Here is an 83,053-nt window from a genome sequence, read left to right on the forward strand (position 1 = left end):
GATGACGCGGAAACGGCCCCTCCCGGGGCCGTTTCAGTTCCAGATCGTTGTTTTCGCCCGCTGAGCTGGGCCTATGCCGGAATCTCTCCCACAGAAACCACCGAAGAGCCAAGTTTTTTGTGGACGACGGATTTTCCGGCGTGAGTTTTGAGCGCGAGGGGCTGCAAGCGATGTTGCAGGAAGTGGAAGCCGGACGAGTGGCGACGGTCATTACCAAAGACCTTTCCCGTCTTGGCAGAAACTATCTGAAAACGGGCGAACTCATAGAGATTGTATTTCCCGAAAACGGAGTACGCTATATCGCGATCAACGACGGAGTTGACACAGCGCGGGAGGATAACGAGTTTACCCCCTTGCGGAACTGGTTTAACGAGTTTTACGCCCGCGACACAAGCAAGAAAATCCGCGCAGTTAAACAGGCACAGGCGCAAAAAGGCGAGCGCGTCAACGGGGAATATCCATACGGCTATATCCCAGACCCGAACAACCGCCACCACCTTATACCCGACCCGGAAACCGCGCCGATTGTCAAACAGGTTTTCGCTATGTTTGTTAGCGGCGTGCGTATGTGCGAAATCCAAAAATGGCTTGCGGAAAACAAAGTCTTGACGATTGGAGCGTTGCGCTATCAGCGTACAGGACAGGCGCGGTATCAGCGGGCAATGATCGCCCCCTATACTTGGCCGGACAAAACGCTCTATGACATATTAGCAAGGCAGGAATATTTAGGGCATACCATAACCGCGAAAACTCACAAGGTATCCTACAAGTCGAAAAAGACCCGGAAGAACGAAGAAGAACAACGCTATTTCTTCCCAAACACCCATGAGCCGCTTGTTGACGAGGAAACCTTTGAACTTACGCAAAAGCGGATTGCTACCCGCCACCGCCCGACAAAAGCACCGGAGATTGATATTTTTTCCGGCTTGCTGTTTTGCGCTGGTTGCAGACATAAGATGTATTACCAACAGGGCGTAAATATCGAGCCGCGCAAGTTTTCCTATTCTTGCGGCGCATGGCGCAACAGGGCAAGGACAGGCAGCGAGTGTACCTCTCATTATATCCGCAAAAACGTACTTCTTGATTTAGTGCTGGAAGATATGCGGCGGGTTTTGCGGTATGTTAAGGAACACGAACAGGACTTTATCTGTAAAGCTACCGAGTACGGCGACATGGAAGCGAGAAAGGCATTAGCGCAGCAGCAAAAGGAACTTTTCAAAGCACAGGCGCGTATGACCGAACTTGACACGCTTTTCCGCAAGCTGTATGAGGACAACGCATTAGGCAGACTGACAGATGAACGGTTTGTGTTTCTAACTTCCGGCTATGAGGACGAAAAGAAATCCCTTGCCGCAAGGATAGACGAGTTACAACAGCAGATCGCAACCGTTACCGAGCGAAAAAGGGATATATCAAGGTTTATTCAGATTGTCGGGAAATACAGCGACATACAGGAATTGACCTATGAAAACGTCCATGAGTTTATCGACCGTATTTTGATACATGAATTAGACCGGGAAACCAACACCCGGAAAATCGAAATCCATTATAGCTTTGTCGGACAGGTTGATACCGAGCAGGAGCCGACGCAAGTTGTCAACCATGACCGCCGTAACATGGTTGATGTAAAAAGTATCGCTATCTAACCCCAGCAAACGGCAGGCCCCGCCGACCGATTGCAAGCGGTCGGCGGGGCCATTGTGGCTCTTGACAGCGGATTGGGTCATATGAGCGAAAACCCGCCAGAGCGAGCAAGGTGCCTTGAAGCAAGGCGGCATAGACCTTCTGGTCATGCCGCCGAAGCTGAAAGGCAGATTGCCGCTCTGGCGGGTTTGCAGCGTCAACCTGTTACACGGTTTGGTAAAACCGCGTAACTACAAGGCATTCGCGCAGCGCTTGCAGATATGCGCGTGACCGTTGTACTCGCCGACGGTGGTGCGATAGTTCCAGCAACGGTCGCAGCACTCGCCCTCGGCGGCCTCAATAGCGACGGAAAGCTCCTCGCCCTGGGTTAGCTCAACATCGGAGACGATGTAGAACTCGGCCAGATCGACGGCCTTGTCGCCGGTCAGCAGCGCATACATCTCGGCGGGAACGACCGCCTTGACGCGGACCTGCTGGCTCTTGGTGAAGGTGCCGGCGGAGCGGGCATCCTCAAGGGCCTTGGTCACAGCGCTACGGAGCTCGAGCGAGGCCTCGAGCACGCCCTCGAACTCATTGGCCTCGTCGACCGTGATGGGCGACTTGTACCAATCGAGCAGCGCGGCGTACTTCTGGTGATCGACGCAGCCGGCGGGCGCATAGGCCATGGCCTCGTCGACCGTGTAGGACAGGATCGGCTGCAGGTCGCGCATGAGCATCGAGAAGAGCTCGGCCAGCACGGTCTGGGCGCTGCGGCGCTCGAGCGAGCCGGGCTTGTCGCAGTACAGGCGGTCCTTCAGGGCGTCGAGGTACACGTTGGAAAGCTCGGTAACCACAAAGTCGTAGAGCGCACGGTAGGCGCGCGGGAACTCGTAGCTGGCGTAGGCGTCGTCGACCTCGGCCTGGACCTGGGTCAGACGGGCAACCATGAGCTTGTCGAGCGGCAGCAGGTCGGCAAAGGCGACGCCGTCGGTCTCGGGCTCAAACTGACCCTCGAGCTCGGAGAGCAGGAAGCGCAGCGTGTTGCGGAAACGACGGTAGGCATCGGACGTACGAGCAAGGATCTCGTGGTCGATGGAGACGTCGGAGCTGGTATCGACCGAGGCGACCCACAGGCGGATGATATCGGCGCCCATCTCGTCGCAGACCTTATTGGGGTCGATGACGTTGCCGAGCGACTTGGACATCTTGCGGCCCTGGCCATCGAGCGTGAAGCCCTGCGAGACGACCGCCTTGTACGGAGCGTGGCCGTTGGCACCCACCGAGGTGAGCAACGAGCTCTGGAACCAGCCGCGGTGCTGGTCGGAGCCCTCGAGGTACACATCCGCCGGGTACTCAAGCTCGGGGCGATACTCGCAGACGGCCTTCCAGGACACGCCGGAGTCCCACCACACGTCGAGGATGTCCTTATCGGCCTTGAGGTGATGGCCGCCGCACTTGGGGCAGACGCAAGCCTCGCCCAGGTAGCTCTCGGGAGCGTCGGTGAACCAGGCGTCGGAGCCCTTCTCGTGGAAGAGCTTGATGACGGCGTCGAGCGTGGCGTCGTTCATGACCTTCTCGCCGCAGTCGGCGCAGGTGTAGCTGGGGATAGGCACGCCCCAGTTGCGCTGACGGCTGATGCACCAGTCGGGACGCTGCTCGACCATGGCACCGATGCGGTTGGCCGCGTGGGCCGGATACCACTTGACGTTCTCGCGGATCTCTTTGCCAGCCTGCTCGCGCAAACCGGTCTTGTCCATCGAGACAAACCACTGGTCGGTAGCACGGAAGAGCACCGGGTGCTTGCAGCGCCAGCAGTGCGGATAGCTGTGCGTGATCTTCTTCTCGAGGACCAGGGTGCCGCGCTCGCGCAGGAACTCGATGATGTGCGGATTGGCCTCGTCGGTATCCATACCGCTGAAGCGGCCACCGGTACCAAACTCCTCGCCGGTGTAGAACTTACCGTCGTCATCGACCGGCATGCAGATATCGGTGATGCCCTCCTTGAGGCAGGCGAAGTAGTCGTCGACGCCGTGGCCGGGCGAGTTGTGGACGATACCGGTACCGTCATCGACGCCGACGTAATCGGCCAGCAGTGCCACGCCCTCGACACCGTCAAAGATCGGCTGCTTGTAGTGGATGTGGTGGAAGGTCTCAGCGGGAACCACATAGGGCTTACCGTCGACCATGACCGGGGTGTACTCCCAGCCAAACTCCTCACAGCACTTGGGAGCCAGGTCCTCGAGCATAACCTCGGCACGGCCATCGTGCTCAACGGCAACATAGGCGGCGCCGGGCTTAAGGGAAACGGCCTGGTCGGAGGGGATGGTCCACGGCGTGGTCGTCCAGATGATGAAGTCAACCGGGCCGTCGAAGTTCTCGAGACCGGCAGGCTTAGTGGTCATCTCAAAGCGCACGAAGATGGACGGGCTCGTCTCGTCGGAGTACTCGATCTCGGCCTCGGCCAGCGCGGTGTGACAGTGCTTGCACCAGTGGACGGGCTTATGACCGCGATAGATCATGCCCTTGTCGAACATGGCCTTGAAGACCTCGATGTCGGCGGCGTCATGCTGGTGATAGAGCGTCAGATACGGGTTGTCCCAGTCGCCAAGCACGCCCAGGCGACGGAAGCCGGCCTTCTGCAGCTCGATGTTCTCGACAGCGAACTTATTGCAAAGCTCGCGGATCTTAGCCGTGGAGGTCTGGTTGAACTTCTCGGTGCCGAGCTTCTCCTCGACCTTGTGCTCAATCGGCTGACCGTGGCAGTCCCAACCGGGGACATAGGGAACCTCATAGCCCTGCATCATCCAGTAACGGTTGATCATGTCCTTAGAGATCTTGTTCATGGCGTGGCCGATGTGGATCGGGCCGTTGGCATACGGAGGGCCGTCGTGCAGCACGAACTTCTTGTGACCCTTGTTCTTCTTTAGAACTTGCTCGTAGACCTTGTTGTCCTGCCAGTCCTTGAGTCGCTTGGGCTCGGACTTGGAAAGACCGGCACGCATGGGAAAACCGGTCTTGGGCAGATTCATCGTCTGCTTGTACTCGTTTGCCACGGTACCCCTTTCTTGTCATGGGCGCGCACGCCCTCTGGGCACCAAAAAAGCGCCCGTCCCTGCAAGCTGGGACGAAGCGCCACAAGACAGGCAGTCTGCCCGTAAAAGCTCTTCGCTTAACCACCCAGCTTAGATGCCCTCGCCCGCGTCGCCGCGCGCTCGCATCCGTTACTCGGCTGGCCTGTATCGACGACCATCTCGGCGATATCTACTAAGACGTGCCTGCGCGGCACGTCCGTTGGGACCGCAGCTCCGGGGTGATTTTCATCGGTCGCATGCACGGGTTCTCAGCGCTCCCCGCTCTCTGTAGCATGCGGACGGCCGACTACTCGTCCCCATCAACGCTTATGCGGAGTATGCTAGCACGTTCCGCGCCGACGAAAAACCCTCAACACTGGTTTTATACGTTCGAAATTTCTCGCGGATGTGGGCCTTCTCTAGGAGCAAAATACCTGAAAGCACTTTATCGGACGAAAGAAGGTTGCTATGCGCACGATCGGAATGAGCGACTATACCGTCGGCGAGGACTGCTTCGACGAGCTGCCCGGCGCGCTGGCCGAATACGGAGCGACCAAGGTCGCAATCATCGGTGGCAAGCGAGCACTGGCTGCAGCACTTCCCGGCATCGAAGCCGCGCTGGCAGGCACCGGCGTCGAGGTTCTGGAGACGCGCGTCTACGGCACCAACAGCACACGCGCCAATATCGCCAAGGTCGTAAACTCCCCCGCCTGCCAGGAAGCCGACGTGCTTATCGCCTGCGGCGGTGGCAAGGCGCTCGACACCGTGAAGACCGCAGCCATCGAGCTCAAGAAGATCGTCTTTACCGTGCCGACGATTTGCTCCAACTGCTCCGCCGCGACCGCCATTGCCGTTGTCTACAACGACGACGGCTCGCTCGAGGGCTATTCGTACCCCAACCGCCCCGCGCACATCTTCATCAACCCCAAGATCATCGCCGAGGCACCGGCAGAGTACTTCTGGGCCGGCGTAGGCGATGCCCTGTCCAAGCAGCCCGAGGTCGAGTACGCCACGAGCGCCGGAAATTTGGAGCACACCGCCGGTCTTGGCCTGGCACTCGCCCACACCTGCTCCGAGCCGCTGTTTACCTATGGCGTCCAGGGTCTTGAGGACGTGCGCCAGGACCTGTCGAGCGAGGCCGTCAAGCAGATCGCGCTCGACATCGTGGTCAACACGGGATATGTCTCGAACCTGACCAACCAGAACGATTACTACTACAACTCGAGCGTGGCACACGCGTTCTACAACGCCACTTGCAGCATTCCGCGTGAGGGCACCTACCTGCACGGCGAGGTCGTAAGCCTGGGCGTGCTCGTGTTGTTCGCCTACACGGGCGACACCGAGAACCTTGAGCGCTATGCGGCCTTTAACAAGCAGATGGGCCTGCCCGTGACGCTTGAGCAGGTCGGGCTTTCCGAGGCCGATATCCCTGCCCTGTGCGAGTACGCGCACGCCACCAACGAGTGGAAGCAGGGTAACCCCGAGCCCTTCACCGACGAGAAGTTCGCCGCCGCCATCAAGGCAGCCAACGCCTACGGCCACACGCTCCTCGCCTAACCTACCAAAAAGGGACAGGTTTATTTTGGCAGGTTTTATCTGGGCAAACGCCATTTCTAATTGGTGAAATAGTTTATCTCGACAGCAAATGGGGTAGCCATTCAAATGATGGCTACCCCATTCTTTTGCTATTCCAACATGCTCGGGTCAAATTCACTTGCGGGAATCACGCGATACCCGTGGTGCAGGAGCAGGTCGACGAAGACACCGTTGCCCGCGGTGAGCGTGCCGCTAAAGGTGCCATCGTAGACGCGACCTGCACCGCACGAGGGACTACGGTCCTGCAAGACGCACGCGGCGATCTCTTCCGGCCCACCCGCCTGCTCGCACATGTCGAGTGCGCGCTCGGCACCCAGGCGAAACTCGCGATCGACCGAGGCGCCCTCGTAGGTACGGACTTCGCCGTTCACAATCTCGGACGGCTTGCGCGGTGTGGGCAGGCCGCCAAAAACCTCAGGGCACACGAGGAGCACCTCGGTTCCCGTGCGCTCACAAGCCTCGACCAGCTCGCGATGGTAATTATCGAGCCCGTTATACTTGCAGCTCTCGCCCATCAAGCAGGCACTTACCACGATCTTCATATACAACCCTTCCCAAGCAAAACGCCCCATTTGAGATGGACACTCAAATGGGGCGATTGACACTGCGCAACTAGTATTACTGCTGCTTTGGCATCAGCGGATTCTCACGCGTGAGGAGATTCATAAACTCCTCGCCCGTGATCGTCTCCTTCTTGTACAGATAACGAGCCAGCTCGTGGAGCTTAAACTTGTTCTCCTTCAGGATCTGCAGGGCGCGGTCGTGCGCATCCTCGATCAGCTTGGCGACAATCGCGTCCACGCGCTCGGCCGTACCGGGGGCGCAGGTGAGCGACGTATCCTGGTTAAGGTACGCGTTCTGCACGGTACCGAGCGCCATCATGCCAAACTCATCGGACATACCAAAGCGCGTCACCATGTTACGGGCGAGCTTGGTGGCCTGCTCGATATCGTTGGCGGCGCCGGTCGTCATCTCGCCAAAGATGAGCTCCTCGGCTGCACGGCCACCGCAATAGACGGCGAGCTTGTCCAGGATCTCCTGGCGCGTGGTCAGGAAGCGCTCGTCCTCCTCGACCTGCATGGTGTAGCCCAGAGCACCGCTCGTGCGCGGCACGATGGTGATCTTCGTGACCGGCGCAGAGCCCTTCTGGCGAGCGGCAACGATGGCATGGCCGATCTCGTGGTAAGAAACGACCTGCTTCTCGTGGTCGGACAGCACCGTGGACTTGCGCTGCTGACCGGCGATGACGACCTCCACCGACTCCTCAAAGTCGTCCTGCGTGGCGCGCTTGCGACCCTCGCGGACGGCACGCAGGGCGCCCTCGTTGATAATGTTGGCCAGGTCGGCGCCCGAGGCACCGGGCGTGGCGCGGGCAATCGCGGTCAGATCGATCGGCGGCTGCGTCTTCACGCTCTTGGCGTGCAGCTCAAGAATGTTCTTACGGCCGGTCAGGTCGGGCAGCTCAACGGGGATGCGGCGATCAAAACGACCGGGGCGCAACAGGGCCGGGTCAAGGCTGTCGGGACGGTTGGTGGCAGCGAGGACGACGATACCCTTGTGGTTATCGAAGCCGTCCATCTCGGTCAGCAGCTGGTTGAGCGTCTGCTCGCGCTCGTCGTTACCACTAAAGCCGCCGCCGTCACGCTTCTTGCCGATGGTATCGATCTCATCGATAAAGACGATGCACGGGGCCTTTTCCTTGGCTTGCTTAAACAGATCGCGAACCTTGGCGGCGCCGCGGCCGACGAACATCTCAACAAACTCAGAGCCCGAAATACTAAAGAACGGCACGCCAGCCTCGCCGGCCACAGCCTTGGCAAGCAGGGTTTTACCGGTACCCGGAGGACCGACAAGGAGGGCACCGCGCGGCAGCTTGGCGCCAATCTCCTCGTAGCGCTGCGGCTTCTCCAGAAAGTCGACGACCTCCTTGAGGGACTCCTTGGCCTCTTCCTGGCCAGCAACATCCTTAAAGGTCACGCCCACGTCCTTGGAGGCAATCACGCGCGCGCCGGACTTGCCCAGTCCACCGCCGCCAAAACCGCCGCCGCCAAAGTTCATCGACGGGCCGTCATCACCCATGGCCTTCTTCATGCGGCGGTTGAGCCACCAGCCGATCAGGAAGAAAATCGCCATGGGAAGAATGAGGGTGAGCAGGTAGTAAGTCATCAGACCCGAGTTCTTATCGGGAACGACCGACTCAAGCGAGGCGCCAGATTCAAGCACGCGATCGGTAAAGCCCGCATCATTCGGCACACCGGTCGTCTTGTAGGCGATGTTCTCGTCCTCGCCCTTCTTGGTGTAATAAATCGAGTAATCGTCCGTGTTGTACTCGACCTTATCGACGCTCTTCTTGTCGAGCGCTTTGACAAACGTCGAGTAATCGGTCTTCGTAATCTGCTGCGTGTGACCGATGTTGGGGAACAGAACGGTCGAGAGCACGAGGTAGACGACGAAGGCGATGAGCACGTAGAGGATCATATTCCGTCTACGTTTGTTGTCATCCATCTCCATCTGCTTGAACTCCATCTACTGGGGTTGATAATGCTAACTAGAATACCCAACCCGGCCGGCGATAAACCGACACCGGGCACGAAAGGACAGAGATGGCATCACTGGAAGTCGGCAAGGTTCAAATCTATACGGGCGACGGCAAGGGCAAGACGACGGCTGCGCTGGGGCTCGCGCTGCGCGCCACGGGCTATGGACTTAACGTGCTCATGCTTCAGTTTGCCAAGAAGCTGCACTGCGCCGAACATGACGCAGCTCCTCGATTGGGGCTTTGCATCGTACAAGCCGACCGCGACACGCCCGAAGCCTGTGCCGCACAGATCATGGAGCTGGCGCGCGAGCAGATTAGCCAAGTCGACGTGCTGATCTTGGATGAGCTGGGAGAAGCCATGCGACGGGGCTTTGTGACGCGCGAAGATGTCGAAGCGTTGATCGCGATGAAACCAACCACCACGGAGCTCGTGCTCACTGGCCGCGGCTTGCTGCCCCTCGCCGACCTTGCCGACCTCGTAACCGAAATGCGCCCCGTCAAACACTACTTCGACGAAGGCCTCCTAGCCCGTCAAGGCATCGAATACTAATTGATCCAAAGGGGACGGAGGAAAACGAATCATCGACATCACCACGGAGAGCAATGATCCGTTTTCCTCTGTCTCATACGGATCATTAGGCAGTAGCGCGGCCTAGCCAGTTGCCGCTGTGGTGGTAGATGGTGAACATCGCGGCCGTGATGAGCCAGGTTACGGGGTAAACCAGCAGCAGGAGCTCAAGCGACGGATCGAAAGGCATGATCGCAAACACCCAGATCACCCTGAGCACGACGGTGCCGAAAATCGTGAGAATCATGGGCTGCAAGCTCACGCCGGCACCGCGAATGGAGCCCGACGCGTTTTCGATAATCGAGAAAATCGCATAGAACGGCGCAATAAAATGGATGATGGTCGTGGTGTAGGCCGAGATCGAAGCATCGTCGACAAACAGACGCGACAGAGGACCCGAGAACACCAGCAGCACGGCAGACAGGCCACCAATGAGCATAAACGACATCACGAGCGACGTATGGTAGCCCTTGCGCATGCGCTCGTAGTTGCGCGCGCCAAAGTTCTGTGCCGAAAACGTGGTGATCGACACGCCAAGCGCCTCGGTAACCATCCAGACAATGCCATCTAAGCGGCCCGAAAGACCCCAGGCCGTGGTGACATCGGCACCAAACGAGTTGACCGACACCTGAATCAAGACGTTGGAAATCGAATACGCAGCAGACTGAAAGCCAAGCGGCAGACCACACGAGATCATGCTCTTGCAAATACCAGGATCAATGCCGAGTTTGGACAGTGAAAGCCGCCACGCACCCGGTGCGTGCATCATGCGAATCACGATCATCGTGGCGTTGGAGCAAATGGTCAGCGCCACCGCGATGCCGCAGCCCAGAGCCTCCATATGCAGCACGGCAACAAAAATGATATCCAGTACCACGTTAACGAGGCAGCCGGAAGCGATGATCACGGCAGGGCCACGCGTGTCGCCCACGGCACGCAACAGCGCGGTGCCCATATTGAGCAGCAGCGCCGCAACCATAGCGGCAAAATAGCAACGAGCATAGGCCACACCCTCGGCCAATAGTTCATGCGGCGTATTCATAAGCACCAGCATGGGCTCAACGAACACTATGCCCAGAATCGAGACGACGATACCGCCCACCAGAGCGAGCGACATGGCCGTATGGACCGAACGACTCAGTCGCTCATCATCGTGCTGGCCAAAATACTGACCCGTAATGACAGCACAGCCGGCGCCAACACCGACGCAAAAACCGATGCAGAGCTCCGTGAGCACCATCGTGGCCTGGATGCCGCCCAACGCGAGCTTGCCGCCAAACTGACCGACGATATAGGTACCGATAAGCGTGTAGGCCTGCTGAAAAAACGAACTAAAAAAGATGGGAACGCACAGCGAAAGCAACTGCTGCCAAATAACACCCTGTGTTACATCGATAGCCGTAGATTTCTTAGCCACACGCCCTCCCCACCAGCGCACGTCAAACAACAAAACGTCAATTTTATGACCAAAGCCGACACCAGCTTAGCACCGACCGGCGTCAACCGAAACACACGGAATCAGAGCCCGGTGCAAAATATCTGCCTAGTGATACAGTCCCGGCTGGTAGTGATACTCGTTGCTCACGTGCGGACACAACTGCCAAAAAGCGACAGCACTCGCCGCGGCCACGTTGAGCGAATCGACCCCATGCGCCATCGGAATACGCACAGCCCGGTCACAGCCCGCGATGGTCTTGGCGCCCAGGCCGGCGCCCTCGGTGCCCATAAAGATCGCCAACCGGTCAATCTCCCGCAACGCGGGATCGTCCAACGACACCGAATCATCCGTCAATGCCATGGCGGCACACGAAAAGCCGGCATCGTGCAGCGCCGCCAGCCCATCATGCGGCCATACGCGCGCCTCGCTGCCAATGCGCGTCCAGGGCACCTGGAACACCGTGCCCATGCTCACGCGGGCCGAGCGGCGGTACAGCGGGTCACAGCAAGTGGGGCTTACCAAAATGCCATCGACATTCAACGCTGCCGCCGAGCGGAAAATCGCACCCACATTAGTATGGTCGACAATACCCTCGAGCACGCACACGCGCACCGGGCGCTCACCCGCCACCTCGACGACGCCGCCCAAGAACTCATCAACCGGAATCTGACGCGGGCGACGGAACGCCGCGAGCGCACCACGCGTCACGTTAAAGCCCGTCAACTGCTCCATGAGCTCCATGGAGGCCACGAACACAGGAACCGGACCTGCGCCCTCGCGTACAACCAGACGCTCGAACAGCGGCATCATCTGATCGAGCCAGCGCTCACCCAAAAGAAAGCTCACCGGCTCGTATCCGGCACGCACCGCGCGCTCGATGACCTTGGCGCTCTCGGCGATAAAGATGCCCTTTTGCGGCTCCAGCACGCAGCGCAGCTCGCGCTCCGTCAGTCGCACGTAGGCGTCGAGCCGCTCATCATTAAGGGAATCGATTCGCAGCACCTCAACGGCATCAGTCATAGCAGCCAGCCCGTACCCTTCTTTACAGCACATCTATACCAAACGAGGCGACGCTAAGCGCCGCCCCATGCATTCAATCAACCCGGTGATACCGTTCACGCCAGACGATTTAAGCATCAACGCGACGATATGTCACGAACTCATAATCGAGGCCTTCGTCGCCCTCGCCCGCGGCAATCGTGGCAACCCCGTCGCGCCGCGCAACTTCCCACGCGGAATCGGCGTCCAAGTCGGGAAAGTACGTATCCACGTCATGTACGCAATGGTTATGCGTGACCTCGGCCTCCACGCAGTACGGCAAAAATTGCCGATACACCTCGCCGCCACCGATCACCCAGGCAACGGGCTCATCGGCAACCGCGGCGAGCGCCTCATCGATACTATGCACCACGTCGACGCCCTCGGGAGCAAAGCCCTCGTCGCGTGTGAGCACAATGTTGCGACGGTTCTTGAGCGGACGCCCGCCGGGAAAACTCAGCAGGGTCTTGCGTCCCATAATGACCGGGCAACCTTTGGTGCACGCCACAAAATGGCGCATGTCGGCACGGTTGGACACGACCATGTCACCCTCGCACCCAATGCCCCAGTCATCGCACACGGCGACAATGGCAGAAAGCTTACACGTCATGCGCGTCACCTACACCGCAATGGGGATGTTCTTGACCTGCGGGCCGTGCTCATAGCCCTCAACGATCAGATCATCAGTCGTAAACGCGTAGAAATCATGCACATCGGGGTTGAGCGTTACCTTAGGAGCCGCAAACTGCGGACGCTCGATAAGCTCGCGGACGATATCGACATGACGGTCGTAAATATGGGCATCGGCGATCACATGCAGCAACTCGCCAGCGATCATATCGACCGACTGCGCGACCATCATCAGCAAAATGGCGTACTGGCACACATTCCAGTTGTTCGCGGCCAAAATGTCCTGGCTGCGCTGGTTGAGAATCATGTTGAGTGTTGGCTTATCGTCCTGCGGGCGCTGCGTGACGTTATAGGTCACGCTGTAGGCGCACGGATACAGGTGCATCTCGGACAGGTCGCTAAACACGTACGTATTGGTCATGATGCGGCGGCTGTACGGCGTGTGCTTAAGGTCGTACAGCACGCGGTCCATCTGGTCAAAGTCACCCTCGGCATAATGGCTCTTCTGCCCAATCTGATACCCATAGGCCTTGCCGATGGAACCGGTCTCGTCGGCCCACTCATCCCAAATATGACTGTTGAGGTCATGCACGTTATTGGACTTCTTTTGATAGATCCATAGAATCTCGTCCATGGCAGATTTGAGGGCCGTACGACGCAGGGTAAGCGCCGGAAACTCCTCACGCAGGTCGTAGCGTGCCGTGACACCAAAGTTTTTAATGGTATAGGCAGGGGTGCCGTCCTCCCACACCGGACGAACCTTTTGGCCCTCGGTAGTGGTGCCATGGTCCAGAATATCGCGGCACATGGCTACAAACTGTTGATCAGCTTTGCTCATTGACCCTCCTGTCAGTCGCCTATAAGCGATTTTTATTGTAGCCCAGGCGCGCAACATCGAATTGCACACTTGGAGCGGCACACGCAATGCACGGCAGTACGGCGCCGCATTCGCAAATGCTGCACCTTTAGCTTTTTTGACATATGCCAAAAATAGCTTGAAGGGTTTCGTATACGCGCTATCCTATTGTTGACATATGTCAGATTTGGAGAGTGTATGGCAGGAAGACGTGAAAAATTGCGCCGTGTTGGGATCATTCCCGAATATCGCGGCTTTACCCCTGACGGCCTTGCCAGCGGAGACGCCATCGACATGACGGTCGATGAGCTCGAAGTCCTACGGCTTTGCGACCTGGAAGGCCTCAATCAGGAGGCCGTCGCCCAGCAAATGGGCATCGCCCGTGCCACCGTGGCGGCCATCTGCAGCCGCGCGCATCGCAAGGTGGCAAACGCGCTGGTCAACGGGCGAGCACTTAGTATCGAGGGCGGCAATATCGCATACTCCCCTACACCTACGACGACGGCCATATGGCCAGCAAAGGAGGTCGGCACCATGAGGGTGGCAACGACGTACGACAACGGCAACATCTTTATGCACTTTGGCCGCAGCGAGCAGTTCAAAATCTATGACATCCAGGATGGCAAGGTGCTCAACGAGCAGGTCGTAGGCACCGGCGGCACTGGTCACGGCGCCCTAGCGGGTCTGCTCGCCAACGGTGGCGTCGATACGCTCATCTGCGGCGGTATCGGCGGCGGCGCCATCAACGCGCTCACCCAGGCAGGCATCACGGTCTATGCGGGCGCCCAGGGCAGCTGCGACGCCTGCGTCGAGGCCCTCATTGCCGGCACGCTCGCGCAGACCGGCGAGGCCACCTGCGACTGCCACGGGCACGAGCACGCCCACGAGCATGGCGAGTCCTGCGGCTGCCACGGCCACCACGACCATGAAGGGCACGAGGGCTGTGGCTGCCACTAGTGGCAAGCACCTCAACGTCAACACGCTTCCGCGCGTGAGAAAACCTGCGAACGAACGGCGAAGGCCGCCTGGAGTACCATCCAGGCGGCCTTCGCCATACTCGACTCAACCAGTCGTTACTTTTTATTACGCATCTGCGCTTCCATCTGGCGCAGCAGGTCCATATCGGACTTGGGACCACCTGTTCCCATGCCACCCAGGCCACCCAGGCCGCCCATGCTGCCCAGGCCCATGGCATCCAGACCGGGAATATTGGGCATGCGCATCTTTTTGCCTTTTTTACCCTTCTTGCCCTTCTTGCCGCCGGCTTGCGCCTGGTTGGCCATCGAGCGCATGCGGCCCATCATCTTGTTCATCTCGCCCCACTGCTTCATAAGGCTGTTGACCTCGGTGGGGGTCACGCCGGCACCCTTGGCGATGCGGGCGCGACGCTGGCCGTTGATGATGGAAGGACGCAGGCGCTCCTCCTTGGTCATCGACATGATGATGGCCTCGTTCTTGTCGAAGATGCCCTCATCAAGGTTGCCGCCCATCTGGTTGAGCGCGCGCTGGCCGCCGGGAAGCATGCCCAGAATGCCCTTCATACCGCCCATCTTCTTGACGGCCTTCATCTGGTCGAGCATGTCGTTCATGGTAAAGCCCTCGCGCAGCATGCGCTCGGCAGCCTCGAGCTGCTCGGCATCGGCTGCCTCCTGGGCTTTCTCGATAATGCCGACGACGTCGCCCATGCCCAAGATGCGCTTGGCCATGCGATCGGGATAGAACGGCTCCAGCGAATCGGGCTTCTCGCCCATGCTCACGAACTTGATGGGCTTGCCGGTCACCTGGCGCACCGAAAGCGCGCCGCCGCCACGGGCATCGCCGTCGAGCTTGGAGATGATCACGCCGTCAAAGTCGGTGCGCTCGGCGAAGGTCGAGACAACGTTGACGATATCCTGGCCGGTCATGGCATCGACGACCATCAGCACCTGATCGGGCTTGACGGCCTTCTTGATGTCCACGGCCTCCTGCATCATCTGCTCGTCGATCTGCAGACGACCGGCGGTATCGACGATGACCACATCGCGCAGGTGGTCGACGGCCTCCTGGATGGCGCCCTTGGCAATATCGACCGGGTGCTCGCCGTCACCGCGGAAGACCGGCACGCCGATCTCTCCACCAAGCGTGGCCAGCTGGTCGGCAGCGGCGGGACGGTAGACGTCGCACGCGGCGAGCAGCGGCGAGCGGCCCTGCTTCTTGAGCAGGTATGCCAGCTTTACAGCCGCCGTGGTCTTACCGGAGCCCTGCAGGCCCACGAGCATAATGACGTTGGGAATGCGGTTGCTAAAGACGAGCTTGCTCTCGGTGGAGCCGAGCATCTCGGTGAGCTCGTCGAGCACGATCTTGACGACGTTTTGCGCCGGAGTCAGCGATTCCATGACCTCGGCGGTCATGCAGCGCTCCTTGGTCTTGGCGACAAACTCCTTGACGACCTTAAAGTTGACGTCGGCCTCGAGCAGCGCCATGCGAATGTCGCGCATGGCCGAGGTGATATCGGCCTCGGTCAGCTTGCCCTTGCCGCGCAGGCGGTCAAATGTGTCGTTGAGGCGATCGCTCAGAGAATCAAACACTGGTCACTCCTTAGTTGGACTCGCCCACCAGGGCGCGGCAGAAATCTTTGGCATTAAACTCCTGCAGGTCATCGACCTGCTCGCCCACGCCCACGCGCAGAATCGGGAGCTTGAGCTTCTCGGCCACGGCCATGGCGATACCGCCCTTTGCCGTGCCGTCGAGCTTAGTCATGATAATACCGTCCAGACCCAGCGCCTCATTAAACTCGAGCGCCTGGTTCAGGCCGTTTTGGCCCGTCGCGGCATCGATCACGAGGACGACCGAGACGGGCATGGGGCCGGCGGCCATATTGGCGGCGCGCTTACGCGTCACGCTGACCACCTTGGCAAGCTCGCGCATGAGCTCGGGGCTCGTGTGCAGACGACCGGCGGTGTCGATGAGCACCAGGTCGCTGCCGCGCTTATCGGCCTCATCGAGTACGTCGTAGCAAACGCTTGCCGGGTCTGAGCCGCGGTCGCGCTTTATGACGGGGACGCCGGCGCGCTGGCCCCACACATCGAGCTGTTCGATGGCGGCAGCGCGGAAGGTATCGGCCGAGCCGATCACGACGTTCTTGCCGCGGGCGGCCATGGCGCTCGCGATCTTGCCGACCGTAGTGGTCTTGCCGGCACCGTTGATGCCCACAAACAGAACGCAGCTCGGCGTGTCGGCGAACGGATCGCGCTCGACGGGTACAAAATGCTGCTCGAGCTGCTCGGCCAGGGCCCGACGGAGTTGCGGGGCGGTCTTGAGGTTCTTCTTGGCCGCGGCATCGCGCAGGTCGTCGGAGACCTGGATGGCGACCTCGGCACCCATGTCACCCATGACGAGAGTGTCCTCTAGGTCCTCCCAAAAATCCTCGTCGACCTCGCCGCCAAAGTAAAAGACCTCGTTGAGGGCCTCGCGGCTACGCTCAAGTCCGCGCGAGAGAGCATCGAAGAATCCCATTATGCATTCACGACCTTTCCGGTTTCGCGATCGAGTTTTTGCGAGACGACGCGACTGACGCCGTCAGCTTGCATCGAGACGCCGTAGAGGACGTCAGCGTCCTCCATAGTACGGCGCTGATGCGAGATAACCAAGAGCTGCGTATCGGAACGCAGCACGTCAAGCGCGCCGATGAGCTTGGACAGGTTGGCGTCATCGAGCGCCGCCTCGACCTCGTCCAGCACATAGAACGGCACCGTACGCGTGCGATACACGGCAAAGAGCAGGGCAAGCGCCGTCAGGCTCTTCTCGCCGCCCGACATGAGCATCATCTTGGTGATACGCTTGCCGCGCGGCTGCGCCACGACCTCGATGCCCGTCTCGGCCGGGTGCTCGGGGTCGGTCATCTCCAGATGTGCCTGGCCACCCGGGAACAGCATGGCGAAGATCTCGCGGAAATTCGCATCGACCTTCTCGAAGGTCACCAGGAAGGCTTTACGCATCTTACGGTCGATGGCCACGGTAATCTTGGTGAGCGCCTTGCGCGCGCTCTCCAGATCGGCCAGCTGCTCCTCGATGTAATCGGCGCGGCGCTTGAGCTGCTCGTACTCCTCCATGGCAACCTGGTTCACAGGGCCCAGGTTGTTGATCTGGCGCACGAGCTGGTTGAGCTCGCGCTCGGCGGCGTCGCGATCGGTGGGAGCAGGAAGCATGAGCGCTTCCTCAAGCACCGTGGTGCCATCGGCGGTAATGGCCTTGATGGCCGCCTCTACCTGCACCTCGAGCTTGCCGCGCGCGACCTTGAACTCGTTTTGTGTCGCCGTGGCGGCATCGACCCGCTCCTTGGCGCGGGAGACCTCGGCCTTGGCATCCTCGATGGTTTTCTTGAGCGAAGCCGAGTCTGCCTCCTCGAGTGAGGCCTGGTCACGCAGGCGCGCGGCCCAATCAGATGCACGCTCCAGCAGGGCCGAATAGCGCTCGTGCATGGGATCGACACGCAGGCGCAGCAGCTCGAGCGAGCGCGAAGCCTGACGTGTTCCGCGGATACGGCGGTCAATGCCCTCCAGGCGATGCTCCAGATCGGGCACGCGGCCCTTCAGCGAACGCAGGCGCTCGCTCGTCTGGGCCAGGCGCACCTTGGCATCGGCGAGCTTACCGGCTGCCTCGGAATCGTCACGGCGCACGCGATCGAGCTCGTCGTTGGCTTCGGCAATCTGGAGACCCAGGTCGCTTACCTGCGCACGGGCCTCGTCGCGCGAACGGGTGAGCTCGTCAACGCGCGGGCGCGCGGCGCGAACGGCCTCGGCCGCCTGCTCACGGCGCCTGGAGATGCGCGCACGCTCGACCTCGGCGTTGTTGGCGCTTTGCTCCAGGCGGCCAATCTCGGAGAGCAGCGAGCGACGCTCGCCCTCAAGACGAGCGATCTCGCCGGCGGCATCACCCTCGGCGGCACGCGCCTCCTCGACGGCCGCATTGGCCTCGATAACCTGGTTCGACACATGCTCAAAAACGGCAGCCAAATCGGGCTCCAGGCCTTCGAGCTCGCGAATGCGGCGCTTCCGCTCCAGGGCACCCGAGGCCTCGCCGGCATCGAGCCCCACGCGCACCAGGCCACCAAAGCTCACGCGAGCGCCATCGGGCGTCACATAGGTCACACCGTCAACGACTGGTGCCGCCAGCGCACAAGGCAAGTCATCGACCACGTAATAGCCGCCGAGCAGTGCCTCGACAATCGGGCCATAACCGGCACGCACGGACAGGCGATCAACCAGACGCGAACCGGCAGCGCCCTCGGCAGCAGCAGAGCCGCTCACACCACGCGCCACCAGCAGTGCCTCGCCCGAGGCCTTCTTTTGGTCCAAAGCCGCACGACCGGCACGCTCAAGCGTGGCGGCGTCATCAAACAACAGGGCATCGATATCGCCGGCAAGCAGCTGCTCGACCAGGCCCTCAAGCTCACGCGGCGCCTCGAGCACGTCGCCCAGACGGCCCGTTACGTCATCGCCCAATGCCCCTACCAGACGGCTCACCAACGGCGAGCTATCGGCCATACGGGCATCGAGCTTCTTTTGGCTCGCAAGCTCAGAGCGCACCTCGGACAGCTTGTTGCGCGACTCGCTCTCACGGGTGCGCAAGTCCTTCAACGCCGCACGGGCGACCTCGGTGGCCTGGCGCGCATCGACCTGGGCTTGGCGAGCCTGATCGAGCGCGCCGTCGAGCTCCTCGGCACGGTCGCGACGACTCTCGAGCGAGGCCGTGACCTCCTCGAGCTGCTCGTCAATCTGCTCCAGGCGCGAGGCATACATGTTGTCCTCGACCTCGGCATTGCTCAGCGAGTCTTTCACCTTGGCAAGCTCGAGCGCAGCCTTGTCGGCCACGCGCTGCACATCGCGTTGCTCGCGCGTAAGCTGCGAAATCTGATTGTCGAGCGCAACACGGCGCTCGTGGAGCTCGGCGGCGGCAGGGCCGGCGGCGTCAACGTCGTCCTGGGCCTGCATGTGCGCACCGGTCACTTCCTCAAGCTGGGCACGTGCATCCTCGAGCTCCTCGACCACGCGACGACGCTGATGCTCGGAGCTCGAAATCTGGCCGCGCATATCGGACAGGCGCGACACCATATTGTGGCCCTTTTCCTCGAGCAGGCGCATATCGGAGTTAATACGGCCGACCACATCTTGCATATGACGGCGCTGTTCGCCCAAGTCACCCACAAACAGGCCCTTTTCCTCGAGCATCACCTGGAGCTTCTCGAGCTCGCGCTCCTTTTCGCCCAAGCGGTACTGCGCAAGCTCCAGCTCGGCGGCACCCTCTTTGGAACGGCTCTCCAGATCGTTCCACTGCGACTGCAGCGAACGAAGCTCGTCAACGGCCAGCATCTGCGTAAGCTCGTTCGCGCGCGAGGACAGCTCTTTGTACTTGCGCGCGCGATCGACCTGACGCTCCAACGGTCGCAGCTGACGGGCAATCTCCTTATTGATGTCGCGGGCACGAGTAAGGTGCTCGTCCATCGACTTAATCTTTTTGAGCGCACGCTCCTTGCGGCGCTTGTGCTTGGAAATGCCGGCAGCCTCCTCGATAAGGACGCGGCGCTCCTCGGGACGGCTCTGCAAAATGGCATCGAGCTTGCCCTGGCTGATAATGGAATGCGTATCCTTACCCAAGCCCGAATCGTGCAAAATGTCCTGGATATCCATCAGGCGGCACGGACTCGAATTGATGAGGTATTCGCTCTCGCCCGAACGATACATGCGGCGGGTGATGGCAACCTCGTCAAAGTCGACAGGCAGCACATGGTCCGAGTTATCGAGCACCAGCGTGACCTCGGCAACGCCCACCGGCTTGCGCGCCGACGAGCCCGAAAAGATGACGTCCTCCATGGCCTGGCCGCGCAGCTGCTTGGCGCTCTGCTCACCCAGTACCCACAGAATCGAATCGGAGATATTCGATTTTCCCGAGCCGTTAGGACCGACGATGACGGTCAGGCCCGGCTCAAACGTCATATGGGCGCGGTCGGCAAACGACTTGAACCCTTTGAGCGTAAGGGACTTGAGATACACGGTTCCTCGCTTAAACGGGCTTCTTGTTGAGAATCACACCGTTGGTGGTGTAACCCATGCGGTCGAGCGCCTCGAGTGCAGCGGCTCCCTCGGCCTCTTTCTTAGAGGCGCCGGTGCCGCGGCCCTGACGGATACCGTCGACAAGCACCACGGCGGTAAAGGTGGGCGCATGTGCCGGGCCCTCGGAGCCTACCAGCTTGTATGCCGGGGGCTCGTGACCGTCTGCCTGCACGCACTCCTGCAAGAACGACTTGGGGTTCGCGGGGTGCTCGGCACGCTCGGAGGCCAAATGGGGCTTAAGCGTGCGGTGGATGAACTCCGCCGCCGCATCCCAGCCGGCATCGAGGTACAACGCACCCACGAGCGACTCATAGACGTTCTCGAGCGCCGAGTTAAGGCCGCGCGCGCCGGTACCGGTCTCGGAGGCGCCAAAGATGATGATGTCGTCGATGCCCAGCTCGTGCGAAACCTCGGACAGCGTGGCACCCGAAACAAGCGATACCTTCAGACGCGTGAGCTTGCCTTCATCGAACTCGGGATAAGACTCAAAGAGCGAACGGGCAACCACGGCGCCCAGAATGGAGTCACCCAAAAACTCAAGCCGCTCATAGCTGGCAGAGACCGGCTGCCCCTCTACTGCCGAGGGGTGGGTGAGCGCCGCGCGTAGCAGCACCTTGTTATTAAACTCATGGCCCAGGATTTCCTGAGCGCGCGTGAGTCGTTGAGATAAAGCCAAGACCTAGGCCTCCCTGGCGTTTTGGATAGCGTCGACAGCGTCGGCAACGGAGGTGAGCGACAACAGGGTCTCGTCATCGATCTCGAGGTCAAACTCGTCCTCGATGGCCGTCACCAGCTGCAGGCGCTCGAGCGAATTGGCATCGAGGTCGTCAAAAGTCGTCTCATCACTGATCTCGGCAACGTCGACGCCCAGCACGTCGGCAGCGATCTCGGCGATCTTGTCAAAGATTTCGGAGCGATCCATAGCGCGTCCTCTCATAAGTCGTGGAATACAATGTGTCGCGCGGGCGGAAGCCGCATTGCAGCACGGCTCCGATTCTACCCCACGATGCATAGCTTGAGCCACGTAACGGAGCTCTTGCTAAACGATACCTTCCATGGAATTGGCAATGCTTTCGATAAGCCCGGCTCGAACGGCCTGAGCCGCGGCGAGCGTACCGTTCTTAACGGCTTCGGCCGACGTGGCGCCATGGCCAATCAAAACGACGCCGCGAAGGCCCAGCAGGATCGCGCCGCCCTTGGCATCGCCCGAGAGCTTGGCTTTCATCTGGCGCATCTGCTTTTTGATGAGCAGTGCGGCGATCTTGGTGCCGAGCGAAGACATAAAGGCGCCCTTGAGCTCTTGCAGCAAAAACTTGGCAGCGCCCTCGGTTGCCTTGAGCGCAATATTGCCCGACATGCCGTCGGCGACCACAACGTCAAAATTGCCCGACGTAAGATCGGTGCCCTCGCAGTTGCCCACAAAACCGGGGACCGCGGCTTTCATAGCCGGGAAGCACGCCTTGGTAAAGTTAGAACCCTTCTCGTCCTCGGTGCCGTTGCCAAGCAGGCCCACACGCGGATGTTCGATGCCCAGGACCACGCGGGCATAGGCTGCACCCATCTGGGCAAAGCGAACCATGTCGTCGACCTCGACATCGGGGTTGGCCCCCATGTCACACAGTACCGTAAGGCCACCGGCGCGGTTGGGCAGCGCATTGGTGAGGCATGGGCGCACCGGCTGCTTCTTACCCTCTACCAAATATCTAAACGGCGTCACGTAGGCGGTGGCGGCAGCCGTCATGGCGCCGGTCGACCCCGCGGAGAAAAACGCGTCCGCGTTGCCCTTCTTAATAGCACGGCAGGCAAGCACGATCGAAGACTTACGCTTGGTCATCACGGCGCGGATGGGATCGTCGTCCATGGCGATGACATCGGGGGCCTCCAGAGCCTCCACGCGCGCGTGCGCCGCGGCAAAGGGGTTGACGATATCGGCGGGGCCAACAGCAATGACCTCGATATCGGGATCGGCGGCAAGTGCGGCCTCAATACCGTCGAGGACAACTTGGGGCTTCTCGTCTCCGCCCACAACGTCTACACAAACGCGAACGTTACTCATTTCAAGTGCTCCTTATACAAAAATGGCCGACTCATTGAGCCGGCCATTGTGGTTCCAGTTGGAACGGCATCGTATCCAGAGTATACAGTTACTCGGTAACGATAACCTCGCGGTCCTTGTAGAAACCGCAGCTGGGGCACACGTGGTGCGGGAGCTTGACAGCGCCGCAACGGGGGCACGTGGACTGAGCCGCAGCCGAGATCTTCATGTTGGCGGAACGACGGGTATGGGTGCGGATACGACCCTGCTTTTGTTTAGGTACGGGCATAGTGACCTTCCTTATGAACTATCCAGTGTGGCGATTACGCGCAAGTAGCGATACTACCACATTTTTACTCATCAAGATTGAGATTCTTCAATGCTGCAAATGGATTTTCCGTGGCAGCGGCCCATTCGGCCTCGGCCTGGGCAGCGCAATCGCATTGCTCGACGTTGAGATTGATGCCGCAGGTGGGGCACAGGCCGCGGCAATCGGGCTTGCAGAGCACCACAAACGGCGTGTCCATGACAACGGCGTCGTTAATGGGCTCCCCCAGATCGACAATGCGGTCCTCGCCCAAAAGCTCGTAACCGTCCTCGTAGGCCTCGGGATCCTCGGGCTCCTCAAAGAGGTAGAACTCCTCGATCTCGCCGGCGATATCAAACGAGGCGAGCTCAAGGCAGCGGTCGCATTCGCCGGTGGCGTGCGCTCGAACCATGCCGGAGAGCAGAACACCGGTGCCCGCATTGGTAAAAACCACGTCGTAAGCAATGCCGTCCTGCAGCTGGTACTCCTTCTCGCCCACCGTGTAGGTGGCGACATCGACCTTGCCGGTCAGCGGATACGAGTCTCCGGGAAACTCGAGCTGCTCGGAAAGATCGACGGTAACGCTCGGGAACTCAGCCATTACCACTGACCGTTCTGCTGGGCGGCACCCTCGTTGAGCTGCTGACGGCAACGGGTAACAGTGCCGGTCAGGCTCTTGAGGTTCTCCTCGAGGTGCGTAAAGACCTGCTCGGCATAATCCTCGGCCGCATAGCGCGTCTCGCGCTCGTACTGCTGGGCACGATCACGGATATCGTCGGCCTGCTGCTGCGCCAAGCGGACGATCTCCTGCTCACCGGCAATGGTGAGTGCCTGCTGCTGAGCATCGGCAATGATGGAATCGGCCTGAGCGGCGGCGGAAGCCATAAGCTCGTCGCGCTCCTTGAGGATGCGACGGGACTTCTGCCACTCCTCGGGATAGCTCATACGGATCTCGTCAAGGATGTTAAAGAAGACGTCGGCATCGATAACCTTCATCTGGGCATTCTTGCCGAACGGCGTCTTAGCCTCTTCGATGAGCCCTTCGAGCTCCTCGACAAGGCTCACGATCCTGTCGCCAGGAAAATTCTCGCCCGGCATCCGGTCTCCTTTCATAGGTAACATGTCATCGTGTTAGTTTACCACATGCCATCAGGCAATATGAAACGTCACGAAAAGCGATGTTTAAGCGCTTCGACCACATTGGGCGGCACAAACGTCGACACATCGCTTCCGAGCGATGCGATCTGACGAACCACCGAGCTCGAGATATAGCCGTACTGCGGCGCACTCATGACAAAAATGGACTCAAGCTCGTTGTCCAGGCGATAGTTGAGGTCCGCCTGCTGCAGCTCGTACTCAAAGTCGGTCATGGCGCGCAGGCCCTTGACCACAGCACCCGCACCCTGCTCACGGGCAAAATCGACCAACAGGCCGGTAAAGGGCAGTACCTCGACACCGTCAATATCGCCCAGGGCCTCGCGGGCCAACGCCACGCGCTCATCGAGCATAAAGGTGGTGCCCACGCCGTTTTTGCCCTGCGACTCCGCCACGGCGACAATCACGCTAGGAAAAATGCGGCGGGCGCGGCGGATTACATCGATGTGACCAAACGTGATGGGGTCAAACGTACCCGGAACGATCACGCGGTTGATAGTGTCATTCATGGGTATCCTCCAAAGGCACGTCCTCGTCAATATCGCTGTCATTAGCATGGTCGCACTCGTCCGCGGCCACCCAGCGCAGCAAGTCAACCGAGGTAATGCCGTAGCGTTTCTCTCGTACGGTCTCAAAACCAGCCGGATGAGCGCCCGCGTCGCTTGCGGCATGCTCAAACAGGGCAAAGGCCCCTGGTGCCAGCAAGCCCTGCTGGGCAAGATTGCGCAGCAGCTCCTCGACCGGCTCGGCACCAAAGGCATAGGGTGGATCGAGCAGGACCAGATCAAAGGGGCCGCCCGGAACACGGCCGCGCGAGGCGCTCGCCAACACATCGCCGGTAACGACGCGCCAACGCGAGCGGTCGCGACACAGCGACTCGATATTCTTAGTGATCAGTCGGGCGGCATTGCGATCGATCTCGAACGTGATGAGCGAGCGAGCGCCGCGTGAGAGCATCTCGATTCCCAGGGCACCGGAGCCGCCAAAGGCATCCAGCACGCGGACCTCGTCCAGATCGAAATCGAATGCCGACATGACCATGGACGCACATGCCTCGCGCACGCGGTCGGTCGTGGGACGGGTGACATCGCGCCCACGCGGCTCTTCGATCTTGCGGCCGCGCCATTCACCGCCGATGATTCTCATCCTCCGCTGACCTCCTTGAAGATATGTCGATAACGCGTGGCGACCGCATCGCGCAAGGGACGCGTCGCCACGGATTCAAGGTTGCAAGCATACCGCAAGAGCTCGACCGCGTCCAAATGGGCCCATTCGATAAGATCCTCGTCGGCGTCCAGGTCCACAAAACGCAGGGTCACACCGCCATGTTGGCGATAACCCAAGATTTCGCCCTCGTGGCGCAAACGCAGGTCCATCTGCGCAAGCGCAAAACCGTCAGAGGTCTTTTCGAGCGCCCGCAGGCGGTCTTGCGCAGCAGACACACCGCCATTGCCCTTGGAATGCGTCATGACCAGGCACGTGCCCGACACGCTGCCGCGACCCACGCGGCCTCTAAGCTGATGCAGGGCCGCCAAGCCAAAGCGCTCGCCGTTCTCGATAACCATGACGGTGGCGTTGGGCACGTCGACGCCCACCTCGACCACCGTAGTCGAGACGAGCACGTCGATCTCGCCGCGCTTAAAGGCGTCGATCACGCGGTCCTTCTCCCCCGCCGGCATGCGGCCGTGAAGACGCTCGACGGAAAGCCCCGGCAATGCCAGACGCAGGCGGTCGAGCTCGGTCGCGGTGTCGTGCAACGGCACGGACACCGTCACGCGACCTTCATCGTCGCGAGCAATGCCGGGAACGTCTTCCAAATCGTCCGCGGAGTCACTCGGCTCCACAAGCGGGCAGATAACGTAAGCCTGCTGTCCTTGGGCATGCGCCTCGCGAATGGCACCGTAGGCCAGGTCGCGGCTCGACTCGGTGAGCACGCGCGTCGAGACGCCGGCCCCGGGAACGGGGCGATGACGAATGATGGACGTGTCCAGGTCGCCATAGACCGAGAGCGCCAGTGTGCGCGGAATAGGCGTGGCCGTCATAACGAGCAAGTCCGCACCTGGGCCTTTGGCACGCAGGGCATTGCGCTGCCCCACGCCAAACCGATGCTGCTCGTCGATAACGACGAGTGAAAGATGTTTAAACGTTACGTTATCCGAAAGGACCGCATGGGTACCAAAGAGCACATCGAGCTCACCAGACTGCAGCTGTGCATGGATGCGCTCGCGCTCGGCAGCCGGGGTAGCACCCGTCAGGAGCGCCCAGGACATACCGGCCTGCGAGAGCAAAGGACCGGTCTTATCGGCATATTGACGCGCCAGCACGCCCGTGGGTGCCATGACGCAGGACTGGGTACCTGAGTCGGCCGCGACTGCCAGTGCGCAGGCGGCGACGGCGGTCTTGCCGGTACCGACATCGCCCAGCAGCAAGCGGTTCATCACGTGGTCGCCATCGCACATGTCATGCAGGATGTCTTGGAACGCGGCCTCCTGCTCGTCGCTCAGCGAAAACGGCAGGGCCCGTCTAAGTGCCGTCAAATGACCACCCGCGGTATGGGTGTAGGGAACCACCTCGACCATACCGCCGTCGTTGCGCAGACGAAGCGCCAGCTGAAGATAGAGGCATTCCTCATAGGCAAGCCGTGCGCGCGCGATATCGCGCTCGGCCATACTCGAGGGAAAGTGAATCGAACGCAGCGCACGGGCGCCGCTCATAAGGCGGCGCTTGGCGCGCAGGGGCGCGGGAATCGGGTCGAAGGGATTGCCGACAATCTCGAGCGCGCCGCTCACGATACGGCGCATCCAAGCCTGGCTCACACCGTCGCTCACATAGTGAACCGGCAGGATGGTTCCCGCGGCACGCCCGTCCTCGAGCTTTTCGAAATGCGGCGAGGCCATCTGCTTAAAGCCGTAGGCAAATTCGACCTTACCCATCACGGCCAGGCGGTCGCCCTGCTTGAGCTGCTGGGCAATCCAGGGCTGGCGGAAAAAAGCGACTTGCAGCACGCCCGTCTCGTCCACAAGCGAGACCTCGGTAACCTGCATACGCGGGCGGGGTTGCTTTTGAACGATACGATCGACCGTGGCGACGATCGTGCACACCGTACCGATAGGCGCCATCTCGATGGACCAGGAGCGTGTAAAGTCCAGATATCGATGAGGGATATGGAGAAGGAGGTCCCCCACCGTCCTAATTCCCAGACGGCGAAGGGCCTCCTCACGTTTACCCGAAACATATTTGAGTCGCGCGATATCCTCGTCGAGCGCATTGCTCTGGGCAAAGCGCTCCGAGACGCGCGGCACGGAGCACAGCTCGGACATGGGCAGATGCCTACTCGATCGAGAAGATCACGGGATAGAGCGGCTGCTCGCCACGATGGGCGTCAATCTCCAGGTCGGGCTGAGCCTCCTCGATGGCGTCGACGATCTCCTGGAAGGCCTCATCGGACAGCTCCTCGCCGGCCAGAATCGTCAGCGCGTCGCCCTCCTCTTCCTCCTGCATGCGGTTGATGCAGTCGAGCGTGACCTGCTTCACATCGGAGCCGACCACGTCGATGGAGCCGGCAATGATACCCATGACGTCACCGGAGTGAATCGGCGAGCCGTCAGAGGCGATGGAATCGCGCACGGCACGGGTGACCTCGCCATCGCGAACCTCGCTGATGGCATCGACCATGGCGGCGACGGCGTCCTCGAGCTCGGAATCGGGCAGCACCGCGAACAGAGCGGAGAACGCCTGCGGTACGGTCTTGGTGGGAACCACGGCGACCTTTTTGTCGGTGCAGGCAGAAGCAGCAGCCTCGGCAGCCATACGGATATTGCCGTTATTGGGCAGGATGATGACCGAAGTCGCGTTGACCTGGTCCACCGCGCCCAGCAGGTCGGCGGTCGAGGGGTTCATGGTCTGGCCACCCGAAACGACCACGTCAACGCCGAGGGACTTGAGGATGTCGGCCTCACCGGAACCGGCGGCAACGGCGACAAAACCCAGGGCCTTGGCGGGCTCGGCGGCCTTTTCCTGGTCCTCGTGGATCTTAGCGGTACGGTCGTGGGCCTCCATCTCCATGTTGTGGATAAAGACCTCGTAGATCTGGCCAAGCTGCAGCATGTGCTCGAGCACCAGGTTGGGGGTGTTTGAGTGCACGTGGATCTTGTAGTCGGGGTAGGCGCCCACGAGCAGCTCGCAGTCGCCCATGGAACCCAGGAACTTAAGGCACTCGTCCTCGTCAAACGGGGCGTCGGCCTTAAAGAGGAACTCGTTGCAGTAGCGGAACTCCGAGCCCTCCCAGTCGTCGTTGGCCTCGATCTCGACGCGACCGAGGGCCGCATCGCGGGCAGAGCCAGCGGAATCAAACGTGGTGGAGAAATCCTCGACAACAGTGCTGCGGCCCAGAGCAGCGGCAACGAAGTTTTCCAGGAAGATGGCAAAGCCAAAGGCGCCGGAGTCGACCACGCCGTTCTCCTTCAGAACGGGCAGCAGGTCGGGCGTGCGAGCCACAGACTGGTAGGCCTCGACGACGATGGCGTCGAGCGCGTCCTCGGCCGAGAACTTCTTCTTCTCGCACTCGTCGGCCTTGGTCGAGACGTCGCGCAGGACCGTAAGAATCGTGCCCTCGATGGGCTTGCGGACGGCCTGGAAGGCGACCTTGACGGCGCGACGGAAAGCATGCGCGATGTCGGCAGACGTGATGGGCTCATCGACAGAGACGAGGCCCTCGGCCACGCCGCGCAGGATCTGCGAGGTGATAACGCCGGAGTTGCCGCGGGCGCCCATGAGGGAGCCGTGGGTGATGGCGCCGGCGATGGCCTCCATATCGGCATCGGCGGGAAGGGCGGAAAGCTCCTTGGTCACCGAGGCGAGCGTGAGCGACATGTTGGTGCCGGTGTCGCCGTCGGGCACGGGAAAGACGTTGAGTTTATTGATCTCCTCGGCCTTGTCGGAAACGGCAGCCGCAGCGATCGGAAAACAGGTGCGAATGGTCTTTACAATCATGAGTATTTGAATCTCCGTTTTCGGATGCTAGTTCAGACGGCTCTTGAGCGCGTCGATGTGAATGCCGATCTTAAGGCTGGCGGGATCGATCTGGGCGATCTCCTGCAGGGTGAAAGCAACGGAGCTCGAAAGATTGTGGCAGACGGACTTCATGTTGACGCCGTTCTCGAGCACGACGTGAAGGTCGACCGTAAGGCCGTTCTCGTCGGCGGAGACAAGCACGCCCTTGCGGAGGCGCTGACCGGCAAGCAGGCGCACGCTCTCGGCGCCTTGAAGCTGCTCGGCCATACCGACGACGCCATAGCACGTCATCGCGGCATAACCGGCGATATCGGCAATAACGTCGTTCGAGACGCTCAGGCTGCCGTTAATGGTCTCAGACACAAGAATCTCCTTATCTGGTGCTCGCGGCACCATGTCGTGGGAGCAATCATTGCAATATTCTACAACGACCGCGCCATGTTGAGGTGGTGGGTCGCGGGATTACATCCTCGACACGAAATGTTGATATGGCAACGTTTGCGTTAAGCAATCGCGGCATGAAAAAACCCGCCGCAGAAGCGACGGGTTTTACAATCTGGCTCCCCGGGTAGGACTCGAACCTACAACAGCGCGGTTAACAGCCGCGTGCTCTACCATTGAGCTACCGAGGAATTTAAAGCCCAGCAGATTGGGCTGAGAAATTCTGGCTCCCCGGGTAGGACTCGAACCTACAACAGCGCGGTTAACAGCCGCGTGCTCTACCATTGAGCTACCGAGGAATAGGTGCATGCTCTCAAGCAACGAAGTTTATTATACGGACGAATCAGCTCAGGGCAAGAACTTTTTTAAGAAATTTTCCGACCCAGTCATTGGGGACGTTCTTAAACGACTAGTCATTCAAGAACGTCCCCAACGACTAATCAACCTGACGCCCAGGGTAGTCTTTTTGGGACGGGGCTTTTTTAGCTACCCAATCTGGGGCCTTTAAAGCTTGAGCCGCGCATTGAGATAGGGCAGCTAAAAAAGCCCCGTCCCAAAAAGACTACCCGTGCCCCAACTGCCGGCCCTTGTTACATGAAAGCGCCCTCAAGCGGATGTGCTTGAGGGCGCTTCTTGCATGACTAGCTTTCGATATAGTCTTTGAGCTTGCTGGAGCGGCTGGGGTGGCGGAGCTTGGCCAGGGTCTTGGACTCGATCTGGCGGATGCGCTCGCGCGTGACGCCAAACTCGCGGCCGACTTCCTCGAGCGTGCGGGGATGTCCGTCGACAAGTCCAAAGCGCAGCTCAATAACCTTGCGCTCACGATCGGCAAGCGAGTCGAGCACCTGGGTGAGCTGCTCCTGCAGCATGGAGAAGCTGGCGGCATCGGGCGGAACGATGGCCTGGGAGTCCTCGATAAAGTCGCCCAGCTGGGAATCCTCTTCCTCGCCGATAGGAGTCTCGAGCGACACGGGCTCCTGCGAGATCTTCTGGATCTCGCGGACGCGGTCGGCACTCATGTCCATCTCGGCACCGATCTCCTCGGGGGTCGGGTCGCGACCCAGATCCTGGAGGAGCTGGCGCTGCACGCGGACAAGCTTGTTGATGGTCTCGACCATGTGTACGGGAATACGGATGGTACGGGCCTGGTCGGCGATAGCGCGCGTGATGGCCTGACGGATCCACCACGTGGCGTACGTGGAGAACTTGAAGCCCTTCTGGTAGTCGAACTTCTCGACGGCGCGGATCAGACCGAGGTTGCCCTCCTGGATCAGATCCAGGAACAGCATGCCGCGACCGACGTAGCGCTTGGCGATGGAGACGACCAGACGGAGGTTGGCGCTGATGAGCGCCTGCTTGGCCTCGAGGCCCACGTTCTCGATACGAGTCAGACGACGCATCTCGGCGCGAGTGAGCTCGATCTCGCCCGCCTCGGCGGCCTCGAGCTTCTCGGTGGCCTCGAGACCGGCCTCGATCTTCATGGCCAGATCGACCTCTTCGGAGGCAGTCAGCAGGTCGACCTTGCCGATCTCCTTAAGGTACATACGAACCGGGTCACCGGTCAGCATCACCGTGGAGGCATCGATGCCACGCACGCGAGAACGCGAACGGGACGTGCGGACGGTGCGCTTCTTTTTGCTCTTGCAAGAACCCATCTCGGCATCGGCCTGACGGGCCATCTTAAGCTCATGATCGTCGAGCGAGCCGGAATCGTGCTCCTCGTCGTCATCGAAATCGTCGGTATCGTTATCGTCATCGTCGACGTCCATGGGGGCGTCGTCGTTTCCGCTCGCGGAGATAATCTGGATGCCGCTGTTGCGCAGCGCGGAATAGACCGCGTTGAGCTGCTCGTCAGAAACATCGATATCCTTCAGGACGACCTGGATCTCGTCCTCGGTTACCGAAGTCCTGTTTGAGCCGTTGCCCATGAGCTTAGCAACGTAGGATTCCAGCCCAGTACCCGTGCTCTCAGTCTTATTTGGCACAGATTCTCCCTTCGTAGTCCACAGGACACATTACTTTAGCACACACTTACACGTCTATACCCAAAATTCAGACTGGATATAGCAGATAACATGCCGATTGACCACAACATCTAGGCCTGATCGGGACCCGCGGCCTCCAAACCAATCAACCGGAACGGATCGGCCACGCCGCCAATCGATTTCTGGAGCTCGCGCTGACGCAAAGAATCCTGCGCGGCCTGCATGGTCAATGCACGGCGCGCGTCATCGTCGAGCGACCGGTCCTGGCGCAGCTTGGCCTGGGCAGCCCGCATACGGCGCTTGATGGTGTAAAGCTCAAGCGTATCGAGCATAAAGACGATGTTCGTCTCGGTGGGATGTTTGCTCGTCGCCGAGATGCGCCCGGCGCTGACAAGCGAAGCCGCCTCGGGGCACACCGCGCGCGCGGCGTCCATGCACGCCGCGGGATCGGTGCCCGGCGGCGTCGCGAGCACGGCCCACGCGATGGACTCGTGACGGGGGTCTACCCACTCGATCGAGCAGATGCGATCGGCGTACGTGCGGAATAGGTCGGGGTAACTGGTGAGCATCGTCAACAGCTCGCGCTCCCCCGCCAGAGACTTCCGCTCCAGATCGGTCAGCACGATCGGCGTCGCCGGAACAGAAGGGCTCGAAGCAGACCCCGCGGGCGCCGTGTCCATGCCAGCAGGCACATCGATCGGCGGCATATCGTCGACGACCTCGACCGGCGCGGCCCCGTAGGCCTCGAGCGGCACATAGTCGTACGGTTCCTCCTCGACCGGTGCGGATACCGGCGGCGTCGTCCCCGACGCCCAGGCGCCGCGAGATGCCCCCTGCGGACCGGACACCCGACCGCCCGCGCCTCCTGCGCGCTCGGCCTGTATCCGCTGGCGCTCGTAGTTCTGCTCGCGACGACGCTCGGCGTCCTCGCGTTTGGCGACATCGCGAAACACACGGCCCGAGCTCGAGCGTACCGTCTCCAAATCCAGGCCCAGAAGGTCGGCTATCTGGATAAAGTACGTATCGATCATGTAGCTATCGCGCAGCGGATAGATGAGCGTCAGCGCATCCTCGAGCGCCTTGGCGCGACCGCCCGGCGTGGTAATGTCGCTCGACTCCTGCAGTGAGCGGTACACAAAGTCCATGAGGGGCTCGGCGGCGTCGATACGCGCCTGCAGTGCCTCGCCACCATGCGCCGTGATGAACTCCATGGGGTCGTTGCCGTCGGGAAGCACCACGCAGCGCAGGTCCATCGAGTCCTGCTCGATAAACTGAATCGCACGGCGCGCGGCCTTTTGACCGGCGGCGTCACCATCGAACATATACACAATGCGCTTGGCAAAACGGGTGAGCGTCTTTACGTGATGTTCCGTCAGCGCCGTACCCAGCGTGGCGACGACGTTTTTGATCCCCGCCTCCCAGCAGGCGATGCAATCGGTATATCCCTCCACCACGATGGCGGTATCCTGCGCGACGATAAACTCCTTGGCCCAGTTAAAGCCGTAGAGGTTTCTCTTTTTATGAAACACGCTCGTCTCGGCGGTGTTGAGGTACTTGGGTTGGCCGTCGCCCATAATACGACCGCCAAAGGCGATGTTATGACCCTGTTCGTCAAAGATGGGAAACATCACGCGGTCGTAAAAACGATCGGCAAGCTGTCCGCGCCCGCGGCTCACGGCCACGTTGGCGTCGATCATCTCCTGCGGGGTAAAGCCCTTCTGCGACAGATGGGCCACCAACATATTGCGACCCGGCGCAAAGCCCAGGCAGTAGCGACGGCAGACGTCGCCACCCATACCGCGGCTGGCAAAGTACTCGCGCGGACGGCTGTCCTTACCGCGCATGAGCATGGTGTGATAGAACTGGGCCGTCTCGGCGCACAGGTCATAGATGCGGGCGCGCTTGGTGCCGCGATCGCGCTGCGCGCCGGTATCGTGCAGCTCAATGCCGGCACGATCGGCCAGGTAGCGAATCGACTCGGGAAAGCTCAGGTTCTCGCGCCTCATGATGTAGGTGAAGACGTCGCCGCCCTCGCCGCAGCCAAAGCAGTGCCACACCTGCGTAGCGGGGATAATGTGAAATGATGGGGTCTTTTCGCCATGGAAGGGGCAGCAACCCCAAAACTCATGGCCGCGGGGCTTGAGCTCAACCGTTTCCTGCACGATGGCAACCAGGTCGGACGCAGCGCGCACCTGGTCTTTCTCCTCATCGCTAATCACGGATGCCCACCCCCTGCTCACCCAAGTTGTGACGGATATCGTCAATATTACCCTCGACGGTCTCAATAAGCTCGTCCAGCGAATCGAACACGCGCGAAGGACGCAGCCAACGCGTAAACGCCAACGAAACCGAACGTCCATACAGGTCGCCCGCATACCCGATCAAGTTGGCCTCGAGATGCGCCGAGGCGGCATCGTCGGCATACGTCGGCGGCAGGCCCACGTTGACGGCAGCGGGCCACACGGTATCGTCGACCAGCACAAGGCCCTCGTAGACGCCATCGGCAGGCAGCTGGATTCCGTTTGGCACCAACAGGTTTGCCGTAGGAAATCCCATATCGGAGCCCTCGTGGCGACCGTGAATCACGCCGCCGCGCACCATATAGGGACGGCCGAGTAGATCGGCTGCCAGCTCAACGTGGCCCAAGCTCAGCTCACGTCGAATGCGGGTGGCGCAGATAGCCTCGCCGGCCTCGCACAGCAAATTGTGCCCATACACGTCAACACCGCGCTCAGCGCCCCATGCCTGCATCTCGGCAACGCCCGAGGCACCGCCGCGGCCCAGCCTAAAATCGCTGCCAACGCGAATGGAGCGAATGTCGACAACATGCGCCAACAGCTCAAGAAAGCCCACGTGGTCGAGCGACGCTACCGCAGGCGTAAAGGGAACAGCCACCACGGCATCGACCCCAGTCTGAGCCAGGGCATGCAGGCGGTCGGCCGTCGTCATCAATTTTTGAGCGGGCGCAGGGCTCACCACAACATCTGGATCAGGGTCAAACGTTACGACAACCGCTTTGCAGCCGTGGACGCGCGCATCGCGAATGACCGCGTCGATCAGCTCACGATGTCCCCTATGTACGCCATCGAACACGCCGATGGCAATCGAGGCGGCACCCATAGACTCGCAGTCACCAAAAGCATCAGCCAAAACGATGCGGGCCTCCGCCGCCGCGCCCACAAAAAATGTGCGCGCGAGCTCGCGAGGGTCCAGCATCATCGAACACCGCCGATCGCCTGCGGAAAGACGTGCTCCATCACAAAGCGACCATCCTCGATACGAGCCAAAGCCTTGAGCCCGCCATCGAGCACCAGCGCAAACGGTGCCTTCGACGCATCGAAGCCGGCGAGCGCGCGATCAATAGGAATACGACGTCCGCACAGCAGATCTTCCGCAAGATTGCCCGGCAAGTCGACGCGCGTGGCGCCGAGGGCCGCAATGGGGTCCAAGGCAAAGCCGGCAGCGGAATCGGGAGAAAGCTCCTCGACCGCATGGCAGGCACCGATGGAGACAATGCCAGAAGCGGTACGGCGTAGCGCAGAAATATGCGCGGCACTATCGCAGGCGCGACCCAGGTCGCGAGCGAGCGCACGGATATAGGTGCCCTTGCTCACCGAGAAGGCAACGGTCCAAATGCAGGAATCGCCCTCGCCACTCACGGCGATCAGGTCGGCAGAATATACCTCGACCGGGCGCGCAGGCAACTCAACGGCATTGCCCTCACGTGCAGACTTATAGGCGCGCACGCCGTTGACCGAAATAGCCGAAAACGCCGGCGGAACCTGCATCTGAGGGCCCAGCATGGCGCTCAAGCGCTCACGGGCATAGGCCGGATCGCGCAGCTCGGGTGCAATGGCAACCGTACGGACGGCCTCGCCTTCCGCATCGTCGGTATTGGTCTCGGCGCCAAACGAGATATCGGCGACGTAACTTTTGGTATCGAGGGTAAGCATGCCCAGCAGACGCGTAGCCTGGCCCACGCCCACCACCATGACACCCGACGCCATGGGGTCGAGCGTGCCGGCATGACCGACGCGCCGCTCATGGAGGGCGCGCCGGCACCGCGAAACCACGTCGTGGGACGTGCAGCCCACCGGTTTATCGACGGCGAGCAGCATATTCAATTGAGAAGGCGTACGACGAGCCATGTACCATCCAAAAAGTTAAAGCTCGACGGTCACCGAAGCGGGATCCTCCCCCACCAGCTCGGCCAGCATGGGAAGTGCCGCGGTGAGCGTCTCGAAAATCGTTCCGTTATTGGTAAAGCCGGCGGCAGCGTGATGTCCGCCTCCGCCAAAGTTGGCCGCAATCTCGGAGACATCCATGTCGCCCTTGGAGCGCAGGTTTCCGCGCACCTTGGTATCGCCCTCGATGCCCTTAAGGAACAGGCAGACCTCGACACCCATCACCGAGCGCACCACATCGACCAAGCCGTCGCACTCATCCGAGGTGACGCCACATTCCTTAAGGTCGCTTTCGTACGCGTAGCTATACGCCACGCGCCCGTGCGCGACCGTCTTGATGCGGCCCATGACGATGGACTTGAGGTGCAAGAACTCGACGCGCATGCTCTGATAGACCTCGAGCGCGACACGCGCCGGGTCGGCACCGTGCGCCACCAGGCGCGAAGCCGCATGGAACGCAGCGGCATCGGCATTCTGATACTGAAAACGACCGGTATCGGTAACCAAGCCACAGAGCAGACAGGTGGCGATGCGATCGCGAACGACAATGCCGCAATCATCCAAAAAGCGGTCGATGATCATGGCGCACGCCGCAGCATCGACAAGTCTCAGGCTTACCTCGGCAAACTCCTCGCGCGCCGGATGGTGGTCAAAGCACACCACATGTTTGGAGCGGCGGAGCACGTCGGCCGAGTTGTTCAGACGCTCGACAACCGGTACATCCACCGAGATAAACAGGTCGGGATCGCCCGTAAAGCTCGAAGCCGGCACCAGACGATCGGCGCCTTCCATAAAGCGGTAAATACGCGGAACGGGATCGTCGTCTGCGAGCAGCAGCGCGATGTCCTTGTCGGGGAACGCCTTCATGAGCGAGAGACCCAAGCCCAACACGGAGCCCAGGGCATCGCCGTCGGGAGAGGTATGACCCGAGATCGCAATGGTGGACGCACCCTCGATAAGCTCGAGGATGCGTCGTTTAATATCTGCAGACTCGCACGAGACGAGGTCGGCGGAATTAGTCATCTAAAGCTGCCTCCTGGGCGGCATCCGCTATGGGATAGCCGTCCTCGTCCTTTTCGATCGCCAGCGTGGCCGGGACATTCTCCAGCGCACGCGTAATGCGCTCGGCCTCATCGGTCGAGCGATCGATGCGAAAATCGAGCTCGGGCGTGACGCGCCAGTCGAGCGAGCGAGCCAACAGGCTGCGAATGCGGCCCTTGGCGCTGGCGAGCGCCTCCATGACCTCATCGTAGCGGCTCGCATCGCACGACACGTACACGCGCGCGAACGAACGGTCCACCGCGACCTCGACCGCGGTCAGGGTGACCAGGTCGAGACGCGGATCGGAAACCTCAAAGAGAAGGATATAACCGAGCTTCTCGCGAAGCTGCTCGCCCAGACGGCGGGTTGCCTGCGTTTGCTTCATAGCGCTACCCCCTACTCGGTACGGGCAACCTGGTCGATACGGTAACCCTCGATCTGGTCGCCGGGCTTGATGTCCTGGAAGTTCTCCAGGCCAATGCCGCCCTCGGAACCGCTCTTGAGGCTCTTGGCCTCGTCCTTGTAGTGGCGCATCGAGGCGATCTTACCGTTAAAGACAACGATGCCGTCGCGCACCAGGCGCACGGAATCGGTCGCGGCGATCTCGCCCTCCTCGACGCGGACACCGGCGGCGATACCGACTTTGGGCACCTTAAAGGTGTCCAGGACGGTCGCGGTACCCGTGGAGACCTCGACCTCGGTGGGCTTGAGCATGCCGATACGGGCAGCGTCGAGCTCCTCGAGGCACTTGTAGATAACGTCGTAGCAACGGATCTCGACGCCCTCGCGCTCGGCAGCGGAGCGGGCCTTACCGTCGGGACGCACGCCAAAGCCAATGATGATGGCGTTGGAGGCGTCGGCCAGGACGACGTCGGTCTCGTTGATGGCACCGACCGCGGAGTGGATCGTGTTGATGCGGACCTCGGACTGATCCATCTTGTCGAGCGAGTCCTGAAGGGCCTCGATGGAGCCCTGGACGTCGGCCTTGATGATCAGGTTGAGCTCCTTGACCTCGGCGTCGGCGATGGTCTCGAAGAGGTTCTCGAGCGTGACGTGCTTCACGCGGCTCTGCTCCTCGATACGGGCCTTGAGCGAGCGCTCATCGGCCAGGGCGCGCGCCTCGCGCTCGTCCTCGAACACGCGGAACTCGTCGCCGGCGTTGGGGACGGACTGCAGGCCCAGGATCTCGACGGCGTCGGAGGGACCGGCCTCGGTGACGGCGCGGCCCTTGGGGTCGAGCATGGCGCGAACGCGGCCATAGGTGAGGCCGGCGACCAGCGTATCGCCCACGTGCAGGGTACCGCGGGTCACGAGCACGGTAGCGACCGAGCCGCGGCCCTTGTCGAGCTTGGCCTCGAGGACGTTGCCCGAGGCGAAGGTATCGGGGTTGGCCTTGAGCTCGAGCACGTCGGCCTGGAGCAGCACGGTCTCCAGAAGGTCGTCGATACCGATCTTCTGCTTGGCCGAGATGTTGACGAACATGTTCTGTCCGCCCCACTCCTCGGGGATGACGCCGTACTCGGTGAGTTCCTGGCGTACACGGTCGGGGTTGGCGCCGGGCTTATCGATCTTGTTGACGGCGACGACGATGGGAACGCCGGCGGCCTTGGCGTGGTTGATCGACTCGACCGTCTGGGGCATGACGCCGTCGTCGGCGGCGACGATCAGGATGACGATGTCGGTCACCTTGGCGCCACGGGCACGCATGGCCGTAAAGGTAGCGTGGCCCGGGGTATCGATGAAGGTGATCTTGCGGTCGTTGATCATGACCTGCGATGCGCCGATGGCCTGGGTAATGCCGCCAGCCTCGCCGGCAGCAACGCCGGTGTGGCGGATGGCGTCGAGCAAGCTCGTCTTGCCGTGGTCGACGTGACCCATGACGGTGACGACCGGGGCACGGGGCTTAAGGTCGGCGGGATCGTCGTAGAACGAGAAGGTGTTCTCCTCCTCGGGGGTGATGATCCTGATCTGACGGCCCAAGTCGTCGGCAACGAGCTCGACAAGGTCGTCGGACATGGACTGCGTCATGGTGAGCGGCGTGCCCAGCAGGAACAGGCGCTTAATGATGTCGTTGGCCGGAACGTCAAGCGCCTCGGCAAGCTCCTGGACGGTAACGCCCTGGGAGACCTTGATGGCGTCGAGCTCCTCGGGGTTCACGCCCTGGGCCAGCGCCTCCTCAATCTTGCGCTCCTCCTGAGCCCTAGCGGCCTCGCGCTCGCGCTTCTCCTTGCGCTTCTTGCGGCGACCGGTGGACTCGCGAGAGGCCTCCTCGACGGCGGCACGGGCCTCCTCGAGAACCTTCTCGCGGCTGTACTCCTCGGCCTCGCGCGCCATGCGGCTGTAGTGGTCCTCTTCGCTGTTGTGACCACCCTTGCGCTTCTTGCCCTTGCCCTGCTTATCGGGGTTGGGGAAATCCATGCCGGCAGCGACATTGTTGCTGGCGTTGGTGCGATGGCTGTGCGGGCGGCTCTCGGAGGCGTTGCGATCGTTGCGACGGCCGCCACGACGATCGTTGTTGCCGCCGCGACGGTTGCCGCGCTCGGCCTTGGCCTTGTCCTCGGCGTCCTTCTTCTCCTTGAGCACGGTCTCCTGTGCGGCGATCTGATCGAGCAGCGAACGGAAGCGCGAACCGGAGTCGGAAGCGGGAACGGCGCGGCGCTGGGCCTCGCGAGCAGCCTCCTCCTTCTCGCGGGCAAGGCGCTCCTGCTCGGCCTTCTTCTTGGCCTCGGCCTCGGCACGGGCTGCCTCTTCGGCGGCCTGGGCGGCAGCAAACTGGCGGCGCTCCTCCTCGCGTGCCTTCTCGGCGGCGATGCGCTCGCGCTCGGCCTCGGCGGCACGCGCTGCCTCCTCGGCGGCGGCAGCCTCCTCCTCGGCCTGCTTGGCGGCCTCGACTTCCTGGGCGCGGGCCTCGATCACCGAGGCAAGCTGCTTGCGGACCATGGCAACATAAGCGTCCTCCAGGGCGGAGGAAGCAGACTTAGCGGGAATCTTCATTTCGGCGAGGTGACCCATCAGTTCCTTGGAGGTCATGCCGAACTCTTTGGCCAGGGTGGACACACGGACTTTTGCCATATGACTTCACCTACCCTTTCTGGCACCTTGGGTGCCTAGAGACTGAACGAGCGTGGGATGTGCGCCGGAACCTGTCCAGCGCAACCGCGCGCTAGATCAGGTCCTCCGCATCATCGAAGGCGTCGGTGTCGTGGACACCGCAGAAACGGGAACCGGGACGGGCCTGGTTGCGGCACTGGATGCCGTCCTCGGACACGTACTCGCAACGACGGGCGTCGTCATCCTCCTCGTCACCGATCAGGTCGGCGGCAGGCTCCTCGTGAACGGGAACGTTCTTGAGGATGTCGGCGGCAAGGGTCTCGGACTTAATGTCGATGTGCCAGCCGGTCAGGCGTGCGGCCAGGCGGGCGTTCTGGCCCTCCTTGCCAATGGCGAGCGAAAGCTGGTCGTCGGGCACGATGACGCCGGCATAGGCCTTCTCCTCGTCGATAAGGACGCGAGTGACCTTGGCGGGCGACAGGGCGTTGGCGACGTAGACGGCCGGATCGGCATCCCACAGGATGACGTCGACGCGCTCACCGCGCAGCTCACCCACAACGGCGCGCACACGGCTGCCCTTGGGACCGACGCAGGCGCCCACGGGATCCAGGCGGTCATCGAGCGAGTGGACGGCGACCTTGGAGCGCTGGCCGGGCTCGCGGGCGATCGACTTGATCTGGACGGTGCCCTCATAGATCTCGGGCACCTCCTGCTCAAACAGACGACGCATGAGCTCGGGGTGGGTACGCGAGATAACGATCGGCGGACGGCTGTGCTCGCCGCGAACCGGCGGAAGCGTGGAGTTGGGGTCGCGAACGTCAATGATCACGGCCTTGATGTGCTGGTTGTGCAGATAGCGCTCGCCCATGGGGCGCTCGTTGCGCTCGTTCTCGTAGCGGCGCTGATCAAAGTGCGGAAGCTCGGCCTCGACGCCTTCGCGGATCTTGACGATCGTAAAGTCGGGTGTGGACTGCAGTACAGTACCGCTGATGAGGTCGCCGATACGGCCGGAGAACTCCTCGTAGATCTGCTCGCGGGCGGAGTTGCGCACGATGGCGTTGATCTCGGCCTTGGCGTGCTGGGCGGCGATGCGGCTGGTGTTCTTGGGGGTGACGTCGATCTCCTCGAACTCGGTGAAGTTGCCCTCCTCGTCCATGGAATCGTCGATCGGCTCCAGGCGGTAGACATAGATCTTGCCGGTGGTGCGGTCGATGGTCACCTTGGCGCCCCACTCAAGATGCAGGATCTCGGCATAGCTCTTGGCGAGCGACTGCTCCAGGCGGTCGATCAGGTAGAGCTGGTCGATGTGCTTCTCCTGGCAAAGCTCCATCAGGGCGGACATCATGTCGGATGCTGCCATGTTAGTTTCCTTCCTTCGCGGGCTTGAAGTCATAGACGGGCTTCAACTTGCACTTTTTAACATCGGAAAAATCGAGGGTGACAGACTCGCCGTCCTCGAGCTCGAGGGTTACGTTGGTCTCGGTCGCGGCGGCAATCTTGCCGGAGTACTTGCGACGGCCCTCGGTGGCGGTGGAGGAAAGCTCGCAGTCCTCGCCCACAAAGCGGGCAAAGTCACGCGGACGGCGCAGCGGGCGCGCCATACCCGGGCTCGACACCTCGAGCGTATAGCTCGAAGAGATGGGGTCGAGCTCCTCGATCACGTCGCCGACCCACTTGGTGTTGGCTGTGACGTCGTTGAGCGACAGGCTCTGACCCTCGGCACCCTCGATACGCACACGCACGCAGGGGGCCTTGGTGGCACCCACGAGCTCAACGTCGACAATATCGACATCGTGCTGGGGAGCGACGGCCTCGAGCGCGTCGATGATCGCCTGCTCGGTCTTGGTCTTGACCATTGCGGCACCTCCATCCATACAAAAAAGAAGCGGGGCCGAAACCCCACTTCTTTCAATTACAACTTCATTTGCAAGCAAACTATACCAATACCTGCGAAAACGTGCAACTATCTCATAAACCCGCAGGTCAGCGTGGCCACAGCATCTCCACAAGAAATGGATAATTGGGTGTAGTCGCAAGTATCCATATCCAAAAAGAGGGACGACCCAGCCGGATCGTCCCTCGTCTATTGTGCATCAACTATATTCGCAAGGTTTACTTAACCACCAGGTTGACCAGCTTGCCGGGCACGCAGATGGCCTTGACGACCGTCTTGCCCTCGAGCCACTTGGCAACAGCGGCCTCGGCGGCAGCCTGCATCTCCTCGTTGGAGGCATTGCGGGCCACATCGATGCGGCCGCGGACCTTACCGAGCACCTGGACCACGATCTGCACCGTGTCCTCGATGGACTCGGCCAGGTCAAACTCGGGCCAGGAGGCGGTGTAGGCGTTGCCCTCGCAGCCGAGTGCCTCGTGCCACAGCTCGTCGGCCCAGAACGGGCAGATGGGGGCAAGGACGCTCACGATGTCCTTGGCCACGCCGTAGCACAGTGCCTTGTCGCGCGATGCGCCCTCGGTGGCGTTGAGGTAGGCGCTCGCCGCGTTGACGAGCTCCATGACGGCCGAGATCGCGGTGTTAAACTGGCCGCGATCGAAGTCCTCAGTGCACTTGGCGATGGTGCGGTGACGCTCGCGATAGAGCTTCATCGCGGTCTCGTCGAGCACGGACTTGTCGAAGGCAACGTTGGCATCACCCGACTGGACAAGCTGCCACACGATACGCCAGGCGCGCTTGATAAAGCGGTTGGCACCCTCGACGGCCTTGGGATCCCAGTCAAAGTCCTTCTCAGGCGGGGCGATAAACAGGATCGCCAGACGCATGGTGTCGGCGCCGTAGGGCTCGATAACCGAGCTCGGAGGCACGACGTTGCCCTTGGACTTGGACATGGTGTCGCCGTTCTCGTCCTTGACCATGCCCTGGCACAGCAGGTTGGTAAAGGGCTCGTCAACGCTGAGCAGACCCAGGTCGCGCAGCGCCTTGGTAAAGAAGCGGCTGTAGAGCAGGTGCAAAATGGCGTGCTCGATGCCGCCGATGTAGTTATCGACGGGCATCCAACGGTCTGCCGCCTCGCGGGAGAAGGGCAGCTCGGTGTTGTGCGGGTCGGTATAACGCAGGTAATACCAGCTGGAGCAGGTGAAGGTGTCCATGGTATCGGTCTCGCGCTTGGCCGGGCGGCCGCAGACCGGGCAGGTGGTCTCGTAGAAGTCCTTGCACTCGGCGAGGGTCTCGCCGGCGCCCAGGTCCAGGTTCTCGGGCAGCGTCACCGGCAGCTGGTCCTCGGGCACGGGCACAATGCCGCAGTGCTCGCAATGGATGGCCGGGATGGGGTTGCCCCAATAGCGCTGACGGCTGATGAGCCAGTCGCGCAGGCGGAACTCGACCTTGCGACGACCGCAGCCCATGGCCTCGAGGTCGGCCACGATGGCAGCCTCGCCCTCGGAGTGCTTACCGCCGCGCATGCCGGTGTACTTGCCGGACTGGACGAGCGTGCCCTCGGCAGCGTGGGCGCAATCCCAGTCGACGGTCTCGGCATGGAAGGTATCGATGGTCTCGCCACTGGCCTCGACGGAAGCGCGGTCGTCATCGTCCAGGATGATCGGGACGATCGGGAGGTCGTACTTGCGGGCAAACTCAAAGTCGCGCTGGTCGCCGCAGGGAACGGCCATGACGGCGCCGGTGCCGTAATCGGCAACGACATAGTCGGCAACCCACACGGGAACCTTCTCGCCGTTGACGGGGTTAACCACGTAGCGCCCCGTAAAGGCACCGTGCTTCTCGAGGGTGCCCTGGGCACGCTCGACGGCAGAGATGTGCTTGGAGTCCTCGACGATCTTGGTCACGGCCTCCTCGTACTCCGTGCCCTCGACGAGCTCGTGCAGACGAGCGTACTCGGGAGCCAGGACAAAGAAGGAGACGCCAAAGAGCGTATCGGCACGCGTGGTGAAGACGGTGATCTTGCCCTCGTCGCCCTCGATGGGATCGCCGTTGGCATCACACAGGGTAAAGTCGACCTCGGCGCCCTCGGAGCGGCCGATCCAGTTGGCCTGCATCTGCTTAACGCGCTCGGGCCAGCCGGGGAGCTTCTCCAGATCGTCGAGCAGCTCCTGGGAGTACTCGGTAATCTTGTAGTACCACTGCTCAAGGTCGCGCTTCTCGGGCTCGGTGCCGCAGCGCCAGCACTTGCCCTCGGTAACCTGCTCGTTAGCCAGAACGGTCTTGCAGTTGGGGCACCAGTTGACCGGATTCTTCTTGCGGTAGACCAGGCCCTTTTCCCACATCTTCTCAAAGATCCACTGACCCCAGCGGTAGTAGTCGGGGCTGCAGGTCTTGACCATGCGATCCAGATCGTAGGAGAAGCCCATGCGCTTCATCGTGGCGAGCGCCTGGTCCATGTTCTTATACGTCCAGGCGGCAGCCTGCGTGTTGTGCTTGATGGCGGCGTTCTCGGCGGGCAGGCCAAAGGCATCAAAGCCAATGGGATGCAGCACGTCAAAGCCGCGCATACGGGCCTGACGGGCCATGGCATCGCCGATGGTATAGTTGCGCGCGTGGCCCATGTGCAGGTCGCCCGAAGGATACGGGAACATCTCGAGCACGTACTTCTTGGGCTTGCTGGCGTCGGTGTCGACGGCAAAGAGGTTGGAGTCCTCCCAGGCCTTCATCCACTTGGACTCAATGGCCTGCGCGTCGTAGGCAGGGATCTCGTCCTTATGATCTGTGCAATCGCACATATCAGCTCCTTTAATCTTAGCTGGGGTCGGTCGGCTTGGCTTTATTCGCTACTGCGGACAGTCCTGCGCAAGACGAAGAGCACATTAAGTGCTCTTCTTTGCGTGCGGAACTTGTAGCGAACAAAGCCAAGCCGACCGACCCTAAGGTTAACTTGACTGATGATAGCAAATACGACAAGCGAGATGCCTGCGACTTGCAGGCATCTCGCTTTATCTTAATAACGTGGTTGGAACTCAACCTTTATGTGCGGCTCTTATCCTATCGATAAGACACAGACTGCTGCGAATCCTTGACGACTACGTCGTGGGCGCCGCCTTCGACGATCGAGGTCGAGCTCACCAGGGTCAGACGTGCCTTTTTCTGGAGCTCGGGAATCGAGAGGGCACCGCAGTTGCACATCGTGGACTTGATCTTGTAGAGCGTGCCGCCCACGCCGTCCTTAAGGGAGCCGGCGTAGGGAACGTAGGAGTCGACGCCCTCGACAAAGCTGAGCTTCGCGGCGCCGCCCAGGTCGTAGCGCTGCCAGTTGCGGGCACGCGCAGAACCCTCGCCCCAGTACTCCTTCATGTACTGACCGTTTACGTTGACGCGCTCGGTCGGGCTCTCGTCAAAGCGGGCAAAGTAGCGGCCCAGCATCATAAAGTCGGCACCCATGGCAAGGGCGAGCGTCATGTGGTAGTCGTAGACGATACCGCCGTCGGAGCACACGGGCACGTAGACGCCGGTCTCCTCGTAGTACTCGTCGCGAGCGCGGCAGACGTCGATCAGCGCGGTGGCCTGGCCACGGCCGATACCCTTGGTCTCGCGGGTAATGCAGATGGAACCGCCGCCGATACCGACCTTGATAAAGTCGGCACCGCAGTCGGCCAAAAAGCGGAAGCCCTCGGCGTCAACGACGTTGCCGGCACCGACCTTGACGTCCTCGCCGTAGTTGGCGCGAATCCACTCGATGGTGCGCTTCTGCCACTCGCTGAAGCCCTCGGAAGAGTCGATGCACAGGACATCGGCACCGGCCTCGATGAGCAGCGGCACGCGCTCGGCATAGTCGCGGGTGTTGATGCCGGCGCCGACCATGTAGCGCTTATCGCCGTCGAGCAGCTCGTTGGGGTTGGTCTTGTGGCTGTCGTAGTCCTTGCGGAAGACGATGCCCATAAGGTGATCGTTGTCGTCGACGATGGGCAGGGCGTTGAGCTTGTTGTCCCAGATGACGTCGTTGGCAACCTTGAGGCTGATGTTCTTGTCGCCCACGATGAGCTGCTCACGCGGGGTCATGAACTCGGAGACCTTCTTTTGGTGGTCATCGCGGCTGGGGCGATAGTCACGGCTGGTAACGATACCCAGGAGCTTACCCTTGGGAGTGCCGTCGTCGGTTACCGGCATGGTGGAGTGACCGGTCTTCTCCTTGAGCTCGATGACCTGCTCCATGGTCATGTCGGGGGTCAGCGTGGAATCGGACTGGACAAAGCCGGCCTTGTGATCCTTGACAGCCTTGACCATGGCGGCCTCGGACTCGGGGGTCTGGGAACCGTAAATGAAGGACAGGCCACCCTCGGTAGCGAGCGCGACACCCATGTCGACGCCCGAGACGGACTGCATGATGGCGGAAACCATGGGGATGTTCAGGGTGATTGCCGGCTTCTCGCCGCGCTTAAAGCGGGTTAGCGGCGTCTTAAGAGAGACGTTGTTGGGGATGCACTGCGAGGACGAATAACCAGGGACCAGCAGATACTCCGAAAACGTGTGGGACTCACCGGGAAAGAACGTAGCCATGTTTCTCCTTTTTCCATGCGACCGGTCGGCTGCAGGCCTCGTAGGACCCAGCCCAACCTTGGGCGCCCAATACTGGGCAAGTATCTTAACGCACTTTGACTGCTACAATGCATGATTTAAGAAGAGCACACGAGGGTTTAACGCAGGCTTTGCGTTTGCCCAGCAGACACTTTAGCGGAGAGACGTGGAGCGCATGGAGTACAAGACGACGGCAAAACTGGTCATTCAGTCGTGCGACAAAGATCTGCCGGGCGTGTTCGGCCACGGCTGCGTCTTGCTGCTGCAGGGTATCGCCCGCGAACACTCGATCAACCGTGCCGCCAAGAGCATGGGCATGGCCTATTCCAAGGCATGGCGCATTGTGAACGAGGCCGAGGGGCAGCTGGGGTGCAAGCTCATCGAGCGCGACGGCGCCCGCGGGAGCTCGCTCACCCCCGCCGGCGAGCGAGCCATAGCGGCCTACGAGGAGCTGCAGGCCGACATAAACCAGGTCATAGCCGCAAGGGCCAACGACCTGATCGACACCATCAAAGAGTAGCTAATTTGGGACGGGGCTTTTTTAGCTACCCATCCAGAGCATTCTTAACTCATAGCCAAAAATTGACATTGGGTAGCTAAAAAAGCCCCGTCCCAAATTAGCTACTGTCGGAGGGCGTTATCGAGGGCGGCGGCTACCGTCAGGGGATCATCGGTGCCGGCGAAGAGGCGGATGGTGTCCCCCTGCTTGCCACGTGGCGCCGAAAGACGCGTCGTTGCGCCGCCGGCAGGCGATGTGCGAAACTCCCCCGGCAAAGCGTCGAACAACTCTCCCGCGCTACGCTCGATAAGGTCAAACTCAACTGCCGGGCCAAAGCCATGCTCGAGGATTCCCGTTGCAACCGCATGGTCAGGATGCGAGCTCAGCCCGGGATAGCGCACGTTGCGCACCATCTCGTTCGCGGCCAGATACTCGGCCAGCGCACGGGCTCGATCGAAGTGAGCCTGCATGCGAGCGTTAAGCGAGGAAAACCCGCGCTCCAGCACGTCGGCCTCCTCAGCAGAAAGATCGAGCGCCGACGCTCCGCAGCCCGCAAACAACGCATGCGCGCACTCAGCCGCGGCATCCACACGATGGCGCTTGAGCTGCGATCGCGCCACCGAAGCGGCAACGAGCTTACGCGGGGCCTTACCGGCACACACGCGGTCGAGTGCCTCGAGCGACAGCACGGCGCCCAAGCTCAGCGGATTGCAGCCAAAGACGTCAGCCACGGTGTTGTCAACAACCAGCAGTGCATGGGCCTCACGCGCGGCGCGGCCTAACGCACGCAAATCGGGCACACGCAGACCGAACGCGCCAATGGAGTTGGCGAACCACCACAGGTGCGGCCCCTCGGCATCAAGCGAAGCATCAAAGCCATCGGACGCAGCAGCAAACGCCTCGGCGGACGGCGAGCCCACCAGCACGACATCGCAGCCCTCAAAGCCGCAAGCAAACGCTTCGGCAAAGTCATCCGCAAAGGCCACCAGGCGATCGCCGGGGCGCACAATCCCCAACAGAGACAGCGCCGCCGGCACATGCGAGGCCGCAACCAGTCGCGCCTCGCGCGCGCCAGCCCTTGCAGCCCAGGCCTCTTCTAGCTGTTGTGCGTCCACGTGACACCGTCCCTTCAAAACAAAAGCCCACGATGCGGATGTTTCCCCAATCTACTCGCTAGGGTTCTAGCCGTGGTATTCGCCGTTGTATTGGATGAGCGTTAGGTCCTCCACGCCATCGAGGGCGCGGATGGCGTCTGCATAGGGCATATCCACACCGTCAGAGAACACCTCGACGGCCATCTCCACCTTGTCGCCGCGCATAGTCTTGGACTTAACGGTGAACTTGGTGCGCCCAAACGCGCGCACGATATCGTCGCCAGTGGTCTGGCCCGTGTAGTGAATGACCATCATGTACACGCGCGACTTGTCCTGACTGCTCGCAAAGCCGGCGATCATCAGCACGATCACTGCTGCCGCGAGCCCCACGAGTGCATACATGCCGGCTCCCGCCGTAATGCCCGTGGTAATGGACCAAAACAGATACAGCAGGTCGAGCGGGTCCTTGACCGCCGTACGGTAGCGGACGATGGACAGAGCACCGACCATACCGAGCGAGATGACCACGTTTGTCGAGATCGCGAGCGTGACCATGCAGGTGAGCACGCACATGCCCACGAGCGTCACGGCAAAGCTACGCGAATACACCACGCCGGTAAAAAAGCGCTTGTACACGTAATAGATCAGGATGCCCATGGCGAGCGCCACGAGCAGCGACAGGCCGATCTTGGCAGGGTCGACCTGACCAAACGCCTCCAAGACGGAGTTCTTAAAAAAGTCCCTGGTGCTCATGGTCTAAATATCCCCTCGGTTCTCAAAATCCGAATCCCAGTAGTTAAAACCGCGCAGGTAGGCGGTCTTTTCGTAACACAGGCAGTACTTGGAAACCGTCGTAAGCTCGGCCGCGCCCGGCGGCACCATATCGCGCACCAGCTGCGGACAAAACTCGGTAAACTTGACCTCCATCACCAGCTTGCCCGGCTCCAGCACGGGCAGCGCGGGCAGGGTCGCGTCAAAGATGTCAAAGCTACCCACCGCGGCACGCACGTTCATGTCAAACGTAATGCGCACGGTGCCCTCATCCATCACCCACGGCTCGCGCTCGTAGTCCACGATGGTCCGCGGGCGCATCATGTTGCAGATACACTCGATGTAGAACTCGCGGCAGAGTTGGTGCGGGCTCCTCAGCAAAAAGCCGTAGTCGCCAGCCAGAATCTGCTCAAACTCGCCGCGCGTGAGCGGCGCGTCCTCCTTGTAGATCCAGCTGCCGTACTTCTTTTTGCGCTCGAGCTTAATCACCCTGTCGCTGCCGTTATAGATGCGCACGCGATACTTTTTGCGCATGAGAATACCGGCGTCTTTTTCCTCGTAGGCCGAGTTGCAGTAGTCGTCAAAGTACAGGCTGCGAATGGTGTAGCCACCCGAGCGCGCATGCTTGTCCAGTTTAAAAACCGGCGCCATGCGACAGGCAAGCGCGGAGTGCTCGCCCTCGTTAATGAGATATTTGAGCTCGTGGCGATAACGCTCCTGCGTGGCACGCGCAGGCGGGGCCGCCAGGCGCTCAAGCAACGCGCTAGCCCTCCTCATACGTGTCCTCCACGACCTTACCGCCGTCTTGCACGTAAAAGCACTTCATGCCGTACTGCTTGCCATCGTCGGTCACATAGTAGTCAAACGCATCTTGCGTATAGCCGTCGGAGTTGGTGGCACGCACGCGTACAAAGTACTGGCCGGTATCGGGCGCATCGCACGTTACCTCGGGCAGCAGCACGTCCTCGGCCTTAAAAAGCACGTCATTGATGGCGTAGTCGCGCGCAAGCTCGACGGTATAGCGAATATCGCGCGCCTCAAAGTCGTACGCGGCATCCCAGTTCACACGCAACTTGCCGTTATCGATCTGCGGCACGCCAATGTAGAACGGCATGGGCTTCTTATAGCTCTCGCGGAAGCTCTGGTAGTTCTCCTCGATTTCGGACGGAATCGCCGCGGCGATCTGCTCGTATTCGTCCTTGGTCACGGGCAGATGCTCCAGGTCGGGCGCAGCAAAGACGAGCGGCTCCGTGACCTCGCGATAATGCTCGATCATCTTGCTCAGGCGCTCCTCAGTCAAATACGAGCGCAAGTCCTTGACGGCACGGTCGAGTTCGCTGCGGAACGACTTGCTGCGCAACGCGCGGTTAAACAGCACGTTGCCCCAGTAGTTGCTCACGCCGCGCTCCCAGCTCGCATAATCCGAGAACCCCGTCAGGCTCAACTCGAGCTTGCGCAGCATGCCGTCGTTATCCCAATCCAGGATGTACCAAACCTTGGAGTTAAGCGGGCTGTACAGATAGCAGTTACGGTTCTGCGTGTCGCAGTTGCCCGTCAGAATCTGAAACGCCAGCCAATAGACCAGGTTCTCGGTATCAAAGTAGGTGTCGAGCACGTCATCGATCTTTTGCGATTCGTCGTTGAGCGCATCGAGCATCTCGATGAGCTTGGTGTGGTCCGAGTCGCCCTTAATCTCGAGCATGCCCTCAAAAGCCGCCTGGTTATAGTCGGGGTCATCGGTGAGCTTAATGGTGTCCTCAAAGCGATGGAAATCGAAGCTGTTCACCTTATACAGATGCCCGCTCTTATCCAGACCGTGGGCCTTGAGCGCCGTCTTGTTGAGCTGCTCGACCTGCGTAAACAGACCGTAGTCTTCAAAGGTGTCGTTGGATTTTTCGGTCTGGTCGCACACCCATAAGTGCACAAACTGCGTGCGCAGGCCCATCATCTGGGGAATGCCACGGATCAAATCGTAGGCCATCTTGTTACGAAAGCGCATGCCCTCGCCCATATGCTTGTTGAGCGCAATCGCGCGCTGCTGACGCCACGTGCCCTTGCCCTTTTTGAGCTCCACCTTGTAGTTCTTTTGCGTATAGGTACTCGACGTCTGACCGCGCACTTGCACGGTGGCGTTGGGGGCCTCCTCGCCATAGCCCACCTCGCCAGCAACGGGGCCCTTATCATCGCCTGGCTGCAGCAGGCCCATAACCTGATAGCGTGTCACGCCCATGTCGGCATAGTCGTAAACCGAGTACGTATTAATCTCGGCCCAGCTATGATCGGTGTTCTCGGAGCTGTTGCCTCGCGAGACCGTTAGGTACATGGTCACAATGCCCGAGTCGTCGTAGACCTCGTACAGTTCGTCCTTATCGCGCAGGTGCTTGGCCTCTCCCGAGGTCTCGGCCTTGTTAATCTTGCCCTGCTTCTTGGCCTTTTTTGTCGAGGATTCGTCCTGCGCAGAGCAGCCCGAAAGCAGCAGTGTGCCGGCAGCCGCCTCAATCAAGCGGCGACGCGATATCATCCTATCGGTCATCAGGACCTCCCCAATGGTTGCGATACACACGGACCACCGTGCGTTCAAACGCGCCATGTGGCTCCCGCTCCATGCGCTGTTCCTCATAGCGCCCCTCAACATGCTCGAGCATGCGGCCCAACTCGGTAAACCAGCCTTCTTTGTCTGTCGCCACCATGGGCTGCTGGCTCAGAATACGATACGGCAAGTTGGCAGTATAGGTGTCGAGTCGCAGCAGCGCCACGATAAAAAACACCGCCGCACCCAACAAAAAGCCAAAGCCGTAAAACTGCTGCGGCAAAAGCAGCGACACGGCAGTCGCCAGCCCCGCCACACCGGCAAACAGGCCCGAGGCCAGCACGGCCCCCTTGTAGTCGGTAAAGTACAGCAAGACGAGCATCACCGTATTGCCCACGGCATACAGGCCATAGCCCACGCATAGCGTGCGAAAATACCCGTGCATAAGACTGTTAAAGCCCAGCGGCACGGCCGAGAGCACCGTGGTCTCGAGCGAAATGACCGCCGCCGTCACAAACAGCTGCTTGAGCGCGCAAAAGCGCAGTTCGCTGTTGAGCGTGGAGAGCATCTCCTCCTCGGCCACCACGATGTCGCCCACTACGCCGCCGTCGTTGAACAGGCTGTAGTAGTCGCGGTAGCGCGGATAAAAGTTGACCTCGACCGAGACCACAAAGTTGACGGTCGTGACCAGGATCGTCAAAAACGCGATGAGCGCCGGAACATCGTGGTAGGGCGCGCCATAAAACAAGCCCTTGACCTGCACGCCAATGGGGCCGGCCCAAATAATTACCAGGTGCGCAAAGAGCCCCAGGTTGGCAAACAGGCCCGTGAGCGCCAGCGGCATAAACTGATCGAGCCAGCGCAAAAAGAGCCAGGGGCTGCGGTCACTCTGCGGAAAATACCGGTACAGCAGCACCACGTCCCAGGCGAGCATGACGCCGTAGCCCAGGGCGATTGACGCCAGTAGGCCCTCGACCGGCGGCAGCCCCAGCGCCAGCGCGGCCAGGGCGCACAGGCACGCCACGCCAATGGCAGCCACAAAGCTGCACAGAATGCCACGGTAGTCCTTAATAGCGGTGAGGTAGTTCATGCCGTTCCAGTTGACGATCATAATGTTGAACAGCCACAGGCACAGCAACCCCTGCAGCAGTGTGGCGCCCGAGAACAGCAAAAAGACGCCGTAGAGTACCGTGCCCGCAACGAGCATGATGGCGTTGGAACCCCAAAACGAGGGAAAGACCTCTTCTTCGCGCTCGGCAAAGAGCATGTCCGCCAAAAAGCGCGTGACCGGCATGGAGAAAAAGCTGGTGAGCGTAAGCGACGCCAGCAGCGTATAGGTCACCATGCACACCAGCAGGTCCTGGTTGGCGCGGCCCACACCCCACATGCCGCACAGCACCAAGATGCCCACCTGGAGCAGCACGCCCAGCAGCATGGGACCTGTGCACACAATGCCGGCGTAGCCATAGGCGCGCATCGTGGCAAACAGACCCTTGCGTCTAAACAGGCGTTTGAGCTCAAAACCGATTCCGGCCACCGGCTACTCCCCCTTTCTGGGCAAATCATACGCACGCGCCGTCTCGTCGTACAGCGCGCGATAGTTGGCGAGCATCTGCTCGTGCAAAAAGTACGTGGCAACGCGACGCTGGCCGCGCTCCCCCATCTCGATACGGCGGGCACGGCTTGCGCACATGCGCTCCATGGCATCGGCCAAGCCCTTGCGATACATAGGCGGCGTCACAAATCCCGCCACGCCAAAGTCGTCGCCCGGGGCGCCTTCGAGCAGCTCACGGCAGCAGCCCACCTCGGTCGTTACGCAGGGACGACGCGCGGCAAGCGACTCCAGCACGCTGAGCGGCTGGCCCTCGGAGATGCTCGTCAAAATGGTAAAGTCCAGCTTTTCCATGTACTCGACCACGTTGACGCGGCCGGTAAAGATCAGGTCGCGCACGCCCAGGGTATCGACCAGCGCATGGCACTCGGCGCCGTACTCCTCGTCGTCCACGCCGCCCATGATATGCAGGCGCACCTTAGGGACGCGCTCGTGCAGCTCAAAGAAGGCATAGATCATGGTCTTGACGTCCTTGATGGGCGCCAGGCGCACCACCGCGCCAATGTCAACCCAGCCGTCATCGGGCTTTAAGGGAATGTCCTTAAAGCGGTCGAGCTGAATGCCATTGGGGATGACCAGGCATTTGTCCGCATCGCAGCCCATATCGATCTGCGTCTTGCGGGCATTGTGAAACAGGCTCGTCACGCGAAAAGCGCGACGGTAGATCTCCTCCGAAAGCAGGTAGAAAAAGCGAATCCAGCGGTCCTTAAACGACGGCACCACCCAGTCGGCGCGAATGATCTCCTCCTCGCGCTCGCGCGTGTAGATGCCGTGCTCGGTGAGCAGCACCGGCGCATGGTGAACGCTTGAGCCCAGGCAGGCGAGCAGGCCGCCGTAGCCGGTCGAGATGGCATGGTACACATCGGCCACCGGCACCTCGCTGCCCAGCAGATAGAGCACGGGCAGCAGCATGGAGCGCATGGTATGGAATGCGTCGGCAAAAGGCGTGTAGGGGTACTCGGCCAGGCACACGTCGCGAAAGATATCCATAAACGTTCGGCTCTGCAAAAACGAGAGCGGATGCACGCGACGGCGGTGGAAGATATCGAACAGCACGTCCCAATCCGGATTGGAAAGCGACACCAGGCGGCGCAGCGCCTCGCGCTCGCGGTCGTTAAAGTCCGCCTCTTCCTGCTCGCCCGAAAGGCGCAAGGCGTCGTCCAGAAACACCTCGTGCACCTCGACAACGTTTTTGGGCAGCTCGTAGACAAACTTGCCGCGGTCGGCCGCATGCGCGCCAATCACCCACAGCACAAACTCGTGCTCGGGCATGGCCTGTATATAGCCATGCATCCAGGTGGACACGCCACCGTGCACATAGGGGTAGCAACCCTCGAGTACCAAGCAGATTCTCATTTGTCGCTACCCTCCTTGCGCGCAATGGTCACCGTCTTGTCCGTAGCTTTGACCAGGTACAGGTCGCCCGTCAGATGCGTAATCTCGCCACCCGTGACTGCTCCCGGCTCGCCGTTATTGGCGCGGAACATGAGCCACGCCTCGTCGTGAAAATTGCCCAGGTTGAGCGTCCAGGCATCCGCATCTGTATCCACGCTCACCGTCACGGACGAAAAGCGCTGAATGGCGCCCGAGCATTCCGAGCCGGTCTGGCGACGCAGGTCGGGCGCCGACTTGGTAAGCCAGTCCAGGTAGTCGGTCAGGCCGCCCTTGTAGACCTCCCAGCCTTGCCTGGCGCCGCGATCGGAATCGAGCAAGTCGTCCGGGTGCATAAAGTGCGTACTCACATAGTGCATGTTGAGCTCGGACACGGCAGCCAGGCGCATATAGGAATCGTCGACCATGCCGCCCGAGACAATACGCGGCTGCTCCACGATGCCATCGCTCGCCACGCTAAACTCCTGCACGTACGGAAGATCCGTACCATCCTCAAAATACGTACTGGCGATGGTCTTAATGCGCGGCACGTCCTCGCCAATAATCTTGCGAGCGCGGGCCGAAAGGATATTTGACGGCGGCACGTAGACCGAACCGTGCGCGTTGGGTAGCACCTCGTCCTGAAAGGCGATAAGCTCGTTGAGCGATGCAACAAGCGTCTCCTTGTTCTTCCACGTCTTGTAGTCGTACAGCGTGCCATAGTCGGTATCCCAGAGCGCCAGCGGCTGATGGTTGTAGCCGTGAAAGCCCAGCTCTCCGCCCATCTGCAGCAGCATGCCGCCAAAGTAGCGAAACTGCGTGGTATCGGCCTGGCGCGCGGGCTCGGTCTGATTGACCGCGTCCTCGTAGTTTTCGATCATCACACCGGTAAAGCGAATGCCGTATTTTTGCGCGAGCTTTTGCAGATCGGGCCACCAGACCTTGGCATAAAAGTCGGCGATGGAAAGCCCGTAGTCGCGCTTGATGTAGGTGCCGTCGCCTGAGGGCACGGGGCTGGGAAAGTCGTCCAGATAGAAGACGGCACTGTTGATGACCGGATAGGCCGTGGCATCGCCCAGCAAGCTAATCGCCGCGGCGTAAAACCCGCGCATGACCTTGTCGTAGACACCGATATTACATACCACGGTGCGTCCGCTACCGCAGTCATTGGACCAAATGAGCGGGGCGTCTGCATCGCCGGTCTTAGCCCACACACGCGCCGTCTCGCGCAGCGAAACCGAAAGCGACGAATCAAAGGGGTCCGAGAGCCCGTAGCGCTCTCCCCCGCCCAGCATAAAGTCCTCGCTCGGCACAATGCTTTCGGCTATTACATAGTCGTATCCGGCCGATTCAATACCAAGCTTGGGAGCAATCACCTGCAGATAGCTCGAATTATCCGGCGGCATGGCGAGCATAAGCGAACCGCCGGCACTCACCCAACTCATAATATCGGTCAGGTGCGTACCGAGCCCATCGAGCGACGGCATGAGCAAAATCACGCGATCGAAGGACGTCAACGAGGGAATGGCATCGGCGCCATCCAGGGCAAGGTCCACGTCGCGGTGCGCGATCTTCATGTCGAGCAGAATCTGGTCGAACTGCTCCTTTACGTCCTCGACGCCCGTCTGGTCGGAATCGGTAATGACCAGGCACGTGGGCTTTTGACCAAATATTGCCGAGGAGGCCGGCACCGCATCGTTGGCGGCAAGCATCCCCAGCTTATGCTGGCCCGCACTGTACTGCACGCCGGCACGCTCCACCAGCAGCACGGCGGCCATGGCAATAAAGACCGCCCACACCACGAGCAGGCCCATCCAGCGAAAATGGCCCGCACGGTCGCGGATATGCTGAACCACGCTCATCGGGCCTCCTCCCCGTCGCGCCAAAAAGCCAGCTCCTCGCGGTTGGCGGCGCTCAAGTACACATGCTGTTTGTCGATCGCATCGATCACGCGGTGGACCTCGTCACCGTCGCGGCGCATCACGGCCAGGCGCAGGCAAAGCATCCAAACCTCCTGCTCCTCGGGCGCGTCGAGCACGAGCTGGTCGGTCACGGCCTGCGCCTCGTCGATCTGGTCGACATCGGCCAGCGCCGCGGCATACCGAATACGCAGCTCAAAGGTGTCCTCGCGCTCGCAGCGGCGCGCGAGCAGACGCGCGTACTGTTGACGCTGAATCTGAGCCACGCGCCCCTCAGCCAAACCCGAGTCTAAATACTCACCAAGAAAATCGCAGTATTCGTCGAGGTTTTGCGCGCTCGGGTCGGTCTTAAAGGCGCGCTCCAGCTGCTGCAGTTTAAGGTCGGACTCCTTGGAGATCTGCGCCACCGCCGTCGCGGCATAGTGCGCCACCTCAACGTCGTCGTTCAGCTTAGCCGCCTGCAGCTGCGCCAGGTACGCATCGGGCTCCTCGGTGAGCATGGAGAGCATGAGGCGGCGCCGGTCTGCCGGGTCGTTGACGATGAGCGCCTCCTCAAGCGGGATCACACCCGCATCGGCTTCACGGTCGTGCACCAAGATGCTGCGATGCAGCTCGTCATTAATGCGCAGCGACTCTAGCGTGGCGTCCTTAAGGTCCGCGCCAAACACGGCGCTACGCGTGATAAGCAGCACCACCAGCAGCGGTCCCCACAACGGCACGAGTACCATCACGGCCAGCATATGCCCGCGCACCGGCAGCAGGCCCAACTTCATAAGCGTCCACAACACCAGACAAACCAGCGCATGAATCAGCAGCAAGACAGCAGCAACGACAAGCGAGATCAAGCGATATCCCCCTCACCGTCACCGGTGTCAGCGATGTGCTGCAGAAGCGCCACGATGTCCTCGCCGTCGACGGGCTCCACCGCAATCCGCTTCGCGCTCAGGCGCTCGCGGATAATGGGCAGGTCGCTCGCCTTTGCCTGGCGCATAAGCAGGTAAAGCACGTCACCGTCGACCAGGCCCGCCGCATCGCTCTCGCGGATTGCCGACCCAATTGCGCCCACCAGCTCGCCGACAGGCTCCATGCCCGGCACCACGCGCAGGAGCAAAAAGCTGCCCATCTTGCCATCCGACAGCGCCTGCTCGGCCGCGAGCTCTTGACCAAAGGCCGCCTGCTTGAGCACGCACGTGCCATCGACGCAGCGTTTATCCTGCGCCACCGCCTCATAGTCAAAGGCACGGCCCAGCGCGCTTTCGACCAGTCCGCACAAGATGCGGAACAGGTTTTGGTAATAGAGCGTCATTTGGTTCTCGGCCGCACGACGCACAAAGATCAACACGGCGGGCGCCCCGTCGCGCTCGATCGTATATCCAAACATGGGAAGTCCCGGCGTCAGCTCGCGATTGACCCACAGGCTCGAACGACCCCCGCCGCCCAAAAGGGGTGCAAGTTGCTCAAGCGTGAGCGAGCGCGTGGCGTCTTCGGCAATCACGGGACTCGCCGCCACCAGACGTGCAAACGCCCCGCCCGAAACGTGGTAGATCGTCACCGAATTGTTTTCGAGAATCTCACCCATGAGCTCACAGCACTTGCGGTAGATGTCGCGCGGGTTGAGCACGTCGAGCTCTTGCGTCACGGCAAAGATCTTGCCAAAGCTATCGTGACGCCCCACAATCTGGCGCTTGTAGGTGCGCTTGTCCTCGATAGCATCGTGATAGAGCTGCGTGAGGAACGTATTGCGATTACGCACGAGCTCGTTTTGGTCGCGCTCCACCTTAATGGCCTCGCTATTGCGCAGCTGCACGTAGCCGCATACGGCACCCACCACAAAGTACGCGATAAACGGCAGCCAGTTGGACGGCTCGTAAAAGAGGCCCTGGAAGGTATAGCCATACTGGGTAAAGTAGCTCACAGCCAACCCAACCGATGCCAGCAGCGCCGCAGCCAGACCAAAGTCCAGGCCATACAGCGTGCCGATGAGCACGACGTAGAGCAGGCGATAAACGAGCACGTTGAGCTGGGCAGATTGCGAGAACAAATACTCCAGCACCTCGAATAGGACCCAGGCAACGCCCGTCTCCAGGCATTTAATAGGCAGCGTGTGCATCTGGATGCGGTCGATAGCGGCGCGCAAGGGGTTGACCTTCCCTGCGCGGCCAGCATCCCAGCGAGCATGAATGGTCGAAAGATCACGAAACGGGTCGTAGCGCTGAAACCAGCCATAGCGAACGCGAACGATGTCGCTGACGGGCAGGGCATAGCCGGCAGAATCGCCATAGGCAACTGAGAGCCCTGGGAACAGCGCCTTGAGGGCCTCGCCCACCTCACCTGACGTGTGATGGAAGGTATCGGCAACATCGAGCGTCTCAAAGGAGGCGTCCCAGCTGTCAAAGATGCGATGCACCAGCACCGCGAGTTCCTCGGCACACAGCAGCGGAAACGGCGCGTCCTCCGCGCCCTGCAAAGCGACCGATCCGGTTGAGCACGCATCAAATAGCGGCACCAAAAACGGATCATCCAGCGCGGCAGACGCGGTATACAGGAACGGCACGCGCAGGATCTTGGTTTGAACGCCCTCGCGAGCAGCGTAGTAGCGGCACAGGTCGTTGGCTGCGCGCGCGATAATGCCCTTGCCCGTTCGCCCCGTGGTATCGGCGGCACCCGCGGCACCCGAGGGCCCCGCCACATACAGCAGCTGGACCCGGCGACCCGCGCACGCACGAAAGACCGAGCGCAGCAGCTCGATATCGCCCACGATATCGGTATGCGGGGTAAGGTAATTGGATAGGTAGACCACCCGGTCGAACTCGTAGGCCTGCTCCAAGTGCTGGATGAGCTCATTCCACGAGGCATGGGGCGACGATTCATCGCGGCGCGCTTCCGCGGCAGCGACGACCTTAACGTGGTCCCCGGGGAACGCCTTGGCACAAAAGTCATCGTCAACATATGCGGTGTTGCCAACAACCAGCACCTCCATGGCGCACCCCTCCCCTTAATTCCATATTTGCCATAGCCAAACACGCGTATTGTACGCCGTCAACGCGAGCCGGGACGCCTTTAAGGCAGTTTTAAGAACATCTTCAGAGGATGTGGGGGGCGACGAGGGTGCTAAATGCGGGCCCAATCGGGGGTGCGGTGAAAAACCGAGATCTGCCGACCAGACCCGGTTTTAGGCAGCAGCGGCCTGCGGTTTTGTTGCCTAAAACCGGGCTATGCTCGGCGAGTTTCGATTTTTCTCCGCACTTCTCCTACGCACCGGATTTGCAATAGCGCATCACAATCCGCCAATCGCCCTAACCGGAAAGCCAATCCACAGACTCGACTAGCCAACCAGATACGGCCCGATTACATCGAATATTTCGCCCACCTTGGTTGCAGGGTTTTGCGAAGATGGCTTAACGTTACCCAGCCCCCTATGGTATGTGACGAGGCGCCCAGCACGCTGCAACGCCTCGCTTCGTTTGCCGTCCACCACGTCGAACAGCCCTGCCAAGTTCTTGCGGTACTCTATGCCCAGGTCTTTAGACATCGCTTGAGCGAGGCTACGCTGGCACTCTGCAGCCGACATGGGGGCCGTCGTATATCGAAGGTGCAGAAGGGGCCACAGCTCAAAGCAGGGATTCGACCACAGCGCATGGAACGTCCTCAATCCATCGGTGAGCTCGGCGCATTTGCTCTCCATCGCATCAAAATCGGATGCAGGGAAGTCATCCTTATCAAACACGAGCCACACATGGTCGAAAGTCTCAGGAGCATAGCGGCAATGTTCGACAGCGAAGTCAAGTAGGTCGAGAGTATGTTTGCCAGTCCCCTTAACGACTACGGCAACCTTCCGCTCGTTTGCTGCGCCCAACGCAGCGCGCACGCCCTCGAAGTAGCGAGGCTCAGTCTCCTTGCCCTCGGTCACCACGAGATGGCGCGTCATCTGTACCATGCGAAAGCGTCCCTCGCGGTTGCCGCTGCGCCAGTCCCTCGACTTTTTCGCGGCCATACTAATCCCACTCCTCAATGCGCGTGAGATACGGGTCGGCACCATAGCGGCCAGACAGGTACTGCTTGTCGAATGCCGCGTTCTTGCTGACCAGGTTACCATTTGCCTCGTGGATGTCGGCGAGAGACCATAGCTGGCTCGCCTCCCCCTCGCCGCGTGCGGCAAACCATATCTCGTCGCGGCGAAAAACATCGTTTCGCATAGTGGACACGTCCTGAGACGAGAAGATGAGCTGCGCGCCGCTCTTGTTGACTTCGGGATCTTTGAACAGCAGAATCACGTAGCGCAGAAGCTTCGGATGCAACTTGGCGTCGAGCTCGTCGACAACGACGGTACCGCCGCGTTCGAGCGCCGCCAGCAGAAACGACGCCAGCCCCATGAGCTTCTGAGTACCGGCCGACTCCTCGGACAGGCGCAGCTCATAGCCCATACCGTCCACCTCATGCTTTACGAAGACGCGCTGGCCCCGCCATTCCGGGGCTTTCTCAACCCTAAAGCCATCGATACGCACGTCAACGGCACGCAGAAAACGCGTGATCTCGGGTGAGTCATCCTCGTCGAGCAACTGTTCGAGCATCTGCTCCAGATAGGAGCTGTTGTAGTTCAGGAACACCCCATCAAGAAACCAACTGGCAGCCTCCTTGATCACCGGCGCGTCAAAGTTGATGCAGAGAAACGACAGGTATGGCAAGCTCGGGTTGAATCTCGCGGCCGTCACGAGCTTACGCAGCGTGGGACCAAGCTCAACCCCTGTGCCCTCGCGCTCGAACAGCATCGCCGTGCGCGACGCCCCCAATTTGCGCCGCCACAATCCTTCGGACACAATCTCGTCCGCATGCACGGACAGGGCATAGCGGTACTCATGCTCACCTGCGCGATAGTAGAGCTCGAACTCGGTGGGCTTAGCAGTCGACACGTCATCGAACTCGAACGCAGAGCAACGGGGTATCGAAGATCGGTTATCTTCTGGCGCATCAGCGCTGGCAGACAACAATCTGATCGGCCTTGCAACCGCCGAACGAATATAGTCAAGAGCCTCGAGCAGGTTAGACTTGCCGCCAGCGTTAGGCCCGTAAACCGCAGCCACCGGAAGGAAGCTCTGCCCGTCAGGACACTCTATGAGGGAGCGCTCGAACTCCCTCATCGATGTTGCCTGCATGGAAAGCTCAGTTTCGTCGCGATAGGATCTATAGTTCCTGAAGGTAAACTGGCAAAGCATCGTCCTCAAAATTCCTTTCATTGTTTTGAAAAGGTATTTCAGAGTTTTTCTTTGATTATAGACTTTAAGTAATGTAAATCAAGTGCTTGCTGCGGCTGCGACAGCAGACGTAAAGTGTCAGCCAGGCCACACTCAACCATTCCATTGCCTGAATGGCGCTTAGCCAGCGCGTCACATATTACACTCATGAAAAAAGGGCAACACTCTCTTATCGAAAGCGTCACCCTTATAGCTCCAGCAGAGCTTTTGTATTACAGGACAATATCCTACACCATCTCAATGAGATGAAAGGACGCATATAGGCTTGTCCGGTAAAAGCGTGGGCAGGCCACGAATGAACGAGGCGACAGCAGGACTAACGGTCACCGCAATCAAAAGAGCCCAAATAATGCAGCGCTCCTTTCACTCCCGGTGCATTAGTGTCTTTGTCTAAGAAATTGACGCTATAAGAAGGAGATCCAACGTAAACATGAGTCTTGCCGGTCTCGCAGCAGAACAAAATGTCGCCAGCACTATTCTGCGTCAGAGTGTTGTAATTCGAGTAATAATCAAGCTCGTCTGACGGGGCTTCTCCCACAACGATCAGCCGAGGTTCCAACTTATCTAGCCATGTCTTAGGAACGCGACCGGACTTCCGTCCATGATGCGGCGCAAATAGAATGTCCACAGGCGAAAGCGCAATGTCATCTTCAATCGCCACCATGTAGTCATTCTCCATGTCACCAAGCCAAAGCGCACGGACCCCTTCCTCTAGCGAGTAGACAATCGCGGGGCTAATATTATTGGGATTATCCGAGCTTTCGGCATCCTGCAAAGCATTCTGGAAGGTCTCATTATTCTCATCGGGCCAGAGGACGCTAATCCCAGCAGAGCCGCGCTCACTATCAGAAACGTTCATCCATTTACGCTTACACCCCTTGTATATTTTGTAAGCGCAAGACGACCCCTTCAGATCTTTGTACTTTTTAAAACTCTCAGTCTCCGTGGACTTAGAGACATCATTGTCAACGTAATAAAAATTCGGAATGAGCTTAAGCTCATCAAGATACTCAATACCCTGAATATGATCTTGGTCCGGATGTGTGCTAATAAAACGCACGATACCCTTATTACCTGCAAGGTTTTTAATCTCATCAAGGATTTCCGACTTACGCTCATCGGTAATATTACAGTCAATCATGCTGAAGTTATCAGAATTGTGATTGATATAAAACATGTCGCCGTTACCAACGGACAGAGACTTAATCTCGCTCATGGTCATCACGTTCCTCAAGATTGAAGTTGATTCGTTTTTCTACATACCGTTCCTGCTTGATCCAGGAAGCAACAAATAAGGCGATAAAAGAACACAGCGCCGCTGCAAGCCGATGAGATGCCGGCAACAATGATGCAAGCAGAATAATTACGAGCAGGACACCGGCCCCCGCCAGGCTGCGATACATGTTTGAAATCATTAAGAGCTGCTCGACCTTTGGATCGAGTTTCTGAGCATACGCAAAGGCAGAATAGTCCCGCTTTCCGGTCGGTTTTAATTTGCGGACCAATGGTTCAATGCAAAGAGAGCCAATCCGCGACGCAATAAGACCGAGAACATAACTCATCACAAATAACGCCAGCCAGTTAGAGCAGTCAATACAACTGCCCAACGGCATCTGACTGACGGAGTATGTTACGAGTGCACCCGGTATGAGCACATTGAACAGATCGTAAGCAGAGATTATCCCAAGCAAATCATCTAGAAAGTTATTGGCCAATAATTACGCACCTCCAAGAATCCAAGAGCCATCCTTCGCATTTTTTACAAACTAACCCACCCCGCCACACAAGTGTCAGGTTCTTGAAGAAGAGCTATTTGGATATGATTTGAACAAACGGGGGCGCATACTGCTATTGACTAATAAGCGCACACGCCCCTAAAGAAACTTAATGGACCATCAATATGGCCTCGATTATGTCAGTTATTCCATCCGACTCCTTCCGAACAATTAGGTTGTAATGGGGAAACGACGCTTCTCGTTGTTTCAATTGTAGCCCACAGTCCGTTCCATATCCTGTATTCATTTTTAATGATGAGCACAATATGTTGTGTTTTAACAGGTAAACGCAGCTAAAAAATTGCGGAACTAATTCACGTGAAATTACGAGTCGGCTCATCCCCTTGTAGACAGCACCCTTGACCTGCATGAAAACAAAATTAGACTCAATCGCTTTCGCCCGGTACAAAGTCATCCACATCGAATACCTGTTCGAAATTAACAAAAGATTTTGCTTGACCAACATGTTGAGACGCCCGCTTATTGCCTTGTCGTCAGCCGAAATAAACAAAGCAGCAGCCTTGTGGACTTTTCCTGGAAGGTCTCGGTGGCGAGTCTCGAAGAAGCGCGAGACGGCCTTATGCTGGATTTGCCGCATCAGGCATAGTCAACCCAACGCGATTCACAACGTCACCGGGCAACCAACCATCCCTCCCCTCCCCAACATTCCCCAGAAAGTTCGCTGATGTTGACTGGGGTTCCCGTAAAATAAACCGCAACAAAATATGTGCGGAGTGCTGGCCTGGAGCTGCCTTAGAACCCTATTGGCTGCTCACCGAGAGGCTCCGCTACGAAACGACCCCTTTACTACCTGTTCTGCGCGATCGCGTGCACGTCCATGGTCAGCGCGACGATGCCCATGGTAGCCATTGCGGAAGCCATCCAGCCTCCGGCAACAGCCGAACAGCAAGCGCATGCCGACACCACGAGCAGCGACACAGGCAAGGCTGAAGACGGCGCCAGCACAAATGCGACAGCAGATACCGTTGAGGACAGCACCGCAACATCCACCGGCACCAGCGCAGCCAACACGGAAAGCGCTGACGACACCACCGCCTCAACAGGCGCCCCCGCCCCATCCTTCCGCGCCCAAACCAACGGCACGCCCGCGGCAATCTCCGCCACGTCACAAACCGGCTACGCCCACTCCGCCACGGCAAGCCAAAACGGCGTCACCTTCACCGTGTTTAGGGCAATCTGATTGTTGCTAGTGCGGCACCCATTCTTTTCATCTACGGAAACGAAAAATTTCAGAAAAGGCAAAGGCATGCCGACCAGCTAGGCCTACCGTTGCAATTGCAGCTACCAACTGACAATTGCACAGGAGGCAGGAAGGATGATCAGCATGCCAATGATCGAAAGTATACGAGAGATGTCGAGAAGGGGCCTCTCCAATGCGGAGATACAGCGCAGGACGGGGATATCCCAACCGACGATCCGCAAGTACATCGCGATGGACGATTTCTCGCCGCAGGCCCCGAGCCTGCAATCGCGCCCGTCGATCCTTGACCCTTACAAGCCCTTCGTCGACGAGATCCTGCTCGGCGACCAGCGCGTATGGCGCAAGCAGCGACACAGCGCAAAGCGCATATACGAGCGCTTGCTGGACGAGACCGCCTACGACGGCGGCTACGGAACCGTCAAGAACTACGTGAGGAGGCGCAAGGCCGAGATATCCGCGGCGTCCGACTGCTATATGGAGCTTGTCTGGGCGCCGGGGGAGGCGCAGGCCGACTTCGGCGACGTCGACGTGCTGGCCGGGGGAGAGCGCGTGAGGATGCACTTCCTGGTGCTCAGCTTCCCCTTCTCCAACATGGGCTTCTGCCAGCTCTTCGCGGGCGAGACCAGCGAGTGCGTGTGCCAGGGCCTCCGCGACATCTTCGAGCACATCGGCTGCGTTCCCACCCGCATCGTCTTCGACAACGCCACGGGCGCCGGCAGGCGCCGCGGGCAAAGCGTGACCGAGGCGGACCTCTTCCGCCGGATGAAGGCCCATTACGGGTTCGAGGCGACCTACGCCAACCCCCGCGCCGGCAACGAGAAGGGCAATGTGGAGCGAAAGGTCTACTGGTGTCGCCAGCATCTGTTCACGCCTGCGCCCAGCGTCGACGACATCGAGCTGTTCAACGCGGAGCTGCTCAGCCGCTGGTAGTGTCGAGAAAGTTGGTGTAGTGCCCGATCCGAAGCGAGTCGGCCCGGCGTCCCAGAATCTGGAATACGGTTGATATCCTATGCCGCCTCGACCCTGTCCGCAAGCTCGAGGCCGGACTCGAGCATCTTCCTTGCCTCCGCCTCGAGCCGCGCCCAATCGACGGGACCGTCGGTCCCCCGGGTGCGACCGTCGTCGTAGAGCTCGTTCATCCTCGCCTCCGAGAAGTACCTGGACTCCTGCCATATCTCGTCCTGCTCGCACATGACCGCGCCCGCGAGCCGCACCAGCGAGCCCGTGGAGGGGAACACCTGCACGACGCGCGACCTGCGCTTTATCTCTCGGTTGGTCCTCTCCTGCACGTTGTTGGTGCGCAGGCGCTTCCAGTGGGTCGGCGGGAAGTCGAGGTAGGCCAGCGCGTCGGGCTCGGCCTCCTCCAGCACCGCCGCCGCCCTGGGGCAGCACCCCGCCAGCATGTGTTAATGCCAATATAAATCCCGCCAGTTATGCCAACATACAGCGCCAATCGCACCAACGCAGTTGCGCCGATCGCACCAACGTATTTCTGCCGATTTGACCAATGGGAATATGCTCTTCCCGCCTCGATATCTGTCTGGCGGGAAGGAGCGGGATTGGAAGAGAGGAACATCATGGGCGAGCTGAACATGTACAGGCAGCTCGGGCTGAAGCCCAACTTCAGCGAGATCGGAAGGCGATACGGCCTCGATCGCCACACCGTCTCACGGTATTGGAACGAGGGAGGGGATGTCGACGACGGGAGGTGCAGGCGCCCCAGCGGCTTCGACAAGCACGGCGACCTGATCGCGCAGAAGGCCGCGATGCCCGGCGCCACCAAGAAGGCGGTGCACGAGTACCTGCTGCATCGGTGCAAGGGGCCGTCCCTGCCCGGCTACAACGCCTTCACGCACTACTGCCGCAAGCACGACGTGCGCTTCGACGGAGGGGCCGAGCAGGATGCCCATCCCCGATACGAGACCCCGATGGGCCGCCAGCTGCAGTTCGACTGGAAGGAGGACCTGCGCATGGTGAGCAGGCACGGCGAGGTGTTCGAGTTCAACGTCTTCTCCGCCACCCTGGGGTACTCCAGGATGCACAGGTTCGTCTACACGAGGGGAAGGACCAGGGACGACCTGCTCGCATGCTGGATCTCCGCGATATCGTTCTACGGGGGCATCGCCGAGGAGTGGCTCACCGACAACATGTCGGCGATAGTCGGCTTCGAGGGGCGCAGGCGCGTCAAGAGCCCGCGGGTGCTGCGGTTCGCCAGGGAGGCGGGGTTCGAGCTGCACCTCTGCAAGCCCGGCTCGCCGGAGACGAAGGGCAAGGACGAGAGCGCGAACCGCTTCCTGGGCAGGCTCTCCGTCTACGACGGCGACTTCGAGGACGAGGACGACCTCATCGGCATAATCGCCCACATAGAGGCCAGGTCCAACGCGGAGCCGAACGAGACCACGGGGCTGCCGCCGGCGGTCCTGTTCATGAGGGAGAAGGAGCACCTGCGGCCGGTGGGCAACATGGCGCTGCTGGAGCAGATGGCCGGGGACGTCAGGACCCAGACGGTGCCCCCGACCATGCTGGTCAGGGCCGCGGGCAGGGAGTGGTCCGTGCCCCGCAGGTGCATCGGGAAGAAGGCCAGGGTGATCACCATGCCGGGCGGGCAGATCAGGGTCACCGTCGCCGGAGAGCTCGTCGCCGTCCACGATGCGTCGCAGGGCACCGGCAGGTTCAATTATACAGACGAGCACTACATGGAGGCGCTGGAGGGGAAATCCCGCTACGCGGACGCGGACATCAGGGAGGCGGCCATGGAGAACCTCAGGCTCCTGGAGGAAATGGGGGAAGTCGATGGATAGCGCGATCGCGGAGGCGAGCCCCTACGTCAGGGCGCAGCGAAACCTGGCCACCCTGAAACTGGACCAGATGGCGGCATCGCTGCCCGACTACATGAGGATGGTTTCGGAGGGCGACATGGAGTTCGTGTCGGCGCTGGCGGAGATGACCTCCGCCGAGGTGAGGTCGAGGGAGCAGCGTATCCTGAGGCAGAGGCTCAGGTCATCGGGCTTCCCGTACGTCAAGTCCCTGGCGGACTTCGACTGGTCGTTCCAGCCCTCGGTGCCGAGGCCGAAGGTCGAGGAGCTGGCGACCCTGCGGTTCGTCGATCGCGCCGAGAACGTCCTGCTCGTGGGCAGCCCGGGGGTCGGCAAGACGCACCTGGCGATCGCGTTGGGCGTCGAGGCGGTGAGGGCCGGGAGGGAGGTGCGGTTCATGGACTGCGCGCGCCTGGTCGACGACCTGAGGGACGCCCAGTCCAGGGGGATCCTGAAGAAGAGGCTCAAGTACTACGCCCACTCGAAGCTGCTGATAATCGACGAGCTGGGCTACCTGAACATCGACGAGGGCGGCGCCGACCTGCTGTTCCAGCTGGTCAGCACCCGGTACGAGCAGCGGTCCACCATCATCACCACCAACGTGGGCATCGGGGGCTGGGCCAAGGTGTTCGGCGACGAGGTCGCGGCGAGCGCCATCGCCGACAGGGTCTGCCACCACTGCAGCATGATAAAGATCACGGGCAGGTCCTACAGGCTTAAGGACCTGCCCGCGGAGAAGAAGAGGGAGGAATGAGTCGGCGGGCGCGCCGAAACCGGTGAAAACGCGTTGGTGCACATGGCGCATATATGTTGGTGCAACCGGCGCGATATGTTGGTGAATGTGGCACAAACTATATTGACATTATCAGCATGTCGCACGCCGCGTGGTACATGGCCGTCACGGTGGCGGCGTCGCGCCCGCGGAACACCTGCGACACGATCCTGCCCACGCGGCGCCTGAGCTGCCAGGAGCCGGCCTCGCGCATGCAGTCGCGCATGAGGTGGACCGCGCAGCGCTGCCACGCGGCGCCCTGGAAGACCTCGCCGAGCGCCCGGACGAGCCCCGGGTGGGCGTCCGAGACGACGAGCCGCACGCCCGCCGCCCCGCGCGAGCGGATAGCCCGCAGGAAGGCGAGCCACGAGTCGTAAGACTCGGTGTCAACCACGTCGACACCGAGGACGCGCCTCCAGCCGCCCGCATCGCAGCCGATGGCGGTGACCACGGCGGTGGAGGCGACGCGCCCCTCGCGGCGGCACTTGACGTAGGTCGCGTCGAGCCAGACGTAGGGCACCGGCGAGCCGTCGAGCGGCCTTCCGCACAGATCCTCGATGTCTGCGTCCAGGCTCGAGGCGATTGCGCTCACCCGGTCCTTCGAGAGCCTGGAGACGCCCATCTTCTCGGCCACCCTCTGCACCTTGCGGGTGCTCGTGCCCGTGGCGTACATCTCGGCGACGGCGGCAACGAGGGCGCGGTCGACGCGCCGGTGGCGCTCGAGCACGTCCTCCGGGAAGAAGCTGCCGGAGCGCAGCTTGGGGATGCGCAGCGTCAGCGTGCCGACGCAGGTGGCGAGCGACCTCTCGCGGTAGCCGTTTCGGCTGTCCGCCCCGCCACCGCAGAGCTGGTCGGCCTCGGCGTCCATCACGGCGTTCACGACCTGCTCGGCGAGTCTGCGAAGCAGCTCCTGCATATCGATGGCGCCGTCGTCGAAACGGGGCATAGCGAGCATGTCCGGCGTCGGGTCTGATAAGATTTCCATAGCGGTCTTCGTCCTTTCCTAGAACCTGTTGTTGTGGTGATTTCAGATTCTAGGACGAAGGCCGTTCTTCGTTAAACGAGCGCTAGGGTGTCACCCTTACACCAACATTTTCGACGCGATCCAGCCGCTGCTCGGGCTCGGGTTCGAACCGCCACTACGAGAAGGGGCTGACATGGTCGGAGCTGTTCGAGAGGGACAGGTCGGCGATGCCGCCCCTGCCCGCCAAGCCCTTCAGCTGCATGCGATTCGTCACCGGCGTGTCGGTGGACAAGCGCGGCGACGCCACCGTCGACGGCGGCCACCGCTACCATGTGGGCCACAGGCAGGCTTCCGGCACCGCCACCGCCGTGTACGGCGCCCACACCGTCGCGTTCGCGGACGCCGCGGGCGAGATCGTGGCGGAGCACGCGAGGAGGTTCGGGGCCGCGAAGAACGGGCCGGAGGCCGTGTCCCAGCTGGCGTTGCTGGTGAGGAAGCCCGGCGCATGGCGCAACTCGGCGGTCAGGGCCGCCATGCCCGCAGACGTGAGGGCCCATGTGGACGCGCTGGAGTCGGCTGCCAGAAAGGACCTGATCGTGTGCATGCGCAGGTGGTGCAGGGAGAGCTCGGTCGAGGACGTCGGCGCCGCTATCTCCGAGGTGCTGGCCTCAACGGGGAGAGCCAGGCCCTCCGACGTGGAGATGATGCTCGCGAGGATGGGCGGGTTCGGCCTTGGGACGGAGCCCGACGTCGGCCCGGATCTCACTGTCTACGACAGGATGCTCGGAGGTGACGCCGCATGAGCGCGCGAGGCGACCTGGAGAGCGCGGTGAGAAGAGGGTTCAGGGCCGTGATGCTATCCAACCACACTGCGGAGAAGTACGCGTCGGAGTCGACGGCCGCAGAGCTCAGGTTCTTGGCAGGCATGTTCGAGGAGGAGCTCTCCTGGAGAGAGGAGAGCAGGAGGGGGCGGCTGCTGAAACGGGCCAAGTTCCCGGTCCCCAAGACCTTCGAAGGGTACGACTGGTCGAGGGTAAAGGTGCCGGAGGAGATCGGACGCGGGGGCATCGAGAGCTGCAGGTTCATTGCAGACAAGCAGAACCTCGTCCTGTACGGCGGCGTGGGGAACGGCAAGACCCACATGGCCATAGCGTGCGGAACCGCAGCCTGCGCCATGGGGATGACGGTGATGTTCACGACGATCGCAGACCTCGTCGTGAGGATGACCAAGGCCGAAGCCGAGGGAACCTTGGAGAAGGTGTTCAAAGAGGTCGAGAGGGCCGATCTGGTGATACTGGACGAGCTTGGGTACCTTCCCATAAACCAAGATGGCGCCAAGCTCCTGTACCAGGTGGTGAACAAGTGCTACGAGAGGAGAAGCCTTATCGTGACCACGAATCTTGAGTTCAGCAGGTGGGGAAAGATCCTGACCGACGACCAGATGGCGGCTGCCATGATCGACCGAATCGTCCACTACGGCCACCTGGTCGTGTTCGAGGGGCCGACGAAGAGGATGGAGGCCTCGCCTATGGCCCGAAGGGGCTAAGAGGCAAAGCCAAAGAGAGAAAGAGGCACGCCTTTGCCAAACCTGAAACCTTTCCTTGCCACGTGTGAAAAGAACCGCTGCCTCAATTGAAAGCCCGAGCTTGACACAAACATTCACCGTCTCGTGGAACGATGCCCCCGCGGGCACCGCGACGACCTTCCACGTAACCCAGGCCAACGGCTCGTCCCAGGCCAAGGCGCGCATGGACGTGCCCACCTATTGGGACGGCGGCAGCCAGGAGAGCGTCTGCGACCCGTCGCGCCCGGCATGGGCCAGCTACTACAGCCTGGGCACCACCGGCCACGACTTTACCTTTGACTTCACGGCATCAGGCACGTACCGCATCTACTTCTACTTTATGGACAACGACAGAAACGACCCCCAAAACGACAAGGGGATCTACTACCTGCGCACCACGGCAGAGGTGACCGTAAACGACGCCGCCCGCCCGAGCATCACGCAGATCGTCATCAACGCCGTGGACCTGTGCAGGCAAGAAACAAACGGCTCGGAATACGACATGGCGCTGTGGTTCCACGACTGGACGCTCGACCAGCTGGAGTACGACCACAGTCTCAACTGGTGCTCGGCCGAAAGCGGCCTCACGCGCCACCAGGGCACCTGCGAGAGCTACCAGCGCATCTACTCCAAGCTCCTTGACGCTGCAGGCATCGCCAACGGGCGCATCACCAGCAACGGCCACACCTGGAACGCCGTAAAGATCGACGGCAAATGGTGCCAGATGGACCTGACCTGGGGCGACACCAGCGACAACTGATACGGAGACCTGGACCAGCGCCATCTGTACTTTGGCCTGACCGACGAGCTCATGGCAATCGCCCACTCCGACCACACGGCAAACTATCAAAAGGGCGACTACGCCTACCGCTCGACCGACCTGTCCAACAATTACTTTGTGCGAAACGGAAAGGCCGATGAATGGGCCGAGAAGTATGCCGACCGCATTCAGCAGCACTTGAATGCCAAGGAAGAGAGCTTTTCCATTGACGCTGACAACCAGTCGTTCCCGCCGAGCATCTCGGGGATTCAGTATGGGATTATTGCTTATGCGATAAATCAGAGAGAGTGGAAGGCTCAAGGCGCCAATGTTGAACTAGACGCCACTTCAAACGTCACAAATGAATCGAACATCAAATGGAGCGCTAAGTACGACCTGATAGCGAAATACGCAACAACCGCACCGAAGAAGCTTGTCGAGGACGGCGAGTACCTGCTCGCGCCGTCGCTCGGCCCCTCCCTTGCCGTGTCGGCCTCCGGCTCGGGCTGCTCGCTGAGCGCTTCCGCCAGCCCGATCCGCTTCGCCTTCGACGGGGCCACAGGCTGCTACAGGCTGACGAGCGGAGGCATGGCGCTCACCGCCTCCGGCAGCGCCGCCGTCCTGGCCGAGCCCGACGGGTCGGCGTCCCAGCTGTGGCGCGTCGAGGCATGCGAGGGGGGCTGGTCGGTCGCCTCGCTCGCGAGCGGGCTAGCCCTGGACGTGTACTGCCGCTCGACTGTCGAGGGCAACCTCGTGTGGCTCTACGAGCCAAACGGGACGGCCGCCCAGGCGTGGGAGCTCTCGGCGCCGAAATAGCCTAGTGAATCCGCGGCCTGGTTACTAGATCTTATATTTTGTTTTCAGCTCTTGAAAGGTCTAATCTAAATGCCCTTACTCCAAGGCTGATAAGGTTCCTATAGGTAGAATTCAGTTTATGAGCAACATAACACGGCCAATGCCAATTATTGTAAGCTAGCTGGGCAATACCCTGACCAATAACCAGTCCCCATGCACCAATGCCCAGAACTTTGATCATAAATACCGACAAAGCAAGACCAACAACCGATGAGATTAGGTAACTAAATGTATAAGGAATCTCATTCATACACATAATGAAACTACAGTACATTGAATGATGATTTAAAAGCACTGTATATACAGATAACAAAATAAATAAACCCAGATCGTATGTGTATTCTGGCTTTAAAACCTTTAGCAAAGGCAAAGCTATCGCAGCAACACTGATAACGCAAAGAAAGCAGGCAGCCCAATAAGCAATAGAGCATTTCCCGGCTATTTCGCTCTCGCGCGACGAGTCACCCCGTGTGTAGGCTGCCTGAAACTCAGGATAAGCAGATGCCGCATAGGCGGAAGCAAAGCTACAAATAGCATTAGCAAATTGAAGCAAAATTGCATAGGACCCAGCGTCTTCCAGAGATAAATACGCTGAGCATATCAAGGTTGAAACCTGTGTTGCAATATATAACGATATCATGACTACGCCGTCACGCCATGCCAAATAAAATATGGTAGCAAAAGTTGCTTTAATCTCTCCAAGCGAAACAGCAGTTGAATCAGAACGCAAACCTTTATTAATCCCATAATGTTTTCTTGCGTAAACAGACGTTAATAACCTGTACGCAACACTGTTAAACAAAAAACCAAAAGCAGCACCAATCAACCCAAGCCCCATAAATAGCAACAAGGGAGTAACCATCAGCTGGGAAACCTTAGCTAGTACCTGAGCCCTACTAGTTGCAGCAATGTCGCCGAAACCTCTTAAATATACATCAGCATATTGGAAATAAACATTGAGCATCATAGCGAGACAGAAAAGCGCCCACGAGAAGTCCCTCACGAAAGCGGATATGTCCGATCCGCTTGTTACATTCTCGATATAGATGGTTCCCGCAGAAAGCAATAGCAATAGGGTTACGCAAGCAATACAAGCATAAAAGAGTTTAGAGGTCTTCATGACACATTTAAGGAGATGCCAGTTAATTCCTCGTCCAGCACTATACTCGACCGAACCAGATTTTGAGAGAGCGCTGGCCCCGCTGATGCAATAGACAATATTTCGAGCGAATGCAGGCGAAAGACCCAAAAACAACAAAGACGGCCAGCCGGAAATGGCAATGAAGACATACCACAGACCAATTTCTGTATCGGAAAGAAAGATAAGCAGTATAGGAAGCAAAATAAAGCCGCTAATTGGTGTCAAAATTGTACACGCATATGACCAAATAACGTCTTTTGGACTCGTTTTAACATCAACATTGGGTTTTTCAATACCAGACAATTCATTATCTACGTTCATTAGCTCTCGGCATTTCATCATATTTCGAACTATTAATAGAACTATGGGACTGTTTACTCAAGGACGTCTTCAATAATCCTCTCAGTAATATCCTTTGTATCAATAGAATCAAACAGCCGTAAAGCACCAAGGCTCATCTCGTCGCGCGATGCGTCAATTTTACAAATAGCTCGTGATATTTCATGCGGCACAGACGAAGAAGTTAATCCACAATTATATCTTCCGAAAATACCCGTAAGACCAGGTACGTCGGATCCAAGCATCGGCACACCATAACAAGAATACTCCCAGATTTTATTAGGAGCGCAATACAACGCATTGAGCGGGGGGCAGTCACCCCCGTAGCAAATTGAATATGGAAGGAGGCCAATTCGAGCATATCGGGTAAAAGCGAGATGGTTTGGCGCAGGAATATACCCCAAGTACTCAACATTGGTATGTGTTGAAAGAAGTTTTTCTAGGCTAGCCTGCTGGACGGCATCAGTGGCCTTGCCCATTAAATAAAGAACAAACTCGCCACCGAGAGAATCAACAGCATCAGCAAACGGGAAAAGATTGCGATCGTCTGCAAATAACCCCTGATAAAGAATGATTTTTCTATTTTCCGACTTTATTTGATCTAGCCTATTATCATCTGAGGATAAATCAAACTCCGTATTCCGTTTAACGGTTGGTTTGTTGGGAAGAACGGTAGGCGTTTCGGGAAGTCTCCACATCGTTTGCTGTATAAACGCGCGATTATACTCAGGAACTACAACCTTTCTTGCAAGTCTAGCTAACTCAATTGTTTTTCTACTAAAGGGAGGCCGATTCCTGTGAAGAAACGCGGGCACTGTCTCCGTAAGTTCGGGCATCTGCATTACATGGTTGAAAGAACGCAATACATCACCAGCATCACGAACATCAATCGCCATAGTGGTCCAAACTATATCAATATCATCCTGGTACTTCTTTAAATACGACCTAATCGTACGTGGCACATTAAATAACATTTTACCGCGCCTTAACAACGTGCCCCCTCTTTCTCCTAAGGTAATAAAAGAAAAATTGGGGTTGTTGTTTACCGATTCGGGAAGGCACTCCGTATCCCCGCACGCTAAAAGGGTTACGCGGCATCCAATAGAGAGAAGATTTGTTACCAAACTAACCGCAGGGGGAAAACCGACTAAGCCCTCGCTGCAGGTCACAACAACATGATAATTCCTATTGAGCATTATTGGCCTTTCTATAAGATGGAGTAATCACATTTATCGCAACTATTGAAATTGAATTGATAAGGTCAAAGTGAAGTGAAACACACGTCTACTTTAGACTGCGGACAACTTCACGTATCTTTGACAGCAAACGCAGTATCGAATAATGCCCACTTCTTAAGGCGAAAATCGCCAACCGTCTATCAGCCCGAAGCCCACTCAGATTCGAGGCCAAGCTCAGACATCTAATGAGGTCTTCGGAATACCTTAAGCTATTTAGTCCAACCTCATCTTCTTGAATCGCCATCCATTCAGCGTACTGAGCAGCAGAGTCAATCCTGCAAGTCGCAAGACCCTCTAATAGATCATCGCAGGAAGGATATTCGATCTCCCATCGGCTAGCAAAATCTTCAGCAACATCCAAACAGCGGCAAACATCCCTATAAAAGTGCGGACAATAAGCCCTAGTAATTCCAGATCCAGGTCTATAAAAGTACAATTTGGCATCAGTAAAGCAAAAAGTCTTCGCCCGATCGTAAACAGTAAGAGACTGTAAAAAGTCCTCAGCAAAAGTCATCCCTTTAAAGGGAGAGAAATCAAAATCAAGCCCTACGCAATCGCGATGAATGGCCTTAAACCACATGGGGTTTTCAGACCCACTCGTAGAAGAACAAATCGCCCTAAGCATCTTCGGCTTTTCTTTATAAGAATAATATCTATATGGAGCATCACGAAGGCCTGACGATATCTCATCCGTATCTCGCGTGAATCCATACCTCACAACATCCGCCCCTGTCTTAGAGATAATGGAAGCTACGGTCTCGATTGCACCAGGAATAAGCATGTCGTCAGAATCGACACACATAACATATTCACCCGTTGCTTGTGCAAAAGCATCACGCCGCGCGAGCAGCAGGCCTTCATTCTCCTTATGAATAACGATAGTCCGCCATGCATTATTCGCGGCATATTCATCGCAAATAGCACCACTGTTATCAGTCGAACCGTCATCAACCATCACGACATCAAAATAGGGATATTTCTGCGAGAAAATCGAATCCAAGCACTCTTTTAAATATTGCTCGACATTATACACGGGCACGCACACGGTAATTGAAACCGCTGAATCATTTACTGAAGCACACGGATTGCTAGTTGTCATAATTCCTCGTCTCGCTCAACATGTCGTGTTTTAGGAAAGATTGCTCCACTACTCCACACGTAACGTAAGCTAACGTCAGGCAGAAATTAGATGTAAGGCAATCCGATGTGATCATGTTGACCATGAAAAAACCGACAATTACAAGTCCCCACAAAGAGGTGCCAGCCACATCCCAAAATAACCAGATAAATAGGATCATTGTCAATGGCGTTAATTCCAGCGCTATCTTAATTAGATCCATCTCAAATATCATTCCAAAGACCGCTTTAACGGTTTCACTAGCAGAACCAAAGCCGTAACTACGAAAACCTGAGCTTAGTAAGTAACAAAAAGTTGTACTTCGACCCATGGTAAACTGCTGTGGCTCTTTTCCAAAAAGCATGGTGGCAAAACTCCATTGTTCAGGAAGCAATAGCCAAGCCCATAATGCAACAACGAGGATCGTGGCAATTTTCAAAGACATCAAAGTGTTTCTCGAAACACGAATCCTCATTAACCTGGGGAAGAAAAGACTGACAATAAAAGCAAATACCGCTACCAAGATTGCCAAACGCTTAAATGTAAGAACGCAGAATACTGTTGCGAGAAACAGCCACGTCTTATTTTTTCTGAAAAATGCGAAATACAGCGTTAGCACTAGTGAAATACCTGAAAAGGAGGCGGATTCTGTCGCTGAGTCAGACTCTTGAAAGTTGGCGTTTAGAAAATCAGACACGCTGACCCCTTCTATACCCAAATTAACCAAATAGGCAATAAATGAGGCCAGAAGAACGATTACCATGCATTTATAAATGGCATCTTCATTAAGTGAATTCAAAAGAGCATATGCTAGCAGAATTGGCATACCAAGCCGCAGCAACTCCTCAGAAACAACTGACGAAAAAATGCCGGTGAAGAAGATACATCCTATGGAAACAATAGTAAAAACGATAAAGATGGCCAGTAGACTGTCGAACTGTTTGACGAAAACCTTTTCGCCGTTCCTGAATGCATAGGCAAATCCTGACACGCACGCAATAGCGGCGGTCAAGTACTTTGAGTAGGCAATTGTGGAGGAGACATCACCCCTCCCATACGCATCATCAACGAACGCTTTAATCACAAAAGTCAATACAAAAAACACCGCAGTCAAAATGGGCAAAATGGGCCTGTCACCCATCCGTGCCCGGAACGTGGAGCCGTAAGAATCAGTCTTCATCGACTTACCCCCCTTCTCTTGAGCAAAATGTCGCCAAAACCGCTTTTAAGCGCCACGTATCGAACAAAAAGCCTTTGGGGAAGCCTAAACACGCCAAACAAGCGAACTCGATGCTCGATCTCACCACATATTGCAGCACGAAGCTGCACGGACTCCTCATCCTGACCAGCAGCACGATATGCATTAAAGAGAAGCGCTATCTGCATGAGCTCCTTCGCTCTGCGATCAGAATCGGGAACATCAAAACGGTCAATATAGCGAAGAGCCCTTAGAGCGCTATCAGCAAAGCACGGGTTTACAACATGAGACATAGATAAAGCACTCTGCCTATAGCCATAAAACTCATGAGGAATGCAAAGAACAGAACGGCAAGCCGATTGCATGAGCTCCTCGATAAATACGAGGTCTTCAAAAAGAGAGTAGTCCTCGTTGCAAAGCCCATCTAACCCCCGATTCTCCCGCCAGCGTTCAAGCCGGTTCAAAGTGGTCGAGCGAAATAGAAACAGCCAGAGATAATGATCGAACCTCATTGAATAAGTGCCTGACAAAAATTCCGGTCCGGTCACAATACTTCCGCAGCCCTCAAGGTCATTGCCCCAGCATGGAGAATCAGTACCCTTGAAGGATGTGCATTCGAAGTGAATCGCATCTGCGTCGGTTTCTTTTGTATATTTATCAAGAGACGACAGTGACCCAGGCGCAATGACATCGTCCGAATCAACAAACCAAACCCACCGATCTAAATCCAAATTGTCCACCGCCGCAAACCCGGCGTTACGAGCGGAGGAAAGACCGCCATTGGCTTGGTGAATTACTCGCGCATTAGAGTTTTCGGCACAAAAAGAATCACATATAGAACCGCTATGGTCGGTAGATCCATCGTCCACGAGAATGAACTCGGCATCCGGAACACCGTCGTAAACTAAACTAGACAAACATTTTGGAAGAGTTTCTTCCGCGTTATACACGGGAACGATAATTGTAATCATGCTATTCTCCATGCCGCAATCCTAAGACCTTGGCAGGCACCCCCCCCCGCAATGGAAAATGAAGGCAGATCCTTGGTGACGACGGCACCGGCCCCGATGATGCAGCCATCACCAATGTGCACGCCCGGCATCACCATCACACGCCGACCTAACCAAACATCGTTGCCTACATAAATCGGTTTCATCGCTGCGTCACCTTGTGAGTCCATTGGGGAGCTAAGGCTGCCGTGTTCATGGTTAACGGTGTAGAACACCACCTCCGGCGCCATCAGGACGTGGTTCCCCAAATGAACCTCACCGTGCAGCTCACAGTTGCGCCCTATACGTGCATAATCACCCATATGTGTTTTTGAAGAAAACGTCGCATTTCGATCGATTACGATATGCTCGGCAGCTTCGGCACAGATCCGATGTGCAAAAAAAGAACGAGCATATCCTGCAAATGGAAACCATTGGTTCTGAGGCCACCATTTCACAAACACGGCGTAGGCCACGCGCCATAAGTTACGTGACATTTCGTTCACGCATGCTCCTCTTCGTATAGGTTCTGGTAAATGCCCACAAGCCTCTCAATGGCAGTATTTATACTGAAACTTCGTTCGATTTTTTTTCTGCCTGCAAGTCCAAGTTCTGTCCTCAGCTCAGTAGAGCCCGCGAGCTTCACAAGGAGTCTGGAAAGCGCTGCCACGTCATCGACACCCATAAGTAGGCCGTCAATGCCGTTCTCAACAAGCTGAGGAACACCTCCCACGCGAGTCGCAATCACGGGAACGCCGTGTGCCATAGCCTCCATCAAACTCATTGGCATCGCCTCGTTCTTTGACGGTAGACAGTAAATCCCGGATCTTTCGAAAAGACGTTCCTTGTCCTCGCCGCTCACCCATCCAAGGAAATCGCATCTATCAGCGATTCCTAATTCATGCGCAATGGCCTTATAACGTTCGAGATCTCCGTTGCCACCAAAAACGAGATGCATACCTGGGAAGGTGGCCAAAACATCCTTTGAAGCACGCAAAAGCACGTCAGGACTTTTATTCGAATCAAGGCGCCCCAGAAATAAAACATCTTTGTGCGAACAGGGTGAACAAGGCTTTGCCGGCACAGGCACACCATTGTGAAGGACAGTAAGCTTTTCGGGATCGAGCATGACATTATCTGCGAAATAGTCGCGCCACTCTTCGGAAAGCACGACGACGCGATCTACGCCGTTGAAGACAGTCCTCACCTTCTCGCGATAAGAGTCTCCACCTGTCTCGAAGTCTCGGGCAAATTCACCGCTATGCTCATGGAGAATAACTTTCTTGCCAGCCCTCTTGGCCATAGCGGCCATCATAGATTTACGCCAAAACGAACCCTTCGCGCTTATGTGAAGGTGCACGATGTCGAAGTCGCGAAGAGCGCGCTCATAGAATGGCAGAACGCGAGCGAAAGCAAGACTCTTGGAAAGTAGGTTAGGTCCCACGCCTGTGCCCAGATACGAAAACGCGGCACAACAATCAGCGAGCCCAGCGTGAAAGTAACCATCCACAACGGTGACGATGCCTCCTCTGAGAGAACGATCGGGACCCACCATAAGGACTCGTGCACTAGTGGCGTTGCCAGTCATGAGCGTCACCCTTGCGCCTGTCCCGCCAGCACTTCAGCGATGCGCTCGCTCGCATGCCCATCTCCATAGGGGTTCGAAGCATGGCTCATGGTATCGTACTCGGCCTGATCGGAGAGGAGCCGGCTGAACTCACGGTAGATCACGTCCTCCTCGGTGCCGACCAGCTTCAGCGTTCCTGCGGCCACGCCCTCGGGGCGCTCGGTGGTATCGCGCATGACAAGCACCGGCTTGCCCAGACTAGGCGCCTCCTCCTGGATGCCGCCCGAGTCGGTCAGGATGAGGTGGCTCACGGCCATGAAGTTGTGGAAGTCGAGAACCTCGAGCGGGTCGATGATGTGAAGTCGGTCGAAGCCGTCCAACTCCTCGTGCGCCGCCTTGCGGACGAACGGGTTCATATGGATGGGGTAGATCGCCTTAGTGTCCGGATGCTCCTCCATCACGCGGCGGATGGCGCGGAACATGCGGTGCATGGGCTCGCCCAGGTTCTCGCGGCGGTGCGCCGTGATGAGGATGAGGCGGGAGCCCTCGGCCCACTCGAGCTCGGGGTGGAAATAGCCCCCCCGCACGGTGGTGCGCAGTGCGTCGATTCCGGTGTTGCCAGTGACCCAGATCCTGGACTCGGGCTTGCCCTCGCAGAGCAGGTTCTGTTTGCTGGCATCCGTGGGGGCGAAGTAGTACTCGCTCACGATGTCGACCGCCTGGCGGTTGAACTCTTCCGGCCAGGGGCTGTAGATGTCGTGCGTGCGGAGGCCAGCCTCGACGTGGCCCACGGGAATCTGCAGATAGAAGCACGCGAGCGCCGCGGCGAAGCTGGTCGTGGTGTCGCCGTGGACCAGGACCACGTCGGGTCTCTCGTCCTCGAGGACGGCCTTAAGCTTTAGCAGTACACCGCATGTAACATCGAACAGTGTCTGGCCCGGCTTCATGATCGCCAAGTCGTGGTCGGGCGTCACGTCGAAGACGCGCAGCACCTGATCGAGCATCTCGCGGTGCTGGCCGGTAACGGTGACGACGGTCTCGAACTCATCAGCGCGCGCCTTCAGCTCATTGACGAGCGGGCACATCTTGATTGCCTCCGGGCGGGTACCGAAGACGAGCATGACTTTTTTACGCATTTGCTTTACTCCTCTTTGCTTCTTTGCGGAGAAGCAAGTAGAAACGGGTGTTACCGACTAGATAGCGTCTAACCAGGCGCTTGGGCTCCTGCATCATGCGGAAGAGCCACTCCAGGTTCGCGCGCTGCATCCACATCGGGGCTCGCGGGATGTTGCCGGAGACAACGTCGAACGAGCCCCCCACGCCCACGAAAGCGCCCTTGGCGCCCAGCTCGCGGAAACGCTCGATAAGGCGCTCCTTCTTGGGCGAGGTGATGCCCACGAACACGATGTCGGGCTCGGCCTGCTCAACCTCGGCGACCACGGCGTCGAACTCGTCGTCACCGAGGTAGCCGTCACGGTAGCCAGCGAGGGCCATATTGGGATATCTCTCGGACAGGACCTCGGCGGTCTTTGCGACCACCTCGGCCTTGGCACCCAGCAGGTAGACCCTATGTCCCTCGCGCTCAGCCAGCCCGCACAGCTCCCACATGAGGTCGATACCGGCTACGCGCCCAGGCAGGTCCACGCCCAGCTTCCTGGCGGCCATGACCATGGAGGCGCCGTCCGCGTTCACGATCTCGCAGCGGCGAACGCACGCGTCCATCTCGGGGTCGTCGCGCATCTGCAACAGCTTGTCTGCATTCACGCCGATCAGGTGTGCGAAGCGCCCTTCCTTGATGAGGGCGTCGGTCGCCTCGACGGTCTGATCCATCGTCCAGGGGTCGACGGGAGCGCCCAGGACTTCGACTCGCCCGGGAAGATCAACCAATGGACTAGCGCCTTCGTATTTCACTCTTGTCTCTTTAGAAAGCGTCATTTCCGCTGACAACCTCAATCACTGTGAGTAGGATTATTTTCAAATCGAACAAAACGCCCCGTTTGGCGATATATTCCAGGTCGCGACGGACCATGCCGTCGAATCCCGTCGAGTTACGTTCGGTAACCTGCCACCAACCGGTGATGCCCGGTTTCACGGCCAGGCGCTGGAGGTCGTACTCGGTGTACTCCGCGACCTCGTTCGGCAGCGGCGGGCGCGGGCCCACGACGGACATCTGGCCCAGAAACACGTTGATGAACTGCGGAAACTCGTCGATGGAGTGCTTGCGGATGAACTTACCGATCTTGGTGACGCGGGGGTCCTCCTTCATCTTGAACATGGCGCCGGCGATCTCGTTCTGCTCCTTGAGCTCGGCGAGGCGCTCGTCGGCGTCCTTGTACATGGAGCGGAACTTCCACATGCGGAATGTTGTCAGGCTGCCGTCGGGGCGGGTCTGTCCCACGCGGATCTGGCTGTAGAAGGGGCTCCCCTCGCTCTCCATGCGGATGGCCGCCGCCAGCACCAAGCTGGGGATTGCGATAACAACAAGAACGACACCGCTGAACACGATGTCGAAGGCGCGCTTCACGGCACGGTAGGCCAGGCGCGAGCGATCCCAGTCCATGATGGATTGCATGGCCTTGTAGCGGCCGACGCCCTCACGCCGGTCCATCGCCTGAGCAATCAGCGCCGCCCCCACGGGCGCATTGCTCTCTGTTACTTCTTTAGCAGTCACAGTCAAACTTACGTCCCCGTTCCCCAGGGATCCCCCAATCGGTAAATTCAAAAATGCGAACGAATAGCTGGTGCGACGTCTCCCTTACGTTTTGCTAGGAACGTCGAGCGGTAGCAGCTCCCTAAATGTGGAGTCACCCTCGCCCACGTCCACCAGGCACCAGCGTTTATGACGGTCAATCTTCTTTACACGGGCCTCTTGCCCCACCAAGGGACCCTGCTCTATGTGCAACACGCCGTCTTCTATGCGGGCTACGCTGTTGCGCACCACACCGTCGTCGTCGAGCACGCTGCGGTACCAGTCCTGCGCATCGTCCGGCATGGGCATGTACGCCCGCTCCCTACTGCCGGCGATGCGACAGCCAAAGCTCAACTGGGCCAAAGCCCTATCGAGCGCGGCGGCATCGTGCGTGGCGACGAAGAAATATTCCTTATACATGGGTTTGGTTTGGAGCGACCAGGCGCCGTCCCGCTTAAACCAGAACTCCTTTTGCATCACAAAAGCGTCCTGCATCAACTCGTGCGGGATAATGCGGCGGACCTTTTCGCAGGTCTCTCGCTCTTTTCCATGAGGGGTGTGGACCAGATACCAGCGGACGCGGCCGTGCTGGCTGTTGGTGGTGGCGCCGTTAAATGCGCCGGGCAGCTGCTCTTGGCGCCGTGCCGTCTGTCCCATGTTCTCGCCCCCTCTTTTGGCTTTGCGATGCACGCAAATGCAGGGGCGTTTAGAACAGGCTTCTCGCTCGCAGCTAGGCGCAGTCGCAAAAGTACAGGTTTTTGTAGAGGGGTATGGAGATGTGTCTGCTTGCGCAGCAATTTGCGTAATCTGGGAAAACGGCCTGAATTAACTCGTATAATGACCTGTGTCGAAAGATACG

At 59.3% G+C, this 83,053-nt stretch carries 68 protein-coding genes, 2 tRNA genes and 3 pseudogenes; 12 read left to right on the forward strand and 61 right to left on the reverse strand.

Annotation, left to right across the window (positions count from 1 at the left end):
• Positions 1–47: 47 nt before the first annotated feature.
• Positions 48–1,646, forward strand: a complete 1,599-nt coding sequence (locus tag ACTQ0H_RS06355; protein WP_441538323.1) for a DUF4368 domain-containing protein — start codon at positions 48–50, stop codon at positions 1,644–1,646.
• A 228-nt stretch (positions 1,647–1,874) separates the two neighbouring features.
• Here the strand turns inward: ACTQ0H_RS06355 and ileS are convergent, their stop codons facing one another.
• Positions 1,875–4,652, reverse strand: coding sequence for an isoleucine--tRNA ligase (gene ileS / locus ACTQ0H_RS06360; protein WP_441538367.1), 2,778 nt, complete (start codon positions 4,650–4,652; stop codon positions 1,875–1,877).
• Positions 4,653–5,162: 510 nt separating this feature from the next.
• Between ileS and ACTQ0H_RS06365 the strand changes: the two genes are divergently transcribed.
• Positions 5,163–6,251, forward strand: a complete 1,089-nt coding sequence (locus tag ACTQ0H_RS06365) for an iron-containing alcohol dehydrogenase family protein (RefSeq protein WP_154515482.1) — start codon at positions 5,163–5,165, stop codon at positions 6,249–6,251.
• A 128-nt stretch (positions 6,252–6,379) separates the two neighbouring features.
• On the opposite strand, the gene ACTQ0H_RS06370 is transcribed toward ACTQ0H_RS06365, so the two are convergent.
• Entirely contained in the window at positions 6,380–6,832 is a 453-nt protein-coding gene (locus tag ACTQ0H_RS06370; RefSeq protein ID WP_441538327.1) for a DUF523 domain-containing protein, read from the reverse strand.
• Between the two features lie 76 nt (positions 6,833–6,908).
• A complete protein-coding gene (ftsH, locus tag ACTQ0H_RS06375) occupies positions 6,909–8,801 on the reverse strand; it encodes an ATP-dependent zinc metalloprotease FtsH (protein ID WP_195838531.1) in 1,893 nt (630 codons plus the stop codon).
• A gap of 92 nt (positions 8,802–8,893) precedes the next feature.
• Between ftsH and ACTQ0H_RS06380 the strand changes: the two genes are divergently transcribed.
• Entirely contained in the window at positions 8,894–9,379 is a 486-nt protein-coding gene (locus ACTQ0H_RS06380; RefSeq protein WP_154515476.1) for a cob(I)yrinic acid a,c-diamide adenosyltransferase, read from the forward strand.
• 85 nt (positions 9,380–9,464) lie between these two features.
• Here the strand turns inward: ACTQ0H_RS06380 and ACTQ0H_RS06385 are convergent, their stop codons facing one another.
• The 4 genes from ACTQ0H_RS06385 to thyA all read right to left on the reverse strand — a co-directional run bounded on the left by ACTQ0H_RS06385 (position 9,465) and on the right by thyA (position 13,341).
• Complete coding sequence (locus ACTQ0H_RS06385; protein ID WP_441538329.1) at positions 9,465–10,814, reverse strand: MATE family efflux transporter; 1,350 nt, start codon at positions 10,812–10,814, stop codon at positions 9,465–9,467.
• A gap of 126 nt (positions 10,815–10,940) precedes the next feature.
• The gene (locus ACTQ0H_RS06390; RefSeq protein ID WP_427719619.1) at positions 10,941–11,855 is read right to left on the reverse strand and encodes a TrmH family RNA methyltransferase; all 915 of its coding nucleotides are present in this window, start codon (positions 11,853–11,855) and stop codon (positions 10,941–10,943) included.
• Positions 11,856–11,964: 109 nt separating this feature from the next.
• Positions 11,965–12,483, reverse strand: coding sequence for a dihydrofolate reductase (locus tag ACTQ0H_RS06395; RefSeq protein ID WP_441056725.1), 519 nt, complete (start codon positions 12,481–12,483; stop codon positions 11,965–11,967).
• 9 nt (positions 12,484–12,492) lie between these two features.
• A complete protein-coding gene (gene thyA / locus ACTQ0H_RS06400; protein WP_154515464.1) occupies positions 12,493–13,341 on the reverse strand; it encodes a thymidylate synthase in 849 nt (282 codons plus the stop codon).
• A gap of 216 nt (positions 13,342–13,557) precedes the next feature.
• On the opposite strand from thyA, the gene ACTQ0H_RS06405 reads away from it, so the two are divergent.
• Entirely contained in the window at positions 13,558–14,316 is a 759-nt protein-coding gene (locus ACTQ0H_RS06405) for a NifB/NifX family molybdenum-iron cluster-binding protein (RefSeq protein ID WP_441538332.1), read from the forward strand.
• Between the two features lie 116 nt (positions 14,317–14,432).
• On the opposite strand, the gene ffh is transcribed toward ACTQ0H_RS06405, so the two are convergent.
• From ffh to ACTQ0H_RS06540, 27 genes are all read right to left on the reverse strand, one after another.
• Entirely contained in the window at positions 14,433–15,926 is a 1,494-nt protein-coding gene (gene ffh / locus ACTQ0H_RS06410; protein WP_441041149.1) for a signal recognition particle protein, read from the reverse strand.
• Between the two features lie 10 nt (positions 15,927–15,936).
• Entirely contained in the window at positions 15,937–16,854 is a 918-nt protein-coding gene (gene ftsY, locus ACTQ0H_RS06415) for a signal recognition particle-docking protein FtsY (protein ID WP_441547944.1), read from the reverse strand.
• Positions 16,854–20,390 carry a chromosome segregation protein SMC gene (gene smc, locus ACTQ0H_RS06420; RefSeq protein WP_441547945.1) on the reverse strand — a complete coding sequence of 1,179 codons (3,537 nt, stop codon included), beginning with the start codon at positions 20,388–20,390 and terminating at the stop codon, positions 16,854–16,856. Before smc ends, ftsY begins: the two co-directional genes overlap by 1 nt.
• 10 nt (positions 20,391–20,400) lie before the next feature.
• Positions 20,401–21,126 carry a ribonuclease III gene (gene rnc, locus ACTQ0H_RS06425; protein ID WP_154515455.1) on the reverse strand — a complete coding sequence of 242 codons (726 nt, stop codon included), beginning with the start codon at positions 21,124–21,126 and terminating at the stop codon, positions 20,401–20,403.
• A gap of 3 nt (positions 21,127–21,129) precedes the next feature.
• Complete coding sequence (locus ACTQ0H_RS06430) at positions 21,130–21,372, reverse strand: acyl carrier protein (RefSeq protein WP_441016339.1); 243 nt, start codon at positions 21,370–21,372, stop codon at positions 21,130–21,132.
• 117 nt (positions 21,373–21,489) lie between these two features.
• Positions 21,490–22,506, reverse strand: coding sequence for a phosphate acyltransferase PlsX (plsX, locus tag ACTQ0H_RS06435; RefSeq protein ID WP_154515449.1), 1,017 nt, complete (start codon positions 22,504–22,506; stop codon positions 21,490–21,492).
• An 88-nt stretch (positions 22,507–22,594) separates the two neighbouring features.
• Positions 22,595–22,774, reverse strand: coding sequence for a 50S ribosomal protein L32 (gene rpmF, locus ACTQ0H_RS06440; protein WP_022094017.1), 180 nt, complete (start codon positions 22,772–22,774; stop codon positions 22,595–22,597).
• 64 nt (positions 22,775–22,838) lie between these two features.
• Positions 22,839–23,393: a YceD family protein gene (locus tag ACTQ0H_RS06445; RefSeq protein ID WP_154515446.1), complete on the reverse strand. Its 555-nt coding sequence runs from the start codon at positions 23,391–23,393 to the stop codon at positions 22,839–22,841.
• Complete coding sequence (locus ACTQ0H_RS06450) at positions 23,393–23,890, reverse strand: ATPase (RefSeq protein WP_154515443.1); 498 nt, start codon at positions 23,888–23,890, stop codon at positions 23,393–23,395. Before ACTQ0H_RS06450 ends, ACTQ0H_RS06445 begins: the two co-directional genes overlap by 1 nt.
• A 68-nt stretch (positions 23,891–23,958) precedes the next feature.
• Positions 23,959–24,456 (reverse strand): pantetheine-phosphate adenylyltransferase, encoded by a 498-nt coding sequence (gene coaD / locus ACTQ0H_RS06455; RefSeq protein ID WP_154515440.1) that lies wholly within the window; start codon positions 24,454–24,456, stop codon positions 23,959–23,961.
• Positions 24,449–25,093, reverse strand: coding sequence for a 16S rRNA (guanine(966)-N(2))-methyltransferase RsmD (gene rsmD, locus ACTQ0H_RS06460; protein WP_154515437.1), 645 nt, complete (start codon positions 25,091–25,093; stop codon positions 24,449–24,451). The genes coaD and rsmD overlap by 8 nt, the downstream gene beginning before the upstream one ends.
• The gene (gene recG / locus ACTQ0H_RS06465; RefSeq protein ID WP_441547946.1) at positions 25,090–27,267 is read right to left on the reverse strand and encodes an ATP-dependent DNA helicase RecG; all 2,178 of its coding nucleotides are present in this window, start codon (positions 27,265–27,267) and stop codon (positions 25,090–25,092) included. Before recG ends, rsmD begins: the two co-directional genes overlap by 4 nt.
• A gap of 10 nt (positions 27,268–27,277) precedes the next feature.
• Positions 27,278–28,939: a DAK2 domain-containing protein gene (locus ACTQ0H_RS06470; protein WP_441547947.1), complete on the reverse strand. Its 1,662-nt coding sequence runs from the start codon at positions 28,937–28,939 to the stop codon at positions 27,278–27,280.
• Positions 28,940–28,966: 27 nt separating this feature from the next.
• Entirely contained in the window at positions 28,967–29,356 is a 390-nt protein-coding gene (locus tag ACTQ0H_RS06475) for an Asp23/Gls24 family envelope stress response protein (RefSeq protein ID WP_187361832.1), read from the reverse strand.
• A 161-nt stretch (positions 29,357–29,517) separates the two neighbouring features.
• A tRNA-Asn gene (locus ACTQ0H_RS06480) sits at positions 29,518–29,592 on the reverse strand.
• Between the two features lie 33 nt (positions 29,593–29,625).
• Positions 29,626–29,700: transfer RNA gene (locus ACTQ0H_RS06485), tRNA-Asn, on the reverse strand.
• A 342-nt stretch (positions 29,701–30,042) separates the two neighbouring features.
• Complete coding sequence (gene rpoD, locus ACTQ0H_RS06490; RefSeq protein WP_370450567.1) at positions 30,043–31,386, reverse strand: RNA polymerase sigma factor RpoD; 1,344 nt, start codon at positions 31,384–31,386, stop codon at positions 30,043–30,045.
• 110 nt (positions 31,387–31,496) lie between these two features.
• The gene (gene dnaG / locus ACTQ0H_RS06495) at positions 31,497–33,605 is read right to left on the reverse strand and encodes a DNA primase (protein ID WP_441547948.1); all 2,109 of its coding nucleotides are present in this window, start codon (positions 33,603–33,605) and stop codon (positions 31,497–31,499) included.
• Entirely contained in the window at positions 33,598–34,605 is a 1,008-nt protein-coding gene (ribF, locus tag ACTQ0H_RS06500) for a riboflavin biosynthesis protein RibF (protein ID WP_441547949.1), read from the reverse strand. The genes dnaG and ribF overlap by 8 nt, the downstream gene beginning before the upstream one ends.
• Positions 34,602–35,534 carry a tRNA pseudouridine(55) synthase TruB gene (truB, locus tag ACTQ0H_RS06505; protein ID WP_441547950.1) on the reverse strand — a complete coding sequence of 311 codons (933 nt, stop codon included), beginning with the start codon at positions 35,532–35,534 and terminating at the stop codon, positions 34,602–34,604. Before truB ends, ribF begins: the two co-directional genes overlap by 4 nt.
• A 15-nt stretch (positions 35,535–35,549) precedes the next feature.
• Complete coding sequence (locus ACTQ0H_RS06510; protein ID WP_441547951.1) at positions 35,550–36,593, reverse strand: DHH family phosphoesterase; 1,044 nt, start codon at positions 36,591–36,593, stop codon at positions 35,550–35,552.
• Entirely contained in the window at positions 36,586–36,996 is a 411-nt protein-coding gene (gene rbfA, locus ACTQ0H_RS06515; protein WP_006234038.1) for a 30S ribosome-binding factor RbfA, read from the reverse strand. Before rbfA ends, ACTQ0H_RS06510 begins: the two co-directional genes overlap by 8 nt.
• Before the next feature lie 11 nt (positions 36,997–37,007).
• A complete protein-coding gene (infB, locus tag ACTQ0H_RS06520; RefSeq protein ID WP_427719633.1) occupies positions 37,008–39,683 on the reverse strand; it encodes a translation initiation factor IF-2 in 2,676 nt (891 codons plus the stop codon).
• Positions 39,684–39,774: 91 nt separating this feature from the next.
• A complete protein-coding gene (nusA, locus tag ACTQ0H_RS06525; protein ID WP_154515419.1) occupies positions 39,775–41,022 on the reverse strand; it encodes a transcription termination factor NusA in 1,248 nt (415 codons plus the stop codon).
• A gap of 1 nt (position 41,023) precedes the next feature.
• Complete coding sequence (rimP, locus tag ACTQ0H_RS06530) at positions 41,024–41,518, reverse strand: ribosome maturation factor RimP (protein WP_441033500.1); 495 nt, start codon at positions 41,516–41,518, stop codon at positions 41,024–41,026.
• Between the two features lie 256 nt (positions 41,519–41,774).
• The gene (gene leuS / locus ACTQ0H_RS06535) at positions 41,775–44,351 is read right to left on the reverse strand and encodes a leucine--tRNA ligase (protein ID WP_441547952.1); all 2,577 of its coding nucleotides are present in this window, start codon (positions 44,349–44,351) and stop codon (positions 41,775–41,777) included.
• 259 nt (positions 44,352–44,610) lie between these two features.
• Positions 44,611–46,122: an IMP dehydrogenase gene (locus tag ACTQ0H_RS06540; RefSeq protein ID WP_154515410.1), complete on the reverse strand. Its 1,512-nt coding sequence runs from the start codon at positions 46,120–46,122 to the stop codon at positions 44,611–44,613.
• A gap of 193 nt (positions 46,123–46,315) precedes the next feature.
• Here ACTQ0H_RS06540 and ACTQ0H_RS06545 point away from each other — a divergent pair, with 193 nt between their 5' ends.
• Positions 46,316–46,660: a winged helix-turn-helix domain-containing protein gene (locus ACTQ0H_RS06545; RefSeq protein WP_427794685.1), complete on the forward strand. Its 345-nt coding sequence runs from the start codon at positions 46,316–46,318 to the stop codon at positions 46,658–46,660.
• 101 nt (positions 46,661–46,761) lie between these two features.
• Here ACTQ0H_RS06545 and ACTQ0H_RS06550 read toward each other — a convergent pair whose 3' ends face one another.
• The 14 genes from ACTQ0H_RS06550 to ACTQ0H_RS06615 all read right to left on the reverse strand — a co-directional run bounded on the left by ACTQ0H_RS06550 (position 46,762) and on the right by ACTQ0H_RS06615 (position 64,088).
• Positions 46,762–47,754 (reverse strand): PLP-dependent transferase, encoded by a 993-nt coding sequence (locus ACTQ0H_RS06550; RefSeq protein WP_441547953.1) that lies wholly within the window; start codon positions 47,752–47,754, stop codon positions 46,762–46,764.
• A 66-nt stretch (positions 47,755–47,820) separates the two neighbouring features.
• Positions 47,821–48,486 carry a DUF4956 domain-containing protein gene (locus tag ACTQ0H_RS06555; RefSeq protein WP_441547954.1) on the reverse strand — a complete coding sequence of 222 codons (666 nt, stop codon included), beginning with the start codon at positions 48,484–48,486 and terminating at the stop codon, positions 47,821–47,823.
• 3 nt (positions 48,487–48,489) lie between these two features.
• Positions 48,490–49,281: a polyphosphate polymerase domain-containing protein gene (locus tag ACTQ0H_RS06560; protein ID WP_441547955.1), complete on the reverse strand. Its 792-nt coding sequence runs from the start codon at positions 49,279–49,281 to the stop codon at positions 48,490–48,492.
• Entirely contained in the window at positions 49,268–51,037 is a 1,770-nt protein-coding gene (locus ACTQ0H_RS06565) for a CotH kinase family protein (protein ID WP_427794689.1), read from the reverse strand. The genes ACTQ0H_RS06560 and ACTQ0H_RS06565 overlap by 14 nt, the downstream gene beginning before the upstream one ends.
• Positions 51,027–52,571, reverse strand: coding sequence for an exopolysaccharide Pel transporter PelG (gene pelG / locus ACTQ0H_RS06570; RefSeq protein ID WP_441547956.1), 1,545 nt, complete (start codon positions 52,569–52,571; stop codon positions 51,027–51,029). The genes ACTQ0H_RS06565 and pelG overlap by 11 nt, the downstream gene beginning before the upstream one ends.
• Before the next feature lie 3 nt (positions 52,572–52,574).
• Positions 52,575–54,002 (reverse strand): GT4 family glycosyltransferase PelF, encoded by a 1,428-nt coding sequence (pelF, locus tag ACTQ0H_RS06575; RefSeq protein ID WP_441547957.1) that lies wholly within the window; start codon positions 54,000–54,002, stop codon positions 52,575–52,577.
• Positions 53,999–55,879: a DUF2194 domain-containing protein gene (locus ACTQ0H_RS06580; protein ID WP_441547958.1), complete on the reverse strand. Its 1,881-nt coding sequence runs from the start codon at positions 55,877–55,879 to the stop codon at positions 53,999–54,001. The genes pelF and ACTQ0H_RS06580 overlap by 4 nt, the downstream gene beginning before the upstream one ends.
• Positions 55,876–56,781: a hypothetical protein gene (locus tag ACTQ0H_RS06585; RefSeq protein WP_441547959.1), complete on the reverse strand. Its 906-nt coding sequence runs from the start codon at positions 56,779–56,781 to the stop codon at positions 55,876–55,878. Before ACTQ0H_RS06585 ends, ACTQ0H_RS06580 begins: the two co-directional genes overlap by 4 nt.
• Positions 56,778–58,916, reverse strand: a complete 2,139-nt coding sequence (locus ACTQ0H_RS06590) for a DUF4118 domain-containing protein (protein WP_441547960.1) — start codon at positions 58,914–58,916, stop codon at positions 56,778–56,780. The genes ACTQ0H_RS06585 and ACTQ0H_RS06590 overlap by 4 nt, the downstream gene beginning before the upstream one ends.
• Before the next feature lie 345 nt (positions 58,917–59,261).
• A complete protein-coding gene (locus tag ACTQ0H_RS06595) occupies positions 59,262–59,930 on the reverse strand; it encodes an RloB family protein (RefSeq protein ID WP_441547961.1) in 669 nt (222 codons plus the stop codon).
• Between the two features lies 1 nt (position 59,931).
• Positions 59,932–61,149, reverse strand: a complete 1,218-nt coding sequence (locus ACTQ0H_RS06600; RefSeq protein WP_441547979.1) for an AAA family ATPase — start codon at positions 61,147–61,149, stop codon at positions 59,932–59,934.
• 355 nt (positions 61,150–61,504) lie between these two features.
• Entirely contained in the window at positions 61,505–62,404 is a 900-nt protein-coding gene (locus tag ACTQ0H_RS06605; RefSeq protein ID WP_441547962.1) for a hypothetical protein, read from the reverse strand.
• A complete protein-coding gene (locus ACTQ0H_RS06610; RefSeq protein ID WP_441547963.1) occupies positions 62,391–62,903 on the reverse strand; it encodes a hypothetical protein in 513 nt (170 codons plus the stop codon). The genes ACTQ0H_RS06605 and ACTQ0H_RS06610 overlap by 14 nt, the downstream gene beginning before the upstream one ends.
• An 867-nt stretch (positions 62,904–63,770) precedes the next feature.
• On the reverse strand, positions 63,771–64,088 hold the full coding sequence (locus ACTQ0H_RS06615) for a hypothetical protein (RefSeq protein WP_441547964.1): 318 nt from the start codon (positions 64,086–64,088) through the stop codon (positions 63,771–63,773).
• A gap of 247 nt (positions 64,089–64,335) precedes the next feature.
• Between ACTQ0H_RS06615 and istA (ACTQ0H_RS06620) the strand changes: the two genes are divergently transcribed.
• The gene (gene istA / locus ACTQ0H_RS06620; protein WP_441547965.1) at positions 64,336–65,115 is read left to right on the forward strand and encodes an IS21 family transposase; all 780 of its coding nucleotides are present in this window, start codon (positions 64,336–64,338) and stop codon (positions 65,113–65,115) included.
• 77 nt (positions 65,116–65,192) lie between these two features.
• Here the strand turns inward: istA (ACTQ0H_RS06620) and ACTQ0H_RS06625 are convergent.
• Positions 65,193–65,588, reverse strand: a pseudogene (locus ACTQ0H_RS06625) (transposase); the annotation flags it as partial.
• Positions 65,589–65,744: 156 nt separating this feature from the next.
• On the opposite strand from ACTQ0H_RS06625, the gene istA (ACTQ0H_RS06630) reads away from it, so the two are divergent.
• Both istA (ACTQ0H_RS06630) and istB (ACTQ0H_RS06635) read left to right on the forward strand, forming a co-directional pair.
• On the forward strand, positions 65,745–66,986 hold the full coding sequence (gene istA, locus ACTQ0H_RS06630) for an IS21 family transposase (RefSeq protein ID WP_441547966.1): 1,242 nt from the start codon (positions 65,745–65,747) through the stop codon (positions 66,984–66,986).
• On the forward strand, positions 66,979–67,755 hold the full coding sequence (gene istB, locus ACTQ0H_RS06635) for an IS21-like element helper ATPase IstB (protein ID WP_154516839.1): 777 nt from the start codon (positions 66,979–66,981) through the stop codon (positions 67,753–67,755). The genes istA (ACTQ0H_RS06630) and istB (ACTQ0H_RS06635) overlap by 8 nt, the downstream gene beginning before the upstream one ends.
• A 112-nt stretch (positions 67,756–67,867) precedes the next feature.
• On the opposite strand, the pseudogene ACTQ0H_RS06640 reads toward istB (ACTQ0H_RS06635), so the two are convergent.
• Positions 67,868–68,758: pseudogene (locus ACTQ0H_RS06640) on the reverse strand (IS256 family transposase); the annotation flags it as partial.
• A 206-nt stretch (positions 68,759–68,964) separates the two neighbouring features.
• Between ACTQ0H_RS06640 and ACTQ0H_RS06645 the strand changes: the two are divergent.
• The 4 genes from ACTQ0H_RS06645 to ACTQ0H_RS06660 all read left to right on the forward strand — a co-directional run bounded on the left by ACTQ0H_RS06645 (position 68,965) and on the right by ACTQ0H_RS06660 (position 71,877).
• Complete coding sequence (locus ACTQ0H_RS06645; protein ID WP_441547967.1) at positions 68,965–69,540, forward strand: hypothetical protein; 576 nt, start codon at positions 68,965–68,967, stop codon at positions 69,538–69,540.
• Positions 69,537–70,283 (forward strand): IS21-like element helper ATPase IstB, encoded by a 747-nt coding sequence (gene istB / locus ACTQ0H_RS06650; RefSeq protein WP_304202432.1) that lies wholly within the window; start codon positions 69,537–69,539, stop codon positions 70,281–70,283. Before ACTQ0H_RS06645 ends, istB (ACTQ0H_RS06650) begins: the two co-directional genes overlap by 4 nt.
• Before the next feature lie 100 nt (positions 70,284–70,383).
• On the forward strand, positions 70,384–71,061 hold the full coding sequence (locus ACTQ0H_RS06655) for a transglutaminase domain-containing protein (protein WP_441547968.1): 678 nt from the start codon (positions 70,384–70,386) through the stop codon (positions 71,059–71,061).
• 51 nt (positions 71,062–71,112) lie between these two features.
• On the forward strand, positions 71,113–71,877 hold the full coding sequence (locus ACTQ0H_RS06660) for an RICIN domain-containing protein (protein ID WP_441547969.1): 765 nt from the start codon (positions 71,113–71,115) through the stop codon (positions 71,875–71,877).
• 31 nt (positions 71,878–71,908) lie between these two features.
• Here the strand turns inward: ACTQ0H_RS06660 and wzx are convergent, their stop codons facing one another.
• The 11 genes and pseudogenes from wzx to ACTQ0H_RS06715 all read right to left on the reverse strand — a co-directional run bounded on the left by wzx (position 71,909) and on the right by ACTQ0H_RS06715 (position 82,851).
• Positions 71,909–73,378 carry an O-unit flippase-like protein gene (gene wzx / locus ACTQ0H_RS06665; protein WP_441547970.1) on the reverse strand — a complete coding sequence of 490 codons (1,470 nt, stop codon included), beginning with the start codon at positions 73,376–73,378 and terminating at the stop codon, positions 71,909–71,911.
• A 53-nt stretch (positions 73,379–73,431) separates the two neighbouring features.
• Positions 73,432–74,592: a hypothetical protein gene (locus tag ACTQ0H_RS06670; protein WP_441547971.1), complete on the reverse strand. Its 1,161-nt coding sequence runs from the start codon at positions 74,590–74,592 to the stop codon at positions 73,432–73,434.
• Between the two features lie 88 nt (positions 74,593–74,680).
• Positions 74,681–75,733 carry a glycosyltransferase family 2 protein gene (locus ACTQ0H_RS06675; RefSeq protein WP_441547972.1) on the reverse strand — a complete coding sequence of 351 codons (1,053 nt, stop codon included), beginning with the start codon at positions 75,731–75,733 and terminating at the stop codon, positions 74,681–74,683.
• A complete protein-coding gene (locus tag ACTQ0H_RS06680) occupies positions 75,723–76,931 on the reverse strand; it encodes a hypothetical protein (protein ID WP_441547973.1) in 1,209 nt (402 codons plus the stop codon). The genes ACTQ0H_RS06675 and ACTQ0H_RS06680 overlap by 11 nt, the downstream gene beginning before the upstream one ends.
• Complete coding sequence (locus ACTQ0H_RS06685) at positions 76,928–77,920, reverse strand: glycosyltransferase (RefSeq protein WP_441547974.1); 993 nt, start codon at positions 77,918–77,920, stop codon at positions 76,928–76,930. The genes ACTQ0H_RS06680 and ACTQ0H_RS06685 overlap by 4 nt, the downstream gene beginning before the upstream one ends.
• A gap of 41 nt (positions 77,921–77,961) precedes the next feature.
• Positions 77,962–78,090 (reverse strand): annotated as a pseudogene (locus tag ACTQ0H_RS06690) (DapH/DapD/GlmU-related protein); the annotation flags it as partial.
• Positions 78,091–78,440: 350 nt separating this feature from the next.
• On the reverse strand, positions 78,441–79,526 hold the full coding sequence (locus tag ACTQ0H_RS06695; RefSeq protein WP_441547980.1) for a glycosyltransferase family 4 protein: 1,086 nt from the start codon (positions 79,524–79,526) through the stop codon (positions 78,441–78,443).
• Positions 79,527–79,531: 5 nt separating this feature from the next.
• Entirely contained in the window at positions 79,532–80,641 is a 1,110-nt protein-coding gene (gene wecB, locus ACTQ0H_RS06700) for a non-hydrolyzing UDP-N-acetylglucosamine 2-epimerase (RefSeq protein ID WP_441547975.1), read from the reverse strand.
• Complete coding sequence (locus ACTQ0H_RS06705) at positions 80,634–81,392, reverse strand: WecB/TagA/CpsF family glycosyltransferase (protein ID WP_441547976.1); 759 nt, start codon at positions 81,390–81,392, stop codon at positions 80,634–80,636. Before ACTQ0H_RS06705 ends, wecB begins: the two co-directional genes overlap by 8 nt.
• 34 nt (positions 81,393–81,426) lie before the next feature.
• Positions 81,427–82,176 (reverse strand): sugar transferase, encoded by a 750-nt coding sequence (locus ACTQ0H_RS06710; protein ID WP_441547977.1) that lies wholly within the window; start codon positions 82,174–82,176, stop codon positions 81,427–81,429.
• Positions 82,177–82,260: 84 nt separating this feature from the next.
• Entirely contained in the window at positions 82,261–82,851 is a 591-nt protein-coding gene (locus ACTQ0H_RS06715; RefSeq protein WP_441547978.1) for a hypothetical protein, read from the reverse strand.
• Positions 82,852–83,053: the final 202 nt, after the last annotated feature.

This window comes from Collinsella sp. LCP21S3_A3 (assembly GCF_052118905.1).
In the GTDB taxonomy this organism is placed as follows: Bacteria; Actinomycetota; Coriobacteriia; order Coriobacteriales; family Coriobacteriaceae; genus Collinsella.

What these genes read in the sequence shown, in the direction of transcription:
- ACTQ0H_RS06645 (WP_441547967.1), top strand. Translation starts at nt 68,965, where the DNA reads ATGCCGCCCCTGCCCGCCAAGCCCTTCAGCTGCATGCGATTCGTCACC.
- ACTQ0H_RS06430 (WP_441016339.1), bottom strand. Translation starts at nt 21,372, where the DNA reads ATGGATCGCTCCGAAATCTTTGACAAGATCGCCGAGATCGCTGCCGAC.
- ACTQ0H_RS06580 (WP_441547958.1), bottom strand. Translation starts at nt 55,879, where the DNA reads ATGAGCGTGGTTCAGCATATCCGCGACCGTGCGGGCCATTTTCGCTGG.
- ACTQ0H_RS06540 (WP_154515410.1), bottom strand. Translation starts at nt 46,122, where the DNA reads ATGGCTACGTTCTTTCCCGGTGAGTCCCACACGTTTTCGGAGTATCTG.
- thyA (WP_154515464.1), bottom strand. Translation starts at nt 13,341, where the DNA reads ATGAGCAAAGCTGATCAACAGTTTGTAGCCATGTGCCGCGATATTCTG.
- plsX (WP_154515449.1), bottom strand. Translation starts at nt 22,506, where the DNA reads ATGAGTAACGTTCGCGTTTGTGTAGACGTTGTGGGCGGAGACGAGAAG.
- wecB (WP_441547975.1), bottom strand. Translation starts at nt 80,641, where the DNA reads ATGCGTAAAAAAGTCATGCTCGTCTTCGGTACCCGCCCGGAGGCAATC.
- ACTQ0H_RS06670 (WP_441547971.1), bottom strand. Translation starts at nt 74,592, where the DNA reads ATGCTCAATAGGAATTATCATGTTGTTGTGACCTGCAGCGAGGGCTTA.
- ACTQ0H_RS06365 (WP_154515482.1), top strand. Translation starts at nt 5,163, where the DNA reads ATGCGCACGATCGGAATGAGCGACTATACCGTCGGCGAGGACTGCTTC.
- ACTQ0H_RS06605 (WP_441547962.1), bottom strand. Translation starts at nt 62,404, where the DNA reads ATGAGCGAGATTAAGTCTCTGTCCGTTGGTAACGGCGACATGTTTTAT.
- pelF (WP_441547957.1), bottom strand. Translation starts at nt 54,002, where the DNA reads ATGAGAATCTGCTTGGTACTCGAGGGTTGCTACCCCTATGTGCACGGT.
- nusA (WP_154515419.1), bottom strand. Translation starts at nt 41,022, where the DNA reads ATGGCAGCATCCGACATGATGTCCGCCCTGATGGAGCTTTGCCAGGAG.
- coaD (WP_154515440.1), bottom strand. Translation starts at nt 24,456, where the DNA reads ATGAATGACACTATCAACCGCGTGATCGTTCCGGGTACGTTTGACCCC.
- ACTQ0H_RS06565 (WP_427794689.1), bottom strand. Translation starts at nt 51,037, where the DNA reads ATGACCGATAGGATGATATCGCGTCGCCGCTTGATTGAGGCGGCTGCC.
- recG (WP_441547946.1), bottom strand. Translation starts at nt 27,267, where the DNA reads ATGTCCGAGCTGTGCTCCGTGCCGCGCGTCTCGGAGCGCTTTGCCCAG.
- leuS (WP_441547952.1), bottom strand. Translation starts at nt 44,351, where the DNA reads ATGTGCGATTGCACAGATCATAAGGACGAGATCCCTGCCTACGACGCG.
- ACTQ0H_RS06680 (WP_441547973.1), bottom strand. Translation starts at nt 76,931, where the DNA reads ATGAAGACTGATTCTTACGGCTCCACGTTCCGGGCACGGATGGGTGAC.
- ACTQ0H_RS06450 (WP_154515443.1), bottom strand. Translation starts at nt 23,890, where the DNA reads ATGCCGGGCGAGAATTTTCCTGGCGACAGGATCGTGAGCCTTGTCGAG.
- ileS (WP_441538367.1), bottom strand. Translation starts at nt 4,652, where the DNA reads ATGAATCTGCCCAAGACCGGTTTTCCCATGCGTGCCGGTCTTTCCAAG.
- ACTQ0H_RS06545 (WP_427794685.1), top strand. Translation starts at nt 46,316, where the DNA reads ATGGAGTACAAGACGACGGCAAAACTGGTCATTCAGTCGTGCGACAAA.
- wzx (WP_441547970.1), bottom strand. Translation starts at nt 73,378, where the DNA reads ATGAACGTAGATAATGAATTGTCTGGTATTGAAAAACCCAATGTTGAT.
- ACTQ0H_RS06445 (WP_154515446.1), bottom strand. Translation starts at nt 23,393, where the DNA reads ATGGCTGAGTTCCCGAGCGTTACCGTCGATCTTTCCGAGCAGCTCGAG.
- ftsY (WP_441547944.1), bottom strand. Translation starts at nt 16,854, where the DNA reads ATGGGATTCTTCGATGCTCTCTCGCGCGGACTTGAGCGTAGCCGCGAG.
- ACTQ0H_RS06370 (WP_441538327.1), bottom strand. Translation starts at nt 6,832, where the DNA reads ATGAAGATCGTGGTAAGTGCCTGCTTGATGGGCGAGAGCTGCAAGTAT.
- ACTQ0H_RS06510 (WP_441547951.1), bottom strand. Translation starts at nt 36,593, where the DNA reads ATGACTAATTCCGCCGACCTCGTCTCGTGCGAGTCTGCAGATATTAAA.
- ACTQ0H_RS06560 (WP_441547955.1), bottom strand. Translation starts at nt 49,281, where the DNA reads ATGAGGAGGGCTAGCGCGTTGCTTGAGCGCCTGGCGGCCCCGCCTGCG.
- ACTQ0H_RS06715 (WP_441547978.1), bottom strand. Translation starts at nt 82,851, where the DNA reads ATGGGACAGACGGCACGGCGCCAAGAGCAGCTGCCCGGCGCATTTAAC.
- ribF (WP_441547949.1), bottom strand. Translation starts at nt 34,605, where the DNA reads ATGATGCTGGACCCTCGCGAGCTCGCGCGCACATTTTTTGTGGGCGCG.
- ACTQ0H_RS06395 (WP_441056725.1), bottom strand. Translation starts at nt 12,483, where the DNA reads ATGACGTGTAAGCTTTCTGCCATTGTCGCCGTGTGCGATGACTGGGGC.
- rsmD (WP_154515437.1), bottom strand. Translation starts at nt 25,093, where the DNA reads ATGAGAATCATCGGCGGTGAATGGCGCGGCCGCAAGATCGAAGAGCCG.
- rbfA (WP_006234038.1), bottom strand. Translation starts at nt 36,996, where the DNA reads ATGAAGCAAACGCAGGCAACCCGCCGTCTGGGCGAGCAGCTTCGCGAG.
- ACTQ0H_RS06695 (WP_441547980.1), bottom strand. Translation starts at nt 79,526, where the DNA reads ATGACTGGCAACGCCACTAGTGCACGAGTCCTTATGGTGGGTCCCGAT.
- truB (WP_441547950.1), bottom strand. Translation starts at nt 35,534, where the DNA reads ATGGCTCGTCGTACGCCTTCTCAATTGAATATGCTGCTCGCCGTCGAT.
- istA (WP_441547965.1), top strand. Translation starts at nt 64,336, where the DNA reads ATGTCGAGAAGGGGCCTCTCCAATGCGGAGATACAGCGCAGGACGGGG.
- ACTQ0H_RS06595 (WP_441547961.1), bottom strand. Translation starts at nt 59,930, where the DNA reads ATGGCCGCGAAAAAGTCGAGGGACTGGCGCAGCGGCAACCGCGAGGGA.
- ACTQ0H_RS06675 (WP_441547972.1), bottom strand. Translation starts at nt 75,733, where the DNA reads ATGACAACTAGCAATCCGTGTGCTTCAGTAAATGATTCAGCGGTTTCA.
- infB (WP_427719633.1), bottom strand. Translation starts at nt 39,683, where the DNA reads ATGGCAAAAGTCCGTGTGTCCACCCTGGCCAAAGAGTTCGGCATGACC.
- ACTQ0H_RS06555 (WP_441547954.1), bottom strand. Translation starts at nt 48,486, where the DNA reads ATGAGCACCAGGGACTTTTTTAAGAACTCCGTCTTGGAGGCGTTTGGT.
- ftsH (WP_195838531.1), bottom strand. Translation starts at nt 8,801, where the DNA reads ATGGAGATGGATGACAACAAACGTAGACGGAATATGATCCTCTACGTG.
- ACTQ0H_RS06685 (WP_441547974.1), bottom strand. Translation starts at nt 77,920, where the DNA reads ATGATTACAATTATCGTTCCCGTGTATAACGCGGAAGAAACTCTTCCA.
- istB (WP_154516839.1), top strand. Translation starts at nt 66,979, where the DNA reads ATGGATAGCGCGATCGCGGAGGCGAGCCCCTACGTCAGGGCGCAGCGA.
- ACTQ0H_RS06600 (WP_441547979.1), bottom strand. Translation starts at nt 61,149, where the DNA reads ATGCTTTGCCAGTTTACCTTCAGGAACTATAGATCCTATCGCGACGAA.
- ACTQ0H_RS06380 (WP_154515476.1), top strand. Translation starts at nt 8,894, where the DNA reads ATGGCATCACTGGAAGTCGGCAAGGTTCAAATCTATACGGGCGACGGC.
- ACTQ0H_RS06660 (WP_441547969.1), top strand. Translation starts at nt 71,113, where the DNA reads ATGGCAATCGCCCACTCCGACCACACGGCAAACTATCAAAAGGGCGAC.
- istB (WP_304202432.1), top strand. Translation starts at nt 69,537, where the DNA reads ATGAGCGCGCGAGGCGACCTGGAGAGCGCGGTGAGAAGAGGGTTCAGG.
- ACTQ0H_RS06475 (WP_187361832.1), bottom strand. Translation starts at nt 29,356, where the DNA reads ATGGTGCCGCGAGCACCAGATAAGGAGATTCTTGTGTCTGAGACCATT.
- ACTQ0H_RS06405 (WP_441538332.1), top strand. Translation starts at nt 13,558, where the DNA reads ATGGCAGGAAGACGTGAAAAATTGCGCCGTGTTGGGATCATTCCCGAA.
- rpmF (WP_022094017.1), bottom strand. Translation starts at nt 22,774, where the DNA reads ATGCCCGTACCTAAACAAAAGCAGGGTCGTATCCGCACCCATACCCGT.
- ACTQ0H_RS06470 (WP_441547947.1), bottom strand. Translation starts at nt 28,939, where the DNA reads ATGATTGTAAAGACCATTCGCACCTGTTTTCCGATCGCTGCGGCTGCC.
- ACTQ0H_RS06390 (WP_427719619.1), bottom strand. Translation starts at nt 11,855, where the DNA reads ATGACTGATGCCGTTGAGGTGCTGCGAATCGATTCCCTTAATGATGAG.
- rimP (WP_441033500.1), bottom strand. Translation starts at nt 41,518, where the DNA reads ATGGTCAAGACCAAGACCGAGCAGGCGATCATCGACGCGCTCGAGGCC.
- ACTQ0H_RS06590 (WP_441547960.1), bottom strand. Translation starts at nt 58,916, where the DNA reads ATGGAGGTGCTGGTTGTTGGCAACACCGCATATGTTGACGATGACTTT.